The 113,401-nt window shown below is 67.9% G+C and carries 97 protein-coding genes, 1 tRNA gene and 4 pseudogenes (2 of these 102 only partly in view); 43 read left to right on the forward strand and 59 right to left on the reverse strand.

All coding sequences use genetic code 11. The features are described 5' to 3' along the window. Positions 1-373, forward strand: the 3' end of a protein-coding gene (locus ACWPN3_RS03760) for a dipeptide ABC transporter ATP-binding protein (RefSeq protein ID WP_492261104.1). The gene continues 1,631 nt to the left of window position 1, outside the view; the window shows 373 of its 2,004 coding nt (coding positions 1,632-2,004); its start codon lies beyond the left edge, outside the window; its stop codon occupies positions 371-373. A 100-nt stretch (positions 374-473) separates the two neighbouring features. Here the strand turns inward: ACWPN3_RS03760 and ACWPN3_RS03765 are convergent, their stop codons facing one another. The 15 genes from ACWPN3_RS03765 to ACWPN3_RS03835 all read right to left on the reverse strand — a co-directional run bounded on the left by ACWPN3_RS03765 (position 474) and on the right by ACWPN3_RS03835 (position 14,586). Further along, entirely contained in the window at positions 474-1,385 is a 912-nt protein-coding gene (locus tag ACWPN3_RS03765) for an FRG domain-containing protein (protein WP_492261105.1), read from the reverse strand. A gap of 242 nt (positions 1,386-1,627) precedes the next feature. Further along, positions 1,628-2,107 carry a VOC family protein gene (locus ACWPN3_RS03770; protein ID WP_455179053.1) on the reverse strand — a complete coding sequence of 160 codons (480 nt, stop codon included), beginning with the start codon at positions 2,105-2,107 and terminating at the stop codon, positions 1,628-1,630. Between the two features lie 84 nt (positions 2,108-2,191). Next, positions 2,192-2,614: a CopD family protein gene (locus ACWPN3_RS03775; RefSeq protein ID WP_492242491.1), complete on the reverse strand. Its 423-nt coding sequence runs from the start codon at positions 2,612-2,614 to the stop codon at positions 2,192-2,194. A 36-nt stretch (positions 2,615-2,650) separates the two neighbouring features. Next, on the reverse strand, positions 2,651-3,424 hold the full coding sequence (locus ACWPN3_RS03780) for a zinc-binding dehydrogenase (protein ID WP_492261106.1): 774 nt from the start codon (positions 3,422-3,424) through the stop codon (positions 2,651-2,653). Further along, entirely contained in the window at positions 3,411-3,602 is a 192-nt protein-coding gene (locus ACWPN3_RS03785) for a hypothetical protein (protein WP_492261107.1), read from the reverse strand. Before ACWPN3_RS03785 ends, ACWPN3_RS03780 begins: the two co-directional genes overlap by 14 nt. A gap of 101 nt (positions 3,603-3,703) precedes the next feature. Then, positions 3,704-4,663 (reverse strand): isoaspartyl peptidase/L-asparaginase family protein, encoded by a 960-nt coding sequence (locus tag ACWPN3_RS03790; protein WP_492242489.1) that lies wholly within the window; start codon positions 4,661-4,663, stop codon positions 3,704-3,706. Positions 4,664-4,674: 11 nt separating this feature from the next. After that, entirely contained in the window at positions 4,675-5,508 is an 834-nt protein-coding gene (locus ACWPN3_RS03795; RefSeq protein ID WP_492242488.1) for a M55 family metallopeptidase, read from the reverse strand. Next, positions 5,505-6,584, reverse strand: coding sequence for a DmpA family aminopeptidase (locus ACWPN3_RS03800; protein ID WP_492242487.1), 1,080 nt, complete (start codon positions 6,582-6,584; stop codon positions 5,505-5,507). The genes ACWPN3_RS03795 and ACWPN3_RS03800 overlap by 4 nt, the downstream gene beginning before the upstream one ends. After that, positions 6,559-7,446: an ABC transporter permease subunit gene (locus ACWPN3_RS03805; protein WP_492242486.1), complete on the reverse strand. Its 888-nt coding sequence runs from the start codon at positions 7,444-7,446 to the stop codon at positions 6,559-6,561. The genes ACWPN3_RS03800 and ACWPN3_RS03805 overlap by 26 nt, the downstream gene beginning before the upstream one ends. Continuing rightward, positions 7,443-8,363, reverse strand: coding sequence for a glutathione ABC transporter permease GsiC (gsiC, locus tag ACWPN3_RS03810; RefSeq protein WP_492242485.1), 921 nt, complete (start codon positions 8,361-8,363; stop codon positions 7,443-7,445). The genes ACWPN3_RS03805 and gsiC overlap by 4 nt, the downstream gene beginning before the upstream one ends. A gap of 128 nt (positions 8,364-8,491) precedes the next feature. Further along, the gene (locus ACWPN3_RS03815) at positions 8,492-10,024 is read right to left on the reverse strand and encodes an ABC transporter substrate-binding protein (RefSeq protein ID WP_174472781.1); all 1,533 of its coding nucleotides are present in this window, start codon (positions 10,022-10,024) and stop codon (positions 8,492-8,494) included. 40 nt (positions 10,025-10,064) lie between these two features. Beyond that, on the reverse strand, positions 10,065-11,978 hold the full coding sequence (locus tag ACWPN3_RS03820; RefSeq protein ID WP_492261108.1) for an ABC transporter ATP-binding protein: 1,914 nt from the start codon (positions 11,976-11,978) through the stop codon (positions 10,065-10,067). Further along, entirely contained in the window at positions 11,975-12,820 is an 846-nt protein-coding gene (locus tag ACWPN3_RS03825; protein WP_492242483.1) for a D-amino acid aminotransferase, read from the reverse strand. The genes ACWPN3_RS03820 and ACWPN3_RS03825 overlap by 4 nt, the downstream gene beginning before the upstream one ends. Before the next feature lie 55 nt (positions 12,821-12,875). Next, positions 12,876-13,769 carry a MurR/RpiR family transcriptional regulator gene (locus ACWPN3_RS03830; RefSeq protein WP_492261109.1) on the reverse strand — a complete coding sequence of 298 codons (894 nt, stop codon included), beginning with the start codon at positions 13,767-13,769 and terminating at the stop codon, positions 12,876-12,878. A 121-nt stretch (positions 13,770-13,890) separates the two neighbouring features. Further along, positions 13,891-14,586, reverse strand: coding sequence for an MORN repeat-containing protein (locus ACWPN3_RS03835; RefSeq protein ID WP_492242482.1), 696 nt, complete (start codon positions 14,584-14,586; stop codon positions 13,891-13,893). A 170-nt stretch (positions 14,587-14,756) separates the two neighbouring features. Between ACWPN3_RS03835 and fliG the strand changes: the two are divergent. The 7 genes and pseudogenes from fliG (at position 14,757) to ACWPN3_RS03870 (ending at position 20,705) form a co-directional block, all read left to right on the forward strand. Next, positions 14,757-15,778, forward strand: a pseudogene (fliG, locus tag ACWPN3_RS03840) (flagellar motor switch protein FliG). A 210-nt stretch (positions 15,779-15,988) separates the two neighbouring features. Next, entirely contained in the window at positions 15,989-16,999 is a 1,011-nt protein-coding gene (locus ACWPN3_RS03845) for a TRAP transporter substrate-binding protein (RefSeq protein ID WP_109447603.1), read from the forward strand. Between the two features lie 216 nt (positions 17,000-17,215). Then, positions 17,216-17,374 (forward strand): annotated as a pseudogene (locus ACWPN3_RS03850) (TRAP transporter small permease); the annotation flags it as partial. A 55-nt stretch (positions 17,375-17,429) separates the two neighbouring features. Further along, positions 17,430-17,612 (forward strand): hypothetical protein, encoded by a 183-nt coding sequence (locus ACWPN3_RS03855; RefSeq protein ID WP_492261110.1) that lies wholly within the window; start codon positions 17,430-17,432, stop codon positions 17,610-17,612. 3 nt (positions 17,613-17,615) lie between these two features. Continuing rightward, positions 17,616-18,917: a TRAP transporter large permease gene (locus ACWPN3_RS03860; RefSeq protein ID WP_109447601.1), complete on the forward strand. Its 1,302-nt coding sequence runs from the start codon at positions 17,616-17,618 to the stop codon at positions 18,915-18,917. A 10-nt stretch (positions 18,918-18,927) separates the two neighbouring features. Then, positions 18,928-19,647 carry a 5-oxoprolinase subunit PxpB gene (pxpB, locus tag ACWPN3_RS03865; protein WP_492242481.1) on the forward strand — a complete coding sequence of 240 codons (720 nt, stop codon included), beginning with the start codon at positions 18,928-18,930 and terminating at the stop codon, positions 19,645-19,647. Next, positions 19,647-20,705, forward strand: a complete 1,059-nt coding sequence (locus ACWPN3_RS03870; protein WP_492242480.1) for a 5-oxoprolinase subunit C family protein — start codon at positions 19,647-19,649, stop codon at positions 20,703-20,705. The genes pxpB and ACWPN3_RS03870 overlap by 1 nt, the downstream gene beginning before the upstream one ends. A gap of 24 nt (positions 20,706-20,729) precedes the next feature. On the opposite strand, the gene ACWPN3_RS03875 is transcribed toward ACWPN3_RS03870, so the two are convergent. Then, the gene (locus ACWPN3_RS03875) at positions 20,730-21,866 is read right to left on the reverse strand and encodes a GGDEF domain-containing protein (RefSeq protein ID WP_492261111.1); all 1,137 of its coding nucleotides are present in this window, start codon (positions 21,864-21,866) and stop codon (positions 20,730-20,732) included. A 467-nt stretch (positions 21,867-22,333) separates the two neighbouring features. Here ACWPN3_RS03875 and ACWPN3_RS03880 point away from each other — a divergent pair, with 467 nt between their 5' ends. From ACWPN3_RS03880 to ACWPN3_RS03905, 6 genes and pseudogenes are all read left to right on the forward strand, one after another. Continuing rightward, positions 22,334-23,707, forward strand: coding sequence for an MFS transporter (locus ACWPN3_RS03880; protein WP_109447597.1), 1,374 nt, complete (start codon positions 22,334-22,336; stop codon positions 23,705-23,707). Between the two features lie 168 nt (positions 23,708-23,875). After that, positions 23,876-24,862 (forward strand): annotated as a pseudogene (locus ACWPN3_RS03885) (mannitol dehydrogenase family protein); the annotation flags it as partial. Between the two features lie 118 nt (positions 24,863-24,980). Beyond that, on the forward strand, positions 24,981-25,400 hold the full coding sequence (locus ACWPN3_RS03890) for a mannitol dehydrogenase family protein (RefSeq protein ID WP_492261136.1): 420 nt from the start codon (positions 24,981-24,983) through the stop codon (positions 25,398-25,400). A gap of 49 nt (positions 25,401-25,449) precedes the next feature. Beyond that, positions 25,450-26,640 carry a mannonate dehydratase gene (gene uxuA / locus ACWPN3_RS03895; RefSeq protein WP_492242477.1) on the forward strand — a complete coding sequence of 397 codons (1,191 nt, stop codon included), beginning with the start codon at positions 25,450-25,452 and terminating at the stop codon, positions 26,638-26,640. A gap of 285 nt (positions 26,641-26,925) precedes the next feature. Beyond that, positions 26,926-27,249 carry a PsiF family protein gene (locus tag ACWPN3_RS03900; protein WP_348770327.1) on the forward strand — a complete coding sequence of 108 codons (324 nt, stop codon included), beginning with the start codon at positions 26,926-26,928 and terminating at the stop codon, positions 27,247-27,249. A 435-nt stretch (positions 27,250-27,684) separates the two neighbouring features. Continuing rightward, positions 27,685-30,000 (forward strand): M48 family metallopeptidase, encoded by a 2,316-nt coding sequence (locus tag ACWPN3_RS03905; protein ID WP_492261112.1) that lies wholly within the window; start codon positions 27,685-27,687, stop codon positions 29,998-30,000. Between the two features lie 318 nt (positions 30,001-30,318). Here the strand turns inward: ACWPN3_RS03905 and ACWPN3_RS03910 are convergent. Continuing rightward, a tRNA-Ser gene (locus ACWPN3_RS03910) sits at positions 30,319-30,411 on the reverse strand. A 282-nt stretch (positions 30,412-30,693) separates the two neighbouring features. On the opposite strand from ACWPN3_RS03910, the gene ACWPN3_RS03915 reads away from it, so the two are divergent. Next, complete coding sequence (locus ACWPN3_RS03915; protein WP_109447587.1) at positions 30,694-30,930, forward strand: hypothetical protein; 237 nt, start codon at positions 30,694-30,696, stop codon at positions 30,928-30,930. Positions 30,931-30,995: 65 nt separating this feature from the next. On the opposite strand, the gene ACWPN3_RS03920 is transcribed toward ACWPN3_RS03915, so the two are convergent. After that, positions 30,996-32,810, reverse strand: coding sequence for a PAS domain-containing sensor histidine kinase (locus ACWPN3_RS03920; protein ID WP_109447585.1), 1,815 nt, complete (start codon positions 32,808-32,810; stop codon positions 30,996-30,998). A 166-nt stretch (positions 32,811-32,976) separates the two neighbouring features. Then, complete coding sequence (gatB, locus tag ACWPN3_RS03925) at positions 32,977-34,428, reverse strand: Asp-tRNA(Asn)/Glu-tRNA(Gln) amidotransferase subunit GatB (protein ID WP_109447583.1); 1,452 nt, start codon at positions 34,426-34,428, stop codon at positions 32,977-32,979. A 243-nt stretch (positions 34,429-34,671) separates the two neighbouring features. Here gatB and ACWPN3_RS03930 point away from each other — a divergent pair, with 243 nt between their 5' ends. Then, positions 34,672-35,394, forward strand: a complete 723-nt coding sequence (locus ACWPN3_RS03930) for a Clp protease/crotonase-like domain-containing protein (protein WP_109447582.1) — start codon at positions 34,672-34,674, stop codon at positions 35,392-35,394. Here ACWPN3_RS03930 and ACWPN3_RS03935 read toward each other — a convergent pair. After that, positions 35,375-36,628: a diaminopropionate ammonia-lyase gene (locus ACWPN3_RS03935; RefSeq protein WP_492242475.1), complete on the reverse strand. Its 1,254-nt coding sequence runs from the start codon at positions 36,626-36,628 to the stop codon at positions 35,375-35,377. The genes ACWPN3_RS03930 and ACWPN3_RS03935 overlap by 20 nt on opposite strands. A 164-nt stretch (positions 36,629-36,792) precedes the next feature. Beyond that, the gene (gene fliN, locus ACWPN3_RS03940; RefSeq protein ID WP_014188019.1) at positions 36,793-37,095 is read right to left on the reverse strand and encodes a flagellar motor switch protein FliN; all 303 of its coding nucleotides are present in this window, start codon (positions 37,093-37,095) and stop codon (positions 36,793-36,795) included. A 260-nt stretch (positions 37,096-37,355) separates the two neighbouring features. On the opposite strand from fliN, the gene ACWPN3_RS03945 reads away from it, so the two are divergent. Next, on the forward strand, positions 37,356-38,198 hold the full coding sequence (locus ACWPN3_RS03945; protein ID WP_492242474.1) for a sulfurtransferase: 843 nt from the start codon (positions 37,356-37,358) through the stop codon (positions 38,196-38,198). Here ACWPN3_RS03945 and murJ read toward each other — a convergent pair whose 3' ends face one another. After that, positions 38,199-39,749 carry a murein biosynthesis integral membrane protein MurJ gene (gene murJ, locus ACWPN3_RS03950; RefSeq protein WP_492242473.1) on the reverse strand — a complete coding sequence of 517 codons (1,551 nt, stop codon included), beginning with the start codon at positions 39,747-39,749 and terminating at the stop codon, positions 38,199-38,201. Positions 39,750-39,881: 132 nt separating this feature from the next. Between murJ and ACWPN3_RS03955 the strand changes: the two genes are divergently transcribed. Further along, a complete protein-coding gene (locus ACWPN3_RS03955; protein ID WP_492242472.1) occupies positions 39,882-40,667 on the forward strand; it encodes an alpha/beta fold hydrolase in 786 nt (261 codons plus the stop codon). A 147-nt stretch (positions 40,668-40,814) separates the two neighbouring features. Then, positions 40,815-42,092: a phosphopyruvate hydratase gene (eno, locus tag ACWPN3_RS03960; RefSeq protein WP_492242471.1), complete on the forward strand. Its 1,278-nt coding sequence runs from the start codon at positions 40,815-40,817 to the stop codon at positions 42,090-42,092. A 69-nt stretch (positions 42,093-42,161) separates the two neighbouring features. Here eno and ACWPN3_RS03965 read toward each other — a convergent pair whose 3' ends face one another. The 3 genes from ACWPN3_RS03965 to ACWPN3_RS03975 form a co-directional block, all read right to left on the reverse strand. Continuing rightward, the gene (locus ACWPN3_RS03965; RefSeq protein ID WP_492242470.1) at positions 42,162-43,238 is read right to left on the reverse strand and encodes an extracellular catalytic domain type 2 short-chain-length polyhydroxyalkanoate depolymerase; all 1,077 of its coding nucleotides are present in this window, start codon (positions 43,236-43,238) and stop codon (positions 42,162-42,164) included. 8 nt (positions 43,239-43,246) lie between these two features. Next, complete coding sequence (locus ACWPN3_RS03970) at positions 43,247-44,239, reverse strand: extracellular catalytic domain type 2 short-chain-length polyhydroxyalkanoate depolymerase (RefSeq protein ID WP_109447575.1); 993 nt, start codon at positions 44,237-44,239, stop codon at positions 43,247-43,249. Between the two features lie 308 nt (positions 44,240-44,547). After that, positions 44,548-45,075, reverse strand: a complete 528-nt coding sequence (locus tag ACWPN3_RS03975) for a peroxiredoxin (protein ID WP_109447574.1) — start codon at positions 45,073-45,075, stop codon at positions 44,548-44,550. Positions 45,076-45,526: 451 nt separating this feature from the next. On the opposite strand from ACWPN3_RS03975, the gene ACWPN3_RS03980 reads away from it, so the two are divergent. Both ACWPN3_RS03980 and ACWPN3_RS03985 read left to right on the forward strand, forming a co-directional pair. Further along, positions 45,527-47,155 carry a type I secretion system permease/ATPase gene (locus ACWPN3_RS03980; RefSeq protein ID WP_492242469.1) on the forward strand — a complete coding sequence of 543 codons (1,629 nt, stop codon included), beginning with the start codon at positions 45,527-45,529 and terminating at the stop codon, positions 47,153-47,155. 67 nt (positions 47,156-47,222) lie between these two features. Then, the gene (locus tag ACWPN3_RS03985) at positions 47,223-48,638 is read left to right on the forward strand and encodes an HlyD family type I secretion periplasmic adaptor subunit (protein WP_109447570.1); all 1,416 of its coding nucleotides are present in this window, start codon (positions 47,223-47,225) and stop codon (positions 48,636-48,638) included. A gap of 96 nt (positions 48,639-48,734) precedes the next feature. On the opposite strand, the gene ACWPN3_RS03990 is transcribed toward ACWPN3_RS03985, so the two are convergent. Then, positions 48,735-49,037, reverse strand: a complete 303-nt coding sequence (locus tag ACWPN3_RS03990; protein ID WP_492242468.1) for a hypothetical protein — start codon at positions 49,035-49,037, stop codon at positions 48,735-48,737. A 468-nt stretch (positions 49,038-49,505) separates the two neighbouring features. Here ACWPN3_RS03990 and ACWPN3_RS03995 point away from each other — a divergent pair, with 468 nt between their 5' ends. The 4 genes from ACWPN3_RS03995 to ACWPN3_RS04010 all read left to right on the forward strand — a co-directional run bounded on the left by ACWPN3_RS03995 (position 49,506) and on the right by ACWPN3_RS04010 (position 54,384). Beyond that, positions 49,506-51,341 (forward strand): PHA/PHB synthase family protein, encoded by a 1,836-nt coding sequence (locus tag ACWPN3_RS03995; protein ID WP_492242467.1) that lies wholly within the window; start codon positions 49,506-49,508, stop codon positions 51,339-51,341. Positions 51,342-51,522: 181 nt separating this feature from the next. Beyond that, positions 51,523-53,568, forward strand: coding sequence for a protein kinase family protein (locus tag ACWPN3_RS04000; protein WP_247873050.1), 2,046 nt, complete (start codon positions 51,523-51,525; stop codon positions 53,566-53,568). 37 nt (positions 53,569-53,605) lie between these two features. Then, the gene (locus ACWPN3_RS04005; RefSeq protein ID WP_109447566.1) at positions 53,606-54,097 is read left to right on the forward strand and encodes a hypothetical protein; all 492 of its coding nucleotides are present in this window, start codon (positions 53,606-53,608) and stop codon (positions 54,095-54,097) included. A 92-nt stretch (positions 54,098-54,189) separates the two neighbouring features. Further along, positions 54,190-54,384, forward strand: a complete 195-nt coding sequence (locus ACWPN3_RS04010; RefSeq protein ID WP_244592498.1) for a hypothetical protein — start codon at positions 54,190-54,192, stop codon at positions 54,382-54,384. A 20-nt stretch (positions 54,385-54,404) separates the two neighbouring features. On the opposite strand, the gene bla is transcribed toward ACWPN3_RS04010, so the two are convergent. Beyond that, entirely contained in the window at positions 54,405-55,310 is a 906-nt protein-coding gene (gene bla / locus ACWPN3_RS04015) for a class A beta-lactamase (RefSeq protein ID WP_492242465.1), read from the reverse strand. Between the two features lie 183 nt (positions 55,311-55,493). On the opposite strand from bla, the gene ACWPN3_RS04020 reads away from it, so the two are divergent. Together ACWPN3_RS04020 and ACWPN3_RS04025 are read left to right on the forward strand one after the other, a co-directional pair. Next, positions 55,494-55,730: a hypothetical protein gene (locus ACWPN3_RS04020; protein ID WP_109447562.1), complete on the forward strand. Its 237-nt coding sequence runs from the start codon at positions 55,494-55,496 to the stop codon at positions 55,728-55,730. A 104-nt stretch (positions 55,731-55,834) separates the two neighbouring features. Further along, entirely contained in the window at positions 55,835-56,458 is a 624-nt protein-coding gene (locus ACWPN3_RS04025; RefSeq protein ID WP_109447560.1) for a glutathione S-transferase family protein, read from the forward strand. A 42-nt stretch (positions 56,459-56,500) separates the two neighbouring features. On the opposite strand, the gene ACWPN3_RS04030 is transcribed toward ACWPN3_RS04025, so the two are convergent. The 7 genes from ACWPN3_RS04030 to ACWPN3_RS04060 all read right to left on the reverse strand — a co-directional run bounded on the left by ACWPN3_RS04030 (position 56,501) and on the right by ACWPN3_RS04060 (position 65,040). Continuing rightward, the gene (locus ACWPN3_RS04030) at positions 56,501-57,730 is read right to left on the reverse strand and encodes a phenylacetate--CoA ligase family protein (protein ID WP_492242464.1); all 1,230 of its coding nucleotides are present in this window, start codon (positions 57,728-57,730) and stop codon (positions 56,501-56,503) included. An 85-nt stretch (positions 57,731-57,815) separates the two neighbouring features. Beyond that, entirely contained in the window at positions 57,816-58,598 is a 783-nt protein-coding gene (locus ACWPN3_RS04035; RefSeq protein ID WP_109157684.1) for an ABC transporter ATP-binding protein, read from the reverse strand. A gap of 147 nt (positions 58,599-58,745) precedes the next feature. After that, positions 58,746-60,026, reverse strand: a complete 1,281-nt coding sequence (locus tag ACWPN3_RS04040) for an ABC transporter substrate-binding protein (RefSeq protein ID WP_109447556.1) — start codon at positions 60,024-60,026, stop codon at positions 58,746-58,748. A gap of 54 nt (positions 60,027-60,080) precedes the next feature. Then, positions 60,081-61,154, reverse strand: coding sequence for a branched-chain amino acid ABC transporter permease (locus tag ACWPN3_RS04045; RefSeq protein ID WP_109447554.1), 1,074 nt, complete (start codon positions 61,152-61,154; stop codon positions 60,081-60,083). A 7-nt stretch (positions 61,155-61,161) separates the two neighbouring features. Further along, positions 61,162-62,049, reverse strand: coding sequence for a branched-chain amino acid ABC transporter permease (locus tag ACWPN3_RS04050; RefSeq protein WP_109447552.1), 888 nt, complete (start codon positions 62,047-62,049; stop codon positions 61,162-61,164). 154 nt (positions 62,050-62,203) lie between these two features. Next, positions 62,204-64,147: a long-chain fatty acid--CoA ligase gene (locus ACWPN3_RS04055; RefSeq protein WP_492242463.1), complete on the reverse strand. Its 1,944-nt coding sequence runs from the start codon at positions 64,145-64,147 to the stop codon at positions 62,204-62,206. Beyond that, positions 64,147-65,040 (reverse strand): ABC transporter ATP-binding protein, encoded by an 894-nt coding sequence (locus ACWPN3_RS04060; protein WP_423315604.1) that lies wholly within the window; start codon positions 65,038-65,040, stop codon positions 64,147-64,149. The genes ACWPN3_RS04055 and ACWPN3_RS04060 overlap by 1 nt, the downstream gene beginning before the upstream one ends. A 200-nt stretch (positions 65,041-65,240) precedes the next feature. Here ACWPN3_RS04060 and ACWPN3_RS04065 point away from each other — a divergent pair, with 200 nt between their 5' ends. Together ACWPN3_RS04065 and ACWPN3_RS04070 are read left to right on the forward strand one after the other, a co-directional pair. Beyond that, positions 65,241-66,995 (forward strand): AMP-binding protein, encoded by a 1,755-nt coding sequence (locus tag ACWPN3_RS04065; protein ID WP_109452842.1) that lies wholly within the window; start codon positions 65,241-65,243, stop codon positions 66,993-66,995. 77 nt (positions 66,996-67,072) lie between these two features. After that, the gene (locus tag ACWPN3_RS04070) at positions 67,073-67,642 is read left to right on the forward strand and encodes a TetR/AcrR family transcriptional regulator (RefSeq protein WP_109447548.1); all 570 of its coding nucleotides are present in this window, start codon (positions 67,073-67,075) and stop codon (positions 67,640-67,642) included. Between the two features lie 4 nt (positions 67,643-67,646). Here ACWPN3_RS04070 and ACWPN3_RS04075 read toward each other — a convergent pair whose 3' ends face one another. The 13 genes and pseudogenes from ACWPN3_RS04075 to ACWPN3_RS04135 all read right to left on the reverse strand — a co-directional run bounded on the left by ACWPN3_RS04075 (position 67,647) and on the right by ACWPN3_RS04135 (position 85,129). Next, a complete protein-coding gene (locus ACWPN3_RS04075; RefSeq protein WP_492242462.1) occupies positions 67,647-70,610 on the reverse strand; it encodes a methyl-accepting chemotaxis protein in 2,964 nt (987 codons plus the stop codon). Between the two features lie 275 nt (positions 70,611-70,885). After that, on the reverse strand, positions 70,886-71,380 hold the full coding sequence (locus ACWPN3_RS04080; protein WP_098737064.1) for an Lrp/AsnC ligand binding domain-containing protein: 495 nt from the start codon (positions 71,378-71,380) through the stop codon (positions 70,886-70,888). A 133-nt stretch (positions 71,381-71,513) separates the two neighbouring features. Next, a complete protein-coding gene (locus ACWPN3_RS04085; protein ID WP_492242461.1) occupies positions 71,514-73,133 on the reverse strand; it encodes a sensor histidine kinase in 1,620 nt (539 codons plus the stop codon). After that, complete coding sequence (locus tag ACWPN3_RS04090; protein WP_109452840.1) at positions 73,114-73,938, reverse strand: response regulator transcription factor; 825 nt, start codon at positions 73,936-73,938, stop codon at positions 73,114-73,116. Before ACWPN3_RS04090 ends, ACWPN3_RS04085 begins: the two co-directional genes overlap by 20 nt. A 28-nt stretch (positions 73,939-73,966) precedes the next feature. Continuing rightward, positions 73,967-74,689 carry a hypothetical protein gene (locus ACWPN3_RS04095; protein WP_109447542.1) on the reverse strand — a complete coding sequence of 241 codons (723 nt, stop codon included), beginning with the start codon at positions 74,687-74,689 and terminating at the stop codon, positions 73,967-73,969. Positions 74,690-75,315: 626 nt separating this feature from the next. Next, entirely contained in the window at positions 75,316-76,056 is a 741-nt protein-coding gene (locus tag ACWPN3_RS04100) for a nucleotidyltransferase domain-containing protein (RefSeq protein ID WP_492261113.1), read from the reverse strand. Between the two features lie 114 nt (positions 76,057-76,170). Further along, positions 76,171-77,070: a hydroxymethylglutaryl-CoA lyase gene (locus ACWPN3_RS04105; RefSeq protein WP_492242459.1), complete on the reverse strand. Its 900-nt coding sequence runs from the start codon at positions 77,068-77,070 to the stop codon at positions 76,171-76,173. A 2-nt stretch (positions 77,071-77,072) separates the two neighbouring features. Further along, a complete protein-coding gene (locus ACWPN3_RS04110) occupies positions 77,073-79,076 on the reverse strand; it encodes an acetyl/propionyl/methylcrotonyl-CoA carboxylase subunit alpha (protein ID WP_492242458.1) in 2,004 nt (667 codons plus the stop codon). A 5-nt stretch (positions 79,077-79,081) separates the two neighbouring features. Continuing rightward, positions 79,082-79,865: pseudogene (locus ACWPN3_RS04115) on the reverse strand (enoyl-CoA hydratase/isomerase family protein). A gap of 11 nt (positions 79,866-79,876) precedes the next feature. Further along, positions 79,877-81,484, reverse strand: a complete 1,608-nt coding sequence (locus ACWPN3_RS04120; RefSeq protein WP_377810480.1) for a carboxyl transferase domain-containing protein — start codon at positions 81,482-81,484, stop codon at positions 79,877-79,879. Positions 81,485-81,526: 42 nt separating this feature from the next. Beyond that, complete coding sequence (locus tag ACWPN3_RS04125) at positions 81,527-82,660, reverse strand: acyl-CoA dehydrogenase (protein ID WP_492242456.1); 1,134 nt, start codon at positions 82,658-82,660, stop codon at positions 81,527-81,529. A 65-nt stretch (positions 82,661-82,725) separates the two neighbouring features. Then, positions 82,726-83,907 carry an acetyl-CoA C-acyltransferase gene (locus tag ACWPN3_RS04130; protein ID WP_492242455.1) on the reverse strand — a complete coding sequence of 394 codons (1,182 nt, stop codon included), beginning with the start codon at positions 83,905-83,907 and terminating at the stop codon, positions 82,726-82,728. Positions 83,908-83,956: 49 nt separating this feature from the next. After that, on the reverse strand, positions 83,957-85,129 hold the full coding sequence (locus ACWPN3_RS04135) for an isovaleryl-CoA dehydrogenase (RefSeq protein WP_492261114.1): 1,173 nt from the start codon (positions 85,127-85,129) through the stop codon (positions 83,957-83,959). Positions 85,130-85,429: 300 nt separating this feature from the next. Here ACWPN3_RS04135 and ACWPN3_RS04140 point away from each other — a divergent pair, with 300 nt between their 5' ends. Next, complete coding sequence (locus ACWPN3_RS04140) at positions 85,430-86,425, forward strand: bile acid:sodium symporter family protein (RefSeq protein ID WP_109447529.1); 996 nt, start codon at positions 85,430-85,432, stop codon at positions 86,423-86,425. A gap of 30 nt (positions 86,426-86,455) precedes the next feature. Here ACWPN3_RS04140 and ACWPN3_RS04145 read toward each other — a convergent pair whose 3' ends face one another. Continuing rightward, positions 86,456-87,898 carry a hypothetical protein gene (locus tag ACWPN3_RS04145; protein ID WP_492242454.1) on the reverse strand — a complete coding sequence of 481 codons (1,443 nt, stop codon included), beginning with the start codon at positions 87,896-87,898 and terminating at the stop codon, positions 86,456-86,458. Further along, positions 87,895-89,001, reverse strand: coding sequence for a hypothetical protein (locus ACWPN3_RS04150; RefSeq protein ID WP_109447525.1), 1,107 nt, complete (start codon positions 88,999-89,001; stop codon positions 87,895-87,897). Before ACWPN3_RS04150 ends, ACWPN3_RS04145 begins: the two co-directional genes overlap by 4 nt. A 399-nt stretch (positions 89,002-89,400) precedes the next feature. Between ACWPN3_RS04150 and ACWPN3_RS04155 the strand changes: the two genes are divergently transcribed. Next, complete coding sequence (locus ACWPN3_RS04155; RefSeq protein ID WP_109447523.1) at positions 89,401-89,805, forward strand: 6,7-dimethyl-8-ribityllumazine synthase; 405 nt, start codon at positions 89,401-89,403, stop codon at positions 89,803-89,805. Between the two features lie 6 nt (positions 89,806-89,811). Here ACWPN3_RS04155 and ACWPN3_RS04160 read toward each other — a convergent pair whose 3' ends face one another. Beyond that, positions 89,812-91,029 (reverse strand): benzoate/H(+) symporter BenE family transporter, encoded by a 1,218-nt coding sequence (locus ACWPN3_RS04160; protein ID WP_492242453.1) that lies wholly within the window; start codon positions 91,027-91,029, stop codon positions 89,812-89,814. Between the two features lie 97 nt (positions 91,030-91,126). Between ACWPN3_RS04160 and ACWPN3_RS04165 the strand changes: the two genes are divergently transcribed. Beyond that, entirely contained in the window at positions 91,127-91,825 is a 699-nt protein-coding gene (locus ACWPN3_RS04165; protein ID WP_492242452.1) for a GntR family transcriptional regulator, read from the forward strand. Between the two features lie 27 nt (positions 91,826-91,852). Here ACWPN3_RS04165 and ACWPN3_RS04170 read toward each other — a convergent pair whose 3' ends face one another. Continuing rightward, the gene (locus ACWPN3_RS04170) at positions 91,853-94,261 is read right to left on the reverse strand and encodes a PAS domain-containing hybrid sensor histidine kinase/response regulator (RefSeq protein ID WP_492242451.1); all 2,409 of its coding nucleotides are present in this window, start codon (positions 94,259-94,261) and stop codon (positions 91,853-91,855) included. 183 nt (positions 94,262-94,444) lie between these two features. After that, positions 94,445-95,344, reverse strand: coding sequence for a LysR family transcriptional regulator (locus tag ACWPN3_RS04175; protein WP_492242450.1), 900 nt, complete (start codon positions 95,342-95,344; stop codon positions 94,445-94,447). Between the two features lie 184 nt (positions 95,345-95,528). On the opposite strand from ACWPN3_RS04175, the gene ACWPN3_RS04180 reads away from it, so the two are divergent. Both ACWPN3_RS04180 and ACWPN3_RS04185 read left to right on the forward strand, forming a co-directional pair. Beyond that, positions 95,529-96,668, forward strand: a complete 1,140-nt coding sequence (locus ACWPN3_RS04180) for an MFS transporter (protein ID WP_492261115.1) — start codon at positions 95,529-95,531, stop codon at positions 96,666-96,668. Between the two features lie 5 nt (positions 96,669-96,673). After that, entirely contained in the window at positions 96,674-97,219 is a 546-nt protein-coding gene (locus ACWPN3_RS04185; RefSeq protein ID WP_492242448.1) for a GNAT family N-acetyltransferase, read from the forward strand. A gap of 12 nt (positions 97,220-97,231) precedes the next feature. On the opposite strand, the gene ACWPN3_RS04190 is transcribed toward ACWPN3_RS04185, so the two are convergent. The 3 genes from ACWPN3_RS04190 to ACWPN3_RS04200 all read right to left on the reverse strand — a co-directional run bounded on the left by ACWPN3_RS04190 (position 97,232) and on the right by ACWPN3_RS04200 (position 98,198). Beyond that, entirely contained in the window at positions 97,232-97,483 is a 252-nt protein-coding gene (locus ACWPN3_RS04190; protein ID WP_109447509.1) for a hypothetical protein, read from the reverse strand. A 167-nt stretch (positions 97,484-97,650) separates the two neighbouring features. Next, the gene (locus tag ACWPN3_RS04195) at positions 97,651-97,854 is read right to left on the reverse strand and encodes a YgaP family membrane protein (protein WP_109447507.1); all 204 of its coding nucleotides are present in this window, start codon (positions 97,852-97,854) and stop codon (positions 97,651-97,653) included. Continuing rightward, positions 97,851-98,198, reverse strand: coding sequence for an ArsR/SmtB family transcription factor (locus tag ACWPN3_RS04200; RefSeq protein ID WP_109447505.1), 348 nt, complete (start codon positions 98,196-98,198; stop codon positions 97,851-97,853). Before ACWPN3_RS04200 ends, ACWPN3_RS04195 begins: the two co-directional genes overlap by 4 nt. Positions 98,199-98,269: 71 nt before the next feature. Here ACWPN3_RS04200 and ACWPN3_RS04205 point away from each other — a divergent pair, with 71 nt between their 5' ends. Together ACWPN3_RS04205 and ACWPN3_RS04210 are read left to right on the forward strand one after the other, a co-directional pair. Continuing rightward, on the forward strand, positions 98,270-99,334 hold the full coding sequence (locus tag ACWPN3_RS04205) for an efflux RND transporter periplasmic adaptor subunit (protein WP_109447503.1): 1,065 nt from the start codon (positions 98,270-98,272) through the stop codon (positions 99,332-99,334). Continuing rightward, a complete protein-coding gene (locus ACWPN3_RS04210; protein ID WP_492261116.1) occupies positions 99,331-102,597 on the forward strand; it encodes an efflux RND transporter permease subunit in 3,267 nt (1,088 codons plus the stop codon). Before ACWPN3_RS04205 ends, ACWPN3_RS04210 begins: the two co-directional genes overlap by 4 nt. Positions 102,598-102,606: 9 nt before the next feature. Here ACWPN3_RS04210 and ACWPN3_RS04215 read toward each other — a convergent pair whose 3' ends face one another. After that, complete coding sequence (locus ACWPN3_RS04215) at positions 102,607-103,383, reverse strand: SDR family NAD(P)-dependent oxidoreductase (RefSeq protein ID WP_492242446.1); 777 nt, start codon at positions 103,381-103,383, stop codon at positions 102,607-102,609. 280 nt (positions 103,384-103,663) lie between these two features. On the opposite strand from ACWPN3_RS04215, the gene ACWPN3_RS04220 reads away from it, so the two are divergent. The 7 genes from ACWPN3_RS04220 (at position 103,664) to ACWPN3_RS04250 (ending at position 110,188) form a co-directional block, all read left to right on the forward strand. Beyond that, positions 103,664-104,497, forward strand: coding sequence for an IclR family transcriptional regulator (locus ACWPN3_RS04220; protein WP_109447497.1), 834 nt, complete (start codon positions 103,664-103,666; stop codon positions 104,495-104,497). Beyond that, positions 104,461-105,468, forward strand: coding sequence for a 2-dehydro-3-deoxygalactonokinase (locus ACWPN3_RS04225; protein ID WP_109447494.1), 1,008 nt, complete (start codon positions 104,461-104,463; stop codon positions 105,466-105,468). The genes ACWPN3_RS04220 and ACWPN3_RS04225 overlap by 37 nt, the downstream gene beginning before the upstream one ends. Then, a complete protein-coding gene (locus ACWPN3_RS04230) occupies positions 105,461-106,111 on the forward strand; it encodes a 2-dehydro-3-deoxy-6-phosphogalactonate aldolase (protein WP_109447492.1) in 651 nt (216 codons plus the stop codon). The genes ACWPN3_RS04225 and ACWPN3_RS04230 overlap by 8 nt, the downstream gene beginning before the upstream one ends. A gap of 74 nt (positions 106,112-106,185) precedes the next feature. Then, positions 106,186-107,151 carry a Bug family tripartite tricarboxylate transporter substrate binding protein gene (locus ACWPN3_RS04235; RefSeq protein ID WP_109447490.1) on the forward strand — a complete coding sequence of 322 codons (966 nt, stop codon included), beginning with the start codon at positions 106,186-106,188 and terminating at the stop codon, positions 107,149-107,151. A 62-nt stretch (positions 107,152-107,213) separates the two neighbouring features. Next, positions 107,214-107,720, forward strand: a complete 507-nt coding sequence (locus tag ACWPN3_RS04240) for a tripartite tricarboxylate transporter TctB family protein (RefSeq protein WP_109447488.1) — start codon at positions 107,214-107,216, stop codon at positions 107,718-107,720. A 39-nt stretch (positions 107,721-107,759) separates the two neighbouring features. Further along, positions 107,760-109,277 carry a tripartite tricarboxylate transporter permease gene (locus ACWPN3_RS04245; RefSeq protein WP_492242445.1) on the forward strand — a complete coding sequence of 506 codons (1,518 nt, stop codon included), beginning with the start codon at positions 107,760-107,762 and terminating at the stop codon, positions 109,275-109,277. Next, entirely contained in the window at positions 109,274-110,188 is a 915-nt protein-coding gene (locus ACWPN3_RS04250; RefSeq protein WP_492242444.1) for an SMP-30/gluconolactonase/LRE family protein, read from the forward strand. Before ACWPN3_RS04245 ends, ACWPN3_RS04250 begins: the two co-directional genes overlap by 4 nt. A 101-nt stretch (positions 110,189-110,289) precedes the next feature. Here the strand turns inward: ACWPN3_RS04250 and ACWPN3_RS04255 are convergent, their stop codons facing one another. The 3 genes from ACWPN3_RS04255 to ACWPN3_RS04265 all read right to left on the reverse strand — a co-directional run. Further along, positions 110,290-110,523, reverse strand: coding sequence for a hypothetical protein (locus ACWPN3_RS04255; protein ID WP_199237608.1), 234 nt, complete (start codon positions 110,521-110,523; stop codon positions 110,290-110,292). A gap of 113 nt (positions 110,524-110,636) precedes the next feature. Further along, positions 110,637-112,526: a TRAP transporter large permease gene (locus ACWPN3_RS04260; protein ID WP_492242443.1), complete on the reverse strand. Its 1,890-nt coding sequence runs from the start codon at positions 112,524-112,526 to the stop codon at positions 110,637-110,639. Continuing rightward, positions 112,523-113,401: the 3' portion of a TRAP transporter substrate-binding protein gene (locus ACWPN3_RS04265; protein ID WP_376960419.1), read on the reverse strand. The gene runs 159 nt beyond the window's last position; 879 of the gene's 1,038 nt are visible here — the last part of the coding sequence; its start codon lies beyond the right edge, outside the window — the gene reads right to left on this strand; the stop codon is at positions 112,523-112,525. Before ACWPN3_RS04265 ends, ACWPN3_RS04260 begins: the two co-directional genes overlap by 4 nt.

The raw sequence follows: 113,401 nt of genomic DNA on the forward strand, positions 1-113,401 counted from the left end.
GCTGGGGCTGGCGGTGCTGTTCATCGCCCATGATCTGGCGGTGGTGCGCTACATCAGCGACCGGGTGGCGGTGATGTATCTCGGCCGCCTGATGGAGATCGCGCCGAGCGACAGCCTGTACGAGCGTCCGCGCCACCCCTACACCATGGCCCTGCTGTCGGCCGCCCCCGACCCGGACCCCGACGCGCCGAAGACCCGCATGCTGCTGGACGGCGACGTGCCGAGCCCGATGAACCCGCCGTCCGGCTGCGTCTTCCGGACGCGCTGCCCGTTCGCGCTGCCCGCTTGTGCCGAGCCGGAAGCCCGGGCGCTGCGCGAGGTGGCGCCGGGGCATTCGGTGGCTTGCATTCGGGATGATGTGGGGGTGGGGTGAGGGGCCGTTGTTGGGCAACGACCGGTGAGAAGTTTCTGGTCATGATTCCGGTCGGAGAGGACCGTTACTCGATCCACGCTAACTGAAATTAGCCTTACAATTATCCAAGGTATTTCGCGATGATTTGCTTCGCAGTTCGATCCAAACTCGGATAAATAGTTGACTCCTTTATGCCCAGCATCTGAAGGCTTTTCCGTACAGCAGACGTTTTATCTTTGTCAACTCGATACCTTTTTATCTGAAAGGAAGGATGTTTGTTCAATTCTTCTTCGACTCCAAATATCAAAAACGCGCCATCTTGAGCTCTAATTCTTGGGTTGCTTAACTTAGGAGAAACAACGAATATATTAGATAGATGCTCCCTCTTTATCCTCTCAGTGAAATTTGGTCTCTTTTGCACGATGAAGTCAAAAAGCCTTTTCCCGGCATCACTATTTTTGAGAGAGTCATCATCTCTGCATTCTTTGACCGCTTTTTGCTCTGAAGCGGTCAGATTTGCAAGATTTGATATACAATGAACAGTATCTGAATCGTAGTACTTAAACTGCTGCATTTCAACGGTTATTGATATAACTTCGGCATGATCCTTATTATCGATTTCGCACGCGAAGAACAAAGCAACAAGAGGATTATAAGTAACATCAAGAAGGCGAGTTGGAAGTCCGTAATGCTGCATTCTCACAAGATTTTCAAAAACGTTAACGTCATCAGCAAAATCTTCAGGATGCCTTGTAATCAGCTCCCTCAGTATGTATTTTCTCTGAGATTTTACCTTAGAGTTGTTATCTCTAAAAATGGCTGGTTTAAGTTTATGCCTAAAGGACGTATGACCTCTGTAAAGGGTAATTTTCCCTTCTTGCTGTCCATCTTTCTCAATGGCCTGGAGTATATCCCATAGGCTTTCCATCGGCGCGGGGGCTGGAGGCCTTCCTCTTCTTCCAGATGATGAAGAACCCTGCCCATCTATTTCAACGTCTGTATCATCAGATACTTTATCCACGACGATCTCCACACAGAAGCAAGCCTAACACACTTTCAAAACTTCGAGTTTGCTTGATGGATATTACTTATTTGAATTTACACCTCGTTTTAAAATGAAGCACTTGCATAAATACAATTTAAGATACAGCTTTCTTTCAGGTCAATAGTTTTCAGCGTATATGTCGGCTTTCCGTTGATTAAAGGTTGATAATCCGCACAAGATTATTCTACCGCCGACATTCTCCGCCCCACTCAAACAGATTTTTGCTCCCCTCACCCCCGCCGCGCCGCCTCGATAGCCGCCACGTCGATCTTCGTCATCCCCATCATCGCCTCGAACGCCCGCTTGGCCTCATCCCCGCCCGCCGCCAGCGCATCGGTCAGCACGCGGGGCGTGATCTGCCAAGAGATTCCCCAGCGGTCCTTGCACCAGCCGCAGGCGCTCTCCTGGCCGCCGTTGCCGGTGATGGCGGTCCAATAGCGGTCGGTCTCCTCCTGGTCGTCGGTGGCGATCTGGAACGAAAACGCCTCGCTGTGGGTGAAGGCCGGGCCGCCGTTCAGGCCGAGGCAGGGGAGGCCGGCGACGGTGAACTCGACCGTCAGAACGTCGCCCGCCTTGCCGGACGGGTAGTCGGCGGGGGCGCGGTGGACGGCGGTCACCGTGCTGTCGGGGAAGGTCTCGGCATAGAAGCGGGCGGCGGCCTCGGCGTCCTTGTCGAACCAGAGGCAGATCGTGGTCTTGGCGACGGCCATGGCGGGTCCTTTCGCGCTGGAACCGAACCGGCCGGGCGCGGGGTCGAACGGGCCGGCCCCTCCCGGTCCGACACCATACCGTGTTCAGTAGGGCTTCACCACCACCAGCGTCACGATGGCGATGGCCCCGGCGATCACCGCCAGCGGAGAGAAGCGCAGCAGCGGCGACACCGGCCGCGCCCCCGGTTCGCCCAGCCGGCGCAACCCGGCGGCGATCTTGCCGTGCAGGGCGGACAGGATGAGGACGATGATGACCTTCGCCACCAGCCACGGCTCGAAGCCCCAGCCGCCGACCACCACCAGCGTGATGCCCAGCAGCCACGCCAGCCCCATCGCCGGGGAGGTCACGCGGCGCTCCCAGCGGGCCATGGCGCGCAGCAGGCGGGCCGGTCCTTCCTCGACGGCGGTCGCGGGGTCCAGGGCGCTGATCAGGATGGCGGCGGCGGACATCCCCAGGATCCAGAGCGTCACCGCCGTGACGTGCAGCCCGATAAGCCAGATATACACCGCGACCGTCCTTCAAAAGCCCGGCCCGACCTCGCGTCAGGCGCCCACTTGCAGGATGATCTTACCGCGGCCGTGGCCGGAATCGAGCCGTTCGTGCGCCTTGCCGACCTCTTCCAGCGGCAGAACGGCGTCGACGATCACCTTGGCCTGTCCGCGCACGAACAGCGGCGCCATCTCGCGCAGGCGGGCGCCCTCGCGGGTCAGGAAGGTGCCGTAGAGGGTCTGGTTCTTCACATAGAGCGCGTTCAGGTCGCCGGTCGGCGGCAGGATGGTGGCGATGCGGCCGAAGGGACGCGTGACCTGCGTGCTCAGCGGCACATTGCCGCCGGCGGTGTCGAAGGACGCGTCCACCCCTGCCCCGCCCGCTTCGCGCAGGATTTGGTCTGCCACGTCGGCGTCGCGGTAGTCGAGCGTCACGTCGGCGCCGAGATCGCGCATCGCCTCGTGGTTGGCCTTGCTGGCGGTGGCGAGCACGCGGGCGCCGGCCGCCTTGGCGAACTGGATGGCGAAGCTGCCGACGCCGCCGGCCCCGCCATGGATCAGTACCGTCTCGCCCGGCCGCACCGCCAGACGCCGCACGATGGCCTCCCACGCCGTGCCACCGGCCAGCGGGATGCCCGCCGCCTCGACGTGGGAAAGGCCGGGCGGCTTGTGGGCGACGATTGACGCGGCGGCGACGGTGTATTCGGCATAGCTGCCGTTGGGGTTGCCGAAGATCTCCGGGGTGTAGAACACCTCGTCGCCGGCCTTGAAGCCGGTCACGCCGGGGCCGGCCTCCTCGACCACGCCCGACACGTCATAGCCGAGCACCGCGGGAAAGGGGATGCCGGCCCAGTTGCCGGCCTGACGGATCTCTGGCGTCCACCGGGTTGGTGCCCGACGCCACCACGCGGACCAGCAGTTCGCCCGGACCCGCCACCGGGCGCGGCCGGTCCTGAAGCTCGAACACGTCGGGACCGCCGAACCGTGAAATCACCATCGCACGCATGCCGCCATCCTCCGTTCCGGCTGTTGCACTGGAAAAGCAGCAACGTGGATCGCGGACCCCGCCTGTCCAGCGGGGGAGAGAGGGGACTTCTTCGGGGAGGGTCAGCCGATGCGGAACTCCTCGCGGTGGATCGCGGTCATCGGCAGCCCCTCCGGCCCGATGGCGCCGCGATACATGCCGGAGCAGTTGAAGGGCAGAGCCACCCGGCCGTCGCGGTCGATGGCGATCAGGCCGCCGGAGCCGCCGATCACGCCCAGCTCGTCCACCACGTCGCCGGCAGCGCGCTCCAGGGTCTGGCCGGCCCAGCGCATGCGGGCGTCGATCTCGTGGGCGGCGCAGCGGCGGATAAAATGCTCGCCATGGCCGGTGGCGGAGACGGCGCAGGTGATGTTGTCGGCGAAGGTACCGGCGCCGATCACCGGGCTGTCGCCGACCCGGCCCTTGGCCTTGGCGGTCATGCCGCCGGTCGAGGTGGCGGCGGCGAGGTTGCCGTCGCGGTCGCGGGCGACAGCGCCGACGGTGCCGTGGCGGCGCTGCTCGTCCCCATCGTCGGGGGCGTTGGAGCGGCGGCGCTCCAGCTCGGCCTGGAGGGCGTCCCAGCGCGGCTGGGTGAAGAAATAGGGGGCCTCCTCCATCGCCAGACCCTGGCGGCGGCAGAGATCGAGCGCGCCCTCGCCGATCAGCAGGACATGCTCGCTGTGCTCCATGACGGCGCGGGCGGCCAGAATGGGGTTGCGCGGGCCGAACAGGCCGGCCACCGCCCCGGCGGCGCGGTCGCGGCCGTCCATGATGGCGGCGTCCATCTCCTGCACGCCCTCTGCGGTGAAGACGGCGCCGCGGCCGGCGTTGAACAGCGGCTCGTCCTCCAGCGCCATCACGGCGGCGGTCACGGCGTCGAGCGCGCTGCCGCCGTCGGCCAGCACCTCGTGCCCGGCGGCCAGCGCCCGGCGCAGGCCGGCGTGGTAGCCCTCGGTCAGCGCCGGGGTCAGGGCGCTGCGCTTGATGGTGCCGGCGCCGCCATGGATGGCAAGAGCGAAGGGCTGCGGGTGCGAAAGGGTCATGGGTGCGGGTCTCAGCGCAGGGTGGCCGACATGGCGGACAGGGTGTTGATCCAGCCGAGTGCTGCGGCCATGCTGGCGGCCGGCAGGCGGATGGTGACAGGATCGAGCCGCTCCGACACCGGGATCAGCGACGCCAGATCGGCCAGTGCCGGGCTGTTCATCTCGATCTCCAGCCGGTAGGGCGCACCATCGGCCTGCGGCGGGACGCGGAAGGGCGGGATGCTGGACGCCCGGCGGACGGCGCGGCTTGCGGCTTCGCGGATGCGGTCGCGGGCGACCGACGGGGCGACGGAGCGGGCGGCGCGCTGGCCCAGCGCCTGCTTGACCACCACCCGTTCGGCATCGGGGAACAACGGGGCCATCTCGACGGCGAAGCGGTCGTCGCCGCTCAGCAGGATCACCGGCACGCCGATCTCGCCGGCATAGGCGCCGTAATTGCCGGCCTCCCCCAGCTCCAGCCCGTTCACCCGGACGCGGCCGAAGGCGAAGCTGTTGGTGGTGTGGGCGAGGATGCCGTACTGGCGCGCCGAGGTGTGGAAGCCGACGCACATCACGCCCGCCGCGTCCGGCTCCAGCCCGGCGAACATGCCGATGGGCTTCGGCCGGCCAAGGATCAGCTCGGCGGCGGGGTGCAGTTCGTCGGGCAGCAGGTTGACCATCGGGCCGTGGCTGTCGTTGACCAGGATTTCGCTGGCCCCGGCCTCCAGCGCGCCGTCGATGGCGGCGTTGACCTCGGCGGTCATCAGGCGGCGGGCGCGCTCGTATTCGGCATTGCCCGGCGTCACCTGCTGCTGGGAGACCACGCCGGCCACCCCTTCGATGTCGGCGGAAATGTAGATCTTCACGGAGTGCTCCCGGAGGTGAGCGTATCGGACAGGCAGGGCCGGGTGGCGCCGTCGCGGCCGACCACCGGCGTGGCGGCGGCGAGAGCGTCGAGGACGGCCTCCTGCGTCGCGTCGGCCATCGCCTCGAACAGCCTGTCGATGCGGTGTTCGTTCACCATGCGCAGGGCCAGGATGTCGGCCCGCTCGTCATGGTCGATGCGGTTGGCGGTGGTGAAGCCAAGCGCGATGTCGCCGCTGCCATGGCCCCAGAAGGACCCCACCCGCGCCAGCCCGACCCCGGCGCGGCGGATCACCCGGCGCAGCTGGCGGTGGTCGAGCGGCACGTCGGTGGCGGCGATGACGATGACGGAGCCCTTCTCCGGCGCATCGTCCTGCGCCGGCGGGGCGACGCGGCGGCCGTCCGGCAGGCGCAGCTCACCGGGTCGGCCGAAATTCGCCAGCACCAGCACGCCGAGGTGATGACGCTTGCCGTCCAGCTTCAGCCGGCGCGACGCGGTGCCGATGCCGCCCTTGAAGCCGAAACAGGACATGCCGCGCCCGGCCCCGACCGATCCGACCGCGACCTCGGCACCGTCCGCTTCCGACAGGGCGGCGGCGAGCGCAGCGGCGGCGTTGGCCTCCGTCACCGCCAGTGCCTGGATGTCGTTCAGCGGGCCGTCGTTGCACTCCATCACCAGCGGATTGACGGTGGCGGTGCTGCGGCCGATGTCGGGATTGGCGGCGATGGCGTGGCGGACCAGGGCGGTGGAGGCGGTGCCGACCGACAGGGTGTTGGTCAGCAGGATCGGGGTTTCCAGCGCGCCGAGTTCCTCCACCTGCATCAGCCCGACGCTCTTGCCGAATCCGTTCAGCACCTCCGCCGCGGCGACGGGCTTGTCGCGGTAGAGGTTGCCGGCATGGGGCAGGATGGCGGTGACGCCGGTCTGGACGGCGCCGTCATCGAGCGTGACGTGAGCGATGCGCACGCCCGGAACGTCGGTGATGGCGTTGCGCGGCCCCGGCGTCAGCCGGCCGCAGGCGAGCCCGAAGGCCCGCGCGCGTCTCGCCGGTTCAGCGCAGTTTGGGGTCGAGGGCATCGCGCAGTCCGTCGCCGAGCAGGTTGAAGGCCAGCACCGTCAGGAAGATGGCGAGGCCGGGATAGAAGGTGACATGGCTGGCGACGCCGATGTAGCTGCGCCCGTCGGCCAGCATGGCGCCCCATTCCGGGCTGGGCGGCTGGGCGCCGAGGCCGATGAAGCTGAGGCTCGCCGCCGTCAGGATCGAGGTGCCGATGCGCATCGAGACATAGACGATCACACTGGGCAGCGTGCCGGGCAGGATGTGACGGACCATCAGCAGCCGGTCGCGCACGCCGATTGCGCGGGCGGCATCAACATAGACCGCGCGCTTCAGCGACAGCGTGCTGCCGCGCACCAGACGGGCGAAGACGGGAACGCTGAAGATCGCCACCGCATAGATGACGTTCTCGATGCCCGGCCCGAGGATGGCGACGATGCCGATGGCCAGCAGGATGCCGGGGAAGGCCAGCAGCACGTCGCAGACGCGCATGATCAGGCTGTCGATCCAGCCGCCGCGGAAGCCGGCGATCAGACCCAGCGCCACGCCGGCCACCCCGCCCAGCAGCACCGACAGCAGCCCGACCGACAGCGAGATGCGGGCACCCCACAGGATGCGGCTAAAGATGTCACGGCCATAAGCGTCGGTGCCGGCCCAATGGTCGGCCGAGGGGCCTTCCAGGATGCGGTCGTAATCGAAGGCCGCCGGGTCGAAGGGGGCGATCAACGGTGCCGCCGCCGCGGCCAGCGCCAGCGCCAGCAGACAGAAGCCGGCCGCCATGGCGGTGCGGTTGCGCCGGAACTTGCGCCAGAACTCGCGCAGCGGCGAGCGGACGGCTTCATGAGTTGCGGCGGCCACGCCGGTTGCGTCTGTCGTGGTCATGAGTAGCGAATCTCGGGGTTGGCGAAGGCGTACAGCACATCGACCAGCAGGTTGATGATGATGAACTCCAGCGAGAACAGCAGGATCTCCGCCTGGATGACGGTGTAGTCGCGGTAATTGACGCTATCCACCAGCAGCCGGCCCAGACCCGGCCAGGAGAACACCGTCTCCACCACGATGGACCCACCGAGCAGGAAGCCGAACTGCAAACCGACCATGGTGATGATCGGGATCAGTGCGTTGCGCAGCGTGTGCTTCCACACCACCAGCCGGGCCGGCACGCCCTTGGCCCGCGCGGTGCGGACATAATCCTCGCGCGCGATCTCGATGAAGGCGGAGCGGGTGAAGCGCGCCATGACAGCGGCGACGCCGAGGCCGAGCGTCAGCGACGGCATGACGTAATGCTGCCAGGTGCCGTAACCGCTGGTCGGCAGCCAGCCGAGCTTGACCGAGAACAGGTCGATCATCAGCAGACCGAGCCAGAAGGACGGAAAGGCGATGCCCGACACCGCGACGATCATGCCGACATGGTCCTGCCAGCGCCCGCGCTTGGTGGCGGACGCCACGCCGATCAGCAGCCCCGCCAGCGTCGCCCACACCATGGCGACGACGGTGAGGTAGAGCGTGGGCAGGAACCGTTCGCCGATCTCCTGCGACACCGGCCGCTTGGACTTCATCGACCGCCCGAACTCGCCCTGCACCGCATTGCCGAGGAAGCGTCCGTACTGCACCCACAGCGGCTGGTCGAGACCGAGATCCTGGCGCACCAGTTCGACGTCCTGCTGGGTGGCATCCGGCCCGGCGACCAGCCGCGCCGGATCGCCCGGCAGCAGATGGACGAAGCCGAAGACGAAGACGGAGATCACCAGCAGAACCGGCAGGATGCCAGCAAGACGGCCGACGAGATATTTCAGCATGGGGCAGAGGTCCTGGGTAGGCAGAGAAAAGATGCCCCCTCCCCGCTATCGGCGGACCGAAGGTCCGCCTGTCGCGTCAGCGCAAACGAAGTTTGCGCGAGAGCGGGGAGAGAGGGCGATTTTTCACATCACTGCAGGTCGGCCTCTTCCATCTGCAGGCCGCCGTCGGCGACGTAGTAGAAGCCGGTCAGCTTCTTCGACTTGCCGGCCAGCAGGTTCTCGACGCCGAGGAAGATCCAGGGCGCGTCCTTCCAGATCTGCTCCTGGGCGACACGGTAGGCCTCGGCGCGCTTGGCGGTGTCGGCGGTGCCGATGCCGGTCTCGATGGCGGCGTCGACGGTGTCGTTCTTGTAGTAGGCGACGTTGAAGAACTTCGGCGGGAAGCCCTTGCCCCACAGCAGCGGGCGCAGGCCCCAGTCGGCGTCGCCAGTCGAGGCCGACCAGCCGCCATACTGCATCTGCACCGTGGCATCCTCCGGCTTCTCGACGCCCCAGACGCGGGCGGTCTCGACGCCGGATTCGAGCGGGGTGACGGTCAGCTTGACGCCGATCTGCGACAGCTGCTGCTGGACGAACTGCATGCCGCGGATGAAGTTGGTGCTGTTGCGGCCGAACATCTCGGCCTCGAAGCCGTTCGGATAGCCGGCTTCGGCCAGCAGCGCCTTCGCCTTGGCGAGGTCGTAGGTGTACTGGTTGGGCTGGGCGACGTGGAAGCCCAGCTTGGACGGGATTGCCGAATCCAGCGGGCCGGCATAGCCGCGATAGACCACCTTGGCGTAGGCGTTCTTGTCGATGGCGTAGTTCAGCGCCTGACGGACGCGCGGGTCGTTGAACGGCTTCTTCATGGTGTTCATCGCCACATAGCGGGCGATGATCGACGGGGCGTCGATCAGCTCAAGCTGGTTGTTGGCTTCCACCATCTTCACCATCTCGGGCGGCAGCGGATAGATGAACTGCGCCTCGTTGGTCTGGAGCATGGCGATGCGGCTGCCGTTCTCCGGCACGCTCTTCAGCGTGACGTGGTCGATCTTCGGCAGGCCCGGCTTCCAGTATTTGTCGTTCTTCTCGACCTTGAGGGTGTCCGCTTCCCAGCTGACGAACTTGTAGGGGCCGGTGCCGACCGGGTGGCGGCCGATCTCCTTGCCGAAGGTCTCCAGCGCCTTCGGGCTGTGGATCATCGCGCCGGGGTGGGCGAGGTTGTTGTTCAGCGCGCCGAAGGGCTGCGCCAGCTTCAGCGTGATCGTGTAGTCGTCGACCACCACCGTCTCGGCCAGCATCGCCAGCAGGCTCTGGCGCTTCAGCCGGTTGGCCGGGTTGGCGAGGCGGTCGAAGTTGGTCTTCACCGCCTGGGCGTTGAAGGGCGTGCCGTCATGGAAGGTGACGTTCTTGCGCAGGCGGTAGGTGTATTCGGTGGCGGTGTCGTTGACGGTGAAGCTTTCCGCCAGCAGCGGCACCAGCTTCATGTCCTTGTCGAAGCCGAACAGGCCCTGGAGCATGGTGCGGCTGGCCGACTGCGACAGGGTGTCGTTGATGTCGGCCGGGTCCAGCGTCGTGATGTTGTCGGGCAGGCCGACGACCAAATCCTTGGCGGCGAAGGCCGGGCCGGCGAGAGCGGTGCCGGCGAGCAGGCCGGCGAGAAGCGGAAGGGCGAAGCGGTTCACGTGTAGGCTCCCTGCTTTTTTGGTTCGGAAATCGGCAAACTCAGAAGTCGCCGCCCACGGCGTGGCGCGCGACGAAATGGTCGTCGCCGACCGGCACCAGCGGCTGCACCAGCGGCTCGTCGCCGATGCTGCGGATCGGGCTCGGGATCTCGCCGGTCAGCAGCCGCAGGTCGCGGGTGCGGCGGCTGGGATCGGCGACGGGCACCGCCGCCATCAGGCGGCGGGTGTAGGGATGCTGCGGATTCTCGAACACGGCGCGGCGGGGGCCGAGTTCGACGATCTGGCCGAGATACATCACCGCGACGCGGTGGCTGACCCGCTCCACCACCGCCATGTCGTGGCTGATGAACAGGTAGGACAGGCCGCGCCTGGCCTGGAGTTCCATCAGCAGATTGACGATCTGCGCCTGGATCGACACGTCGAGCGCCGCCACCGCCTCGTCGGCGATGATCAGCTTGGGGTCGCAGGCGATGGCGCGGGCGATGCAGATGCGCTGGCGCTGGCCGCCGGAGAATTCGTGCGGATAGCGGCGCGCGTGTTCCGGCTTGAGCCCCACCTGGGTCAGCAGTTCCGCCACCCGCTCCTCGACGGCGCGGCGGCGCGACAGGCCGGGCCTGGATGCGGGCGCATAATCGTGGACCAGCATCGGCTCGGCGACGCTGAAGCCGACGGTCATTCGCGGGTTCAGCGAGGCGAAGGGATCCTGGAAGATGTACTGGATCTTCTCCTTCAGCTTCGCCTGACCGTTGGAATCGAGCGTCGCGGTGTCGAGCCCGTCGAAGCGGATGGTTCCGGAGGTGGCGGCCTGGAGACCCATGATGGTGCGGCCGGTGGTCGACTTGCCACAGCCGGACTTGCCGACCAGCGCCAGCGTCTCGCCCGGACGGACGGCGAAGCTGACCTTCTCCACCGCATGGACGCGGGCCTTCAGCGAGCCGAAGATACCCTTGCGCACGTCGAAGCGGGTGGTGAGGTCGCGCACCTCCAGCAGCGGGGCGTCGGCCGCGCGCACGGTGTCCTGCACCGGCGGCGGGGCCGGCGGCGCAGCCTCCGCCTTGGCGTCATCGACCACCAGCAGCGGGAAGCGCACCGGCAAGTCCTGGCCGCGCAGCGCGCCCAGCTTCGGCACGGCGGACAGCAGCGCCTTGGTGTAGGGGTGCTGCGGCGCCTGGAAGATGCGCTCGACAGGCCCCTCCTCCACCTTGCGGCCGCGCCACATCACGACGACGCGGTCGGCCACTTCGGCCACCACGCCCATGTCGTGGGTGATGAAGATGACGCCCATCCCCATCTCGTCCTGCAACAGCCGGATCAGCCGCAGGATCTGCGCCTGGATGGTCACGTCGAGCGCCGTGGTCGGCTCGTCGGCGATCAGCAGCGACGGCTTGCAGGACAGCGCCATGGCGATCATCACGCGCTGGCGCATGCCGCCCGACAGCTGGTGCGGGTGGCGGTCGAGCAGCCGTGCCGGTTCGGGAATGCGCACCTTCTCCAGCATGCGCAGGGCCTCCGCCCGCGCCGCCTTGCGGTCGAGCCCCTGGTGCAGCATCACCGCCTCGGCGATCTGGTCGCCGATGGTGAAGACCGGGTTCAACGACGTCATCGGCTCCTGGAAGACCATGGCGATGTCGTTGCCGCGCATGTCGGTCAGCGCTTCGGCCGGCGGCGTGGCGAGGTCGCGCTCGCGCCCGTCACGACCCTTGAAGCGGATGCGTCCGCCGACGATGCGCCCGCCGGCATAATCGACCAGACGCATCAGCGACAGCGAGGTCACCGACTTGCCGCTGCCGGATTCGCCGACGATGGCGACCGTCTCGCCGGGCGCCACGGTGAAGCTGACATCGTCGACGACGCGCAGGGGCCCGTTGTCGCCGTCGAAGGCGACGCTCAGCCCCTCGACCGACAGCAGGGCCGGCGCGGTGTAGACCTCTTTCGCGGCAGCGGCCACATTCATCGCCCCAGCCTTTCGGCGAACAGCGAGAACAGGCGGCGCCAGACCATGCCCGGCGCGCCGCTGCCGACCGGCTTGCCGTTCAGGCTGGTGACGGGCGTGATCTCCTTGGTGGTGCTGGCGATCCAGATCTCGTCGGCGGCCTCAAGCTCCGCCGCCGGGATGTCGCGCTCCTCCAGCCGCAGGCCGGCCTCGGCGGCCAGCCGCAGGATGACGATGCGGGTGATGCCCTGGAGGATGCGGTTGTCGTTGACCGGGGTGGCGATGACGCCGTCCTTCACCACGAAGATGTTGGTGGCGGCCCCTTCGGTCACCAGACCGTCGCGCAGTTGCAGCGCATCGACCACGCCGGCATCGGTCGCCGCCTGCTGCGCAAGCACGCTGCCCAGCAGCGCCACCGTCTTCAGGTCGCAGCGGCCCCAGCGGATGTCGGGGATGGTCATGGCGGCGACGCCCTGGTCGCGCCACGCCGCGGGCGGGCGCTTCAGCGGGCTGGCCATGCCGAACACCGACGGGGTGACGCCGGCCGGGAAGGCGTGGCCGCGGCTGGCCGCGGCACCGCGGGTGACCTGGAGATAGACCGTCAGGTCGCCGTCGATGCCCGACTCCGCCGCCAGCCGCTCCATGATGCCCAGCCAGTCGCCGGCCGACAGCGCGCAGTCGATGCGCAGTTCCGCCATGCCGCGTTGCAGGCGGGCGATGTGGGCCTCCGGCTCGAACAGGCGGCCATTGTAGGCCGCGGTCACCTCGTAGAGGCCGTCGGCGAACAGGAAACCGCGGTCCAGCGGCGACACATGGACCTCGTTCAGCGGCAGGTAACGCCCGTTCCAATAGGAGATCGTCATCGCTTTCCAACTTCTTCGGCGCGTGGAGGGGGAGGCCCCGGTTGATCGGCCCGGATCACTCCGTCGGGCGGTTCGATTTCGGCACGACGTGGAGGTAGGGCAGGATGCGTTCGGCGACGTCGGCGGCCTGCCCGACGCTGTCCGGTCCGGAGCGCGACAGCGCGGTGCCCAGCGCCACGATCAGCGCCATCAGCCCGGTGGGGGAGCTGTGGCGCACGCCATGGTCGGCCCCGGCCAGCAGGGTGACGTCGGCCAGCGGCACGATGGGACTGTCCGGCGCATCGGTCAGGGCGATGGCCTTGGCCCCGCGCTCCCGGCACAGCTGCAGATGCTCGATGGTCCGGCGCGAGTAGCGCGGCGAGGTGATGGCGATCACCAGATCGCCGGGCCTGACCGTCAACAGCCGGCGGATGGTGCGCTCGGTGCCGGCGAACTCGATGGCTTCGCGGACATTTTCGACATAGGGCTCCAGCACGTCGGCCAGGAACAGGGCGAGATAAGCGCTGTCGCCGAGGCCGAGCGCCACGACGCGGCCAGCCTCGCGGATCAGCCGGATGGCGGCCTCGCACTGCTCGGGCTGGAGCAGATCCATGGTGCGGGCGATGTTGCCGGCGTCGCTGGCCAGCGATTCCCGCATGATCTCGGCGTTGGAGGTGTCGCGCTGGACGGCGACGCGCAGCTTTTCCACCGGCGCGAAGGTCGACTCGAAGGCGCGCAGCAGATCCTCGCGGAACTCCGGAAAGCCGTCATAGCCGAGGAAGCGGGCATAGCGGTTGACCGACGCCACCGACACTTCCGCCGCCGCCGCCAGCTCGCCGATCTTCAGGGTCGCGGTGCGGAAGGGATAGGCCAGCGCCCACTCCCCCACCTTGGCGAGGGCGGCCGGAAGCTGCTGCTGGCAGTTCTGCATGCGGATCAGCAGCGATCCCGTTCGAATGGGCGGCTCCATCCCCCGATCCCCCTCGACTGCGTCGGCACGGCCCTTGTGAGTACAGAGTTACAGGAATGGCATATTTCTGTAAATCCATTTTCACATATGGCCGTATGCGGTGCGTGCGGGGGCCAAGCCGTCAGCGGGAACTGTCGCGAAGGAGTCGATCGGAACGGTTCAGCCAGTCTTCCAGTTTTTGCGGCCGGGCGGCGCGGGCCGGCGGCGGTGGCGGACTGGGATCGGCGTCCGCCGCTGCCGGGATGGAGGCTGATTGCGGCGGGCGGTCCAGCGGGGCACCGGCGCCGACGGTGCCGCGGGCGTCGACCCGCGGGCGGTAACGGCGGCCGTCGGCGGTGACGAACTCGCCCTCTCCGGTCGGGCGGTTGCGCTGGAACCGGCCGACATATTTGTTGCCGCTGGGGAAGGTGAGCGTGCCGAAACCGGTCCGGCGGTCGTCCTGCCACTCCCCCTCATACACGCGGCCATCGGCCCAGACATGGGTCGCCTGCCCCGAGACAAGACCGTCGCGGAAATTCCCGTCGAGGCGGCGGCCGTCGCGCCAGGTGACGCGCCCCTGCCCTTCCATCCGCCCGTCGACCAGCGTGCCCTCCACCTGCCCGTCGTAGCGGCCGTCATGGAACCAGCTGAGCACGCCGGGCCCGCTGGCCCAGCCGTCCGGGCAGGCGCCGGACCAGCGGACGGTCTTGCGCCGGTCGGGATACTGGTCCCACACCCGGCAGTCGGAGCCCTCGGCGGTCACCGCCCGTTCCGCCAGGGCGGACGCCGGCATAAGCATCACGAGGCAGGGCAGCAGAAGGGCGGCACGGACGGGCATGAAAGCCACCTTTCGCACAAGAACGGGGATGCAACCTCCAACCGTCCCTGTCCGGATTCGGTTCCGAAATGCCTGTTTTCGTATGTCTCCAGCCTCTTCCTTATCGTTTGTTAACGATGTTTGCCGCAATTATCGCGCATCGTTGGAATCGAGCATCGTGAAGGTTAGCAATGGCTCAGAAGGTTCGTGAGGACTACCGGACCCTCACCGGCCCGGAAAAGGCCGCCATCATGATGCTGGCGCTGGGCGAGGAGCATTCGTCCAAGCTGTTCTCCCTGATGGACGACGAGGAGATCAAGGAGCTGTCCCAGGTGATGGCCAACCTGGGCACGGTATCGGCCAACCTGATCGAGCGCCTGTTCGTCGAGTTCGCCGAGCAGATGTCGTCGAGCGGCACCGTCGTCGGCTCCTTCGATTCGACCGAGCGGCTGCTGCTGAAGACCCTGCCGAAGGACAAGGTCGACCAGATCATGGAGGACATCCGTGGTCCGGCCGGCCGCACCATGTGGGACAAGCTGACCAACGTGAACGAGTTGGTGCTGTCCAACTACCTGAAGAACGAATATCCGCAGACCGTCGCCGTCGTCCTGTCCAGATCCGCTCCGACCATGCCGGCCGCGTGCTGGCGCAGCTGCCGGAAAGCTTCGCGATGGAAGTCATCATGCGCATGCTGCGCATGGAGGCGGTGCAGAAGGAGGTTCTGGACGACGTCGAGCGCACGCTGCGCACCGAGTTCATGACCAACCTCGCCCGCACCAGCCGGCGCGACAGCCACGAGATGCTGGCGGAAATCTTCAACGGGCTGGACCGCACCACCGAGCACCGCTTCATGGCTGCCCTGGAGGAGCGCAACCGCGACAGCGCCGAGCGCATCAAGTCGCTGATGTTCACCTTCGAGGATCTGTCGAAGCTCGACCCCTCGGGCGTCCAGACGATGCTGCGGACGGTCGACAAGCAGAAGCTCGGCACCGCGCTGAAGGGGGCGTCGGAGTCGCTGAAGGACCTGTTCTTCTCCAACATGTCCGAGCGCGCCGCCAAGATCCTGCGCGAGGACATGGCAGCGATGGGACCGGTCCGCGTCCGCGACGTGGACGAGGCGCAGATGTACATGGTGCAGCTGGCGAAGGATCTGGCCGCCCGCGGCGAGCTGGTCCTGGCCGAGGGCAGCGGCGAGAACGAGCTGATCTACTGACCGGCGGGTGCGGTTGCCGCCGATAAGCGGCGGGCGGCGCTGACTTTTTTCCCGCCGGGCCTCACAGGGGGTTTGACGGACGGTCCGGAACGGTGAACCTTTGGAGTCCGATCAAGGGCGGGATCAGGGGAGCGGCTGCCGCTCTCCTCCGACCGGCCAGAAGGCCGGCGGATGCCGCATCGGGCAACAACAGGGGGCTTTGCGAACATCATGACCGCTCACACGCTGCATTCCCATCTCGTCAGCCGGATCGCCGGTCCGGTCGTCGCCGGCCTTCTGGGGCTGGGCGTCGCCGCCGGGCCGATGGCAGCGCTTGCCGAAACCTGGGACATGCCGACCCCGTATCCGGACACGAACCTGCACACCATCGTGGTGAAGCAATTCGCCGACGACGTGAAGGCGGCCACCGCCGGCAAGATCCAGATCACCGTCCATTCCAACGGCTCGCTGATCCGCCATCCGGAGATCAAGCGCGCGGTCCAGTCCGGTCAGGCCCAGCTGGGCGAGGTACTGATCAGCTCCTGGGCGAACGAGGATCCGCTCTACGGCCTCGATTCGGTGCCCTTCCTCGCCACCGATTTCAAGTCCGCCCACAAGCTGTACGAGGTCTCCAAGCCCTATCTGGAGAAGAAGCTGGAGCGCCAGCGCCTGAAGCTGCTCTACTCGATTCCGTGGCCGCCGCAGGGCCTGTACGTGAAGGACGAGATCCAGTCGGTCGACGGGCTGAAGAGCCAGAAGTTCCGCGCCTACAACCCGGCCACCACCCGCATCGCCGAACTGAGCGGCGCCATCCCGGTGAAGATCGAGGCGGCCGAAGTGGCGCAGGCCTTCGGCACCGGCATCGTCACCGCGATGATCACGTCGGCCGCCACCGGCGTCGACACCAAGGCCTGGGACTTCGTGAAGGTCTATTACGACGTGCAGGCCTGGCTGCCGCGCAACATGGTGTTCGTCAACACCGAGGTCTGGAAGGGTTTGGACGCCGGCACCCAGAAGGCGATCCAGGACGCCGCGGCGAAGGCCGAGGCCACCGGCTGGGCCGAGTGGGAGAAGAAGACGGCCGATCTGAACAAGACCATGTCCGACAACGGCATGAAGGTCCTGCTGCCGTCCGACAAGCTGAAGGAAGGCCTGTCCGCAATCGGCAAGACCATGACCGCCGAATGGACGAAAGCGGCCGGTGCCGACGGCGAGGCGATCATTTCCGCCTTCGGCAAGTAACCGGTCCGGATGTGTCCGGCCGGCTCCGCCCCAGAACAGGCGGCCGGCCGGGCCCCCTCCACGCCCCTTCGCTCCGTCCCGACCGCAGGAGGTGGTTGCGCCATGCGCACCGCACTGTCCATCCTTTACCGCGCCGCCGAGATCCTGGGCGCGGTCCTTCTTGCCGCCATCGCCGTCCTGATCGTGACGCAGGTGGCATCGCGGCTGTTCGACCGCATGGTGCCGGGGGCCGACGAGCTTGCCGGCTACTGCATGGCGGCATCCTTCTTCCTGATGCTGGGGCCGGCGCTGCGCCGCGGCGCGCACATCCGCGTCGGCGTGCTGGTGGAGCGGCTGCACGGCACCGCGCGCCGCATCTTCGAACTGCTCTGCCTGGGCTTCGCCACCGCGCTCAGCGGCTATTTCGCCTGGTACTGGGTGCGCATGACCTATGAGTTCCTACGATTTCGGCGATCTCAGCCAGGGCGTGCTGCCGGTCCCGCTGTGGATGCCGCAGGCGCTGATGGCGGTGGGTCTGGTGGTGCTGGTCATCGCCTTGATCGACGATCTGCTGGCCGTGCTGCAGGGGCGGGAAGCCTCCTACCAGCATGCCGGCATGCAGAGCGAGGGCTGAGCGATGGATCAGACGACCGCATCCATCGTCGTCGTCGTGACGATGTTCCTGATGCTGGGGGCCGGCGTCTGGGTGGCGCTGGCGCTGGCCGGCGTCGGCTTCGTCGCCATGGCGCTGTTCACCGCAAGGCCGGTGGGCATGGTGATGGCGACCAACATCTGGGGGGCCAGCACCTCCTGGACGCTGACGGCCCTGCCGCTGTTCATCTGGATGGGCGAGATCCTGTTCCGCACCCGCATCTCGTCCGACATGTTCAAGGGGCTGGCGCCCTGGACCGGCTGGCTGCCCGGCCGGCTGATGCATGTGAACATCATCGGCTGCTCGATCTTCGCCGCGGTGTCCGGCTCGTCGGCCGCCACCGCCGCCACCATCGGCCGCATGACCATCCCGGAACTGAACCGCCGCGGCTACGACCCGATGATGACGCTGGGCTCGCTGGCCGGCGCCGGCACGCTGGGGCTGCTGATCCCGCCGTCGATCATCATGATCGTCTACGGCGTCGCCGCCGACGTGTCGATCGCCCGGCTGTTCATCGCCGGCGTCATTCCCGGCATCGTGCTGACCGGCCTGTTCATGCTCTATGTCGGTGGCTGGTCGCTGCTGAACCCCGACCGGGTGCCGCCGCCCGAACCGTCGCAAAGTCTGGCCGAGAAGATCCGCGACACCGGCGCGCTGATCCCGGTGATGCTGCTGATCGCCGCGGTGCTGGGCTCGATCTATGTCGGCATCGCCACCCCGACGGAGGCCGCCGGCATCGGCGTGCTGGGTTCGCTGGTTCTGGCGCTGGTGACCGGCACGCTGAACTGGACGACCTTCCGCGACAGCCTGTTCGGCGCCGCCCACACCAGCTGCATGATCGGCTTCATCCTGGCGGGTGCCGCCTTCCTGACGGTGGCGATGGGCTATACCGGCATCCCGCGCCTGCTGGCGGAATGGATCACCACCATGCAGCTGTCGCCGGCGGCCCTGCTGGTGGCGCTGACCGCCTTCTTCGTGGTGATGGGCTGCTTCCTCGACGGCATCTCGATGGTCGTGCTGACCACCTCGGTCATCCTGCCGATGGTGCAGCGGGCGGGCATCGACCTGCTGTGGTTCGGCATCTACATCATCATCGTGGTGGAGATGGCGCAGATCACCCCGCCGGTCGGCTTCAACCTGTTCGTGCTGCAATCGATGACCGGCAAGGACATCTTCACCATCGGCAAGGCCAGCCTGCCCTTCTTCCTGCTGATGGTGGTGATGGTGGCGCTGCTGTGGGTGTTCCCCGGCATGGTGTCGTGGCTGCCGTCGATGATGATCGGTTAATGAGGAAAACGTGCAAGTCCGCTTCACCAGTGCCGGCGACACCGCCTTCAATGTCGAGTTCGGCGAGACCATCGACCGGGCGACAAACGCCCGCGTCATGGATTTGCACGCCCGGCTGAAGGCGGCCCCGCCGCCGGGGCTGGTGGAGACGGTGCCGACCTTCCGCTCGCTGCTGGTGGTCTACGACCCGGTATCCACCGGGCGGCGGGAGATGCAGGCGGCGGTCGAGGCGGCGCTGGCCGGCAGAGGCACGGCGCCGGCGGAGGGGCGGCTGTGGCGGCTGCCGGTCTGCTACGATCCCGACCTCAGCCCCGATCTGGCCGAGCTGGCGGACCAGCTCGGCTTGAGCGCGGAGCGGGTGGCGGCGCTGCATGGGTCGGTGGAGTATTTCGTCTACATGCTCGGCTTCATGCCGGGCTTCGGCTATATGGGCGACCTGCCGGCGGAACTGGACCGGCCGCGCCGGACCGAGCCGCGGGTGCGGGTTCCGGCCGGCTCCGTCGCCGTCGCCGGCCGGCTGACCACCGTCTATCCGTGGGAGAGCCCCGGCGGATGGCACCTGATCGGCCGCTGCCCGGTGCCGCTCTATGACGGCAACCGGCCCGATCCGGTGCTGCTGGCGGCCGGCGACCGGGTGCGCTTCGAGGCGGTGGACCGCGCGGCGTTCGAGGAGATCGCCGAGGCGGCTTCCGCCGGACGCTTCGATCCCGCCAGCCTGAGGGCGGCGTGATGACAGGTTTTCTGACAGTGGTCCGGCCGGGCCTGTTCGCGACCATCCAGGATTTGGGACGCTTCGGCTTCCAGGAACTCGGCATGCCGGTGGCAGGCGCCCTCGACCCGGTGGCGCTGCGGCTCGCCAATGCGCTGGTCGGCAATCCGCAAGGGACGGCCGGGCTGGAGATCGCCCTGCTCGGCCCTGCCCTGCGGGTGGATGCGCCATCGGTCCGCATCGCCGCGGTCGGCCCGATGGCCCTGACGCTGGAGCGCGACGGTGCCGCTCCGCAACCGCTGGAGTCCCACCGCAGCCACACCCTGCTTTCGGGCGACGTGCTGCGGCTGGGGGCGGTGGACGGGGCGTCGGTCGCCTGCCTGGCGGTGGCTGGCGGCTTCGCGCTGGCACCGGTGATGGGCAGCCTGTCCACCTATGTGCGCGCCGGCATCGGCCCGCTCGGCGGCCGGCCGCTCGCCGAGGGGGACCGGCTGCCGCTCACGCTGGACGCCGCCCCGGACGGCCCGGACGTCGAACTGCCGCAGCCGCCCGATTACGGCGCCGGGCCGCTGCGCGTCGTTCCAGGACCGCAGGAGGACCGTTTCACCGCAACGGCGCTGGAGACCTTCCTGTCCGCGACCTACCGCGTCGGCAGCCAAGCCGACCGCATGGGGCTGCGGCTGGAGGGCCCGGCGCTGGAGCATCGCGGCTCCGCCGACATTCCGTCGGACGGGCTGGTCACCGGCTCCATCCAGGTGCCGGGCAACGGGCAGCCGATCCTGCTGCTGAACGACCACCAGACGGCCGGCGGCTATGCCAAGATCGCCACGGTGATCTCCGCCGACCTTGCCCGCGCCGGCCGCCTGCGCCCCGGCGACAGCCTGTCCTTCCAGGCCGTGACGGTGGAGGAGGCCGAGGCGATCCGCCGCCGCCAGGAGCAGGCCATCGCCGGCTGGCTCCGCGCCATCCGCCCGGTGCGCCCGGCCGGCGGCATCGACCTGGAGGCGCTTTACGGCGAGAACCTGATTTCCGGCACCGTCGACATCGTCAATGGCGGCAGCGACCTGCCCTTGCTGTGAGGCGTCGACGCAGGCCCGCCCCCGTCAGGGAACCGGCACCGGTTCCTTGACGATGGCCTCTTGATGGCGGCAGACCCGGTCCCGGCCGCCCTGCTTGGCCCGATAGAGCGCCATGTCGGCCGCCTTGATCATGGCGTCGGCGCGGTCGGTGCCGGCGGCGAGGGTCGACACGCCGATGCTGGCCGTCACATGCAGGACCGCGCCGTCCTGCGCAATGGCGAGATCGCGGACGGCGCAGCGCAGGCGTTCGGCAAGCAGGGAAGCCCCATCGATCGGCGCGTTGGGCAGCAGGATGGCGAATTCCTCGCCGCCGAAGCGCGCGACGAGGTCGCTCTGCCGCACGCTGCGCTGGAGAAGTCGGCTGAGCGCCACCAGCACCGCGTCGCCGGCGTCGTGTCCGCGTGTGTCGTTCACCGCCTTGAAATGGTCGATGTCCAGCATCAGCAGCGACACCGGCGTCTCGTGGCGCAGCGCGCCGGCCACGATGCGGTCGATGGCGGCGAAAAAGGCCCGGCGGTTCGCCAGACCGGTCAGCGGGTCGCTCAAGGCCGCGTCCCGCAGCATTTTTTCGGTTTCGACGCGGCGTCGTTCGCGTCCCAGCATCGTGCCCAGCATCAGGATGCCGCCCATCGTGAACAGCGCGATGGGAAGCCCGCCAGTGACGAAGGTCGGCAGCGCCACCTCCCAGGGCAGCACGAAGATGCTGAGCGGGTGGAGGGCCGCGACCGGAGCCAGCACGAACGGCCGCCTTGCGGTCCGCCAGCCCGGCACGGGAACCAGCCGCCGCACCAGCAGCCCAGCGGCTCCGGCCACGAGAATCCCGATCACACCCGGCATCATGCCGGCGCCGCCGACCGCCACTCGGCCGGCCGACACCAGTCCGGCGGCCAGGAGGGCGGCCAAGGGCCCACCGAAGGGGGCGGCCAGCGCCACCGGCACCGTCTTTACATCCAGATAAACACCCGGAAGGATCGGGACCGCTTGCAGCATGGCGGCCACGCCGCCGGCTCCGAACATCAAGCCCAGGCAAAGCTGGCGCAGCCAAGGCCGATCCCCCAGGCGATACAGGATTGTTCCGTAGAGCAGCGTCATCAGCGCCAGCAGCCCGACGCCACCGGCAAGTGCGGTTACAATCGTTCCCGTGGCGCTGGGTTCCTCCACCTGCGGCCCTTCCCTGTAGTCTGCGGTTGTGATCTATGCAGCCATTGAAATTCCGCCGATCATCCTCTTACGAAGCTCCTGAGACAGTACATTGGGGTTTGTCCCAAATGCCGTCCAGTCCAATCGAACATACCAAGGTAGGCCTGGATTCGGGCGGTCCTCGCCTGACGATATGCCGCAGATGGTGCGGTTGACCAACGAGGGCCGGCGCAACTACCATACCAGCAACTGGAATGGTAGTATGCGACGCCATGAACGGTTCCCAAGCGGCACCGCTCCCGACGATGGCCTGACTGATCCAGGAAACAGTTCTGAAACGTGCGACCGCCGCCGGGCGACGCTGTGGGACTGCCGAAGGACGGCTCCCGCGCGAAGCCATCGGTGCGCCCAATGAAGGCTCGGTGCCTGGTGGGAACCGGTGTGCGAACACCGGGCGGCGGCGTGCGTCCTGGCTGGAGACGCCTATCATGAGCGAACAGATCATTGCCGACGCCGGACCCGGCCAGTCGGCGGAACCGGCCCACCGGGCCGGCGGCATCGGCCAAGCGGCAGGCAAAGCGGCGGTCACGGTGAGCAAGGCCATCGGCCGCTACCGCTGGACCATCTGCGGCCTGCTCTTCTTCTCGACCACCATCAACTACATGGACCGTCAGGTCCTGGGCCTGTTGAAGTCCACGCTGATGGGCGACATGGGCTGGACCGAGTCCGACTTCGGCGACATCGTCGCCGCCTTCTCGCTGGCCTACGCCTTCGGCTACATCGGCTGCGGCCGGCTGATGGACAAGATCGGCATCCGCATCGGCCTGCCGGCGGCGGTCGCCGGCTGGAGCTTCTTCGCCTGCGTCCATGCCTTCATGGGCAGCGTCTTCGGCTTCAAGATGGCCCGCGCCGGCCTCGGCCTGACCGAGGGCGGCAACTTCCCGGCCTCGATCAAGGCGGTGTCGGAGTGGTTCCCGGCCAAGGAACGGGCACTCGCCACCGGCATCTTCAACGCCGGATCGAACGTCGGCGCCGTCGTCGCCCCGATCCTGGTGCCGATCCTGCTGGTCGCCTATGGCTGGCAGGCCGCCTTCCTGGTCACCGGCGGCATCGGCTTCTTCTGGGTCATCGCCTGGCTGCTGATCTACCGCAAGCCGGAAGACCATCCGAAGCTGACGGCCGAAGAGCTGGCCTATATCCGCAGCGACCCGGTGCTGCCGCAGGAGAACATTCCCTGGATCAAGCTGCTGAGCTACCGCGGCACCTGGGCGAACATCGTCGGCACCTGCTTCTCGGCTCCGGTATGGTGGTTCTACCTGAACTGGGTCCCGGGCTTCCTGAACAAGCAGTATGGCGTGAACCTGTTCGGGGCGATGCTGCCGCTGATCATCATCTACACCATGGCCGATTTCGGCAGCGTCGGCGGCGGCTGGTTCTCCTCGCACCTGATCAAGCGCGGCGTGAAGCCCCTGCGGGCCCGCAAGCTGACCTTCCTGGTCTGCGGCCTGTGCGTCCTGCCGGTGTTCTTCGCCTCCACCGTGTCCAGCATGTGGGTCGCCGTCCTGCTGATCGGCATCGCCGCCTCCGCCCACCAGGGCTATTCGGCCAACGTCTACACCATCGTGTCCGACACCATGCCGCGCAACGCGGTGGGGTCGGTGGTCGGCATCGGCGGCTTCTGCGCCTACTTCGTCGGCATGTTCGTCTCGATGGGCGTCGGCCGTCTGCTGGATGCGACCGGCGGCAACTATCAGGTGCTGTTCGGCATCGCCTCGGTCCTCTACCTCGTCGGTCTGGCGATCATGCACTTCATCCTGCCGAAGACCGGGTCGGGCATGACCCCGGCCGGGATCGAGGTCTGATCTCCGCGCCCACTCCGCCCACACACTCCGGGGCGCCCCGCCCCGGAGGTCCAATCGACCACCACCACCTTTAGAGAATGACGGTGCACCGGCCCACCCGCACTGCCGCCCCCCTGGGGCGGCAGCGGACAGGGAGACCGCAGCGACCGCCGCGACCCGGAGCCCATCATGCCCGACGCGAACACCGCCCTGCTGGCGGCCCGTCCTTCACAAACCCGCCTTTCCACCGCCACCCTCGACCGTCTGGCCCCGGAGGTCGAACGCCCCGCCTACGACCGCGCCGCGGTCACGCCGGGCATCGTCCATATCGGCCTCGGCGCCTTCTGCCGCGCCCATCTCGCCACCTACACCGACGATCTTCTGGCGACCGGCGACAAGAGTTGGGGCATCGTCGGCGTCGATCCGCTGTCGCCGGCGATCCGCGACGCGCTGAAGCCGCAGGACTGCCTCTACACCCTGCTGGTGCGCGAGGAGAACCGCGACCGGCTGCGCGTCATGGGCTCCTTCCTCGACGCCATGGCCACCGCCGACCAGCTGGATGACGTGCTGGCGCTGATGGCGAAGCCGGAGATCCGCATCGTCACCCTGACGGTGACCGAGAAGGGCTATTGCCAGGACGCCGCCACCGGCGCGCTGGACGAGGCGCATCCGCTGATCCGCGCCGACCTTGCCGACCCCGCCAAGCCGCGCAGCGTGCCGGGGCTGCTGGCCGAGGCGATCCGCCGCCGCCGCGCCGGCGGGGTGGCGCCCTTCACCGTGCTGGTCTGCGACAACCTCGCCCAGAACGGCATCAAGGTGCGTGGCATCGTCGTCCGCTACGCCGAACTGTGCGATCCGGGCCTCGCGGCCTACATCGCCGGGCAGGTCGGCTTCCCCTGCACCATGGTCGACCGCATCACCCCCGCCACCCAGGACGCCGACCGCGCCACGGTGGAGGAGGCGACCGGCTGCCAAGACGCGTGGCCGGTGGTCAGCGAGCCCTTCAAGCAATGGGTGATCGAGGACCGCTTCCCGCTCGGCCGCCCGGCCTGGGAAAAGGCCGGCGCCATCATGGTCGAGGACGTCCACCCGTTCGAGCTGATGAAGCTGCGCTGCCTGAACGGCGCCCATTCGCTGCTGGCCTACCTGTCGGTGATCGCCGGCATCGAGACCATCGCCGGAGCCATGGCCGACCCGCAGTTGCAGGCCGTCGTCCGGCGCCTGTGGGCGGAGGATTCTGATCCCCACCCTGCCCCCGGTTCCGGGCACCGACATCCCCGCCTACACCGCGGCGCTGGAGGCACGCTTCCGCAACCCCGGCATCCGCCACCGCACCCTCCAGATCTCCTCCGACGGCTCGCAGAAGCTGCCGCCGCGCCTGCTGGAACCGGCACGCGAGCTGTTCGCCGCCGGCAAGGCGCCGAGGGTGATCCCGCTGGCCGTCGCCGCCTGGATGCGCTTCCTGGCGCAGAAGAACGAGGCCGGTGCCGCCTATGCGGTCGCCGATCCGATGGCGACACTGCTCACCGGCATCGCCGGCGCCCATGGCAAGGATGCCGGCGCCCTGGCGGCGGCACTGTTCGCCGTGGAGGACATCTTCGACCCCGAACTGGTCGCCGAGGACGCCTTCCGCACCGCGGTCGTCCGTCATCTCGACAGCCTGATGCGCGTCGGCGTCGCCAAAACGCTGACCGGCTTCCTCGCGACCCCCTGACCGAAGGGCGGCTTCCGCCCACCGTACCCCTATTCGAAAGGACATCATCATGCAGGAAACCTGGCGCTGGTTCGGCCCGGACGATCCCGTCACCCTGGAGAAGGCCCGTCAGGCCGGTGCCACCGGCATCGTCACCGCGCTGCATCACATGAACCAGGGCAGCGTCTGGACGCCCGAGGAAATCCAGAAGCGCCGCGCCATGATCGAGGCCGCCGGCCTGACCTGGGACGTGGTGGAGAGCATCGGCGTCGGCGAGGAGATCAAGACCCGCACCGGCGACTTCCAGACCAAGATCGACAATTACAAGCAGTCGATCCGCAATGTGGCGCGGGCCGGCATCCCGGTGATCTGCTACAATTTCATGGTCATCACCGATTGGAGCCGGACCAACCTGATGCACCGGCTGCCGAACGGCGGCTATGCCCTGCGCTACGACAGCGTCGATTTCGCCGCCTACGATTTGTTCGTGCTGAAGCGCCGCAATGCGGAGGCCAGCTACGACCCCGCCCATGTCGCCGCCGCCAAGGCGCGGTTCGAGGCGATGTCGGTGGAGCAGGTGGCGGAGCTGGAGCGCAACCTGATCGACTGGCTGCCGGCCCGCGACTTCGCCTATGACCGCGACAGCTTCCGCGGCATGCTGGAACTGTACCAGGAGATCGGCGTCGAGGATCTGCGCGCCAACCTGATCGCGTTCCTGCGCGAGATCACGCCGGTCGCCGAGGAGGAGGGGGTGCGGCTGTGCATCCACCCCGACGACCCGTCCTTCCCGATCTTCGGCCTGCCGCGCGTGATGTCCACCGCGGAGGATGTGCGGGCGCTGTTCGACGCCGTGCCGCAGGAGGCCTGCGGGCTGACCCTGTGCACGGGGTCCTTCGGCTCCAACCCGAAGAACGATCTGGTGGCGATGGCGAAGGAGTTCGCCCCGCGCATCCACTTCGTCCATCTGCGCAACACCACGCACGAGCCGGACGGTTCCTTCTATGAGGCCGACCATCTCGGCGGCGACACCGACCTGATCGGCGTCGCCGCGGCGATGATCGACGAGGAGGCCCGCCGCCGGCAGGCCGGCCGTGCCGATGCCCAAATCCCGATGCGCCCCGACCACGGCCATCTGCTGGGCGACGACATCGGCCAGACGATGAACCCCGGCTATTCCTTCGTCGGGCGTCTGAAGGGTCTGGCCGAACTGCGCGGCGTGATGCGCACCATCGAGGCCTTCCGCGACAAGCGGGTCGCCTGACCGGCGGTTGGACCGGCGGCGGAAGCCCTCTCCAGTGCGGGGAGGGGGACCCCGCCGCCGGTCCGGCCTTAGCCCTCCGCCGCCGGTCAGGGCCACCTGCGCAGAGAGCGCGGCAGACATGGGCGAAGCCCACGCAATTCGGTATAGGGGGAGTTGGGCGACGGGCGCATCCAGCCGACCTGCACTGGCCGGATGCACCCGTTGGCCCGTCGATTCCGCCCGTGCGATCCTCCACCGGTCGCGACATGCCTCGTGCGAGGCGGCGTGCCTGGGAGGATTCTTGAGATGCTGAGGTACGTGATTGCAGCTGCCGCCATGGCCGTGACGCTGGCTGGCGGTTCCGGTGCGTCGACTGCGGCCACGCCGCAGCAGGAGAAGCAGCAGGAAAAGATGAAGGCCTGCAATGCCGATGCGACCGCCAAAAGCCTGAAAGGCGACGAGCGCAAGACGTTTATGAGCAGTTGCCTCTCGAACAAGCCGGCCGCAGCCGCCGAACCTGCCAAGCCGCTGACGGCTCAGCAGGACAAGATGAAAAAGTGCAACGCCGACGCGGTCGGGAAGAGTGGGGACGATCGGAAAGCCTTCATGGCAAGCTGTCTGAAGGGTTGACCGCCGGACGAGGCTGGCCACCCGGAGATGTAAGGCAGGAAGATGCCGGCGGTCGACTGCCCATCGACCTTCAGAACCGGATGGCCGGCGAAGTCGCTCCCGGCCTCTCGACGCCATATCAGGCACAGAGATGACCTGCGGCATGATATTCAGCATGCCTGGAGCCAATGGAAGCCGGCCCTATCGGCGGGCATAATTGCTCTGCAGTCAATAGGGGCATCCATGAACAGAAACTGGCACGAAGCGCATCCCATGCCAGCGAAGGCGACACGACAGCAGCGTGTCGAATGGCATATGGAACACGCCCAGGCATGTGGATGTCGTCCGCCTCCGGCCGCGCTCCTCGACGACATCCACGCCCTTGAGGAAAAGCGCCATCTACCGGCCGAAGAGGGTGCCGTCTGATCGCAGCAGTGGGATCACCGCGCCGCCCCCTTGATCGTCTCAAACGTCCGGTATCCGGCCGTCATTCAGGAGAGGCGGTGTTCTTTCCGGCCTGACGTGAAATTGCTACCCCCTCCGGGCGGCTGGCCCTGTTGCGCGCATTACGCGATCCTCCCACGCGATACATCGATAAATGGGAGATCGGTCGTGGCCGATGCAGTTGCTTCCAGCGGTATGGCTGGCACCGTCCGGCGTGCCATTCGCTTCCCTCTGTGGCTCGTTCGCGTCATCTGGCTGCTGATCCTTCCCCTGTCGTTCGTGGCGCTCGGGATCTGGCAGGAACAGCGGGCCGCCGCGACGCTCGACGAGTACCGCCAGGCCGGAAAGGAATTGCCGCAGGTTCTGGCACAGCTTCAGCAAATGGAAGCGAAGACTCCATCGGCTTTCGTCACCATGGGCGGCCCGGACGGCCGCCGCATGCCGGTCTCGATGGCCGTCGCCGGAGTCCGCAGAGCCATCGACACAATGGAAGAGGGCGCCGAAGTATCGCGGATCCGCTACCCGTTGAGTTGGGGCACGATAACCGGCGGCCTGCTGGCTTTCCTTGCCGGGCTGTCCGGCTTGCTGGCCGCACGCGTCTCGGCCCTGCGGGCGCGACGCTCGCGCGAGGCCCTGATCCGCAGTTTCGACCGTTTGAGGCGGGGCCTGCCCTTCGCGCTCGCTGCCGTGCTCGTCGGCCTCAGCATCGCCAGCGTCTCGGCGTCGCTGTTCGAAGCGGCGAGCCTGTGGTTCTGGGACCATCTGTCGACCAGCAGCGTCAAACTCTTCGCTGCCGCCGTGATGCTCGCGGGGCTCGCCGCCTACAGTGCCGTGATGGCGGTGATCGCGATGCGCCGCGTCTTCGATCTCTACACCGTGGAGCCGCTCGACATCCGCGGATTGGTGGTGAGTCGGGAAGAGGCGCCCGGCCTCTGGCATTTCGTCGAGGATCTGGCGACCCGGCACGAGGCGCTGATGCCGGACAGCATCCTGATCGGCCTGACCGAGGGCTTCTTCGTCACCGAGGCACCGGTCCGGCCGCTCGGCGGGGAGCGGGTGCTGTCGGGCCGCACCCTCCACTTGCCGGCCCCCTGCCTGCCGCTGATCGGCGAGACCGAACTCGCGGCGGTCATCGGCCATGAGCTTGCCCATTTCTCGGGCGGGGATACCACCTACAGCCGCCGCTTCGCTCCGATCCATGCCGGATTGTGGCGGACCCTGACCGCGCTTGGCGAGCGCACCGGGACGGGCGGCTTCATGCTTGCTCCGGCCTTGCATCTCGGCTTCCATACACTGGAGAGCTTCGATCTCTCTGTCGCCCAGCACAGGCGGCAGCGCGAGCTGGAGGCCGACCGCCGGGCCAGCTTGGTCAGCGGTCCGGAGAGCGTTCCCCTTGCGCTGCTTCGCAACGCGGCACTGGCGCCGGCCATCTTCGAGACGCTCAATGACGCCTTCTCCGCCCCCGACACGGCCGGGCCGGACATGATGGCCGAAATCCTGCGGCGCGTCGAAGATGGCCTCCCAAATCCCGCCGCGCATCTGGACGAGTGCCAGCCCCATCCGACCGACAGCCATCCGCCGACCGCCCTGCGGATCAGCACCCTTGGCGTCCAGCTCGACGAACGCCTGCTGGCCCGTGCCGCCCGCGCGCCGACGGCGGAGGACACCAGCCTGCCACACCGGCTGTTCACCGACTGGAGTGGGCTTTGCCATGCGCTAACCGCAGCCTACGTCGACGAGGCCCGGCAGGCGCACCGGCTGAACCGGGAGGAACTGGAGGCCGCTGTCGCCGCCGTTCCTGCGGAGCACACGGTGCTCTATGAGAACGGCAGGCCGATGATCTGGGCCATGGCCTTCATCGCGGCGCTGTTCGCCGCCTTCACCATCGGCACCACCGTCTTTGGGCGGGAACTCGGCCTCGGCACCGATCAGGGGACGAAGGCATTCATCGGGGCGGTGGCGGGTGTGGGAATCTGCATGGCTTTGGGCTATGCGGCCTGGGTCCGCCATAAGACGAAAGCGCCGTTGATGACCTTGACGCCAGACACCCTGATATCGGCACGGCTGCGGGAGCCCATTGCCTGGACCGATGTGGGTGGGATGCAGGTGTCGGCAGCGCGACGGCTGGCGCTGGTGCTGGCGCTACATGAGGAGGCGCCCCTGCCCAACCGCATCGGCTTTTCCATCTACAACAAGGTGAACCGTCGAGAGCGGACCGTGGTGCTGGAGGCAATGGGTATCCGCGGCATGAAAGCGGCCGAATTCGAGGCGCTGGTCAGCCGTTACCTGACCGCTGCCTATGCCCGCCGCCGCCTCGCCGGGGATTGACGCGGTAAGCGATGGGCTTCAGGCCGCCTCGCCCGCCACTCTTTTCTTCAGAAGCCGACGGCGATCCGTTCGCCGTTGCGTTTCCGCAGAATGTCGAACCAGGGGATGCGGGTAATCCGCCGGAGTGGATGAATGTCGAGGCAGTCATCGCGCGCTGTCCGAGCATCTCGGGCACAGCAGCGCGAAGACGACGGAGATTTACCTGGGGTACGTGCCAATGAGGGAGGGCACAAAAACCGGCACAGATACAACGGTTCGCCAGTGGTTGAGCCCCCGACGGACGCGAAAATCACCTAAGGTATTGATTTAATTACGCGGTGGCGGAGGGGATGGGATTCGAACCCACGATAGGGCTTTAAACCCTATGACGGTTTAGCAAACCGTTGCCTTCAGCCACTCGGCCACCCCTCCAGCCAGTGCGGTTTCCCGTGGGTCACCGCTGGCGTGGGAGCGGTTCTAACGGCCGGCCGTACCCTTGTCAACGCTTACAAATCCAAAAAAACGCTTTTCCCGAAAATCGCAGAGAAGGGACAAATCTGTATAAAATTTTAGGTACTTTTTAACGGAAGGCGCTTATGATGCCACCATGAGCAATAAAAAGCCTGGGTGCCGAACGACTCGGTCGCGTGGGGGCTGATCCCGACAGTGCCCCGCCGGTCAGTGACGCCGCACCCCGTCGCCGTGGAGGATGCCATGACCCTGTCACGCCGTTGCGCCGAAACACTGATCGACCTCGTCGAGATCAAGCTGAGCTGCCTGGAAATCACTGATCGCGAAGACCAGCGCGAGAAAGAACTGCTCCAGCGCTGCGTGCAGGAGTTGACCGCTGAGCTGCGCGGCGAGAACGGCGCGCTCGCCAGCTTCGCGGCACCGAAGCGCCGCGGCCGGCGGCCCAAGCATCTGCAACTCCACGAACTTCACGTCGCCTAACCGGACCTGCGCCTAACCGGACCTGGGCCTGATCGGCCGCCCTGCCGCAGGGCTGCGCCACGGGTTCAGCCCAGGGCCGGCTCCGCCGCGACGGCCGGCTGCATCGCCGGGGCTTCGCGGGGCAGCTGGATGGTGAAGCGGGTCCCCTGCCCCGGCCAGGACTGGACGGACACGCTGCCGCCCAGCGGGCCGGTGACGGTGTTGAAGACGATGTGCAGCCCCAGGCCGGATCCGCCCTGCCCGCGCTTGGTGGTGAAGAAAGGGTCGAAGACCTTCGACAGATGCTCCGGCGCGATGCCCGCGCCGTCATCGATGAAGTCGATCCGCACCCGCTCGCCCCCATCCGCCTGCGCGGTGATCCTGATCGTACCGACCGGCGTCCCGGCCAGGCGATCGCCATCCCGATCAATGCCCCGATCCCCACCCCGATCCCCATCGCCATAGGCATGTACGACGGCGTTGATGACCAGATTGGTCAGCACCTGCCCCAGCGCGCCGGGAAAGCTGTCCATCGTCAACTCGTCGTCGCACTCCACCGCCACCCGCAGATTGGTGCGTTTCAGCCGCGGACGCAGCGAGAACAGCAGCTCCTGGATATAGCCGCCCAGTTCGAACACCCGCCGGTCGCCGGAGGACTGGTCGACCGCCACCTGCTTGAAGCTCTGCACCAGCGACGCGGCGCGGTCGATGTTGGCCATCAGCAGGCGGCTGCTCTCGCTCAGCCCATCCAGGAACTCCAGGAACTCCGACCGGCGCAGCGCGTTGCCGGTGAACCGGTCGCGCAGGACCTGCGCCTGTTCGCCGATGTGGCTGGCGGCGGTCAGGCCGATGCCGATGGGCGTGTTGATCTCGTGCGCCACCCCCGCCACCAGCTGGCCGAGCGAGGCCATGGTCTCGGCCTGGATCAGGCTCTCCTGCGCCTCCCGCAGGTCGGCCAGCGCCTGTTCGGCCTCCTCCCTGGCCTGGATCATCGCCGACTCGGCCGCCTTGCGGTCGGTGATGTCGTAGAGCCAGGTCAGCAGGGCCGCCTCACCGTCCAGTTCGATGCTGTTCCACGAGGACAGGACCCAGACAACGCTGCCGTCCGGCCGGCGGAACCGGATCTCGGCATTGCGGAAGGCGCCCTCCCGGTCGAACCGGGCGATCAGCGCATCGCGGTCGGCAGGGTCGGCATAGAGATCGGCCACCGGGGTGCGCATCAGTTCCGAACGGTCGCGGCCCATCAGCCGCACGGACTGGGCATTGCAGAACAGCCAGCGGCCGTCGCGCGTGGTGACGTTCACCGCGATGGGGGCCGCCTCCATGATCTTCAGCAGCCGTTCCTCGCTGGCGCGTAGCCGCTCCTCCTGCCGGCGGGCCTCGGTGATGTCGGTCATGATGCCGGCATAGCGCACCGCCCGCCCGGTCTCGTCGCGGAAGGCGCGGCCCTTGGCGGCGATCCACACCCAGCCGCCCGCCTCGTGCCTCAGGCGGTAGCTGTAGGCGTAGGCCGAGGTCTCGCCGGCCAGATGCGAGGCGATGTGGGCCAGAACCCGTTCGCGGTCTTCCGGATGCAGTCGCCGCTCCCAGAAATCGGGCGGCATCGCCGGGCGCGTGCGAAAGCCCAGCATGCGCGGAAAGGTGTCCGACCACCAGCAGGTGCCGGCCATCAGATCGGCATCCCAGACCGCGGCCCCGGTGGCCTCCAGCGCCATCTCCAGCCGCTCGCCGACATCCGGCTCGTGGAAGCCATGCCCCGGCCGGGCGCCGGCAGGAGTGGCGGGGTGCGGCGACGATGGATGGCGCGCCGCCCGGCGACCGGTATACCGGCCCAGCAACACCCCGAGCAGACCGCCGACAGCACCAGCCGCCAGCGCCACCATCACCGGCTCCGCCGCCATGGTTCCTCCACCGTTTCCAAGCACTGTGACGGCGGAAACCGGGAAAATTCAACTGCGGCTTTACCGTAACGGCGGGTGGCACCCAAGAAAAAAGCCCCTCCGCCGAACGGAGAGGCTTTCTTTCGTGCAAGACGGCGATTTCCGTCCGCCGACAGGGACAGGCAGATTAGCCTTTCAGTTTCTTCATCAGGATTTCGTTGACCATGGCCGGGTTGGCTTTGCCCTGGGTCGCCTTCATCACCTGACCGACGAAAAAGCCGAACAGCTTGTCCTTGCCGCTGCGGAACTCCGCCACCTTGTCGGGGTTGGCGGCCAGCACGGCATCGATGGAGCCTTCGATGGCGCTGGTGTCGGTGACCTGGCGCAGCCCCTTCTTCTCGACGATGTCGGCGGCCTTCTCGCCGGTTTCGAACATCGTCTCGAACACTTCCTTGGCGATGCGGCCGGAAATGGTGTTGTCGGCGATCAGGTCGATCAGGCCGCCGAGATTTTCGGCGGACACCGGGCTTTCCTCGATCTCCTTGCCGGCCTTGTTCAGATAGCCGAACAGCTCGCCGGTGACCCAGTTGGAGGCCAGCTTCGGATCGCGGCCCTTGGCGACCGCCTCGAAATAATCGGCCTTCGACTTCTCGGAAACCAGCACGCCGGCGTCATAGACCGACAGCTTGTAGTCCTCGATGAAGCGGGTCTTCTTGTCGTCAGGCAGTTCGGGCAGGGTCTTCTTGATGTCCTCCACCCACGCCGCATCGAGTTCGAGCGGCAGCAGATCGGGATCGGGGAAATAGCGGTAGTCGTGCGCCTCTTCCTTCGACCGCATGGAGCGGGTCACGAACTTGGTCGTGTCCCACAGCCGGGTCTCCTGGTCGATCTTGCCGCCTTCCTCGATGATCTCGATCTGGCGGCGCGCCTCATACTCGATGGCCTGCATGACGAAGCGGATCGAGTTGACGTTCTTGATCTCGCAGCGGGTGCCGAAGGCGTCGCCCGGCTTGCGCACCGACACGTTGACGTCGCAGCGCATGGAGCCTTCCTCCATGTTGCCGTCGCAGGTGCCGAGATAGCGCAGGATGGAGCGCAGCTTGCGCACATAGGCGCCCGCCTCCTCCGAGGAGCGCATGTCGGGTTCCGACACGATCTCCATCAGCGCCACGCCCGACCGGTTCAGGTCGATGTAGGTCTTTGACGGGTGCTGGTCGTGCAAGGACTTGCCGGCGTCCTGTTCCAGATGCAGGCGCGTGACGCCGACGGTGCGGCTGGTGCCGTCCGGCAGGTCGAGCACGATCTCGCCCTTGCCGACGATGGGCTGCAGGAACTGGCTGATCTGATAGCCCTGCGGCAGGTCGGCGTAGAAGTAGTTCTTGCGGTCGAAGACCGAGTGCAGGTTGATCTCGGCCTTCAGGCCCAGACCGGTGCGCACTGCCTGTTCGACGGCATATTCGTTGATGACGGGCAGCATGCCGGGGAACGCGGCGTCGACGAAGCTGACCTGGCTGTTCGGCGCGGACCCGAATTCGGTGGCGGAGCCGGAAAACAGCTTCGCGTTCGAAATCACCTGGGCATGGACCTCAAGCCCGATCACGACTTCCCAATCGCCCGTTTCACCCTGGATGTACGACATCGTTCCGCTCTTCGACGTTCACGGCACGGGATGGGACGGGCATCGCCCCGTTGAGGACGCCCCGGCCATACCCTTGGAATCCTGTCTCTTCTAACGCCCTTTGCGCCCGCGCGCACGCTTTATCGCGCCGCAGCCTTCCTACCCTCGCCACTACCCACATTGTGTGGCCCGCCACAGACATGCCGTTAACACTCGGGCAAGCTTTGACCGCCACGCTGGGTGGGTCGAGTGCTGGAGGGTATTATGTCGGTGCGGAAGCTGCTGCGGAGGGTCGGGTTCGGTGCCGGTCTGGGCGCCCTGCTGATCGCGGGTGCCGCAGTCGGCCATGCCGCAACCCAGCCGAACGGACTGTCGCTCAACCCGGCCGGCTCCGCCCCGGCCGCCATCGGCCCCGTCACCGTCAATCCGGTGCCCGCAGCACCCTCCTCCGAATTTCCCGATGCGGCGATGTCCCGCAACGACCAGGGCGACGTCACCGTCCTGCGGCTGGACGGCATCATCACGCCGGGAGCGGAACGCAGCTTCCTCGACGCCCTGCACGCCCTGCCGGCCCGCCGCCCGCTGGTGATCGAGCTGTCCAGCCCCGGCGGCTTCACCGCCGCGGGCTACCGGATGATCGACGCCGTCCTGGCCGAACGCAAGGGCGGGCGGCCGGTTGCCACGCGGGTGCGCGACGGCGAGTCCTGCGAAAGCATGTGCGTCGGCCTCTATCTGGCCGGCTATCCGCGCTACGCCGCCCCGCGGGCGGAATTCATGGTGCATGCCCCGCGCATGGCGGAGAATGGGCGGATGACCCTGCGCTCCACCCAGATGATGGTCGAGCGGCTGGTGTCGCTCGGCGCCTCGCAGAGCTGGATCGAGCGGGTGAAGGCCGAGGGCGGCTTCTCCGGCGCGCGCGACCATCGCGAAACCGCCGACCGGCTGGCCGCCGACGGCGCCAACATCGTCACCGACCTGCTGCGCTGAGCAGCCCGTCGGCGACCGCCTCCGGCGAGCGGCCGACGATCCGCTCATAGACCTCCGGATCGGTCGCCCCTTCGGTCCCGAACACCAGCACCCGCGCGTCGGGCACGAGGCCCAGCGCTAGCCTCACCTCCTCGTGGGCGGCGGCGCAGAGCAGTCCGGCCAGCCCGGCGACACCCGATTCACCGCCCACCAACGGACGGCCGCCCTGCCCGCCGTCCGCAAGCTTGCGCATGGCGATGACCGCCCCCTCGTCGGGGATGGTCAGGAAATCGTCGGCGCCGCGCTCCAGGATTGCCCAGGCCAGCAGCGAGACCTCGCCGCAGGCAAGCCCGGCCATCACCGTGTCGAGGTCGCCCTGCGCCCGTGTCGGCCGGCCGGCGACGGCACTCTGGTACAGGCAGTCGGCGCTGTGCGGCTCCACCACCACGAAGCGCGGGCGCTGACGTCCCCAGCTTTCCCACAGATGGCCGCAGACCGCGGCGGGCAGCGCACCGACGCCGCCCTGCACGAAGACGTGGGTCGGCCGTTCGCTGGCGGGAAGCTGCGAGATCGCCTCCTCCACCATCACGGTGTAGCCCTGCATCACGTCGCGAGGCACGTCCATATAGCCGGTGTAGGAGGTGTCGGAGACGACGAACCAGCCCTGCGCCGCCGCATCGGCGGCGGCACGGCGCACCGCATCGTCGTACGGCCCGTCCACCACCACCACCCTCGCCCCGTACGCCTCGATGGCGGCGCGACGGCCGGGCGTACAGGCGGCGGGCACATACACCACGCAATTGCAGCCGAACACCTGCGCGCCCCAGGCGACCGACCGGCCATGGTTGCCGTCGGTGGCGGTGGTGACGGTCAGCGTCCGCGTCACCTTGGCATAGCGGCCGACGACGAGATCCAGTGCCGTCACCGGCACGCCGGGCACCCGCGCCGTCACCTCCCGCGCCAGCAGCCGCAGCACGGCGTACGCCCCGCCCAGCGCCTTGAAGCTGCCGAGCGCGAAGCGGGCGCTCTCGTCCTTGTACCAGAGGCGGTCGATCCCGGCCTCCCGAGCCAGCCCCGGCAGGGAGCGCAGCGGGGTGGGCGTGTAGCCGGGCCAGGCGCCGATCTCCGCCATCGCCTCCTCGAAGGCGGCACGGCTGAGGATGGCGCGTTCCGACGGGCCATAGACCCGTTCATGGTCGGCATGGGGATTGGAAAAATGGCGCGGCAGGCAGGGGGAGACAGCGGTGTGGGACATGGCTTCGCTCTCCGGGCCGGCGACGCCGTCGGCGACGGCAGTTTCCACGACCGGACACAACGACACCAGAAGCCATCGCCCGCCGTCAAGACGCCAGCGCAAGCGGGGCTGCTACCGAATGAAGCATCGATAAAGGGAAAGCGCTGCAACGGAAAAGGGTGCGGTCAGCGCTTCCATTCGCGGCTGGACTTGATGAAGTCGGTCAGGGTGACGCCGATCTTGTCGTCGATGATCGCAACCTCGCCGCGGGCGACCAGCACGCCCTCGACATAGACGTCGGTCGGGTCCTTCAGATGGCGATCAAGTTCCACGACGGCGCCGCGGCCCAGCTTCAGGAGGTCGCGGACGCGGAGCATGGCGGTGCCGATGACGACCTTGATCTCCACCGGCGCATCGCCGATGGCGAAGGACGAGGCGTCGCCGTCGTTGGGATCGGGCGCGCCGAGCAGGTCGTCGATGTTGGCCATGGCTGTCCAAGCTCCCGCGCCGGAAAGGGGCGCCTTCCTATACGAACGGAACATCCTACACCCCGGACGGGCTAGCCGGCAACGCCACCGACCGACTTGGATTGCGACAAGATTGGGCTTTTCCCGCACCGCCGCTTCGCCCACACTGTCGGCCTGCCCGCCTCGGCGGGTGTCCGCCGGCCCGCCGGGCGACCCGTTGCGACCGAGCAACGATCACGGTAGGGCAAGGCCGCCGACCAACCGGAACCGGGTTTACCCTGATGACCGACAGCAGCATTTCCCCGCTTGTGGACGCTTCCTGGCTGAAAAGCCGGCTCGACAGCCCTGGCATCACCGTCCTCGACGTACGAACCCCGCCCGCCGGCGGCTTCGTTCCGGGAGCGGTTCATTCCGACTACGCAACGGCCGGCTGGCGGACTGTGGTCGGTGGCGGGGCCGGAATGCTGCCGGAACCCGGGGTTCTGGCGGGGCTGATCGGCGGCCTGGGCATCGGCAACGGCGACCATGTGGTGCTGCTCGCGGCCGGCGCCAACGCGTCCGACATGGGCAACGCCACCCGTGTCTATTGGACCTTCAAGATGCTGGGCCACGATGCGGTGTCGGTGCTGGACGGCGGTTTCGCCGCCTGGGTCGCCGCCGGCGGTCCGGTGACGCCCGAGCCGGCGGTGCGCAAGCCGACCAGCTTCGCCACCCATCCGCGCGCCGGCCTGCGCGCCACCGTGGAGGATGTCGAAGCCGCCGTGAAGGCCGGGGCCGTGCCGCTGCACGATGCGCGGTCGGCAGAACAGTTCGCCGGCAAGGCCAAGAGCCCGCAGGCCCGCGCCCCCGGTACCATCCCGGGTGCCGTCAACCTGGACATCGCCCCGCTCTTCTCCGCCGCCGAGCACCGTTTCGCCACGCCAGACGCGGTGAAGGCGATGGCCGACCAGGCCGGCCTGCCCTTGCGCGACCAGCCCATCACCTTCTGCAACACCGGCCACCTCGCCTCGGTGTCCTGGTTCGCGCTCAGCGAGATCGCCGGCGTGCCGGGCGTGCGGCTGTATGACGGCTCGATGTCGGAATGGAGCGCCGATCCGGAGCGGCCTTTGCAGACCGAGGGATGATCAGGCTTTCGCCCGGCGACGGCGCAGACGGCTGAGGTCGCTGCGCCGCACCAGCCCGAGCAGCACCGCAGCGACGGCATAGACCGCCAGTCCGATCACGGCGAGCACCAGCAAGCTGCCCAGCCGCTCCACCATGCTGGCGGCACCCAGCCAGGGGGCAAGCCGCTCGGTCGCCAGCCACAGGGCGCCGGCCATGGCGACGGCGGCGATGGCCATCCGCGGCAGGTTGCGGGTCAGCCGCGCATCCGCCCGGAACAGGCCGCGGCGGTGCAGCAGCAGCGCCAGCAGCCCGGCATTCACCCAGGCACCGACGGAGGTGGCGACCGCAAGCCCAACCTGGGCCAGCGGCCCCATCAGCGCCAGCTTCAGCGCCACATTGATGCCGACCGCCGCCAGCGCCACCCGCACCGGCGTTGCCGTGTCATGGCGGGCATAGAAGCCGTTGACGAGGCTGCGGATGACCACGAAGGCCGGCAGGCCCAGCGCATAGGCTTGCAGGGTAAGCGCCGAAGCCGCGGCATCCGACGGGCCGAAGGCGCCGCGCTGGAACAGCACCGACAGGATCGGCGTGCCCGCCACCAGGAAGGCGATGGCGGCCGGCAGGGTCAGAACCAGCGACAGCTCGATGGCGCGGTTCTGGCTGTCGACCGCGCCGGCCTCGTCGCCGCTCTTGATCCGCTTGGACATTTCCGGAAGCAGAACGGTCCCGACGGCGATGCCGATCACGCCCAGCGGCAGCTGGTTCAGCCGGTCGGCATAATAAAGGTAGGACACCGCCCCGGTCGGCAAGGCGGACGCGATCAGCGTGTCGGCGAACAGGCTGATCTGCGTCAGGCCGGACCCCAGCGCCGCCGGCCCCAGAACCTTCAGGAAGCGTTTCACGTCGGGCGACAGGCGCGGCATCACCGGCCGCAGAGTCATGTCGGCCCGCCTTGCGTCCCAGGCCAGATAGAGAAACTGCGCGACACCCGACGCCAGCACGCCCCAGGACAGCGCATGTCCGGCCGTCGGCATCAGCGGCGTGCCGATCACCAGCGCCGCGATCAGGCACAGATTCATCAGGATGGGGGCGGCGGCGGCGGAACCGAAGCGGCTCATGCTGTTCAGCACGCCGCCATAGAGCGACACCAGCGAGATCAGCAGCAGGTAGGGAAAGGTGATGCTGGTGAACAGAACGGCCAGCCGGAACTTCTCCGGCTCGTCGGCGAATCCGGGGGCGAAGACCGTCATGAATTGCGGCATGAAGGCCAGCACCGCCAGCAGCAGCACCAATTGCACGATGACCAGCAGGGTCATCACCTCGTCGGCGAAGCGGCGGGCGGATGCTGCCCCGTCCTGCACCAGCTTGCCCGAGAACAGCGGCACGAAGGCGGAGTTGAAGGCCCCCTCGGCGAACAGGGCGCGGAAATGGTTCGGCAGCCGGAAGGCGACGAAGAAGGCGTCGGCGACCGGCCCGGCGCCGAGCAGCGCCGCGGTCAGCACGTCGCGCAGGAAACCGAGCACCCGGCTGGCAAGGGTCAGGCCGCCGACGGACAGGATATGACGGAACACGATGGCAGGGTCGCTTCTGTGATGCGGATGATGCCCGGCGGCATCCTAGCGGTGCAGCCGCGTTCGTCATAGGATCGCGACCCGCATTCGTCCAGAACGCATCTTCCGACATCACAGGCCGAAAGCACCGACATGCCGCAGCAGCAAGCCCTCCCCCTGACCTATCTGGAAGCCGGCGAAGCCAATGGCGGAACGCCGATGCTGGTCCTGCACGGCCTGTTCGGCTCGGCCCGCAACTGGCAGACTCTCGCCCGCCGCTTCGGCGAATCCCGCCGGGTCTATGCGCTGGACCTGCGCAACCATGGCGGCGCGCCCTGGGCCGACGGCATGAGCTATCCGGAGATGGCGGCCGACGTGCTGCGCTTCCTCGACGACCGCGGCTTTGCCCGCGCCACCATAGTCGGCCATTCGATGGGCGGCAAGACCGCCATGGCGCTGGCGCTGGCCCATCCGGAGCGGGTGGAAAAGCTGGTGGTCGCCGACATCGCCCCGGTCGCCTACACCCACACCCACGCCCCCTTCGTCGCCGCGATGAAGGCCGCCAAGCTGGAAGGCGTCACCCGCCGGCCAGAGGTGGAGGCGCAGCTGGCCGACGCCGTGCCGGAGGCGCCGCTGCGCTCCTTCCTCATGCAGAACCTGGTGCTGGAGAACGGCGCCTTCTCCTGGCGGATCAACCTCGACTCCATCGGCGCGAACATGGGCAAGCTGATCGGCTTCCCCGATTTCGGCGCTGCCCGCTATGACGGTCCGGCACTGTTCATCGGCGGCGGCGCGTCGGACTACATCCGGCCGGAGCATCACGACGCCATCCGCCGCCACTTCCCCAAGGCGGAAATCCGCATGATCGACGGCGTCGGACACTGGCTGCATGCCGAACGTCCGGCCGAATTCGCCGCGATGGTGGAGGGATTTCTCTGATTTCCGGCTCGAATCCGCGCATCCGCGCGGGGTTGTAAGCCGAAGCAGATATTGCATCGCCCGGACGTCGGGGCTATCAAGCCTGCGCGCCTTAAAACGCGGCCTGCGAGACAACGCGGCTGCCATTCCTCGAAGGATCGACCGATCATGAGCGTCATCACCGAGATTCACGCCCGCGAAATCCTGGACAGCCGCGGCAACCCGACCGTGGAAGTCGACGTTGCGCTGGACAGCGGCGCCTTCGGCCGCGCCGCGGTGCCGTCGGGCGCCTCCACCGGCGCCCACGAGGCGGTCGAGCTGCGCGACGGCGACAAGTCCCGCTTCGGCGGCAAGGGCGTACTGAAGGCGGTCGAATCCGTCAACGGTGAGATCTATGACGCGCTCGCCGGCCTGGACGCCGACGACCAGCGCGGCATCGACCTTGCGATGATCGACCTGGACGGCACCGAGAACAAGGGCCGCCTCGGCGCCAACGCCATCCTGGGCGTGTCGCTGGCGGTCGCCCGCGCCGCCGCCGAGGATGCCGGCCTGCCGCTCTACCGCTATGTCGGCGGCGCCTTCGCCTCGCTGCTGCCGGTGCCGATGATGAACATCATCAACGGCGGCGCCCATGCCGACAACCCCATCGACATCCAGGAATTCATGATCATGCCGGTGGGCGCCGAGACCGGCGCCGACGCCATCCGCATGGGCTCCGAGATCTTCCAGTCGCTGAAGAAGAAGCTGAAGGACGCCGGCCACAACACCAATGTCGGCGACGAGGGCGGCTTCGCCCCCAACATCGGCTCGACCGACGAGGCGCTCGGCTTCGTCATGAAGGCCATCGAGGCCGCCGGCTACAAGCCGGGCGACGACGTCATGCTGGCGCTCGACGCCGCCTCGACCGAGTTCTTCAAGAATGGCAAGTACGAGCTGGCCGGCGAAGGCAAGTCGCTGTCGCCGGAACAGATGGTCGCCTACTGGGCCGATCTGGCCGGCCGCTACCCGATCATCTCGATCGAGGACGGCATGGCGGAAGACGATTGGGAAGGCTGGAAGGCGCTGACCGACGCTATCGGCAGCAAGGTGCAGCTGGTCGGCGACGACCTGTTCGTCACCAACCCCAAGCGTCTGGCCCAGGGCATCAAACAGGGTGTCGCCAACTCGATCCTGGTGAAGGTGAACCAGATCGGCACGCTGTCGGAGACGCTGGAAGCGGTCGATATGGCGCACAAGGCCGGCTACACCGCCGTCCTGTCGCACCGTTCGGGCGAGACCGAGGACAGCACCATCGCCGATCTGGCGGTCGCCACCAACTGCGGGCAGATCAAGACCGGCTCGCTCAGCCGTTCGGACCGTCTGGCCAAGTACAACCAGCTGATCCGCATCGAGGAGCAGCTTGGCGTCGCCGCCCGCTTCGCCGGCCGCGGCATCCTCAAGGCCTGATCGCCCCAAGGTCAGAAAAAGCCCCTCTCCGGTCCGCCGGAGAGGGGCTTTTTTATATTGAGCGGACGGTCACTCTCCCGCGAGCGCGCCGATCATCTTGCGCACCGCGGTCATCTGGAAGCCGCTCTTGCGGGCGAAATCGTAGCCGGTGTAGCCGAACCAGTCCCAACAGGCCTTCGGGTTGGAGGTCGGCTTGGCGCCGCCGTCGATCTGCGGATACAGCACGACGATGTTGTTGACGTCGGCCCAGCGGTTGTAGCCGGCATTGACGGCGAAATGGTCGCCGATCAGGTTCGATGCCATCTGGCAGCCGTGGAAGGCGACATGGATGCGGCAGGTCTGCGTGCCACCCTCGCAGGCCTCCGGAACATAGATGTAGCCGGTCTTGGCCATGCCGCTGCGGCTGGGGTCTCCGACGAAGGGCGCCTGGTCGAACAGCTGCGGCTGGCGGGCCGCGGCGGGGGCGTTCGGGATCCTGGCGTCGGCATAGAAGAAGCGGACGATGGCGCCCGCCTGATCGTACTGGCAGTTGTTGATGTATTCGCTCTTCTCACCCTCCTTCGGGATGAAGTCGCAGGCCGCACCATAGCCGTCGGTGATGTAGGCATGGGCCGCCTTCGGCAGCTTCACATAGGACAGGTTGGCCTCCGCCACCCCCAGCGCCTTGTAGAAGCGGTCGGTGGCATCGGCGACCGGCCGCTTGACCGTCACGTCGCCGTCGCCGTTGAACAGGTAGATCTTCGACTGCGCCATATTGGACAGCGGGTCGATCTCCTTCGCCTTCTCGCGCGCCTTGGCGTTGGCGACCAGGGCATCGACATCGGGCGCACCCATCGCCACGTCCATGCAGCGCTTCAGCGCCACGATTGCCGTGGCGACGCCGCCCGTCGACACCTCGGCGCAGTCGTAGGGACCGCCGGCGACGAGCCCGGCCGCCTTGACCAGCCCCGAATAGGCGACCTGGAACTGCCCGGCCATGTAGGCGCCCGACGAAATGCCCGAAACCGTGGTCTGGGCCGGGTCGATCTTCAGTTTCAGGTCAGACAGCCTGATCTGGGCGACGCTTTGGGCTGCCACGGGAAGCGGCGCCAGGACGAGGAGCGCCGCAAAAGCGGTCTTGAGAATCGCTTTGTTTGAAATGGTCATGAAAAGGGTCACCTTTGCCCTGAAAGGGTTGTCAACATTGCGTGGACAGCGGCGATCTGCGCCCCGCCCTTCGTCGCGTATTCCGTCCCGGTCCTGCCGACCCAGTCCCAGCAGGCAATCGGGTCCGCGGAATTGCGCGGCGACAGCTGCGGGTAGAGTACGATCAGATTGTTGTTGGCCGCCCAGCGGTTGAAGCCGGCGCCGGTGGTCACGGCATCGCCGACCTCGGCCGCGGACTGGCGGCATCCGTGAAAGACGATGTGCACGGCACAGGCCGCTCCGCGCCCGCAGGCGGGCGGCACATAGACATAGCCGGCAGGGGCCAGCCCCGTGCGGTCCGGATCGCCGAACGGCGTCTGGTCGAAGGGAATGGCCGCCGGCATGTCGGGAGCCGGCGGGTTCAACCCGCCATAGATGTGCGACAGGATCCGGCCGGCCTGGTCATAGTCGCCGCAGGCATTGACATAAGGGCTGCGGTTGGCGTTGCAGTCGTTGACCCCACCCTGCGCAATGAAGCCGTTGCCGGCATCCAGCCCGGTTTCCATCCGGATCTGGTTCGCCGGCACATGGGCGGCCCGATAGAAGGCCTCCGCCTCCTCCACCGCCTTGCGGTTCACCACCATGTCGGCGCGGCCGCTGAACAGGTAGACCTGCGCCTGCGCCAGCCGGTCGAGCGGGTCGATGGCCCCGGCCGCCGCCAGCGGCTGGGCCGCCTCGTACAGCGGCTGGCCACGCGGCCAGAGCGGATTGCCCTGCATGCAGGCCGCCGCCAGAAGCGGATTCTCGGCAGCGCAGAGATAGGGACCGCCGGCCACCAGACCGACGCCGGCCATCTCGCCCGAATGGGCGACGTGGAACTGGAGCGCCATGAAGGCGCCGGCAGCCAGCCCCGATGCCGAACTCTTGGCAAGCACCACATTGTGCGGAGCGAGCGGCGGTGCGGTGGCATCGGCGCTGGCCGGAGCGGTGCCGATGGGAGACAGCAGCGCCGACGCCGCCATGAAACATGCAACCAGAAAACACCGGAGCGGCCGATTTTCTGCCACCTGCTGCACCCCATCCGCCAAAACCTCTGCGGAAGGTAGCAAGAGAACAGGGAATGTCTAACAAAAAGCCTTAAGAGATTTCTGATGCACGCACATGCAGGACCATGCGCAACCCAACCCCGGCGGCAGGCGGCGGTGGCAGGAGGCGGCGGCACTTCGGGCAGCCATGGAAAAGGCCGGCGGAGCCCTCGCCCCGCCGGCCTTGTACCGTCATTCCGAAATCATCCCGGCAGCCGGGCCGGCCGGGCACCGAATCGGGCCGATCAGCTCCGCAGGTAAGCGAGCACGGTCTCCGGCGAGGATTCGCCGTAGGGATCGCCGTTCTCGCCCTTGTCGTTGATCCCCGGCTCCTCGAACCACTTCTCGACGACACCGTCCTTCACCACCATGGCATAGCGCCAGGAGCGGAAGCCGAAGCCCAGGCTGTCCTTGTCGATCAGCATGCCCATGCGGCGGGTGAAATGGCCCGACCCGTCAGGGATCAGCTTCACCTTCTGCAGGTTCAGGCTCTTGCCCCACTGGAACATGACGAAGGCGTCGTTGACGCTGAGGCAATAGACCTCGTCGATGCCCAGAGCCTTGAAGTCGTCATGGAGACGCTCGAAGGCCGGGCACTGCTCGTTGGAACAGGTCGGCGTGAAGGCGCCGGGCAGCGAGAACACCACCACCCGCTTGCCCTTGAACAGCTCGTCGCTTTGCACGTCCTGCCAGCGGAACGGGTTGGGTCCGCCGACGCTCTCGTCGCGCACGCGGGTCTTGAAAACCACCGAGGGGACCTTGCGCCCTTCCATCGTCATCTCCGGCTGTGGTTGGGGTGGACCGGCGGAACCGCCGCAGGAAACCGCCGCAGGGGCACGATAGCGGTAATGCCCGTCCCCTCCAACCGGCCATAGGTCATGCCCCTTCCGCCAAGCACCGGCACCAAGTCACCCCCGAAGGAACAAACAAAACCGAGGTAATCCTGCGCAAAAGTGGTGGCATCCGGTGGCAATCCTGTGACGTCCCCGAATGTTAAGGTCCCCTTTACCAAGATCGCGTCTTCTGGTCTCGCCTGCATCCAGTGGGCACTGCGCCGACCGGTGACAATTGGAGGGCTGTTTTATGCCTGTTTCGACCAAGTCTAACTCTATGCGACAGCCCGGCAATGATAAGCCGGAAGCCTCATTCAATCGCGGTTATTTCACCAGGATACTTGTTAGTACATTTATCTTCAGCGCCACCATCAACGCGCTGATGCTTGCCATGCCGCTTTATTCGCTTCAGGTGTTCAGCCGCGCCATCCCGTCCGGCAATTACGATACCCTGGCCATGCTGACCGTCATCGTGGTGATGGCGCTGACGCTGAGCGGTCTTCTGGAAATGGTGCGCTCGCGCCTGCTGGCCCGTGCCGGCAACGCGCTGGAGGTGCGGTGGCGCCGCCGGCTGACCGCCGACGCGCTGGACGCCGCCGGCCGCGGCCGCCCGGACAACGGCCCGCTCGCCGACCTGATCGAGCTGAAGGGCGCCTTCTCGCGTCCGTCGCTGCCGGCGCTGATGGACCTGCCCTGGGCCCCGCTCTACGTGATCGGCATCTACGTCATCCACCCGATGCTGGCGCTGGTGCTGGTCGTGTCGATGCTGATCATGGCGGTGATGGGCTGGATCGGCTATGTGGCCGTCAAGGACATCAACGACGAGAGCAAGCTGCCGGCCGGCCGCGCCCAGAAGCTGTTCGAGGCGCTGGCGTCGCGCTCCGACACCGTGCGCGGCCTGCGCATGGGCAACGCCTCGCTGGACGCCGTCAACCGCGACTTCCTGACCGCCAGCGCCATGCAGGGCCAGGGCTATGAGCGCAGCGCCGCCATCGGCGCCGCCACCAAGTGGGTCCGCATGGTCCTGCAGATCGCCGTCACCGCCATCGGCGCCTGGCTGGTGATCGAACAGCACCTGTCCTTCGGCGGCATGATCGCCACCTCGATGCTGGTCGGCCGCGGCCTCGCCCCGATCGAGCAGACCGCCGGCGCCTGGGGCGGGCTGGTCCGCTCCGCCCAGGCCGTCCGCCGCCTGCTGCCGCTGCTGAAGCGCCTGTCGCGTGAGCCGGAGCGTCCCTCCGTGCCCGTCGAGAGCGAGCGCCTGACCGTCGAGAACCTGCTGTTCGTCTCCCCCCGCGACCAGAAGCCGATCCTGCGCAGCGTCACCCTGTCGGTCGAGCCCGGCGAGACTGTCTGCATCGCCGGCCCCAACCGCTCCGGCAAGTCGGTGCTGGCCCGCCTGCTGGCCGGTGTCGCCCTGCCGTCGGCCGGCACGGTGCGGCTGGGCGGCCTGTCCGTCGCCACCCTGACCCCCGACAGCCCCGACCAGGGCATCGGCTACCTGCCGCAGCAGGTCGATCTTCTGCCCGGCAGCATCGCCGACAACATCGCCCGCTTCACCACCGCCACCCGCGAAGAGGTTGAGGCCGCCGCCCGGTCCGTCGGCATCCATGAGTGGGTCGAAAGCCTGCCCATGGGCTACGAGACCGAGGTCAACGACCCGCTGTCCCCGATCACCGGCGCCAGCGCCCGCCTGATCGGCCTTGCCCGTGCCGCCTTCGGCCAGCCGCCGCTGCTGGTGCTGGACGAGCCGACCGCCGGCCTGGACGAGCTGGGCATCAAGGCGGTCCGCGCCTTCGTCGCGGCCAGCAAGGAGCGCGGGGCGACCACCATCGTCATGACCCACGCCCCGATCTTCGTCGACATGTCCGATCACACCTACGTCCTGAAGAACGGCATGGCGATGGAGCTGCCGCGTCCGGAGCAGCAGCAGGCCCAGCCCGGCGCCGTCAACCTTGCTCGCCTCCGCAATCTCGGCCCTCAGGGTCCGGCCGCCGCCACGGCAGGGGCCGCCGGCTGACCGCCGGCACCGCCCCCAAGACCGACCATCCGGCTGACGCCAGACCCGACAGAGCCAAGGAAGTCCCATGACCACGATGACCACGACCTTCCCCGCCCCGCTTTCTTCCGACAACGGCCCCGAGACCCCCGCCGGCAAGCCGTCGCGCAAGACGGCGACCATCACCTCGATCCATGCGCTGCGGGCGGCGATGCCGGAAACCAATGCCCGCGGCCTGCTGCTGGGCGGCTTCCTGGTCCTGGCGGTCGGCTTCGGCGGCATGACCGGCTGGGCGGCGGTGGCCCCCCTGCACAGCGCGATCAGCGCTTCGGGCTCGCTGGCGCCGGAGACCGGCCGCAAGGTGGTGAAGAACACCGAAGGCGGCGTGATCAGCGCCATCATGGTCAATGAGGGCGACCGGGTCGAGGCCGGCCAGGTCCTGATGCGGCTGGACAGCACCGAGGCGCAGACCCGGCTGGAGATGCTGAACGCCGCCCTGTTCGACACGCTGGCCTCCGAAGCGCGCCTGTCGGCAGAGCTGTTCGAGAAGCCGGCCATCGAATGGCCGGACGCTCTCGCCGCCCGCCGCGCCAAGGAGCCGGCGGTCGAGAACGCCATGCTGAACCAGGAAAAGCTGTTCCAGGTCCGCCGCACCCAGCTCGACACCGAAGCCAAGCTGACCAAGGACCGCATCGCCACGCTGGGCGACGAGGTGCAGAGTCTGGAGAAGCAGCGCGCCTTCCTGGCCCGCGAGATCAAGCTGTCGGACGAGGACATCCAGATCACCCAGGGCCTGCTGGACCGCGGCAACTCCACCCGCACAAAGCTGGTGGCAGCGCAGAAGGAGAATGCGCAGCTCCACGCCCAGGACCATGAACTGGAAGCCCGCATGTCGCAGTCGCGCCAGCAGGCGGTCGATGCCCAGGGCGATCTGGTCCGCCGCCGCAGCGACTTCCGCGAGAAGGTGCTGGTCGAGCTGGACAAGGCCCGCGGCGACGCCCAGAAGCTGGCCGAGCAGATCCGCGACGCCAAGAACCGCCTGGACAACCGCACCGTCAAGGCGCCGGACGCCGGCAATGTCGTGATGTACGGCCACCCGGCCGTCGGCGGCAGCATCACCGCCAACGAGCCGGTGCTGGACATCGTCCCCGACGACAAGGCCCTGCTGGCCGAAGTCCGCATCCAGCCGAAGGACATCAAGTCGATGGCCGTCGACCTGCCGGTGAAGGTCCAGCTGACCGCTTATGACAGCCGCGTCGTCGGCACCATCGACGGCACCGTGTCCTACGTGTCGGCCGACCGCCTGACCGACAACGCGACCCGCCAGGAATATTACCTGGCCCGCATCCGCCTGAAGGATGCCGACAGCCACGAAGTCCGCCACATGAAGATCAAGGCCGGCATGCCGGTGGAGGCCCGCATCGTGCTGTCCGCCCGCACCCCGCTGGACTACCTGATCCAGCCGCTGCGCCAGTCCTACGTGAAGGCGTTCATCCAGGAATGATGAGCAGGAGGTGAGGCGGCCCCTCACCCCGGCAGCCCCTATACAGACAAAAGCCCCCGACCATCCGGCCGGGGGCTTTTTCTTTGGCCGGAAAGCTCAGCTCCTGCCGGGGCGGAGGTCCGGCCTCGGCGGAACCGCCATCGGGGTGGGCAGCGGCTCCGGCACCTGGATCGCCTCGGTCTGCTCGCGGGTGCGGCGGGATGCCGCGCGGTCCTGGGCCAGACGGTCCATCGCCTGCTGGCGCTGCGCCTCGGTGGTCAGGTCGGTCGGCCGCGGCGGAACCGTGCCCAGGTTGGGGTACTCGCTCCGCTCCCCGGTCATGCTGCGGATGGGCGACGAATTGTCGCTGACCGGCGAAGCCTCGCCGGTGATGGCCCCCAGCGGGCCGGTGTCGAGCATGCGGTCGCTGCAGGCCGACAGCCCGAAAACCATTGGTATCGCTACGATTAGCAGGCTGAACGCCCGCCCGGCCTTAGCGATACCCCGACCGTTACCCTGACTGCCCGTCACCATCATCCTTCCCCGTGTCTGGCCGATACGCCACACTTGTGCGACGATCCTTGAAATGAAATGTTCACATCTGCGGTGTATGAGAGGTTCCGGATTTCTCCTGCACCGCACCATAAAGCCCGACCGCCGCACGCGACCCACAGCGACGCCACCCACAGCGACATGGTGCAGACCGCCCCCAGAGACTGCCCGCCAGACACCGTTTCCTGAAGACCATCGCCTGCCAGCCTGTATAGCCGTCCGTCCGCAAGGCCCAAAGCCCAATCTGGCGCAAGCCCGATCCCGCGGACCCAAGGCGACACAGGCGACGTGACCGAGACGACGCGACACCCGCACAGAAGAAGAAGGACCGTGCTCATGGCCGAGACCAAGGCCCCCCCTCAGGCTTCCAACCCGGCTTCCCCCCAGGTGCCCGACGTCAAGCTGCCCGATCCGGTCGAGATGTCGCGGGCGATGACCCGCATCGCCGAGCAGAGCCAGCGGCTGGTCTCCGAGTTCCTCGCCCGTCAGGCCGCCGACGGCGCCGGCCCGAAGAGCCCGGATCCGATGGGCGTCGGCCATGCCTTCCTTGAGATGACCACCCGCATGATGGCCGACCCGGCCAAGCTGATGCAGGCGCAGATGTCGCTGTGGCAGGACTACCTGACCCTGTGGCAGCGCACCACCCAGCGCTTCTTCGGGCAGGAAACCCAGCCGGTCATCGCGCCCGCCAAGGACGACCGCCGCTTCAAGGACGCCGCCTGGGACGAGAACACGCTGTTCGACTTCATCAAGCAGTCCTATCTGCTGAGCGCCCGGTGGATGCAGTCGACCGTCAATCAGGTCGAGGGGCTGGACGACCACACCGCCAAGAAGGTCGATTTCTACACCCGCCAGTTCGTCGACGCGATGGCGCCCTCCAACTTCGTCATGACGAACCCGGAGGTGCTGCGCGCGACCATCGAGAGCGGCGGCGAGAATCTGGTCAAGGGGCTGGAGCATCTGCTGAAGGATCTGGAGCGCGGCAAGGGCGAGCTGCGCATCTCCATGACCGACTACGATGCCTTCCAGCTGGGCAAGAACATCGCGGTCACGCCGGGCAAGGTCGTCTACCAGACCAGCCTGATGCAGCTGATCCAGTACACCCCGACCACGCCGGACGTGAACAAGCGTCCGCTGATGATCGTGCCGCCCTGGATCAACAAATTCTATATCCTCGACCTGCGCGAGAAGAACAGCTTCATCAAGTGGGCGGTCGACCAGGGCCACACCGTCTTCGTCCTGTCCTGGGTCAACCCGGACGAGACGCTGGCGGCCAAGGGCTTCGAGGACTACATGGTCGAAGGCCCGCTGGCGGCGCTCGACGCCATCGAGAAGGCGACCGGCGAGAAGGACGTGAACGCCATCGGCTATTGCCTGGGCGGCACGCTTCTGGCTTCCACGCTCGCCTATATGGCGGTCAAGAAGGACGACCGCATCAAGTCGGCGACCTTCTTCACCACGATGCTGGACTTCGCCGAGGCCGGCGAGCTGTCGATCTTCATCGACGAGGAGCAGCTGACCTTCATCGAAGGGCAGATGGCCGAGCAGGGCTATCTCGACGGCGCCAAGATGGCGACCACCTTCAACATGCTGCGCGCCAACGACCTGATCTGGTCGTTCGTCGTCAACAACTACCTGCTGGGCAAGGATCCCTTCCCCTTCGACCTGCTGTACTGGAACAGCGACAGCACCCGCATGCCGGCGGCGATGCACAGCTTCTACCTGCGCAACATGTACCAGAAGAACATGCTGGCGCAGCCGGGGGCCGTGACGCTGAAGGGTGTTCCGGTCGACCTCGGCAAGGTCAAGGTGCCGGCGCTGTTCCTGTCGGCCCGCGAGGACCACATCGCGCCGTGGAAGAGCACCTACAGCGGCGCCCAGCTGTTCAGCGGCCCGGTCAAGTTCGTGCTGGGTGCGTCCGGCCACATCGCCGGTGTCGTCAACCCGCCGGCGGCCAACAAATACTGCTACTGGACCAGCGACAAGCTGGCCAAGACCTCCGACGAGTGGCTGGAGAAGGCGACCCAGACCGCCGGTTCCTGGTGGCCGGAATGGAACAAGTGGGTCGGCCAGTATGCCAACGGCAAGGTTCCCGCCCGCCAGCCCGGCGACGGCGCCCTGCCCGCGTTGGAAGACGCACCCGGCTCCTACGTCGCGGTCAAGAACGGCTAAGGCGGAGCCGAGAGGCTTCACCCGCGCTTATCCGCACGGAAAACCCCCGCCCAACTTGGCGGGGGTTTTTCTTTTCCGTCCAATCCGATAGTGTTACGCACGCGCATGTTAAGGGTTTGTTTGCCCTTTTGACGCCACCTAACGCCTGCGCACATTCGCACGCCCCGGGGATCCGCCGTTCATGCCATCCGACGCCCAGACAGGTATGATGGGAGCCGCCACGGCAGCGATGGCGAACGCCGAACCGGTCAAGCTCGCCGAGCGCTACGAGATCCAGCCGGGCGCGCCGATCCCGCTGCTGAACGCCGTCGGCGGCAATGCCTTCACCGCCAAGGCGCTGCGTGAAAAGCGGATCGAGCCCTTCGCCATCATCTGCCATGCGTCGGTGCTGCCGCGGATGGACATCTGCTCGACCGTCGGCAGCTTCGACAACGCCACCCACATGCGGCTGCTCGATTGGGGGCTGGTGGACTGGCCGCAGGACCGCGGGCGGCGCTTCTGCCTGGTGTTCGAGCGGCCGGGCGGCAAGCGGCTGATGGGGTCGCTGACCGACACGCTGGATCCGATGCCGGAAGACCAGCTGACCCGGCAGATCGTCCACCCGCTGGTGTCGGCGCTGAAGGAGCTGTCGAGCCGCGGCGTCGTCCACGGCGCGATCCGCCCGACCAATCTGTTCTACCGCGATCTCGCGTCCGGCGCGCTGATGCTGGGCGACTGCGTGTCGACCCAGCCCGGCTATGGCCAGCCGGTGCTGCTTGAGACGATCGAGCGCGGCATGGCCAACCCGGCCGGGCGCGGCACCGGCACCATGGCCGACGACCTCTATTCGCTGGGCGTCACCCTGCTGATCCTGGCGCTCGGCCGCAACCCGCTGTCCGGCCTGGACGACGAGGCGGTGCTGCAGGCGAAGATGGAGCGCGGCTCATACCCGGCGCTGGTCCAGCAGCACCGGCTGCCGCTGGCGATCAACGAGGTGGTGCGCGGCCTGCTGGTCGACGACCCCAAGCAGCGCTGGACCCTGAACGACCTCGATCTGTGGGTGGCCGGCCGCCGGCTCAGCCCGAAGCAGCCGCAGATTTCCCGCCGTGCCGCCCGGCCGCTGGAATTCCAGGGGTCGGAATACTGGCATTGCCGCACGCTGGCCCGCGCCTTCGCCCGCCATGCCCCCGCCGCCGCCTCCGTGATAGAAAGCGGGGAGCTGGACAAGTGGCTGCGCCGGTCGATGGGCGACGATGTGCGGGCGGAGGCGGTGAGCCACGCCATCCAGACCGCCTCCAGCGGCAAGGGCGGCACCCAGGGCGACCGGCTGGTGGCCCGCGTCTGCATCGCGCTCGACCCTGCCGCCCCCATCCGCTACCGCGGCCGGGCGATGATGCCGGACGGCATCGCCACCATGCTGGCCGACGCCTTCATGCGCGGCGAATCCCCCCAGGCGGTGGCCGAGGTGCTCGCCAACCAGCTGCCGATGTTCTGGGTCAACGTCCAGGCCGACTTCAAGCCGGAATTCGTGCCGCTGGTGCAGAGTTTCGACCAGCTGCGCGGCTTCCTCGACCGCTCCAGCCACGGGTTGGGGGTGGAGCGCGTGCTGTACGAGATGAACCCGACCATGCCCTGCATGAGCGCTCTGGTGGTCAAGCAGCTGCCGACCACCCCGGCCGAGCTGCTGCGGGCGCTCGACTGGATCGCCGCCGGGGGCGAACGGCACAAGGACCCCATCGACCGGCAGATCGCCGCCTTCCTCGGCGCCCGTCACAAGCGCGGGGACGAGCTGCTGTTCACCCAGCTCGGCAGCGGGGTGGAGCCGATGCGGCGCATCATCGCCATGCTGACCATCCTGTCGGACATCCAGGCCCGCACCGGCGTCGATGGGCTGACCCATCTGGCCAGCTGGGTGGTGGCGATGCTCGACCCCGCCTTCCGCCGCTTCCACAACCGGCCGCAGCAGCAGGAGGTGCGCAAGATGGCGGACGCCGCCGCGCACAACGGCCGGCTGACCGAACTGCTGAAGGTGGTCGACGATCCCGATGCGCTTCGCCGCGACCGGCTGGAATTCGAAGCGGCGCAGATCGCCTACCGCGAGGCCGATGCGGAGATGGACAAGATCCGCCACACCATCGCCGACCGCAATTCCATCATCGAGACGTCGGGCCGGCAGGTCGCCGCCATCGTGTCCAGCCTGCTGTCGACCCTGCTGGTTGCCGGCATCATCCTGTTCTTCGCCTTCTGACCGGAACGCGTAAAGTCTGAATCGAGGGGGGATCGCCATGGCGCGCAAGAAGAAGAAAAAGGGTGGCGCCCTCACGCTGATCCTGCTGATCGTGCCGGCGGCGCTGATCGTGCTGCCGACGACCATCCTGTTCGGAATCGGCATGATCCCGACCATCGTCGCCTATGTCGTCGACCGCGATCCCGACAAATCGGCGCCGATCACCGTCGGCGGGCTGAATTTCTGCGGCTGCATGCCCTTCGCCATCGATTTGTGGAAGCACCAGCACACCATCGGCGCCGCCGCGAAGATTTTCGCCGACCCGCTGGCCTGGCTGGTGATGTACAGCGCCGCCGCCGTCGGCTGGGGCATCTATTACGGCATTCCGCCGATGGTCGCCGGCATGGAGGTCAGCCGCGCCGAGAAGCGGGTCGAGGTGCTGAAGCAGAAGAAGGTGGCGCTGGTCCAGGAATGGGGACCGGACGTGGCCGGCGATTACTTCGACGAGTCCGGCGGCATGGAGCCGGATGCCGAAATGGCGAACGCCTGATCGGGCGACGGCCCCGCTGCCGGACTTGCAACCGGACTCGCCGTCAGGGCATGATCCATGCAGAGGGCCGCCGGGTCGGCCATGAGGTTGGAATGTTCAGCGTCAGCGAGACTGAAGCCGCCGCGATCCAGAGGGCGTTTCACGAAAGCGGCGAATGGGCGGCCGTCGTCGAGCTGCGGCGGCATTTCCACATTCAGGACAATGTGAACGCCCTGAACGCCGTCCGCTCCATCGTCAGATGGGCGGGGGCGGTGCCGCCGCATCCGCAGCCCACCTCCCCTCTCTGAACCTGCCCCCCGACCCAGCCTCAGCCGATCATGCCGGCCACCGCCCGTGCCACATCGGCATGGATGGCGTCCTGCTGCTTGAAGTCCTTCGCGGTGTGGGTCAGGTAGCTGGCGACCAGCAGCGGCGCGCGGCCCTCCGGCCACAGGATGGCGATGTCGTTGGCGGTGCCGTTGGTGCCGGTCCCCGTCTTGTCGCCGACCCGCCAGCCGGCCGGCAGCCCGGCGCGCAGACGCTTGTCGCCGGTCTTGTTGGCGACCATCCAGTCGGTCAGCTGCTTGCGCGAGTCCGGACGCAGCACGTCGCCGACCAGCAGCCGCTCCATGCTGCGCACCATGGCGGCCGGGGTGGTGGTGTCGCGCGGGTCGCCGGGGATGGCGGTGTTCAGACTTGGCTCGTTGCGGTCCAGCCGCGTGGTCTTGTCGCCGATGCCGCGCAGGAAGGCGGTGAGGCCGGCCGGGTTGCCGACGCCCGGCAGCAGCAGGTTCGCCGCGACATTGTCGCTGAGCGTCACCGCCGCCTCGCACAGTTCGGCCAATGTCGGCGGCGTGCCGTTGAGCCGGGTCTCCGAGAAGGGCGCGTAGGGCACCAGATCGGCCTTGGTCACCGCAATCCGCCGGTCGAGCCGGTCCTTGCCCTGGTCCACACTCTTCAGGACGGCGGCGGCCAAAAGAAATTTGAAGGTGCTGCACATCGGGAACCGCTCGTCACCGCGCCAGTCCTGCAGCCGGCCGTTCGCGCTGTCGAGCACCGCGACGCCAAGACGGCCGCCGGTGCGTCCCTCCAGCTCGCTCATGCGCGCTGCGAACGCATCGCTTCCCGCGGCTTTCCCGCCTTTGTTCTTGCCGGTTTCCGCCGCCCGCGCCCCGGCCGCCGACAGCAGCAGAACCCCGCCCGTCGCCGCCAGGAACCCCCGCCTTCCGATCATTCCGACCTCCCTCTGCATCGTTGCGATGGCAGGACGATAGAAATCCCGGCGGAGGCCGGCAAACGAGCTTTCCTCGCGGAAGACCCAAATTAAACTTATGCCTTGCCGGGGCGGCGCCATGGCAGGCTATGGGCGCCGCGGCAAGAGGCGGACAGGGCGTGGACAGCGGGAGGAAACCGGCCGATGCCGATGCGTCAGGAGATGGAGACGGACCGCTTCGAGGCGACGGCCGAGGACGGCAGCGTCCATGCGGTGGTCGAGACGACCAGCTATATCCAGATGGTGACCTTCCGCGGCCCCGCCGGCTGGGTACCGGAGGGCAAGAGCTATCGCCTGGACGGCGGCGACGCGGTGGAGCAGACGGCGGACGGCGGGTTCCGCATCGCCGCGTCGGGACTGGCGATCAGGCGGATCGGCTGAGCGCATCAGCGCTTTCCGCTGGCGCGGCCGGGGCGGTTGAGGCCATCCTCCCGGCAACGCCGGACCCGACCCGTTCGGGCCCACAAATCAGGGAGACAGAGATCGTGACCGCGCCCTTCATCCTCTACGGCAACGTGAATTCCCAGCCCGCGACCCGCATCGCGCTGTTCTTCCGGCTGGCCGGCATCCCGTTCCAGTACCGTCACCTCGATCTGCGCGCCGGTCAGCAGAAGTCGCCGGAGTATCAGGCGATCAACCGCTTCGGCCGGGTGCCGACGCTGGTCCATGGCGACCATTCGATCTCCGAATCCAGCGTGATCCTGACCTATCTGGCCGAACAGACCGGCCAGTTCGGCGGCCGCGACGAGGCCGAGAAGCTGCGCCTCGCCGAATGGCTGAGCTGGCTGGCCGACGTGCTGCTGCCGGTCCAGCGCGCCCGCGCCGTGCGCAAGTTCAACGGCGATGCCAACGCCCTGCCCTGGCTCGACGGCTCGGCAGCCAGCGGGTTGAAGCTGTTCGACCAGCATCTGTCCGGCCACAGCTACATCCAGAGCGAACGCCTGACCATCGCCGACATCTTCGCCTTCCCCTGGATCGACCTGCTGAGCGAATCCGGGATCGATGAGAAGGACTATCCGAACGTCAAGGCCTGGGCCGACCGCGTCCGCGCGCAGCCGGGCTACAAGCCGCAGTATGAGCTGATGCCGCAGGCCGACGCCGAGTGCTGAAATAAGATAAGGGGGTCGCGGCGGGTTGGCCGCCGCGACCGTTCAGCCCCGCGTGTCGTCGATCACCTTGCCGTCGTTGGGCAGGCTTGCCGGCGCCACGAACTCCACCGCGCCCTTCAGCTTCGTCACCGACGCCAAAGTCTCGCGGATGGCGGCGGCGAGACCCTCGCCGCTCTCCTCCGCCTCGCAGCGGAGCGTCATGGTGTCGCTGGCATCCTGGCGGCCGACGACCAGACGGGCGCGGGCGATCTGGGGATGGCGGCGCAGCACCTCGGCGACCTGGCTCGGGTGCACGAACATGCCCTTGACCTTGGTGGTCTGGTCGGCGCGGCCCATCCAGCCCTTCAGCCGCATGTTGGTCCGGCCGCAGGGGCTGGTGCCCGGCAGCACCGCCGACAGGTCGCCGGTGGCGAAGCGGATCAGCGGATAGGCCGGGTTGAAGATGGTCACCACCACCTCGCCGACCTCGCCGTCGGGAACCGGGTCGCCGGTGCCGGGACGGACGATCTCGACGATGCAGCCCTCGTTCACCACCAGACCGGAGCGCGCCGGGGTCTCGTAGGCGACGATGCCGAGATCGGCGGTGCCGTAGCTCTGGGTGACGTCCAGCCCGCGCGCCTCGTAGAAGGCACGGGCGTCGGGCAGATAGGGGCCGCCCGACACGGCGGCGATGCGGATGGAGGAGACGTCCAGCCCCAGCGCGTCGCCCTTCTCCAGGATGATCTTCAGGAAGTCGGGCGTGCCGATATAGCCGCGCGGCTTCAGGCTGGCGACGACCTGGGCCTGCATCTCGGTGTTGCCGGTGCCGGCGGGGATGACGGCGCATTCGAGGGCGTGCGCCCCCGTCTCGAACATCGAGCCGGCGGGGGTCAGGTGGTAGGCGAAGCAGTTGTGGGCGAGGTCGCCGGCGCGGAAGCCGGCGGCGAACAGCGCGCGGGCGCTGCGCCACGGGTCGACGCCATGCGGTTCGGGATCGTGGATCGGGCCGGGAGAGGCGAAGACGCGGGCCAGCCGGCCGGTCTCCATGGCGGCCAATCCGCCGAAGGGCGGGTGGGCCTGCTGCAACGCGATCAGGTCGGATTTCCGCGTCACCGGCAGGGTCGCCAGCGCGTTGCGGTCATGGATCGACGCCGGGTCGATGTCGGCCAGCAGCCGGCGGAAATAGGGGGCCGCGTCCTTGGCGTGGTGCAGATGGGCAGGCAATGCCGCGAACTGCTCGGCCTCGCGCCGGTCGGAGGAACGGGTTTCGAGGTCGTCGTAGAAATCGGTCATGGTCGTTCGTCCGTTCAGGGGTCGGCCGATCAGGTTTTGGCATCGGCGGCGGGAGGGTCGGCGATGCGACGCCCCGCCACTCCCCTCAAATCCAGCGCTTGCGGCGCTTGAAGCTCTTCAGGTTCTTGAAGCTCTTGCGCTCTTCATTGCCGCCGCCGAGGTAGAATTCCTTCACATCCTCGTTGTTGCGCAGCTCTTCGGCGGTGCCGTCCAGCACGACCTTGCCGTTCTCCATGATGTAGCCGCGGGTCGCGGCCTGGAGCGCCATGCGGGCGTTCTGCTCCACCAGCAGGATGGTGACGCCAAGGTCCTTGTTGATCTGCTGGACGATGCTGAACACCTCCTTCACCATCAGCGGCGACAGGCCCATGCTCGGCTCGTCCATCAGGATCAGCTTCGGCCGGGCCATCATCGCACGGCCGATGGCCAGCATCTGCTGCTCGCCGCCCGACAGGTAGCCGGCGAGGCCGGTGCGCTCCTTCAGCCGGGGGAAATAGCTGAAGACCATGTCCAGATCGTCCTTCACCCCGTTGTCGCGGCGGGTGTAGGCGCCCAGGCGCAGATTCTCCAGGCAGGTCATGTCGGCGATGATGCGCCGGCCCTCCATCACCTGGAAGATGCCCTTGCGGACGATCTGGTCGGGATCGATGCCGTTGATGCGCTCGCCATTGAAGGTGATGTCGCCGCGGGTGACTTCGCCGTCCTCGGTCTTCAAAAGGCCGGAGATCGCCTTCAGCGTCGTCGATTTGCCGGCGCCGTTGGCGCCGAGCAGGGCCACGATCTCGCCCTCCGGCACCTCCAGGCTGAGGCCGCGGAGCACGAGGATCACGTCGTTGTAGACGACCTCGATGTTGTTGACGGACAGCATCAGCTTTTTCGCGGCCGTGACCGGCGGTGCGACGGAAGCGTTGGTCGAAGCGGCCGTGGCGGTGTTCAGCATGCGGCACCTGAACTGTTCGTAAAGATTGGGGGCGCCCCCGCCGATGACGTACGGGGGCGCCGGGTACTCAGCGGCTTACCAGCCCAGCCATTCCGGCTTGCGCGGGACGTCGACGGTGGTCAGCTTCTCCAGCTTGATGGTGCCGGCCTTGACCAGCTCGTCCACCCCGGCGCCGGTCTCGCCCGACACCTTGGCACGGTAGATGTTGACCGCCGTCATGCCGCGGTGGTCGGTATCGGTCCAAGTCGAGGGAACGCAGACGCCCTCCAGCCCGGCGGGCACCCAGTCCTTCTTCTGGTACATCGCCTTGCGGATGTTCGGGCCGGTGACGCCGCCGTTGGCCGAGGCCCAGTCCATCGCCTCCTTCATGTAGAAGGCGGTGCAGACGCCGGCCATATAGTGCACCGGGCGGTAGGCGTTGCCCGAGGCGTCGGAGATCTTGGAGATGTCCTTCAGCGTCTTCATGCCGGGCGCGTCGCCGTTCCAGGTGACGGCGGTGCGCATCGGGAACACCACACCGTCGGCGGCCGAGCCGGCGGCCTTGGCGGCATTCTCGTCCATGCCCCAGACGTTGCCCATGAACTGCACTTTGGCGCCGACCGTCTGGCAGGCCTTCAGCACAGAGATGTTGGAGCCGGCGGTGTTGCCGAGATAGGCGTAGTTGACGCCGGACTGCTTCAGCGTCAGGCACTGGGCGGTGTAGTCGCCGGGGGTCAGGGCGAACTGCACGGCCGGCAGCACCTCGAAGCCCAGCTCCTTGGCCAGTTGCTCGCCGGCATCCTTGGGCGCGTTGGGATAGGGGTGGTTGGCGCCCATGTGGACGTATTTCGGCTTGCCCTGGCCGCCCTGCTTCTTCCAGTCCTCCGCCGCCCAGGTCAGCATGCCGCGCAGCGCGTCGGAATAGGAGGGACCGTAGAAGAAGTTGTAGGGCGCCGGCTTGGAGCCGTGCGGACCCTTGCCGGTCGGGTCGGTCAGGTGGCCGGAGTAGGAGCCGGAATAGGCCGGGATCTCGTCCTTGCCGACGAAGCCGGTCAGCGCCTCGGTGTCGGCGGTGCCCCAGCCCTGGAGCGCCGCGATCTTGTCGCTGCCCGACGACCACTTCTTGTACTGGCTGATGGCGCGCGGCGCCTGATAGCCGTAATCGACGCTGTCGACCGCCAGCTTGGTGCCGTTGATGCCGCCCTTGGAATTGATGTAGGCCAGCGCGTCCGCGACGCCCTGCGCATAGGGCACGCCGACGTCCGAGGTGGCGCCGGACTGGTCCGCCAGATGGCCGACCGGGATGTCGGCATAAGCAGTGGCGGAGGTCGCCAGCAGGAAGGCGGAGGTTGCGAAGAGCGCGGTCTTGATCGACATGGTGCGTTGACTCCCCAGTCTGTTCTGTTTGTTGATCGGCAAAAGCGTCGGCACTCAGTGCGAGAAGGGATAGAGCTTCCAGTAGGCCTTGATCTGCTTCCAGCGGTGGGCCAGCCCGTCGGGCTCGAACACCAGGAACAGGATGATGACGAGGCCGATCGACATCTCGCGCAGGAAGGCGATGTTGTCCTTCAAATTCAGCGCGGTATCGAGGGCGGTGCCGCTCACCAGCTTGGTCAGCGCCTGCATCGCCTCGGGCAGGAAGACCATGAAGGCGGTGCCCATCAGCGTGCCCATGATTGAGCCCAGCCCGCCGATGATGATCATGCCCAGGAACTGGATCGAGAAGAGGATGGTGAAGCCCTCGACCGACACGAACTGGAGGTAATGGGCATAGAGGGCGCCGCCGATGCCGGCGTAGAAGGCGGAGATGCCGAAGGACATCGTCCGGTACTTCGTCAGGTTGATGCCCATGATCTCGGCGGAGAGATAATGGTCGCGCACCGCCACCAAAGCACGGCCGTCGCGGGTCCGCATCAGGTTGGTGGCGAGGATGTACATCACCACCAGCGCCACCAGCGCCACGTAGAAGAAGCGCTCGTCGGTATCGAAGGCGAAGCCGAAGATGGTCAGCGGCTCGGCGATGGTGCCGGCGGTGCCGCCGGTGAACCAGTCGGCACGGGCGAAGAAGTCCTGAAGGATGTACTGCGCCGCCAGCGTCGCGATGGCGAGGTACAGGCCCTTCAGCCGCGCCGCCGGCATGCCGAACAAGAGGCCGACCAGCGTGGTGATCACGCCCGCCAGCGGAATGGCCAGCGCCACCGGGACGCCGACACTGTTGCTGAGCCAGGCCGAGGCGAAGGCGCCGAAGCCGAAGAAGGCGGAATGGCCGATGGAGATCTGGCCGGTGAAGCCGACCAGGATGTTCAGGCCGAGTGCCGCGATGCCGAGATAGCTGATCTGGATCAGCAGGCTGAGCCAGTAGCGGTCCATGAAGGCCGGGCAGGCCAGCAGGAGGACCACGCCCAGGATCGCAAAGTTGCGGCTGGTCCTGGTCGGGAAGATGGTGGTGTCGGACCCGTAGGACGTCTTGTAATCGCCGCTCGGGATGATGCTGACGGATGCCATGGGGGCCTCACACGCGCTCGATGTCTTTGGTGCCGAACAGGCCGTAGGGCTTGATCATCAGGATGGCGATCAGGACGTAGAAGGGTGCGATCTCGTACATGTTGCCCCAGTTCAGCCACTGGCTGTCCAGGTAGTGCGCCATGTTCTCCAGCACGCCGACGATCAGCCCGCCGACCACGGCGCCGATGACGCTGTCCAGCCCGCCGAGGATCACCGCCGGGAACACCTTGATGCCGAAGAAGGACAGAGCCGACGACACGCCGTTGACCACGCCCACCGTGACGCCGGCCACCGCCGACACCATGGCGGAGATCGCCCAGCTCATCGCGAACATGTGGCGGACCGAGATGCCCAGCGACTGCGCCACCTGCTGGTCGAAGGCGGTGGCCCGCATGGCGAGACCGGTCCGCGAGTATTTGAAGAACCAGCCGAAGCCCGCCATGATCAGGATCGAGATCAGCAGCGACATGACGTAGACGGTCTGCACCTCCAGCCCGAACAGGTTGACGGTGGGGCTGGCGAAGATCGGCGGGAAGGGCTTGGCGAAGACGCCGAACATCCACTTCATCGCCGCCTGGAAGACGATGGACAGGCCGATCGTCACCATGATGACGGAGATGATCGGCTCGCCGATCATCGGCCGCAGCACGACGATCTGCAGGATGACGCCAAAGGCCAGCATGAAGGCCAGGGTGATCGGGAAGCCGATCCAGAAGGGCAGCTGCCAGTGGGTCAGCAGCCACCAGCAGGTCCAGGCGCCGATCAGCAGGAATTCGCCCTGCGCGAAGTTGACGATGCGGCTGGCCTTGTAGATCAGCACGAAGGACATGGCGACCACGCCATACAGCGCGCCGACGATCAGGCCGTTGACGAGAAGCTGAAACAGAAGGGTCATGGCGTGGCCTCGCCGATGTGGGATCCAAATCCCCCTCCCCCCCGGGGAGAGGGTCGGGGTGAGGGGGTTGCTTGGCGAGGAGCGTCCGGCAGACGGATCCCCCTCACCCATCCTCTCCCCGGGGGGAGAGGGGCTTTTCCTGTTTGCATAGGCGTTACGCCGCAACCGGTTGCCGCGGCGCCTTGGCGGCGGCCGGGGCCAAGTCGATGACGGTCAGGGTGGTGCGGATCCGCTGCTTGGTGCCGTCCTGGAAGGCAATCGTGGTGTCCACGTCGATCTTCGGCTGGCCGGTATAGATGCTGTCGATGATGGTGCCGTACTTCTCGGCGATGACGCCGCGGCGCACCTTGCGGGTGCGGGTCAGCTCGCCGTCGTCGGCGTCCAGCTCCTTGTAGAGCAGCAGGAACTTGGAGATGCGCTGGTACTCGGGCAGCGTCTGGTTCACCCGCTCCACCTCCGCCCGCAGCAGGTCGTAGACCTCCTGCTTCGAGGACAGGTCGGAGTAGGTCGTAAACGCGATGCGGTTCTTCTCCGCCCACTTCGACACGATGGGGAAGCGGATGCAGATGATCGCCGACAGATAGTCGCGCTTGTCACCCAGGATCACCGCCTCGGCGACATACGGCGAGAATTTCAGCTTGTTCTCGATGTATTGCGGACTGAAGCGGTCGCCCTGGGCGGTGGTGGCGATGTCCTTGATGCGGTCGATGATGACCAGATGGCCCTTCTTGTCGAAGAAACCGGCGTCACCCGTGTGCATCCAGCCGTCGCGCATGTCGGCGACGGTCGCCTTCTCGTTCCGGTAATAGCCGGCGAACATGTTGGGGTGGCGGGTGACGATCTCGCCGACGCCGTTGTGGTCGGGCTCGATCACCTTGACCTCGATGCCGCTGTCGAACGGCACGCCGACCGTGTCGAAATCGACGTCGGTGCCGCGATGGACGGTGTAGGCGCCCATCGTCTCGGTCTGGCCGTAGATCTGGCGAAGCGGGACGCCGAGCGCCTGGAAGAACTTGAAGGTGTCGGGGCCGAGCGCGGCACCGCCGGTCGCCGCCGATTTCAGGTTGGTGAAGCCCAGCCGGTCGCGCAGCGCCTTGAACAGGATCGCGTCGGCCATCGCCGAGCGCTGCCCCTTCGCCAGAGCCTCCAGCCCCAGCTTCATGCCGAGATCGAACATCTTCTGCTTGAAGGGCGAGGCGTCCATCATGCGGGCGCGCACGTCGGCGGCGATCTGCTCCCACAGGCGCGGGGCGAACAGCACGAAGCTCGGCCCGATCTCACGGAAGTCGTGCATCATCGTCTCGGCTTCCTCGACGAAGTTCACGCGCATCCGCGACACCATGCCCATACCGACCGCATAGACCTGTTCCATGATCCAGGACAGCGGCAGGACCGAGACGTAATCGTCCTCCGGACCCTTGGGATCGGCGGACAGGTAGCTGGCGACATGGCGGATCAGCCGGCCGGCCGGCAGCATCGCCATCTTCGGGTTCGACGTGGTGCCGGACGTGGTGCAGAGGATGGCGACCTCCTCACCCTTGGTCGCCGCGACCATGCGGTCGTAGAGGTCCGGCTGCTGCGCATGCAGCGCCTCGCCCATCGCCACCAGTTCGGTGACCGGCATCAGGCGCGGATCATGGTATTTGCGCATGCCGCGCGGGTCGGAATAGATGATGTGCTGCAGGGTCGGCAGCCGCTCGGCGAGGTTCAGCAGCTTGTCGACCTGCTCCTCGTCCTCGGCGAACACCACCTTCACGTCGGCATAGGTGATGAGGTAGGCGACCTCCTCGTCCAGCGCGTCGCGGTAGATGCCCAGGCTGTAGCCGCGCACCGCATGGGTGGCGATCTCGCCCATCACCCAGTCGGGACGGTTGTCGCCGAGAAGCCCGACGACCTCGCCCGGCACGACGCCGAGCTTGGTCATGCCCAGCGCGAAGGCGCGGACACGGGCATGGACCTGGCTCCAGGTGAAGGTGCGCCAGATGCCGAAATCCTTCTCGCGCATGGCGATGTCGTTGCCATGCTCACGGGCATGCAGGGCCAGCAGCTTCGGCAGGGTGTCGTTGACGGCCAGATCGGGAAGCGTGTTGGTCGTCATCACGCAACCTCCTTGCGCGGCTGGACCGCCGTCGCCGGCGCCTCCTCCTCGTCGTCCTCGCCCAGATAGGCGCGTCGGACACGGGGATCGGCCAGGACCTCCTCCGGCTTGCCTTCGGCGATCTTCTTGCCGAATTCCAGCACCATCACCCGGTGCGAGATGTCCATGACCACGCCCATGTCGTGTTCGATCATGACCACGGTCATGCCGAACTCCTCGTTGAGGTCGACGATGTAGCGGGCCATGTCCTCCTTCTCTTCGAGGTTCATGCCGGCCATCGGCTCGTCCAGCAGGATCAGGTCGGGCTTCAACGCGATGGCACGGGCCAGCTCCACCCGCTTGCGCAGGCCGTAGGACAACGTGCCGGCGGTCGCCTTGCGCACATGCTGGATTTCGAGGAAGTCGATGATCTCCTCCACCTCGCGGCGGTGGGACAGCTCCTCTTTCCTGGCGCCGGTCAGCCAGTAGAGCGACCCGGTCAGGAAGTTGTTCTTCAGCAGATGGTGGCGGCCGACCATGATGTTGTCGAGCACGGTCATGTGCCCGAACAGCGCCAGATTCTGGAAGGTGCGGCCGATGCCGAGGGCGGCGCGGTGGTTCGGGGTCATCCCCGTCACGTCGCGGCCCTTGAAATAGACCTTGCCGTCGGTCGGCCGGTAGCGGCCGGAGATGCAGTTGACCATCGAGGTCTTGCCGGCCCCGTTGGGACCGATGATCGAGAACAACTCGCCCTTACGGATGCCGAAACTGACGTCGGTCAGCGCATGGACGCCCCCGAAGCGCAGATTGACGCCCCGAGCCTCGAAGATGGTCTCCGCCTGGGTGGTGGGCGACTTTTGGCCAGGGGAATTCTGGCCAGGGCCGGGGTGTGGTGCGACGGGCGCGCCTGACATTTCCTCCTCCGTTGCTGTTGGTACCGCTTCTCGGGGTCACGATCCGGCTCTTTGGTGGCCGGCGGGGTCCATATTGTGGACCGTTTCATGAGCAACTTCCTCACTATATACCGGGGTGCGGTCTGTTTTCAACACTGACATTCCGCCACTGCATGTTTTTTGTTGCGGCAAGCGGCCTTACGGTCCATATGATGGACCTCATGAGCAGTCACGCCGACATCGTCCCCGCTCCAGCCACTCCCCCCTCCACTCCGGGCGCGGCGGGCGGTACCCAAAGCCTGGAGCGCGCCATCGCGCTGCTGCGCGCGGTCGCCGACGCCGAAACCGACGGGGCGCGGCTGGCCGATTTGATGACGGGGGTCGGGCTGTCGAAGGCCACCGCGCACCGGCTGCTGATGGCGCTGGCGCGCGACGGGCTGGTCGAGCAGGATGGTCGCAGCAAGCGCTATCACCTGGGTCCCGACCTGATGGCGCTGGGCGATCTGGCGGCGCTGCGCCACCGTCCGCCGGCACCGCCGCCTCCCCCTGCCCCGCCCCAGCCGCCGGAGACCGCGGCACCGGTGGCCGTGCAGCCCTCACCGCCCGTGCTGATGGTGAGGCCGTCGGCCTTCCTGCGGCCGGAATACCGCGGCGACTCCATCGCGCTGGCGACATTGCTGTGCGACCGCCATGTCCGTGCCGCCGACGGCGCGCGGGCGGCGCTGCTGCATGAAAGCGTCGCCGGACAGACGACGGAGCTGAGTTTCGCCCGGCTGGCCCGGGATTCGGCGCGCTTCGCCACCGTGCTGGCCGGCATGGGGGTGGGACCGGGCGACCGGGTGGCGGTCCTGCTGCCGAAGGGGCCGGAACTGCTGATCACCGCGCTGGCGATCTGGCGGCTGGGCGGTGTCTACATGCCGCTGTTCACCACCTACACCGCCTCGGCCGTCGCCTACCGGCTGGCCGACAGCGACGCGCGGGCCATCGTCACCAACGGCTTCCTGCGCCGCAAGGTGCCGCGCGACAACACCCGCCCGGTGGTGACGGTGGAGGGCGACGAGGCCTTCGGCCCCGACGCCGTGCCCTTCTGGTCGTCGCTGCACGAGGCCGCGCCGCTGGCCGAGGTGGCGCGTTACCGCGAAGGCGACGCCTTCGCCCTGATCTACACCTCGGAATCCGAGCCGACGCCGCTCGGCGTCTCGCTGCCGGTCAAGGCGCTGTCGGGGATCGAACAGTACATGCGCATCGGCCTCGACCTGCGCGACGACGACATCTACTGGAACATGGCCGATCCCGGCTGGGCCTATGGCGCCTATTACGGGCTGGTCGGGCCGCTGCTGCTCGGACGGACGACGATCTTCTGCGACGGGCCGTACGATGTGCGGCAGGGCTACCGCATGCTGACCAAGTTCGGCGTCACCAACCTGACCGCCGCCCCGTCGCAGATCCGCGCCTGGCACGGCGCCGACCCCGGCGTGTCGCATCAGACCGCGCTGCGCATCCTGTCGGTGGTGGGCGAGCCGCTGCCGCCCGACCTGATCGCCTGGGCCAACCGGACGGTGAAGGTTCCCCTGCTCGACCAGTATGGTCAGCGCGAGACCGGCATCTTCATCGTGAACCGCTACGATCCCGACGGCATCGGCCGCCACGAGTCCGAAGGACCGGACGGTGCGGATGCGGTCCAGCCGGCAAGCGGCTCGCTCGGCCGGCCGATGCCGGGCTTCCGCGTCGTCATCCTCGACCCAGACGGGCGGGAGGCGCCGGTGGGTGGTGCCGGCGAGATCGCGATCGACGTCGACCACTCGCCGCTGTTCTGGTTCGAATCCTACGCCAACAACCCGGACCGCACCGCCCAACGCTTCCGCCACGGCCGACGCTACTACCTGACCGGCGACCGGGCTTTCCTGGACGGCGACGGCAACATCCATTACCGCGGCCGGGCATCCGACGCGATCCAGATGCAGCAGGGCGAATAGTCACGGCCCCCTCTTTTCGGGTATAGAACGCGTTCGGGACTGCGGCTGCGGCAATGGGAAGAGCGCGAAGGACGGGTATGGAATCCAAGACGAAGAACCGCGAATCCTGGCTGGCGGCCGCCTTCGCGGCGCTGGCCGAAGGCGGCGTCGACAAGGTTCGGGTTGAGGTGCTGGCGAAGGCCCTGAAGGTCACCAAGGGCAGCTTCTACTGGCATTTCCGCGACCGCACCGAGCTGATGAGCGCCCTGCTGGACAGCTGGAAGCTGGGCCGCATCGCCGCGATCAAGGAACAGACCCGGCTGGACGGGCGCGAACCGGCGCAGCAGCTGCGCGACCTGCTGGCGCTCTATGGCGGCAACAAGCCGCGCGGCATGGCGATCGAGCTGGCGGTGCGTGACTGGGCCCGGCGCGCGCCGGAGGCGGAAGGCGTCATCGCCGAGGTCGACCGCGAACGCCTGCACAGCGTCGCCGGCCTGTTCGTGGCGCTCGGCCTGCCCGCCGACCAGGCCTTCGCCCGCGCCTACCTGTTCTACGCCTTCGCCTTCGGCCAGGGCCTGCTCGCCCCCGGCGCCGCGGCCGACAGGGCCGAGGTGGTGCGGGCGATCTGCGCCGACGTGCTGGTGCCGGCGGCGCAGCCGCAATCCTGAGCGGTCACGGCATGTAGGCCAGCCGCAGATTGCCCCAATGGCGGCCGCGCACCATGATCGGCGCATCGACCTCCTTCAGGCGGACCATCTGGCCGCCGCCCATGTCGCGGCGATAGGCCTGCAATAGGAACGACCGGGTGTTGCGCGCCGCGGCAAGGCCGGAGCGGTCGGCGAAGACACGGCGGTTGCGGCAGTGGGCGGCATTCCAGACCGCGTCGCCCGGCCGCTGCGGATCGGAATAGCGGCTGTTGTGGGTCGGCAGGTAGCCGACGACGTTGACCGCCGCACAGAACTGGATGCGCGGGTTGGAGGCAAGGATCGGCTCCTGGATCGCCGGGAACAGGCGGTCGGTCAGGTCGGTGAAGGGGGCGAGGCACTGCTCCGGCTCCGTGCCGGGAATGGTGGACAGCTCGGTCGAGAACAGGGCCTCCTCGCCGATGCCGCCGTTGGCAAGCGCCCCCTCCAATGCCTTGCCCAGGGCCGCCGCGGCGTCCTGTGCGGTGGCGATGATGGCGGAATCGGCCTCGACCATCGCGTTGTAGAGGCTTTCCAGACGGCTGTTCTGGGCGTCCGACAGGTCGTCCAAGGCCAGATGCAGGCCGAGATCGCTGGTTCCGGCGACGATGGCCGGCAGATCGCCGATATCGCGCAGGGTCACGGTCACTTGTGTCTGCTCGGGCAGCTCCGGCAGCCCCTTGCTGTCGATCAGCAGCCCGTCCAGCGACAGATCCAGCATGGTGACGGTGCGGCGGTCGCCCGCCACGGTCATGGCGATCGGCTCCTCGCACGGGATGCGGTTGGAGATGCGACGGTCGCCCGCCACAGACTGGCGCAGCGCGATGACCAGCCGGCGCTTGAGGTCGGCCACCGCGCCCTGGGTGTCGGTCATGCGGCGGTTGACGTCGGTGGCGATGCCGGTGATCTCGTCGGTCTGGTCGCGGATCCGCAGCACGCTGCCCGACACCTGGGAGGCGCCGCCGGCGGAGTTGGTGGCGCTGCGCCCGATCTCGGCATTGGCGGCGGACTGCTCCTCCACCGCGGCGGCGGTGGCGGTGGCCGCCTCGTCGATCTCCTCGATCACCGAGATGACGGTCTGGATGGCCTGGACGCTGCCGCCGACCGCATGCTTCAGCTGGTCGATCTGGCGGGCGATGTCCTCGGTCGCCCTGGCGGTCTGGTTGGCCAGCGTCTTGACCTCGCTAGCGACGACGGCGAAGCCCTTGCCGGCCTCCCCCGCCCTGGCGGCTTCGATGGTGGCGTTCAGCGCCAGCAGGTTGGTCTGGCCGGCGATCTCGTTGATGAGGGTGGCGACCTTGGCGATCTCCTCCGTCGCGATCTCCATCCGGCCGATGGCGGAGGCGGAGCCGCGGGCGCTGTCCACCGCACGCCGCGCCACCTCGCTGGAGCGCGCCGCCTGCCGGGCGATTTCCTGCCCGGAGGAATTCAGCTCCTCCGTCGCGGCGGCGACCGACTGCGCGTTGGAACTGGCCTGCTCCGACGCGGCCGACACCACCACGGTGTTCTCGCGCACAACGCCGAGCGCCTCCATCAGATGCTCGATGCCGTCGCCGGCCCGCCGGCTCGCCAGTTCCACACCCATCCAGGTGGAATCCAGGTCGCCTTCGATGGATTTGCAGGTTTCCAACAGGGCTTGGCGGGTCAGCGCCTTCTGGCGCAACTCGGTCTCATGCTTCTCGTGGATGCCGTAGGCCAGCTTCGCCTTCATCGCGTTCAGCTCCGATGCCACGCGCCGGAATTCCGGCACGCCGATGGCTTCAGCCGGGCTGACGAAATCTCCACGGGAAATGCGGGCGAACGTCCTTTCAAAAGATTTCAGCGGCCTCCGGAAGGTCAGAAGCAGCCCCCAGGAGATCAGCCCGGACGCGACCGCCAGAGCGGAAACGATTGCCGCCGTCTCCATGAACCGATCAGAGAAGTCACTCTGCGCCTCCGAAACCTCTTGCCCGGCGCTTTTCATCTGGAAGTTCAGCAGGTCACGGTTCGCTTCGAAGGCCGCTGCGAACAGCGGCGTGACGACCGTCCGGACATCACGTTCGACCGCAAGCGAATCGCCGTCCTTGATATGCTCCATCGTCGGCCGCAGTCCGTCCTTCACGTATTTCGTGCGCAGTTCGAAGAAACGGTCGGCCAACACCCGTTCTTCGGGCAGTTTCGGCAAGGCGCTGTATTCGGCCCAGACCGCCGTGATGGCCGCGATGTTGCCTTCGATCCGGGACAGCAGATCCTTGATCACCGCCGGTTGGGCGCCATCCCGCACCTCAATGATCAGGCTGGTTATGATCTGCCGGTTGTCTGCCATACGGGTCAGGATATCGTTGCTAATCCTGGCGGCAGCCAGACGTTGGCTGTACACGCGCGTCAGGGCGTCGTTCGATGCCGACATGCCCTCCAGCCCCAAGCCACCCACGAAGATCATCGCCGCTATCAGCAGAACGAAAGCACCAAGCAGCCGCCCGGTCATGCTTGTCCATGCAGAATCCAGCCAGCGACGCGGCCCCTTCCGGTACAGTCCGCCACCACGGAGTTCCACGGCCGCCCGGTTGTCGCGCATCTCCGCATACAGCCTGTCGGCCGCCGCGACCTCGTCCCGAGACGGCTTGGAGCGGATCGAGATGAAGCCGGTGATGGCGCCGTCCTCCATCACCGGCGTGACGTTGGCGCGCACCCAATAGAAGTCGCCGCTCTTGGTGCGGTTCTTCACCAGCCCTTCCCAGGGCCGCCCCGCCTTCGCCGTCGCCCACAGATCGGCGAAGGCCTCCTTCGGCATGTGGGGGTGGCGGACAATGTTGTGCGGGGCGCCGATCAGCTCATGCTCGTCAAAGCCGCTGATCTCGACGAAAGCCTGGTTCACAAAGGTGATGCGCCCGCCGGTGTCGGTGCGCGACACCAGAGGAACCCCGTCGGTCAGATGAACTTCTCGGTCGGTGATCGGTGTGTTGACGCGCATGTCGCGGTTCCGCTCCAGCCATAGCCTCGAACAAGTCGGTCGGGCATGGTGGCGAACCGATAGCAGCAGCATGAAAGCATCGGTCGGCCTCCAGGACCGGAGCTTGCGCTGCAAGCGGCATGCCGCATCATTTTGTCGGTAAGCGAACAAACTCCGCGTTTGAGCACAACGGCAACGCGAAATCGAATGGCATCGCTCGTTGCAAAATGCCTCCGGAAAAGCGGACTGGTCCCAAAGTATTATGCAATTTGGAAAAAGCTATATGGTCTGACCGTTCAGCCGCGCAACGGCCCGTTGGACAGCCCGTCCAGCGGGATGGCGGTGACGCTCTTCACCTCTTCCATCACCGCATAGGTGTGGGTTTCGCGCACGCCGCGGGCGGTGGACAGCAGTTCGCCCAGGAACAGGCGGTATTCGTTCATGTCGCGCACGCGGGCCTTGACGAGATAATCGAAGCCGCCCGCCACCATGTGGCATTCCATGATCTGCGGCATGCGCAGGACGGTGGCCTTGAAGTCGTCGAAATTGTCCGGCGTGGTACGGTCCAGCACCACCTCGACGAAGACCAGCATCCCCGCCTCCAGCCGATGCGGGTCGAGCAGCGCGACATAGCGCTGGATGATGCCCTCGGATTGCAGGCGCTTCACCCGCTCCAGGCAGGCGGCCGGGCTGAGGTTGATGCGGCGGGCCAGCTCGACATTGCTGAGGCGTCCGTCATCCTGCAACTCGCGCAGGATCTTGATATCGGTGGAATCGAGGCTGCGGTCCATCGGCGGCTCGGAATGCTGTTCGGCTGGCGGCCCCGATCCTAGCGGAAAAATCGGCGCCAAGCCATGCCGGACCATAGCCACAGCGGCTGGACCCATCCGGCCTCCGAAGCCTGTTTGCCGGCAGCGTGGCCGTTCACGCCGCCAGCGGCAGGGTCACCGTCATACGCAGGCCGCCGGTCGGACGGTTTTCGGCCCGCACACGGCCGCCGAAGGCTTCGATGTTGCGCCGGACGATCCACAGGCCGATGCCGAAATGCGCCGCCCCGGCCTGATGCGCCGCCGCCTCGTCCTCCGGCATGCCGCGGCCGGGTTCGCGGTGGGAGAAGTAGCGCTCGAAGATGCGCTCCAAATTGGCGGGATCGACCCCCGGCCCCTCGTCGTCCACCACAAGCTCGGTGCAGGACCCGACGCGGGTCAGGCGGACGCTGACCGTCCCGTCGGCGGGCGAGAAGCTGACGGCGTTCTCCACCAGATTCTCGACGATGGTTTCCAGCGTCTCCTCGCTGGCCCGCACCACCAGCCCGGCATCGATGCGCGAGCGCATGTGCAGGCGGCGTTCGGCCAGCAGCCCGGTGTAGCCGCCGGCCATCCGTTCCACCAGCGATGACAGGTCGACGCGGCGCCGTGCCGGGGCCAGCAGGTCGGCCGCCGCCTCGTCCATGCGGCGGGCGAAGGAGACGAGGCCGTCGAGCTTGTCCAGCGACTTCTCGATCATCGTCAGGGCGCGCTGGCTGCGGGCGTTCTCCGCCGGCAGGGCGCGGCGCAGCGGTTCCACCGACTGGCGGATCACGGCGATCGGCGTCTTGAAGGCGTGGGCGTTGTCCTCCGCCGCGCGGCGCAGCGACTGGGCGCTGTCGCGCAGGGTGGAGACCAGCCGGTCGAAATCCTCTGCCACGCCGGCCAGTTCCGGCACGGTGTTGCGGGCAGCGAAGGAGGCGTTGCCGCTGTCCTGGTCGGGCACGTCCTCGCCGCCGACGATGCGGCGGGCCAGGTCGCCGAAGCGGTTCAGGTTGCGCCAGATGCCGGCCAGCACGGCCAGCACCAGGGCGGCCATCGCCAGATAGATCGCCGCGGCAGCCTGCACCGCCGGCGTGCTCCAATAGGGGCGGCCGATGGAGGAGGAGATGTAGGCTTCGGTCGCGTGGCTGGTCACCAGCGCCCAGCAGCCGAAGCTGGTCTTGATTGGGGTGATCGAGGACAGCACCTCCTCCCCGCCTTCGGCATGGGGGACGCGCATCGCCAGCGTCGCGTTGCCGGCGCAGCTCGATCCCAGCCGGTCCAGCACGCCCTGTTCGAGCAACAGGCGCCGTTCGGCGTCGATGTCGGCGGTCGACAGGCTGGGCGCCGCGGCGACGTAGAAGAAGGGTTCCGGCCCGGCCTTGGCGCCGGACGCGGTGGTGGCGTTGCCGGTGGCCGCCACCCGCGGGCGTACCAGCAGCTTCAGCCGCGTGCGGTCGTCGCCGTAGCGGGCAAGGGCGATGCTCAGGCTGGGAAGGGCCGTGCGGTCGACGCCCAGCAGTTCGGGTTCCAGCGCGCGGGCGATCAGTTCGCCCTGGCGCTGGGCGCTTTTCAGCAGAAGCTGCTGCGACGCCTCGTCGGCCCGCTGGAACTGGTCGTAGAGCAGGACCGGCACGGCGACAAAGACGAGGGTGAGCAGCAGCAGGCGGCTCGCCATCGAGCGCCAGAGCCACAGCAGGCGGGCGGACGCCCGTCGGGGCGCCCGCATCGCAAGGTCAATCGGCAGCAGCGCCATCGATCAGCATATCCTCGCCCATACCGTCTTCGTCACGGCCCTGGTTGGCCGCGTTCTCGCCCTTGCCCCAGCGGTAGCCGAAGCCCGGATAGTTCTCGATGCAGGCGAAGCTGGCGTCGACCGAGCGGAACTTCTGGCGGATGCGCTTGATAAAGGCACGAACGTTGGCGCGGTAGCCCGACGGGCCGTAGCCGGCGACGAAGCCCTTGCCGTGGACGAGGTCGTAGATCTCGCGATAGGAGACGTCCTCTTCCGGGCGGGTCGACATCAGCTTGACGATGTTGAACTCGGTCAGCGTCAGGTCGATGCGCTTACCCTTCCAGAGGGCGCGGCTGTTGTCCAGGCGCAGCTCCAACTCGCCCAGGCGGTGGCTGGTGGCGTTGCCGCCGGCCTCCGCATCCTCCGAGCCCTTGGCGCCGTCGCCCTTGATGCCGTCCAGGATCAGGCGCATGCGCTTCAGCAGGATCGACAGGCTGCGCGACTTCTCCACGAAGTCCAGCGCACCGCCGGCCAGCGCGGCCTCTTCATAAATCTGGTCGGACAGCACGGTCAGGAAGATGACCGGGGTGGCGATGCCGCGGGCGCGCATCTGGCGCAGCACGTCGATGCCGTCCAGCTTGGGCATGCGCCAGTCCAGCAGGACGATGTCGACCGACCCGCCCTCGGCGAAGAAATCGAGCGCCGGTTCGCCGCGGTCGAAGGTGATGACCTCGTAGCCCTCGTCGCCGAGGTTGAGGCTGAGCGACTCACGGAACAGGTCGTCGTCGTCCACCAGAGCGATGCGGGCAATGGTCGGATCGGTCATCGCGGACATTCCCTTGTTCGACTCCGGCTTACTGAAACCCGGGGCGGACAGGGCGCCCTGCGTCAGCTTGAGCGAGGAGTTGGGCGAAGCATCGGTGGTCGGCGTCAGGGACATTTTGGCTGCTCTTCATGTCGTAGGAGAGGGCGCGGAAGTCCTGGGACGAGGTCATATCCATGAAGAAGAAGACCTTGAGGGTACAATCGCCCTTGGCATACCGCCAGATCTTGGCGGGAGGCGCCTCTTCCCGTGCAACGGGGGACCCCAGGAGTTTGAGAGTCTGGACTTCGTCCAGCCCGACAAGGCTGTCGGGGTCGGCGTTGGTGGTTGCGGGCGGGGTGGACATGCCCCCCATGGCCGGCACCGCGGCGGCGTTCGCCGTGGCGGTCGCCGCTTGGGGAGCGGTATCGGGTGCGATGGCCGCCAGATGGGTGGAGGCCTGGGTGGAAGACTGGGCGGTCGCCAGATCGCCGGTGGTGACCGGCGGGCCGGGCTGCGGCATCGGCAGGGCCGGCGCCAGCGCGGCGGCGTCGGGAACCTTGCGGGCCGGCTTCTGCCTGGGCACCGGCGGGGTTGCCGCACGGGCGTTCGGGTTGGCCGAGGTTACATCCGCCCCACCCCATCCCGGCCCGGCCGTGTTGGCCGGACAACCGGCCAGCAGCAGGACCGCGACCAGCAGGCCCGCATGTCGGCCCCGGCCGGCGGCGTAGGCGCCGAACTGCGCCACATCGCGGAGGACTGCCGGCACGGTCATGGGGGCGGGCCTTTCAAATCCAGGAGGAACGGACATAACGGCATTAACACGGGACGAACCATTTCCATCTAGCCTGGAAGTCAACTTCGCGTGCTGGTTGGAGTTGGCCGCGTCTGATGTCCCTAAACTCAATCCAGTCTGGTTAATGGCGCGTTAAAGCCACAGCCTGTACCCCCATTTTGCGAAAGCGCATCAATATTTTTTGAAGTTTCGTTTGATTTTCGAGTGAATCCACGGGGGATCTCGAGGCTCTTTGCTCAAAAGTGGTATGAAAACCGGTCAAATCCATTGCTCGCCAACCGCTTCGTTGAAGATGTGCGGGGCGACAGGACGTGACAGAAATGAGGCGGGAGGATGGCCGGAACGGGTCGGGATCGTGGAGATTGCCCAAAAAACAATCGGCACAAAAACAATCGGCGGCGGAGCCACCCGGGTATGGCTCCACCGCCGTTCAGCCGGACGGGCAACAGGTCATGTAGCGGCGCGCGCGAAGCGGCCGTGGGTCGTTGCCACTCGAACTCCAGCCGTGGTTCCGGCCGGCCGTCAGGCCGGTCGGCGTCGTGGGAACGCTGCTTTTTCGGCACCATCCTTCACGAAAATCATGATGCGCCGGGCAGGCCGCAGGGTCAAGTTTGTAGTACGTACAATTTAGGATGCCGCATATCCGGACGATGGGGAGACGCGCTGTTCCAGCCATCCCACGAACTGCTTTGCTCCGGCCAGAGCCAAAACGGCCCGATCCACCGGCACCTCAGCATCGGGCCCGGCCTCGTAATCGGCAACGGCCTTGAGGTTGTAGGCTTGCGACAGGAAGCGGCGCAGGTCGGCGGGAACGCGGGATTGCCCCTGGTCAGCCGGCTGAACTCGGCCTGTACGCCCTGATGGGACTTGGCGATCCGCCCCGTGCTTTCGAAAATCAGTGCCTGGGCGGCATGGAAAGCCGCGAGATAGGCATTGCGTCCCGCATCGTTGCCCAGTTCGACGCTCAGGTTCACCCGCGCGTACTCCAGACAGCGACGTGCCTTTTCGAGATAGCCCGCTGCCTCAGGCGTCACAGAATCTCGTCCTTCACAGCGGATCTCATGCATCAGGGGGGAGCGCTCGGCATAGGCATCGACACGGTAGGGCATGGCATGGATCACCGCACCGGTCTCGTCCAGCAAGTCCGCGGCAACCCCGGCGATGCGGTCGGATTCCTCCCAGCGGTCGGTCAGGTCGGACAGAAACACCGCGACGTCATAGTCGGAGTCAGGCCGGGCGTCGCCCCGCGCCCGCGACCCGAACAGCACGACACGGGCCAGCCTTGGTCCATAAAGCCGGGTCAGATCGGCCCGAAAGCGGGCGAGTATGGGATCCGTCGCTGCCATGCTTGAGAGGATAGCACCGAACGATGACCATTCCAGGCGGATTGCGGGCCCCCCTAAATACGAAAGGGCCGCGCCCCCTGCCGGAGACGCGGCCCTTCGTTGCCGAAGGTTCCCTCACGCACAACCACGAGCGCGGGCCACCTTCGATGCGGTGGGGCGGCCGATGGCGTCGCTGATGAACGCACCGGCCGCGATCAGCTTGTCCAGATCGACCCCGGTCTCGATGCCGAGGCCGTCCAGCATGTAGAGCACATCCTCGCTCGCCACGTTGCCGCTGGCGCCTTTGGCATAGGGGCAGCCGCCCAGCCCCGCGACGGAGCTGTCGACCACCGCCACGCCCATCTGGAGCGCCGCCAGGATGTTGGCCAGCGCCTGCCCGTAGGTGTCGTGGAAATGGACGGCGATCTTGTCGACCGGCACCCGCTCCGCCACCGCGGCGATCATCGCTTGAGCCTTGGTCGGCGTGCCGGTGCCGATGGTGTCGCCGAGCGAGATCTCGTAGCAGCCCATGGCGAACAGGCGCTCCGCCACCTCGGCCACCGCCTTGGGCGCGATCTCCCCCTCATAGGGGCAACCGAGCACGCAGGACACGTAGCCGCGCACCGGCACGCCCGCCGCCCTGGCCTGCTCCATCACGGGAGCGAAGCGGTCCAGGCTCTCGGCGATGGAGCAGTTGATGTTCTTCTGGCTGAAGCTTTCCGAGGCGGCGCCGAACACCGCCACCTCGTCAGCCTTGGCCGCCAAGGCACCCTCCAGCCCCTTCACGTTGGGGGTGAGGGCGGCATAGCGCACGCCGGGCTTCCGCGCGATGCCGGCCAGCACCTCGGCGCTGTCGCCCATCTGCGGCACCCATTTGGGCGAGACGAAGCTGGCCGCCTCCACCACGGCGAGGCCGGCGCCGGACAGGCGGTTGACGAGTTCCACCTTCACCGCGGTCGGCACCATGGACTTTTCGTTCTGGAGGCCGTCGCGCGGGCCGACCTCCACCATGCGGACGAATTTCGGAAGTTGCATGGTCAGGCCTCCGCGATGTCGAGAACCAGCAGGTCGACGCCTTCCGACACCTGATCGCCCGCCGCGAAATTCACCGCGCTGACGGTGCCGGCGGCCGGGGCCTTGATGGTGTGCTCCATCTTCATCGCTTCCAGCAGCATCAGCGGCGTGCCGGCCTCGACGGCTTGGCCGGCTTCGACCAGCACGCGGACGACGGTGCCCGGCATGGGTGCTGTCAGGCGGCCGGAGCCGCCCTCCTGCTCCGCCGCGCGGGCGCTGGGGTCGTCCAGCGTCAGGCGGGACACCGCACCGTCGATCAGAACGGTGATGTCCAAGCCCTGCCGCACCACGGTGGCGCGGGTGCGCATGCCGTCCAGCGTCGCGGTCAACAGCCCGTCCGACAGGCTGACGCCGGTGACCGGCATCGGCTTGCCGCCATCCACCGCAACCTCATACCCGTCGCTGCGGAAATGCAGCGTCACCTCGCGCACGGTGTCACCGTCCATCAGGCGCAGGTCGTAATGGTTCTCCTCGTTCAGCCGCCAGCCATTGGCGAGCAGCCAGGGGGAATACCGATCCGACCGGGCGCGCAGGGCGGCCTGGGCTTCCTCCCGGCGCGTCAGCAGCACCGACAGGGACGCTGCGGCCAGCGCCTTGTCGGCCACCGGGGCCGGCGGCGGCAGCAGGTCGGCGCGGTGGCGCTCGATGAAGCCGGTGTCGATCTCCACCGCCTTGAAGGCCGGATGGCCGGCGATGGCGCCGAGGAAGGCGACATTGGTGGTGACGCCGACGACCTCATACTCGGCCAGCGCCACGCGCAGGCGACGCAACGCACTGTCGCGGTCCTCGTCCCAGACGATCAGCTTGGCGATCATCGGGTCGTAATACATCGTCACCGAATCGCCCTCGCGGACGCCGGTGTCGACTCGGACATGGTCGCTCTCGGCCGGCGGGCGCAGGCGGACCAGCTTGCCGATGGCAGGCAGGAAGTCTCGCTGCGGATCCTCGGCATAGAGCCGCGCCTCGAAGGCATGCCCCCGGCGGGTCAGCTGCTCCTGGTGCAGCGGCAGTTCCGCCCCGGCCGCCACGCGCAGCTGCCACTCGACCAGATCGAGGCCGGTGATCTTCTCCGTCACCGGATGCTCCACCTGCAGGCGGGTGTTCATCTCGATGAAGTAGAAGCCGCCATCCTCATAGAGGAACTCGACGGTGCCGGCGCCGACATAGTTCACCGCCTTGGCGGCGGCGACCGCCGCCTCGCCCATGCGGCGGCGGAGGTCGTCGGGCAGGTTGGGGGCCGGCGCCTCCTCGATCACCTTCTGGTGGCGGCGCTGGACCGAGCAGTCGCGCTCGAACAGATAGACGCCGTTGCCGTGGGTGTCGCAGAAGACCTGGATTTCGACATGGCGCGGCCGGCCGAGATATTTCTCCAGCAACAGGCTGTCGTCGCCGAAGGCGGCCTTGGCCTCGCGCTGGGCGCCAGCCACCGCGTCGGACAGCTCGTTGGCGGCGCGCACCACGCGCATGCCCTTGCCGCCGCCGCCGGCCGACGCCTTGACCAGCACCGGATAGCCGATGCGGTCCGCCTCCGCCGACAGGGTGGCGAAGTCCTGGTCGGTGCCGTGATAGCCCGGCACCAGCGGCACGTCGGCGTTCGCCATCAGCCGCTTGGATTCCGCCTTGGAGCCCATGACGCGGATCGCCTCGATCGGCGGGCCGATGAAGACGACACCGGCCTCGGCGCAAGCCGCGGCGAAACCGGCATTCTCCGACAGAAAGCCGTAGCCGGGATGGATGGCCTGGGCACCGGTGCGCTTCGCCACGTCGAGGATGGCGTCGCCGCGCAGATAGCTTTCGCCGACCGGGGCCGGGCCGATGCAGACGGCCTCGTCGGCCATCTGGACATGCATCGCCTTGGCGTCGGCCTCCGAATGGACGGCGACGGTCTTGATGCCCAGGCGGCGGGCGGTGCGGATGACCCGGCAGGCGATTTCGCCGCGGTTGGCGATCAGGATCTTGTCGAACATGTGGATCAACTCCGCCAGGACGGGGTGCGTTTGTCGAGGAAGGCGCCGACGCCCTCCTTGCCTTCGGCGCTGGCACGCTGGCGGGCGATGCGCTCCGCCGTGTCGCGCACCACGTCGTCGGTCAGCGGCCGGCGGGCGACGGCGCGGATCAGCTCCTTGGCGGCGGTGACCGCCGTGGGGGCGCTGTCCATCAGGGTCTTCACCGTCCTCGCCACCGCTTCCTCCAGCCCGTCGGCATTGGTCAGCTCATGCAGCAGGCCGATGCGGTGGGCCTCCGCCGCGCTGAAGCGCTCGCCGGTCAGGAAATAGCGGCGGCAGGCGCGCTCGCCGATGGCGGCGATGACGTAGGGGCTGATGGCGGCGGGGATGATGCCCAGCCGCACCTCCGACAGGGCGAAGGTCGCGGTCTCGACGCCGATGGCGATGTCGCAGGCCGAAACCAGCCCGACGCCGCCGCCGAAGGCCGGTCCCTGCACCACGGCGACCGTCGGCTTCGGGCATTCGTCCAGCGTACGCAGCATGGTGGCGAGGCCCATGGCGTCGGCCAAGATTCTCCTCGCGGGAGTAGCCGGCCATCTTCTTCATCCAGGACAGGTCCGCCCCGGCCGAGAAGCTCTTGCCCACCCCGCGCAGCAGGACGACGCGCACCGCCGGATCCTCGCCCACCTTCCGGAAGGCGGATGTGAGGTCGGCGATGACCTGTTCGTTGAAGGCGTTGTGCACGTCGCCGCGGTTCATGGTGACGGTGGCGACGCCGGTGTCGGCAACCTCGATCAGAATGTCGCTCATGGTCGCCCCCCTCACATCCGGAAGACGCCGAAGGGCGTCTTCGGCACCGGGGCGTTCAGCGAGGCCGACAGGCCGAGGCCCAGCACCATGCGGGTGTCGGCCGGGTCGATGATGCCGTCGTCCCACAGCCGGGCGCTGGCGTAATAGGCGTGGCTCTCGCGCTCGAACTGGGCGCGGATCGGCGCCTTCAGCGCCTCGTCGTCCTCGGCCGACCACGGCTTGCCCTGGGCTTCCATGGCGTCGCGCTTGACCTGGGCCAGCACGCCGGCCGCCTGCTCGCCGCCCATGACGGAGATGCGGGCGTTCGGCCACATCCACATGAAGCGCGGGCTGTAGGCGCGGCCGCACATGCCGTAATTGCCGGCGCCATAGCTGCCGCCGATGATGACGGTGAATTTCGGCACCTTGGCGCAGGCGACCGCGGTGACCAGCTTGGCGCCGTCCTTGGCGATGCCGCCGGCCTCGTATTTGCGGCCGACCATGAAGCCGGTGATGTTCTGCAGGAACACCAGCGGGATGCGGCGCTGGCAGCACAGCTCGACGAAATGGGCGCCCTTCAGGGCGGATTCGCTGAACAGGATGCCGTTGTTGGCGATGATGCCGACCGGATAGCCGAAGATGTGGGCGAAGCCGGTCACCAGCGTCGTGCCGTAGAGCGGCTTGAACTCGTCGAAGCGCGAGCCGTCAACCACGCGCGCGATCACCTCGCGCACGTCGAAGGGCTTGCGGGCGTCGCTGGGGATGACGCCGTAGAGTTCGCGCGGGTCGAAGGCGGGGTCCTCCGGCTCGCGCAGGTCGAGGTCGATGTGCTTGGCGCGGTTCAGGTTCGACACCACGCGGCGCGCCATCGCCAGGGCGTGGGCGTCGTTCATCGCGTAATGGTCGGTGACGCCCGAGGTGCGCGAATGCACGTCGGCGCCGCCCAGATCCTCGGCCGACACCACCTCGCCGGTCGCGGCCTTCACCAGCGGCGGGCCGCCCAGGAAGATGGTGCCCTGGTTGCGGACGATGATCGCCTCGTCCGACATCGCCGGAACATAGGCGCCGCCGGCGGTGCAGCTTCCCATCACCACGGCGATCTGCGGGATGCCCTCGGCCGACATGTTGGCCTGGTTGTAGAAGATGCGGCCGAAATGGTCGCGGTCGGGGAAGACCTCGTCCTGGTTCGGCAGGTTGGCACCGCCGCTGTCGACCAGATAGATGCAGGGCAGGTTGTTCTGCTGGGCGATCTCCTGCGCCCGCAAATGCTTCTTGACCGTCAGCGGGTAGTAGGTGCCGCCCTTCACCGTCGCGTCGTTGGCGACGATCATGCATTCCTGCCCGGCGACGCTGCCGATGCCGGCGATGATGCCGGCGGACGGGATGTCCTCGGCATAGACGCCGTCGGCGGCCAACTGCGACAGCTCGAGGAAGGGCGAGCCGACATCGAGCAGCTGGCGGATGCGCTCGCGCGGCAGCAGTTTGCCGCGGGCGAGGTGCTTGTCGCGGGCCTTGGCCCCGCCACCCTGCTGGATGGCGGCGACCTTCCGGCGCAGATCGTCGACCAGGGCCTGCATGGCGTCGGCGTTGGCCTGGAACTCGGCGGAGCGCGCGTTCAGGGCGCTCTTCAGGACGGTCATGCCGTCTTCCTCCCGGTTTGGCGGTCTTGATTGCTGGGCTGGTTATTGGACAAGGGCACGGCTGATGACCAGCCGCTGGATGTCGCTGGTGCCCTCGTAGATCTGGCAGACCCGGACGTCGCGATAGATGCGCTCCACCGGGAAATCGTTGAGGTAGCCGTAGCCGCCATGGATCTGGATGGCGTCGGAGCAGACCTTCTCCGCGATCTCCGAGGCGAACAGCTTGGCCATCGCCGCCTCCTTCATGCAGGGCACCCCGGCATCGCGCAAGGATGCCGCATGCAGCACCATCTGGCGTGCCGCCTCCACGCGCGTCGCCATGTCGGCGAGGCGGAAGGCGATGGCCTGATGCTGGATGATCGGCACGCCCATGCTCTGGCGCTCCTGGGCATAGCGGATGGCGTGGTCGAGTGCGGCGCGCGCCATGCCGACCGACTGGGACGCGATGCCGATGCGCCCGCCTTCCAGATTGGCCAGAGCCACCCTGTAGCCGGCGCCTTCGGCCCCAAGCATCAGGTCGGCGGAAACCCGGCAGTCCTCGAAGACGATCTGGCAGGTGTCGGAGCAGTGCTGCCCCAGCTTCTCCTCGGTCCGCGCCACCTGATAGCCCGGCGTGTCCGTCGGCACGATGAAGGCGCTGAGGCCCTTCTTGCCGGCGGCCGGGTCGGTCACCGCGAAGACGATGGCGACGTCGGCCTGCGAGCCGGAGGTGATGAACTGCTTGGTTCCGTTCAGCACCCAATGATCGCCATCGCGCCGGGCGCGGGTCTTGATCGCCGAGGCGTCGGATCCGGCCTGCGGTTCGGTCAGGCAGAAGGCGCCCAGCATTTCGCCACGCGCCATCGGCTTGAGGAAACGGTCCTTCTGGGCGTCCGTGCCGAACTTCAGGATCGGCATGCAGCCGACCGAGTTGTGCACGCTCATGATGGTGGAGACGGCTCCGTCGCCGGCCGCGATCTCCTCGATGGCGAGCGCGTAGGCGACGTGGTCGGTGGCGGCCCCGCCGAACTCCTCCGGCACCAGCATGCCCATCAGGCCGAGTTCGCCCATCTCGGCCAGTTCAGCCTTGGGGAAAGCGCCGCTGCGGTCGCGCTCGGCGGCGGTCGGGGCGAGCCGGTCCTGCGCGAAGGCGCGGGCCATGTCGCGGACCATGGTCTGTTCTTCGGTCAGGTGCATGCTGGTCCTCCCATATTTTTATGGTCCCCTCTCCCCGGGGGAGAGGGGGTACGGGCGGGAGTGCTTTACACCCGCTCCACCGCGATGGCCGTCGCCTCGCCGCCACCGATGCACAAGCTGGCCACGCCGCGCTTCAGGTCGTACTTCTCCAGCGCGGCCAGCAGCGTCACGAGGATGCGGGCACCCGAGGCGCCGATGGGATGGCCGAGCGCGCAGGCGCCGCCATGGACGTTCACCTTGTCGTGCGGCAGATCGAGGTCGCGCATCGCCGCCATGGTCACCACGGCGAACGCCTCGTTGATCTCGAACAGATCGACGTCGCGGGCCGACCAGCCGACCTTCTCGAACAGCTTCTGCATCGCGCCCACCGGCGCGGTGGTGAAGAGCGCCGGCTGCTGGGCATGGTTGGAATGGCCCTTGATCTCGGCGATCACGCGCAGGCCGAGACGGTCGGCCTCGCTGCGGGTGGTGACAATCAGCGCCGCACCGCCGTCGGAGATCGACGAGGCATTGGCCGCCGTCACCGTGCCGTCCTTGGCAAAGGCCGGCTTCAGCGTCGGGATCTTCTTCGGATCGCCCTTGCCCGGCTGCTCGTCGGTGTCGACCAGCACGTCACCCTTCCGGCCCTTGACCAGCACCGGCGCGATCTCCGCCTTGAAGGAGCCGTCCTCCACCGCCTTGCGGGCGCGGTTCAGGCTTTCGATGGCGAAATCGTCCTGCGCCTCGCGGGTGAAGTTGTAGCTGCTGGCGCATTCCTCGGCGAAGGTGCCCATCAGGCGACCCTTCTCGTAGGCGTCCTCCAGCCCGTCGAAGAACATGTGGTCCAGCACCTTGCCGTGGCCCATGCGGTAGCCGGCGCGGGCGCGGTCCAGCAGGTAGGGGGCGTTCGACATGCTTTCCATGCCGCCGGCCACCACCACCTTGGCCGAGCCGGCCTTGATCACGTCATGGGCGAACATCACCGCCCGCATGCCCGAGCCGCAGACCTTGGAGATGGTGGTGCAGCCGACGCCCTTGGGCAGCCCGGCGCCCAGCGCCGCCTGGCGCGCCGGGGCCTGGCCCAGACCGGCCGACAGCACGTTGCCCATGAACACCTCGTCCACCGCGTCCACGGCGAGGCCCGAGCGCTCCAGCGCCGCCTGGATGGCGACGGCGCCGAGCTGCGGGCCGGTCAGGCCCATGAGGTCGCCCTGGAAGCCGCCCATCGGCGTGCGGACGGCGGCGGCGATGACGATGCTGTCGGTCATGGTGGTCGGTCCCTTTCCCTCGATGCTCTCTGTGCCTTGCCGAACCGCTTTACGCGGTCTCTTTAAACAGTTCGCGCCCGATCAGCATGCGGCGGATCTCGCTGGTGCCGGCGCCGATCTCGTAGAGCTTGGCGTCGCGCAGCAGGCGGCCGGTCGGATACTCATTGATGTAGCCGTTGCCCCCCAGCGTTTGAATGGCCTCCAGTGCCATCCAGGTCGCCTTTTCGGCGGAGAACAGGATGGCGGCGGCGGCATCCTTGCGGGTCGTCTCGCCCCGGTCGCAGGCCTTGCAGACGGCGTACACATAAGCCTTGGCGGCGTTCATGATCGTGTACATGTCGGCGATCTTTCCCTGCATCAGCTGGAACTCGCCGATGGGCTGGCCGAACTGCTTGCGGTCGTGGACATAGGGGATCACCACGTCCATGCAGGCCTGCATGATGCCGAGCGGACCGCCGGACAGCACCGCGCGCTCGTAATCCAGGCCCGACATCAGCACGTTCACGCCGCGGCCGACGCCGCCCAGGATGTTCTCCTCCGGCACCTCGCAATCCTCGAACACCAGCTCGCCGGTGTTGGAGCCGCGCATGCCGAGCTTGTCCAGCTTCTGCGCCACCGAGAAGCCCTTGAAGGTCTTCTCCACCAGGAAGGCGGTGATGCCGCGCGGACCGGCGTTGATGTCGGTCTTGGCATAGATCACCAGCGTGTCGGCGTCGGGGCCGTTGGTGATCCACATCTTGGTGCCGTTGAGCACATAGCGGTCGCCCTTCTTCTCGGCCCGCAGCTTCATCGACACCACATCGGACCCGGCGTTCGGCTCCGACATCGCCAAGGCGCCGATATGCTCGCCGGAGATCAGCCCCGGCAGGTAGCGGCGCTTCTGGTCCTCGCTGCCGTTCTTGCGGATCTGGTTGACGCAGAGGTTGGAGTGGGCGCCGTAGCTGAGACCCACAGAGGCGGAGGCGCGGGACACCTCCTCCATCGCCACGACATGCTCCAGATAGCCCATGCCGGCGCCGCCATACTCCTCCTCCACCGTCACGCCGAGGATGCCGAGGTCGCCCATCTTGCGCCACAGCTCGTTGGGGAACTCGTTGCTGCGGTCGATCTCGGCGGCGCGGGGGGCGATCTCGTTGGCGGCGAAGCTCCGCACCGAATCGCGCAGCATGTCGGCCGACTCACCGAGGTCGAAATTCAGGCTGGGGTACTGGTTGGACAGCATGGACGTATCGCTCCCCTGGGAAATCATCCGTTCTTTGACCATACGTTACCGTATGGCACAGCGGGTGGCAAGGGGGTACTGAGGACAGCGAAAAGCCGTTCGGGGTCAGGCGGTTGGCTGGCCCAAGAGAGCGCGGCGGACTTTCCGCATCGTGGAAACCAAAGGAGGCAGCCCGATTTTCCCCAATCGATTCAAGGCTGCCATGCATGTTGGATACTGTATTCCAGAGCGGCGAAGACGATTATAACGGAAGCCGATGCGTTATATCCGGCCAGTGATATCGATTTGGGGGACCAACGAATGATTCGCGTGCCTCGGCCCAACATGGACGGCTTCACCCTGGCCCTGGTGGCGACCGTCGGGCTGGCGACCGTGCTTCCGGTGCAGGGGCAGTTCGCCCAGGGCGTGCACTGGCTGGCGGAGGCGGCCATCGCGCTGCTGTTCTTCCTGCATGGCGCCCGCCTGCCGCGGGAAGAGGTGGTGGCGGGCATGGCGCACTGGCGCCTGCATCTGCTGATCTTCAGCCTGACCTTCGCCGCCTTCCCGCTGATCGGCTGGGCGGTGGTGGAGACGCTGCCGCACAGCCTGCTGCCGCCGGCCGTCGCCATCGGCGTGCAGTTCCTCTGCCTGCTGCCCTCCACGGTCCAGTCCTCCATCGCCTTCACCTCGATGGCGCGCGGTAACGTGGCGGCGGCGGTGTGCAGTTCCACCCTGTCCAATATCTCCGGCATCCTGATGACGCCGCTGCTGGTGGCGCTGTTCCTGAAGGTGCAGGGATCGGCGCTGTCGCTCGACACGCTGCAGACCATCGCGGCGCAGTTGCTGCTGCCCTTCGTCGCCGGCCAGCTTCTGCGGCGCTGGATCGGCGCCTGGGCGGCCCGGCACAAGACGATGCTGCGCTTCACCGACCGCGGCTCGATCCTGCTGGTCGTCTATCTCGCCTTCAGCGAGGCGGTGGTGAACGGGCTGTGGCATCAGGTGCCGCCGGCCGCACTGGGCATGGTGGTGGTGATCGACTGCGCCATCCTGGCGGTCTTCCTGGTCGGCACGACGCTGCTGAGCCGCCGCCTGGGCTTCTCCCGCGCCGACGAGGCGGTGATCGTCTTCTGCGGATCGAAGAAGTCGCTGGTCAGCGGCGTGCCGATGGCCGGCGTGCTGTTCGCCCCCGCCACTGCCGGGCTGGTGCTGCTGCCGGTGATGCTGTTCCACCAGATCCAGCTGATGGTCTGCGCCGTCCTGGCCCGCCGCTACGCCGAGGAGGGCGAGGCACGGGACGCCCTGCCGGCCACCTCGTGAGGGCGACCTCGTGAGGAGACGGGGCATGCCCTACTCCTCCGCGAACTCTCCCGTCGCGGCCATGATGGCGGTGCGGAGCCGGTCGGCCTTGGCGGGACCGGCGACCAGCTCCAGCAGGCGCAGGGCGTAGAACAGGTTCATCTCCGCCGTCTCGGCATCGTCCGGGTCGCCGGCCGCCTTGGGATAGTCCGCCAGCAGGGCCTGTGCCCGCGCCGTCAGCCCCTTCTCCATCGACGCCATCGCGTCCTTCAGCGGCTCGTGCAGGCCGAGCGCACCGGCCAGCCCCTCGCAGCGGCGCAGCGCGCGGGCGTGGTCCTCGGCGGCGGCCTGGGCGTCCTCGTCCACCGGGGCGGGACGGCCATTCGCGGCGGGGGCCGGGACGGCGGTCAGGATGCCGGCGGGCGCGGTGTCCAGAACGGCGCCGGCCACCATGCTCCGCACGGTCGCCTTCACCGCATCCAGCCGCTCGCGATAGACCGGGTCGGCCAGGACATCCATGACGGCGGAGGTGGTGTCGATGCTGGCGACCAGCCGCTCGGCAATGGCGACGGCCTCCTCCGGGGCGATGGCGACGGCAGCCGCACCCGGCCCGGTGCCGGCGCCTTTGCCGCCGTCTCTGCTTTCGAGGCGGGCCGAGCGCTCCTCCAGATTGGTGACGACCAGACCGCTCAGCTGGGCGAAGATCGCCGGCTGCTCGCGCCGCGCCTTGCCGAAATCCAGATCGTTCAGCACCGTCAGCAGGTCGGCCGGGTTCGCCATGCGCGAGGCGGCGACCAGCAGCAGGTAATAGACCAGCCCGGCCGATTGCCGCGCCACCGCCTGGGCCGCCTGCTCGATGGCGTCCACATGCGGGTCGTCCAGAACGGCCAGCGGCTTCGGCGCCAGCGTGTCCTTCAGCGATTCGATCGTCAGCCCGATCTCGAGGAAGGCGGCGACGTCCAGCAGCTGCCGCCGCATCTCCTCGTCGCCCTGCAGAACGCGCCACAGCGCCTGACGGCCGGTGTCCGGCTCCCCGGCAGCGCCGACAGCGCCCCTTACGGCCTGGGCGGCCATCGGCCAAAGCCGGCGCCCGATGTTGCGCAGGGCATTGAGATTGCCGGGTGCCGTCTCCTGCACCTGCCGGTCGAGCTGGTCGATCAGGGCGCGGTCGCCGCACTCCGTCACCAGCCGCCACACCGGGTCGATCACCCGCCGTTCGATGCGGCCCACCGGCACGTCGAGGCCGTTGAAGCTTTCCAGCACATCCTCGAACGGCATGCACAGCACGCGTTTCAGCGTCGGCCGGCGGCTCGGGCGCACCTGGACCAGCCGCGGGCGGATGGCGGCGAAGGTCTGGCGCACGTCGGGGTGGTCGCGCACCCGCTCCAGCAGGCGGACCACCTCGATGAACTTGTCCTCGGGAATGTCGAACAGCCGGCTTTCCAGCCCCGGCAGGCGGTCGCCCCCGCCCTGTCCGTCCGCCGGTCCGGTCATGGGGCGCGGGCTTTCACCGCCTCGATCCGGCGGATGGCATCGATGTCCATCTGGCCGGTGCGCCAATCCTCCAGCATGCGGACGGAGCGGCGGTGGGCCATCTTGACCTGCTTGGAATCCTCGACGAAATCGCGGCTGGATTCCCGGCGGGGCAGCAGCGGCAGGATGCGGAACAAATCGTTGACGGTGGCGGCCTGCTGGTGGTGGTCCTCGGCCTGCGCCACCTCCCACGCCCCGGTGATGTGGCTCCAGCCGTCGAGCAGCCAGGCCATGCGGGCAGCCTGGGTGCGGACGCGGATGAAGGCGTCGTCCCAGTCGCGCATCAGCGGCCCGATGGCCTCGATACGGCGGTGGAAATCGCCCAGCACCTTCTCGCCGATGTCGATGGTGTGCTGCGCCACCTCCGCGCAGAACTCCGCGACCGGGGCGGCGTCGCTCGGCACGTCCCGCGCCCAGTCCATCATACCGTCGCGGAAGCCCTTCAGGTCGTTCAGCCCGCGCGTCAGCCGGCCCGGCCGGGGCGAGTGCGCCAGCCCCACCGGCGCGGTAACGGCCGCGATGTCGGCCAGCCGGGCATAGAGCAGCGTCGCGTCCATGCGCAGGCTTTCCGCCGCGCGGGTCATCAGCTGCCGGGTCAGGCGCTGGCCCTCGTCGGTGTCGATGCCGGCCTTCAGCATCTCCGGCGATTCCAGCCCGACCGCCTTCAGGATCGACAGGATCAGCAGATAATGGGTGAGGGTGCCCTGCTCCTCATCCTCGTCGAGCGCGCGGCGGGCGGCCTGCGCCGCCTTCGGCCCGGCGAGCCCGCGCCGCGCCGCCTTCAGCGTCGCCCGGCGGATCTCGTACGGGGAGCAGGACTCCTCCCGCACGATGAGGTCGTGCAGGTAGCGGTCGTGCATGGTCATCGACACCATCTCCGGCACCGATTTCCAGGCGACGACATAGATGCCCATGCCCTGCGACAGGCTGGGGATCAGCACTTCGAGCTTCGACCGCTCGCCGCGGCGCACGCGGGTCTGGGACAGCAGCGGCGTGGTGAAGGCCACCGCGGCCCCCCGCTCCTCGAAGGTCGACGGCGCGTATTCGATCGCACCTTTCAACATGATTGCCGTTCCGGATTCGCCTGATCGCTCTGCCGGCACCACCACGGGTCCATCGGCCGGATCCCGCGATTGCGCCATACCCGCAATATTACATGGTCGTAAGAAAGGAGGCGGAGACCAATTTGTTCTGAATTGTAGCGCCATGCGACGGCCTGTCGCACTTGGCAACAGCTTGCACGACGAGCGTGGGCCTATCTATAAGGTTTTCCCCCGGTCTGCTTTCCGGACGCTTGGACATCACCGCAAAGCGGCGCGATTTATCCAGGCAACTTTATAAAGCCGGAAGGAAATCTCCATACAGGCGCCCCCTTCCGGGTGCCGCGCGACGGCCCTTGCGCTTTGCGCGGCGACGCGACAGTTTGGACGGACGTGACACCGCGACCATAGGAGACGCAGAGGGTGAGTAACATCGGCATCGTGCTCGGACGGTTCCACCGCAAAGAGGTGGAAGAGATGCTGGACGAGGCGCGCACCGTCGCCGCCAGCCGCGGCCTCGGCATCGTGGCGGAGGTCTGGGTTCCCGGTTCGATGGAAAAGCCTCTGGCGATCAAGCGCCTGCTGATGCGCGAGGACGTCGCCGGCGCGGTCGCTCTTGGCATCATCGAGCGGGGCGAGACCGAGCATGGCAACGTCATGGGCCATGCGGTCATCGGCAGCCTGATCGACCTGCAACTCCAGTTCATGAAGCCGGTCGGCGTCGGCATCCTCGGGCCGGGGATCAACCCGTCGCAGATCCCGCCGCGCATCCGCCCCTACGCCGCCGCCGCGGTGAACGCCTGCGCCGACCTGATCGAGCAGGGCTGAGGTTGCTTATGCTTTGGCGGGGCGCCACCGGTGCAGCACATGCATCGCCCCGCCGAACAGCAGTCCCCAGAAGGCCGATCCGACCCCGAAGAAGGACAGGCCGGACGCGGTCACCAGCAGCGTGACCAAGGCGGGGATGCGCTCCTCCTCCGCCTGCACCGCCGCCAGCAGCGAGCCGCCGAAGGCACCGATCAGCGCCAGACCGGCGACCGCCTCGATCAGGATCGGCGGCGAGCGGGTGACCAGCGTGGCGGTGACCGCCGCCAGCGCAGTCAGCGCGATGTAGCCGACACCGCCGGTGACTGCGGCCTGCCAGCGCCGCTCCGGCCTCGGGTCGGCATCGGGGCCGGCGCACATCGCCGCGGTGATCGCCGCCAGATTGACCGTCGGCGCTCCCAGCGGCGCCGTCAGGGCCGAGGCGAAGCCGGTCGCCAGGAAGGCCGGCGGCACCCGCGGCGTGTAGCCGAAGGTTGCCAGCACCGCCAGGCCCGGAATGTTCTGCGACGCCATGGTGACGACGAACAGCGGCAGGGCCAGCCCGACCAGCGCCTCCCAGGTGAAGGCCGGGGCGACCAGCGACAGGGTCGGCCAGGGATCGGCCGGCAGCGCGCCCGACACCGGCGGGTTCATCGCCATCGCCGCCAGCGCCACCGCGACCGCCGCCGGCACCGCATAGAGCCGGGCGAAGCGCCCGACGATTGCCCAGGTCGCCAGCACCAGCAGTCCCAGCCCCGGCGCCTGCCCGATCGCCATGAAGGGCGCCAGACACAGCTTCAGCAGCAGCCCGGCCAGCATGCCGTTGGCGAGCGGCTTCGGGATCGCCGCGATCCAGCGGCCGAGCGGCCGCCACAGCCCCGCCACCATGATCAGCCCGCCGACCGTGAGGAAGGCCCCCACCGCCGCCGGAAAGCCGCCGGCCACCGGGCCGGTCGCCGCCAGCAGCGCCATGCCCGGCGTCGTCCAGGCGACGCTGATCGGCTTGCGCTGCGTCCAGGCCAGCCAGATCGCCGACAGCCCCATGGAAAAGCCGACTGCCACCAGCCCGGAGGTGATCTGCGCCGTGTCCGCCCCGACCGCCGCCAGCCCTTGGATCACCACAGCGACCGAACTGGCATAGCCGACCAGCGCCACCAGACCGCCGGTGGCGAGCGCCGAGGGCGACAGGCCACGGCCGGGAGCTGGGGCGGTGGAGGCGGTCCGCTTGGCGGACGACGAGCCGGTCATGGCCGGTCCTTTCGTATGGATGGACAGGAGAGGAACCGACAGGTAAATTGGATCCAATATCCAGGCAAGCGGCTTTTTCCCACTTTTCAGGCCCCCTATGTCCCACCCATCAGACAGACAGGCTCCCGATCTGGCCGCGCTGATCGCCCGCAACCGGCCGCGCTTCCGCACCGCGACCGAGTTCGTCGAAGCGGCGATGCGCGAGGCGATCCTTGAGGGAGTTCTTCCGGCCGGCGCCCCGCTGCGCCAGGAGGATCTCGCCGCCGCCTTCGGCGTCAGCCGCATGCCGGTGCGCGAGGCCTTGCGCCAGCTGGAGGCCCGCGCGCTGGTCGAGTTCCATCCCCACCGGGGCGCGGTGGTGGCGGAGATCTCGGCGGAGGATTCGACGGACATCGGCGCCATCCGGGCGGCGCTGGAGCCGGCGGCCCTGCGGCTGTCGCTGCCGCATCTGACGACGGACGACCTTGCTTTGGCGACGGAGCTGATCGCGGAGATGGATGCGGAGGCCGATCCCGGCCGCATGGGAGAGCTGAACCGGCGCTTCCATATGACGCTCTATTCCCGCGCCGGCCGGCCGCGCCTGCTGGCGCTGGTGGAGCAGCACCTCGCCGCCGCCGACCGCTATCTGCGCTTCCAGTTCTCGGCGCTGGGCTACCATCCCCGCTCCCAGGACGAGCATCACGCCCTGCTGGCGGCCTGCCGTGCCGGCGATGCGGACGCCGCCTGCGACATCGTCGTGCGCCACGTCATCCAGGCGGGCGAGCAGCTGAGCGCCTTCCTGGATGGGCGGGGGTGAGGAAGGCGGGGGCGGCGCCCCGCCCTGTCAGGGCGCGCCCAGCAATTCGCCCAACGCGTGGCTGAGCTGGCGCGGGGTCACCGGCTTGTGGATGATGCCCAGCCCGTGGGCGGCGGCGTCGCGTTCGCATTCGGGACCGGTCTCGCCGGTCAGGATCAGGCCGGGGACCGGTGCGCTGCCGGGGTCGTCGTACAGCGCGCGGATGCGGGCGACCGCCTCGGTGCCGTAGCGCCCTTCGCGCAGCCGGTAATCCGCGACGATCAGGTCGGGGCGGCGGCCCATGCGGCTCAACCCCTCCACCGCCTTCTGGGCGGAGCCGGCAACCAGCACCTGATAGCCCCAGTCGCGGAAGATCGTCTCCAGCCCCAGCAGAACGATGGCGTCGTCGTCGACCACCACGGCGAAGCGGCCGCGGCCGGCGGTCGCCGCCTCCGCTGCGGTCACCGGCGTCTCGACCTTGCGGCCAAGCGGCAGGGCGATGACGAAGCTGGTCCCCTGCCCCGGCTTCGAGGTCACGTCCACCGGATGGTTCAGCAGCAGCGACAGCCGCCGCACGATGGCCAGCCCAAGCCCAAGCCCGCGGTTGCGGTCGCGCTCCGGGTTGCCGACCTGATGGAATTCCTCCCAGATGCTTTCCAGATGGTCGGAGGGGATGCCGATTCCGGTGTCGCGCACCTCGATCAGCAGCCGCCCGCCGGCCCGGCGGCATTCGATGTCGATCCGACCGCTCTCGGTATAGCGCAGGGCGTTTTCCACCAGATTGCGCACCATGCGGGTCAGCAGGGTGCGGTCGGTCCGGGCGGCGGCGTTGCAGGACAGGACGTGCAGTTCCAGCCCCTTGGCCGCCGCCACCGGCCGGTAGGAGGCGGCGATGTGGTCGAACAGCGGGGCGACCGGCACATTCTCGATGTTGGGCTGGACCACGCCGGCATCCAGCCGCGACATGTCGAGCAGGCTGTCCAGCAACTCCTTCAGCGCGTCCAGCCCGCGGCCCAGATGCATCAGCGCGGTGGCGCCCTGGCTGCCCTGCACATGCGGCTTCAGCACGTCGACGAACAGCAGCAGCGCTTGCAACGGCTGGCGCAGGTCATGGCTGGCGGCGGCCAGGAACTTGCCCTTGGCGAGGTCGGCGGCCTCCGCCGTTTCCTTCGCCTGCAACAGCGCCTGCTGCGCCTGCCGGCGGGCGGTGATGTCGCGGAAATAGACCGAGAGACCGTCGGCGTTGGGATAGATGCTGGCCTCCAGCCAATTGCCCATGGTGGGAGACAGCACCTCGACGGTCATTTCGCGGCCTTCGCAGACCGCCTGCTTCTGCGCTTCAAAGGCTTCGCTGCCCAGCACCTTGGGAAAGGCCTCCCAGACGCGGCGGCCCAGCAGGGTGTCGCGCGAGCGGCCCCAGACCTGTTCGGCCTTGCGGTTGATGTAGGTGAAGCGCCAGTCGTGATCGACGGCATAGAAGGCGTCGCTGATGCTTTCCAGGATCTTCACCGCCCGCTCGTGCGAGGCGCGGGCCTCCTCCTCCGCCCGCTTGCGCGTGGTGATGTCGCGGAAGAAGCAGCCCACCCCCTCCGCCGTCGGCAGGAAGCGGACCTCCAGCCACAAGGTGGTGTCTTCGCCGTCGAAGCGCTTTTCGATGGCGGTCGGCTGCCGCTCCGTCATCGTCCTGCGGCACAGCGCCTCCAGGTCCGATCCCGCCAGTTGCGGCCACACCTCCCACAGGCGGCGGCCGCGCACCGCCGACAGCGGCTGATGGTCGAGCTGTTCGGCGCGGCGGTTCTGGTAAATCACGCGGTACTCGCAGTCCAGCGCCACCAGCGCCTCGTCGATGCTGTCGAGGATGTCGGTCGCGCGCCGCCGCACGTCGGCAATCGCCTCCTCCATCCGCCGCTCGTCGGACCGGTCATGCAGGATCCACAGGAATCCCTCCTCGTCGCCCTGGAGCGGCAGGATGGTCAGCGCGCCCCAAACGGCGAAGCCCTCCCGGTGGCGGACAGGCCGTTCCTCCCGGATGCGGCCCTCGGCGAGGGCGTGGACCCGCAAGGCGTCGGGCACGCCGGCTGCGACCTCTTCCGGCTGAAACAGGATGTCGGCCGGCCGGCCCAGCACCTCCTCCTCGCTCCAGCCCAGGATGTTGACGGCGCCGGGGTTCCAGCTGGTGATCAGGCCGGCAGGATCCAGGGTCAGGATGGCGTGGCCGATGGCGCTGTCCAGGATCGCGCGCAGCCGCCTCTCGCTGTCGGCATGGGCGGCGCGGCTGCGCTCCAGCGCAGTGAAGGCGGTGCGCAAATCCTCGTTCAGCGCCGTGACCGTCAACAGATCGTCGCGGCCGTCCTGGGTGGTGGACAGGGCGGTGGACAGCGCCGACCGGAGCCGGGCGTTCTCGCGCTCAAGCTCCTCCAGCCTTGCCTGCACATCTGTCTTTGGCGGGGCAGGCAAATCCGGCCCGGCTCCCGTTCGGTTATCGGCGGGCTCGGTCGGGACGGACGGCTGTTCGGTCATAGGCGCCCAAAGAAAAACGAAACGCTCATTCGTCGAGAGTGCGCAATGCCCAAAGCGGCTGTAAACCTTCCAAAAGCAATATTCCGGACGATTGCGATATCCAAAATGCAGACGATGTCGTTACCGCATATCGGTGATTGCCTTCACCATTGCCCGCACGCCGGCATCGAGCACTTTGTCACGCCGCAACACCAACCCAAGGGTGCGGACCAATGGCGGCGTCAGAGCTTGTACTGCGAACCGGTCGCAATCCTGCGGCCCCGCCACCGTGACCGACGGCAGGATCGACCGGCCGAGCCCGGCGGCGACGAGGTTCTTGATCGCCTCCACATTGCCCAGCTCCATCGATGGACGCGGCTGGATGCCGCCGGCCATGAACCAGCCGTCGATCACCGCCCGCATGGTCCCGCCGCGCTCGTACAGGATCAGCGTTTCGTCCGCCAGCGCCGCAGGGGCGATTTCCGGGGCGATGGTCCGCTCCGGTAGCGGCGCGTCGCCCCGGGGGCCGACACAGACCAGCTCCTCGGCGCAGACCGGTTCGATGGACAGGCCGGGGCGGCCGGCCGGCAGAGTGACCAGCGCCAGATCCAGCGTTCCGCCCTCCACCGCATCCAGGATGTCCGGCGTGTTGCCGGTGACGACGATGATCTCCAGCCCGGGATGGGCGCTGCGCAGGGCGGTCAGGATCGGCGGCAGGCGGTAGATGCAGGCGGTGGCCCCGGTGCCGATGCGCACGCGCCCGACCTGCCCGGAGCGGTGGCGGCCCATGGCGGCCGATGCCGCCTCCATCTCCTCGCGCAGGCGGCGGATGAAGGGCAGCAGGTCGCGGCCGGCCGCGGTCGGCAGGGCGCGCTTGCCCACCCGCTCCACCAGCCGCACGCCGAAACGCTCCTCCAGATTGCGGATCTGCATGCTGACCGCCGGCTGGGTCAGGCCGAGCCGCCCGGCGGCCTCGGTGAAGCCACCATGTTCGACGACGGTCGCGAAAGTGATGAGCTGGTCAAGGTTCAGGCCGCGCATACCCCCAGTCTTCCTTATGATTCCGATCAGATCAATAAATTTGCCTTTTCCCCGGCCCTCCGCGACGGTGTGGGCATGACGACCGCCGCCATCGCCACTCCCGCCCCTGCCCAAACGCCCCGGCCGATCTGGTTCGTGCTGCTCTGCGCCAGCCGTTTCGCCACCTCGCTGTCCTTCATGGTCTATGCCGGCGCGCTCGTGCCCGCGATGCAGGCCTGGGGCATGTCGGCGGGAGAGGCCGGGTCGATCCAGACCGCCTTCAACGTCGGCTACGCCCTGTCGCTGGTGGGATTCCTCCTGGTTCGCCGACAGCCTGGGCGCCAGGCGCGTCTTCCTGTGGGCCAGCTGGGCGACGGCGCTGACCGGCATCGCCTTCGCATTCTTCGCCCGCTCGGCGGAAAGCGGACTGCTGCTGTTCGCGCTGATGGGGCTGACGCAGGGCGGCACCTATGCCCCCTCCATCATGCTGGTGGCACAGGGCGTGCCGGCGGACCGGCGTGGTGCTGCGGTGGGCTGGCTGCTGGCGGCGGGGTCGCTCGGCTATTTCGCCTCCATCGCGGTGGCCGCCGGGCTGGCCGAACGGTTCGGCTACGAGGCGGCCTTCATCGCCTGCGGGCTGGGGCCGCTGCTGGCGGCGCTGCTCGCCACGCCGGGACTGCTCGGGCGGCCCAATCTGGTGGCGGGCGGGGGAGCGCGGCGGCTGCGCGGCGCCTTCCGTTTCCTGTCCGACCGCCGGTCCTTCCTGCTGACCGCCGGCTACACCGCCCATTGCTGGGAACTGCTGGGCATGTGGGCGTGGCTGCCGGCCTTCCTGACCGCCAGTCTGGCCGGCGCCGGCGGCGACGGGGCGGGCATGCGCGGGCTGTGGATCGCCGGTGCCATCCATATCTCGGGCTTCCTCTCGTCGCTGCTGATGGGGCGCGCATCCGACCGGCTGGGCCGGCGGGCAGTGCTGGTGGCGATGGGCGTGCTGGGGGCCGCCTGCTCCTTCACCATCGGCTGGACGGACGGGATGCCGCTGGCCCTGGTCCTGGCGGTGGCGGCGCTCTACGGCTTTTCCGCGCTGGGCGACTCCCCCGTGCTGTCGACGGCGATGACCGAATCGGTCGAGCCGGGCAGCCTGGGGGCGGCGCTCGCCGTCCGCTCCATCCTGGGCTTCGGCGCCGGCGGGGCGGCGCCGCTGGCGGTCGGTCTGATGCTGGACCGGGCCGGTGGTGCCGGCGTGGCCGGCTGGGGCTGGGGTTTCGCGCTTCTCGGCGTCGGCGGCGGGTTGGCGACCGTCTGCGCCCTCCTTCTTCCCGCCGACCGTCCTGACCGGAGCTGATCCACATGGTTTCCCTTACCGGGCCTGCCATCACCGTGCGGGCGTCCGCCGACGCCGACATTCCCGCCATCACCGCCCTTTACGCCCGCCATGTGCTGCACGGCACCGCCTCGTTCGAGGAGGTGCCGCCGGACGAGGCCGAGATCGCCCGCCGCCGCGCCGACATCCTGGGCCGCGGGCTGCCCTATCTGGCGGCGGAGTGCGAGGGGCGGCTGGTCGGCTATGCCTATGCCGGCCTGTACCGCACCCGCAGCGCCTACCGCTTCACGCTGGAGAATTCCGTCTATGTCGCCGACGGCATGGGCCGGCGCGGCATCGGCCGGGCGCTGATGGACCCACTGATCGAGATGTGCGAGGCGGCGGGCTACCGCCGGATGATCGCGGCGATCGGCGACAGCGCCAACCACGGCTCCATCGGCCTGCACAGCGCCTGCGGCTTCCGTCCTGTCGGCATCCTGCCCGCCGTGGGCTTCAAGTTCGGCCGCTGGCTGGACGGCGTTCTGATGGAACGGCCGCTCGGCGACGGGAGCGAAAGCCCGCCGGCCGGCTGACCGGCAACCCCGTCAGTCGGCGCCCAGCAGTTCGTCCGGGCGCGGGCTGGGCGCCTTTGCCATCGGCACCGTCCGCGGCAGTTCCACGCCAGGGATTTGCCACTCCATCGGAGGCGCCGATCCCGGCGTCGGCCGGTACTGGTCCAGAACCGCCAGCAGGGTCAGCAGCGCCAGGGACAGCGCCACCACCAGCAGCCGGCGGTCCACCCCGGCCATCGGGCCTTTGCCATCGGCTTCGGCGTTGTCGCGATCCAGCAGAGCCATGCTCCGTCCTCCCGTCCTCTTAGCCTCCGTAGCTGGGACAAGCTTGATCGATGCGGCGGAACGTCACAATGCGGCTTTGCCGCAGTCTGCCTTCGGTTCAGGCGAAGGCTGACTGCGGCCTCAGGGTCTATGCGGATCGTCTTGGCCATGACCCCAGCTGCATAGGCTCAGGTGAAGGCGGCGCCCGCCCTGGCGCCCAGCCGCTTGAGGACGACCGCCAGCGGGCAGAAGCCGGTGAAGGCGGCCTGCAACAGGTTGGCGCCGACGAAGGCGGTCAGCCACAGCCACTGCGGGCTGTGCAGATGCGACAAAGCCAAGCTCAGCAGGACAAGGGTTCCGGCGAAGGCCATTACGATGCGGTCGATGCTCATGTCGATGTCTCCCGATGCAAGGATTGGCCCGAAGCCGGAGAGTCCTCCGGCACAGGATCGCAATACAGGCCCGCCAGCACCTCGATCACCGCAGCCGCCTCGGCGCTGGCCAGCCTGTAGAAGATCGTCAGCCCGTCGCGGCGGGTCCGCACGAGGCCCTCGGCACGCAGCCTCGCCAGATGCTGCGACAAGGCCGACTGGCTGAGCCCGACTGCGTCCGCGAGGTCGCCGACGCAGAGTTCCCCGCGCCCCAACAGGCAGAGGATGGAGAGGCGCCGTTCGTTGGCCAGCGCCTTCAGCAGGCGCGCCGCCGAACTCACATGGCTGCGGTCCAATTCATTCATTGACACTAAATTAGATTATTCTTATTTAATGGTCAAGAGGTGCTTTATCCATCCCAGTCAAGGTGGCCGTCATGCCCCGTCGACCCGCCGGCCTCCTTCTGGCCGCGACGCTCCTGTTCGCCGCAGTTCCGCTGTCCGGTGCGCTGGCCCAGGCCGACGCCGGTGCCGCCCGGCTCACAGTGCGCGCCCTTATGGTGGAGGATCTGAAGGCCGTCTTCGCCACCGTGGAAAGCGTCCACGAGACGCTGGCGCGCACCCGCATCGGCGGCACCATCGCCGATCTGACGGCGAAGGAAGGGGACAAGGTCAGCATGGGTCAGGTCGTTGCCACCGTGCATGACCCGAAGCTGCCGCTGCAACTGGCGGCGCTGGACGCGCGCATCCAGGCGCTCCAGGCGCAGCAGCATCAGGCCGGCCTGGAGCTGGACCGCGCCCGGCAGCTGCGGGCGAGCGGAACGGGGACGCAGCAGCGGCTCGACGACGCGCAGTCCGCCGTGGACGTGGCCCGCGCCCAGATCGCCGCCATGACGGCGGAGCGGGCGGTGGTGGTGGAGCAGATGCGCGAGGGCGCGGTGTCCGCCCCCGCCAACGGCCGCATCCTCCAGGTCAAGGCAATCGACGGCGCCGTGGTGATGCCCGGCGAGACGGTCGCCAGCATCGCGACGGAAACCTACGTGCTGCGCCTGCGCCTGCCCGAACGCCATGCCCGCTTCATGCACGAGGGCGACCCGGTGCTGGTCGGCGACCGCGGCCTCGCCCCGGTGATGCCGCCCGGCGGCGAGGCCGCGCCGGACGCGAAGCCGCTCGACCTGAAGCGCGGCACCGTCCGTCAGGTCTATCCCGAGATGTCCGGCGGTCAGGTGGTGGCCGACGCCACGGTGAGCGGGCTCGGCGACTTCTTTGTCGGCGAGCGTGTGCGCGTCTACGTCGCCACCGGCACGCGGCAGGCATTCGTCATTCCGCCCGGCTATCTCCTGCGCCGCTTCGGCACTGACTTCGTAAGGCTGGCCGACGGGACGGAGGTGCCGGTGCAGGTCGGCGGTGCGATCCCCGGGGTCGGCAACCAGCTCGGCGGGATCGAGGTGCTGTCCGGCCTGAGGCCCGGCGACGTGATCGTCCGCCCGGACGGTGCATGATGACGCTCGGACTTTCCGGGGTGCTGACGCGGACCTTCATCCGCTCGCCCCTCACCCCGCTTCTGCTGCTGGCCTCGCTGGTGGTCGGCACGGTCGCCCTGCTCTCGCTGCCGCGGGAGGAGGAGCCGCAGATCAGCGTGCCGATGGTGGACATCCTGGTTCGCGCCGACGGGCTGAAGGCGGACGACGCGGTCGAGCTGGTGACCAAGCCGCTGGAGGAGATCGTCAAGGGCATCGACGGGGTCGAGCACACCTACAGCCAGACCCTGGACGACCGCGTCGTCGTCACCGCCCGGTTTCTCGTCGGCACCTCGGCGGACGACGCGATCCTGCGCGTGCACGAGAAGGTGCGGGCCAACCTGAACCGCATCCCGCTCGGCATTCCGGAGCCGCTGATCGTCGGGCGCGGCATCGACGACGTGGCGATCCTGACCCTGACGCTGGCCCCCCGGCCGGACACGGCGTCGCGCTGGACCGACACCGCGCTGTATGGCGTGGCGGACGAGCTGCTGGCGCAGCTGGTGCAGGTGGAGGATGTCGGCCGCAGCGTCATCGCCGGCGGCCATCCCGACCAGATCCGGGTGGAACCGGATCCGGAGCGGCTGGCTCTGTTCGGCGTCACGCTCAACCAGCTGGTCGACAAGGTGAGGAGCGCCAACCGCGCCTTCATGGTCGGCTCGGTGCGCGCCCAGGGCGGCAGCCTGCCGGCGCTGGCCGGACAGACGCTTCAGGGAACCGCCGACATCGGCCTGCTGCTGGTGACCGCCCGCGACGGGCGCCCGGTCTATGTCAAGGATGTGGCCGACATCGTTATGGGCTCGCGGCCGGACGAAAGCACGGCCTGGAACCTGCTGCCCGACGGCAAGGGCGGGCTCGTCCAAACGCCGGCGGTCACCATCGCCATCGCCAAGCGCGCCGGGGCCAATGCGGTGACCATCGCCGGGCGCGTCCTCGACCGCGTGCAGGCCATCCAGGCCGGGCCGCTGCCCAGGGACTTGACGCTGACCGTCACCCGCAACTACGGCGAGACGGCGGACGAGAAGGTCAACGAACTGCTGTTCCACCTGGCGCTCGCCACCGTGACCATCGTCGGGCTGATCGTGCTGGCGATCGGCTGGCGCGAGGGCATGGTGACGCTGATCGTCATCCCGACCACCATCCTGCTGACCATGTTCGCGTCCTGGCTGATGGGCTACACCATCAACCGCGTCAGCCTGTTCGCGCTGATATTCTCCATCGGCATCCTGGTGGACGACGCCATCGTCGTGGTGGAGAACATCGACCGGCACTGGTCGATGCGCGACGGCCGCAGCAAGGTCCAGGCCGCCATCGAGGCGGTTGCGGAGGTCGGCAACCCGACCATCGTCGCCACCCTGACGGTGATCGCCGCACTGCTGCCGATGATGTTCGTGTCCGGCCTGATGGGCCCCTACATGAGCCCGATCCCGGCGAATGCGTCGGCCGCCATGGTTTTCAGCTTCTTCGTCGCCATGGTGCTGACGCCCTGGCTGATGGTGAAGCTGCGGCCGGGCGAAGCCCCGGCTGGGCACGGCGATGAACAGGGCGGCGGGCATGGCGATAAGCAGGGCGGCCTGCTGGGCCGCTTATACCTCACAGTCGCGCGCCCGGTCATCCGCAGCAGGCGCCGGGCCTGGGCATTCCTGCTCGTGGTCGGCGTGGCGACGCTGGCCTCGACGGCGCTTTTCTACACCAAGGACGTGGCAGTCAAGCTGCTGCCCTTCGACAACAAGTCCGAACTCCAGGTCGTCGTGGATTTGCCGCGCGGGGCGGCGCAGGAGGATACCGGGCGCGTGCTGCTGGCCGCCGCCCGGAAGATCGCCGACCTGCCGGAACTGGCGAGCGTCCAGGCTTATGGCGGCACCGCCTCGCCCTTCAACTTCAACGGTCTGGTGCGCCATTACTATCTGCGCGACCAGCCGGAGCAGGGCGACCTGCAAGTCAACCTCGCCCCCAAGGGCGAGCGCCACCGCAGCAGCCACGACATAGCGCTCGACATCCGGGCGCGGCTGAGGAATCTGGCCGTTCCCGACGGCACCTCGCTCAAGGCCGTCGAGGTGCCGCCCGGCCCGCCGGTGCTCTCCACCCTGCTGGTCGAGGTCTACGGTCCCGATGCGGAGACGCGGCGCAAGACGACGGGCATCGTCCGGGACGCCTTCCGCAGCGTGGACTTCATCGTCGATGTGGACGACACCGTGCGTGCGCCCGGCGAGCGGCTGCGCTTCGCGCTGGACCGCGAGAGCCTGGAGTTCCACGGCGTCGAGGAGCAGGCGGTCTATGACACGTTGCAGGCGCTGGTCGGCGGCGTGCCGGTCGGCTACTCGCATCGCGGGGCCGGACGCACCCCCATCGAGATATCGGTGCGGCTGCCGAAGTCGGGCCTGTTCCTGTCGGAGCGCATCCTGGCGACGCCGGTGCCCGGCGCCCGCGGCACGGTCGAGCTGGGCGACCTCGTCACCATGGCGCGGGAACCGGCGTCATATCCGCTGTTCCGCCGCAACGGCCGCTTTGCCGAGATGGTGATGGCAGATCTCGCCGGACGCTACGAGGCGCCGGTCTACGGCATGCTGGCGGTGCAGGAGCGGCTGAACCGGATCGACTGGAAAGCTGCCGGGCTCACAGCAGCGCCGGACATCCTGCTGCATGGACAACCCGACGACCAGAGCCGGCCTGCGCTGCTGTGGGAGGGCGAGTGGGAGATCACCTACGTCACCTTCCGCGACATGGGTGCCGCCTTCGCGGTGGCGATCCTCGGCATCTACCTGCTGGTGGTCGCGCAGTTCGGCAGCTTCAGGCTGCCGCTGGTGATTTTGGTGCCGGTGCCGCTGACCCTGATCGGCATCGTGGCAGGACACTGGCTGTTCGGGGCCGCCTTCACCGCGACCTCGATGATCGGCTTCATCGCCCTGGCGGGCATCATCGTGCGCAACTCCATCCTGCTGGTGGACTTCATCCGCCATCTTCGGGACCGCGGGCTGCCGGTGCGGGAGGCCGTCCTCGAGGCCGGGGCGATCCGCTTCAAGCCGATCCTGCTGACCGCCGTGGCGGCGATGATCGGCGCCGCCTTCATCCTGACCGACCCCATCTTCCAGGGGCTGGCGATCTCGCTGCTGTTCGGCCTGCTGAGTTCGACGCTGCTGACCGTGCTGGTCATCCCGGCGATCTACGTCGTGCTGCGCGACGATGCCCCTGCCCTGCCGGCCCGGAGCGGCCGATTGGCCGAAACTTCAGGCCGGAGGGAATAGCCAGCCGGCTCAGGGCATGTACTGGCCGCCGTTGACGTCGAGGATCTGCCCGGTGATGTAGCCGCTGCAGGCATGCGAGGCGAAGAACAGAAAGGTCGGCGCGCATTCCTCCGGCTTGCCGAAGCGGCCCATCGGGAAGCCGGCGCCGATCCGGGCCTTGGTGTCCGTGTCCTTGTCGGCGTGGAAGGCGGTGTCGAAGGTGCCGGGCGACACCGTGTTGAAGCGGATGCCGTCCTTCGTGTGGAAATTCACCCAGTTCTTCTGGATGTTGTGCAGCCACGCCTTCGCCGCACCGTACAGCCCGGCGCCGGGGCCGCCGCCGGTGTAGCCGGCGACCGAGCCGACCAGGATCACCGACGCGGTGGTGCCGCTCTGCGTGGCGGACGCCTTCAGGTGCGGCAGCGCGTATTTGGTGACCATCAGGGCGGAGCGCGCGTTCAGGTCGGTCACCGCGTCGAAGAATTCGTCGTCGATCTCCTCCAGCGGCTTGCGCGCGACCAGACCGCCCGCGTTGTTGATCAGTACGTCGATGCCACCGAAGCGGGCGACGAAATCCTCGACCAGACGCTTTGCACCCTCGCTGGACGACACGTCGCCGGGCAGGAAGGCGACCTCGCCGTCCAGCGCGTTCAGCCGGGCCAGCGTGGAGTCGAGGTCGGCCGGCGCCTTGCGGCCGTTCATGCCGACCAGCGCGCCGTGGCGGGCGAACGCCTCGACCGCCGCCAGACCGATTCCCTGGGACGACCCCGTCACCAGAACGCGCCGGCCTTTCAGATCATCGAACATGCGTGAGCCCTTCCTTCACTCGTGTTGAAAACCGCGAAGCGCGGTGCGGCCCGCGCTCGACGCAAACAATGTCTCAAATATTGAGATATAACTCTCAATATCATCAGGATGTTAGGAGCTGACCATGGCTGGGTCAAGATTGGCCGTATCAGCGCGTCATATTGCCTTCTTTATAAATGTCTCACTATATGGCATCATTGCTGTTAGATTTGACAACATACAACGTGGCCACTAAGGTCCCGTCACCGAGGCGACACGAATGCCCACCAGAATCGATCCCATGACCCAGCCCGTTGACGCGATCGACCCGGCCACACCCGAAAGGCGGCAGGCCGCCGGAACGCAGACCCTGCTCCGCGGGCTGGCGGCCATCGAGTGCGTGGCGACCGGCACGACCGAGGTGAAGGGCATCGCGGCCCGGCTGAACACGCCGCGCAGCACCGTTCACCGCATGCTGAACAGCCTGGTGGCGGAGGGGTACCTGCACCATGTCCCCTACAAGGGCTATCTGCTGGGACCGAAGCTGATCGAACTCGGCATGAGGGCGCTGGAGCAGCGGCCCTTGGTGGCGCTCGCCCGGCCCCACATCGAGGCGCTGGCCCAGCGCACCGGCGACACCGTCCATCTCGGCGTGGTCGACGGCGACGAGGTCTTCTATCTCGACAAGATTCCGAGCACGCGCGGGCTGGAGATGCGCTCGCGCGTCGGCCTGCGCATGCCGCTGGCCTCGACCGGCATCGGCAAGGCGCTGATGCTGGGGATGCCGCCGTCGCGCTGGCGTGCGCTGCACGACGCGGTGGCGACGGCGCCGGACACGGTGGGCGGACGGCCCGGGCCGCTGCCCTGGCCGAAATACGAAAAGCTGATGGCAGGCTTCCTGCGGCGGGACTGGGTGCTCGACCTCGAAGAGAACGAGATCGGCGTCCGCTGCGTCGGCGCGCCGGTGCGCGACATCAGCAACCAGGTGGTCGCCGCCATCAGCGTGGCGAGCGCGGTGCCCTACATGCCGGACGAACGGATGGCTGAACTCGGACCGGTGGTCCGCGCGGCCGCCGATGCGATATCGAAGGAATTGGGATGGAAACAGGACGGAAGCGCGACGGGGCGGCCCTGATCGCGCTGGACTGGGGCACCTCCAGTCTGCGCGGATTCCTCATGGACGGCGCCGGCATGGTGCTGGAGCAGCGCGCCAACGCGCACGGCATCCAGAATCTGCCGCAGCCCGGCCTGCCCGGCTTCGAGCAGGCCTTCGCCGAGCTGTGCGGCGACTGGCTGGCCGGCACTCCGGGCGTCCCGGTGGTGGCCGGCGGCATGGTCGGCAGCGCCCAGGGCTGGGCCGAGGCGCCCTATGTCGCCTGCCCGGCCGACACCGGCACGCTGGCCGGCCACGCCATCGCGGTGGACAGTGCCGCCGGCGTCCGCATCCTCATCGCCCCCGGCGTCACCTACGCCCCGCCCGACGCACCGCCCGACATCCTGCGCGGCGAGGAAATCCAGATCGCCGGCGTGCTGGCCGACCGTCCGGACTGGGCGCGCGAGGCCTGCATGGTGCTGCCCGGCACCCATTCCAAATGGGTGCAGATCGAGGACGGGCGGATGACCCGTTTCGCCACCTACATGACCGGCGAGCTGTTCGCCGTGCTGACCAAGCACTCGATCCTCGGCCGCCTGATGCCGGCGGATGTGGAGGCCGATGCTGACGCCCGCGACGCGGCCTTCGCCGACGGCGTGCGGGCGGCGCAGGCCAGCGGCCCAGGCGACCTGTCGCACCAGATCTTCGCCGCCCGCACGCTCGGCATCACCCGCCGCATGGCGCCGGAACTGCTGAAGGATTTCCTGTCCGGCCTGCTGATCGGGCACGAGATGGTCTCCGGCCTCGCCCGGATGGGGGCGGCGCTGGGCAGTGGCCGGCCGCTTCTGCTGATCGGTGACGGCTCGCTGTGCCGCCGCTACGTCCAGGGGCTGGCCCTGCTGGGCATCGAGCCCACCGCCCGGCTCGAAAACACCGCGCCCAAGGGGCTGTTCCAGTTCGCCATCGCCGCCGGCCTGATCGCGCCGCCGGCCGGAAAGGACACACATGTCTGAAGACACATTGAAGGCTAGGCTCGACGCCGCCTTCGCCGCCCTGCCGCTGGTCGCCATCCTGCGCGGCCTGAAGCCCGCCGAATGCGAGGACGCCGCCCGCGCCCTCTACGAGCGCGGCTTCCGCCTGATCGAGGTGCCGCTCAACTCGCCGGATCCGTTCGACAGCATCGCCGCCATCCGCCGCATCCTGCCGCAGGACGCGCTGGTCGGCGCCGGCACCGTGCTGGAGGTGGCGCAGGTCGCCCGCCTCAAGGAGATCGGCGCCGATCTGGTGGTGATGCCGCATGCCGACACCGCGGTGATCCGCGCCGCCAAGGCGGCCGGACTGGCCTGCGTCCCCGGCGTCGCCACGGCGACCGAGGCCTTCGCGGCTCTGGCGGCCGGCGCCGACGCGCTGAAGCTGTTTCCGGCCGAGCAGATCAACCCGACCATCGTCAAGGCGATCCGCACCGTGCTGCCGGCCGGCACCCGGCTGCTGCCGGTGGGCGGTATCGCCCCCGACACCATGGCCCCCTTCCTGGAGGTCGGCGTCGCCGGCTTCGGGCTGGGATCGGCGCTCTACAAGCCGGGCATGACCGCAGCTGAGATCGCCGAGCGGGCCGACGCCTTCGTCGCGTCCTGGACCGCGCTCAACCCGCGCTGACTTCACGCGGGCGGCGAAGCCGTCCGCTTTTCCTTATCCGCACCCCATCAAGCAAAATTCGAGGGAGAACGTTTATGAAGGGTTATCGCCTCCTGACCGGCGCCGTCGTCGGCGTCCTGGCCACGGCCAGCCTGATTGCCGGCGCGCAGGCCGCCGACTACCCGACCAAGCCGATCGAGCTGATCGTTCCCTATGCCGCAGGCGGCGGCACCGATCTGGTCGCCCGCGCCTATGCCGACGCCACCAAGAAGCACCTGCCGCAGGCGATGGGCGTCGTCAACAAGACCGGCGGCGGCGGCGCCGTCGGCCTGACCGAGATCATGGCCGCCCGCGCCGACGGCTACAAGGTCGGCATGGGCACGGTGGAGATCACCCTGCTGCCGCACATGGGCGTGGCCCGCTTCTCGGTCGACGACTTCACCCCGATCGCCCGCCTGAACGCCGAGCCGAGCGCCATCACCGTCAAGGCCGATGCGCCCTGGAAGACCATCGAGGAGTTCCTGGCCGACGCCAAGGCCAACCCCGGCAAGGTCCGCATCGGCAACTCCGGCACCGGCGCCATCTGGCACCTCGCCGCCGAGGCGCTGCAGAACAAGACCGGCCTGACCTTCAACCACATCCCGTTCGACGGCGCCAACCCGGCCGTGACCTCCCTGCTGGGCGGCCACATCGAGGCGGTGTCGGTCAGCCCGGCCGAGGTGTCGAGCCAGGTTGCCGGCGGCCAGCTCCGCATGCTGGCGGTGATGGCCGACGAGCGCTCCAAGGCGTTCCCCGACGTGCCCACGCTGAAGGAGAAGGGCATCGACCTGTCGGTCGCCACATGGCGCGGCATCGTCGTTCCGAAGAAGACCCCGGCGCCGGTCGTCGAGACCCTGCGCAAGGCCAGCAAGGCGGCGGCCGAGGAGCCGGCCTTCCGTGAGCAGCTCGCCAAGATGAACCTGACCTGGGCCTATGCCGACGGTCCGGAGTTCGGCGCCGCCATGCAGAAGGACAACGCCTTCTTCAAGGATCTGATGACCAAGCTCGGCATGGCCAAGTAACACGGAAACGCGCCGGTCCGGCAGCCGCCGGGCCGGCGTTCCGTTTCCGAGGAGTCCGACTGATGAGCAACGCACCTGTCCAGGGCGGCGGGGCCGGCGCGCCCCTCTCCACCAAGATCGCCAATCTCGTCATCGCGGTCGTGCTGATCGCGGTGGCCGCCGCCGCCATCGCATCGACCGGCGATTTCCCCAAGACCATGCTGGCCGCCGACGTCGGCCCGGCCCGCTTCCCGATCATCCACGCCTCCGTGCTGATCGTGCTGTGCCTGATCCTGATCGCCAACACGCTGCGCATGCCGACCATCGCCGACGATACCCCGCCGGTCGGTGTCGCCGGCTATGCCGGGGTGGCGCTGGGCATCCTCGCCACCGCCGCCTGCCTCTACGCCATGGAGTATGTCGGCTACGCCGTCGCCACGGTGGTCTACATGGCAGCCCTGATGTGGCTGATGGGGCAGCGCAGCCCGCTGTGGAATCCGGTGATCGCCGTTGTCGTGACCGCCGTCATCTATTTCACCTTCCAGAGCGCCCTCCAGGTGCCGCTGCCGGTCGGGAGCCTGTTCGAATGACCCCGTCGTCCCGCCTCACTCCCGCCAAGGAGCGCCGCCATGCATGAACTCGGCATGCTGATGAACGGCGTCGCGACGCTGGCCGCCAACCCGATGGCGCTGCTGCTGTCCCTGGTGGGCGTGGCGCTCGGCATCGTCATCGGCGCCCTTCCCGGCCTGACCGCGACGATGGGCGTCGCCATCCTGCTGCCCTTCACCTTCGGCATGGACCCGGTGTCCGGCCTGCTGATGATCTCCGGCGTCTTCTTCGGCGGCGTCTATGGCGGCTCGGTGACCGCCATCCTGCTGAAGATCCCCGGCACGCCTGCCGCCGCCGCAACCGCGATGGACGGCTTCGAGCTGACCAAGAAGGGCATGGCCGGCGTGGCGCTCGGCACCGCCACCCTGTCGTCCTTCCTCGGCGGCATGGCCAGCATCCTCGTGCTGATCTTCCTGGCGCCGGTGCTCGCCGGCTTCGCCCTGGAGTTCAGCGCATCCGAAAGCTTCGCGCTCGCCGTCTTCGGGCTGAGCATCATCGCCAGCATCTCCGGCAAGTCGGTGGTGAAGGGGCTGATCGCCGGCTTCCTCGGCCTGCTGATCGCCACCGTCGGGATGGACCCGATGGGCGGCTTCCCGCGCTTCACCGGCGGCTACACCGAGCTGTTCAACGTCCCCTTCATCCCGGTGATGATCGGGCTGTTCGCCGCCGCCGAAGCCTTCAAGTCGATGGAGGACCCGAAGGTACGCCTCGGCATGGCGGCAGCACTTGGCCGCATCATCCCACCCTGGGCGACCTACAAGTCGCTGCTCGGCGTCGTGTCGCGCTCCTCGATCCTCGGCATCGTCATCGGCATCATTCCCGGCGCCGGCTCCGACATCGCCGCCTACGTCGCCTACAACGAGGCGCGGCGCTTCAGCAAGACGCCGGAGAATTACGGCAAGGGCGAGCTGGGCGGCGTGGCCGCCTGCGAGGCCGGCGCCAACGGCTGCACCGGCGGCGCGCTGCTGACCATGCTGACGCTGGGCATCCCCGGCGACGCGGTGACCGCCGTGATGCTGGGCGCCCTGACGCTCCAGGGCCTGCAACCGGGTCCGCTGCTGTTCAAGGAACACGGCGATCTGGTCTTCACCCTCTTCGCCGGCATGATCTTCTGCTATGTCGGCATGCTGGTGCTGGGGCTTGGTTCGCTGCGCTTCATGGGCCGCATCCTGCAAATGCCGAAGTCGGTGCTGACGCCGGTCATCCTGGCGCTCTGTGTCGTCGGCACCTATGCCATCAACAACAGCCTGTTCGACATCGGCATCATGCTGGCCGCCGGCGTCGCCGGCTACTTCATGCAGAAGTGGGACTTCCCGGCCTCGCCGGTGGTGCTGGCGCTGATCATGGGACCGATGGCCGAGGCCAACTTCCGCCGCGCGCTGTCGCTCTCGGGCGGCAGCTACGACTTCCTCTACAGCCGGCCGATCACCGCGGTGCTGCTGACCGTCGCCATCCTGACGATGCTGCTGCCGCTGGTGAAGCGCTGGCGGGCCGAGCGGGCGGGCGTATCGGGCGGACCGGTGGAAGCAACCAAATGACCGCCGTCACCACCATCGGCCTCGACGCCGTCATCGAACCGGACCTGCGCAACGGCACCGGCGAGAATCCCGTCTGGGACGCCGACCGCCGCAGCTGGACCTGGATCGACATCCCGGGCCGCCGCATCCACCGGCTGGACCAGTCCAGCGGCGTGCGGCAGGACTGGACGCTGCCGGAGCCGGTCGGCAGCCTCGCGCTGCGGCCGGACGGCGGTGCGGTCGTCGCCTGCCAGACCGGTCTCTTCGATGCCGACCTGCCCGAGGCGGGGAGTGAAGCAGTGCTCAGCCGCCTCGCCGATAGCCCCTTCCCGACGGAGGGCATGCGCTTCAACGATGGGCGCTGCGACCGGCAGGGGCGGCTGTGGGTGTCCGCCATGGTGATGGACATCGCCAAGGGCGACCCGTCCGGCGCGTGGTACCGCTTCACCCGCGCCGAGGGGCTGGTGGAGACCGGGCTGACCGGCTTCGTCATCCCCAACGGCTCCGCCTTCAGCCCGGACGGCCGGACGCTCTACGCGTCGGACAGCCACCGCGACGTGCGGATGGTGTGGGCCTGGGACTACGATCCGGAGACCGGCACCGCCGGCAACCGGCGTCCCTTCATCGACATGCGGGCGATGGTCGGGCGGCCGGACGGTGCGGCGGTCGACGCCGACGGCTGCTATTGGATCTGCTGCCTGGACGAGGGCTGCATCAAGCGCTTCACCCCGCGCGGCGATCTCGACCGCCGCATCGAGGTGCCGATGCGCAAGCCGACCATGTGCGCCTTCGGCGGGGAGGGCTTGCGCACGATGCTGGTCACCTCGCTCAGCCGCGGCCCGGCCGATCTGGCCGAGGACCCCCATGGCGGCCGGGTCCTGATGTTCGACGCCGGCGTCCAGGGCCTGCCGGAGCCGCGCCTGACCCGCTGAGGGCGGGGCTTCTGCCTCCCTGCTACACGACAAAGCCGGCTGGTCTCACAGCCGGCTTTGTCCGTTTTCGACGACGGAGGCGAAGACGATGCCGGGCGGCCTCAGCGCGCCGCCTGACGGTCCCAGCTGTCATTCACTGCGGGCGACAGGCGGTGCTTCATGATGCGCTGGCTGGGCGTGCGCTCGAACCCCTCCACCAGGGCGATGTAGCGCGGGTTCTGGTAGGGCGCCAGCTGACGGCCGAGCCAGTCGGACAGCGCCGGGATGTCCACGGTGGCGCCCAGCCTGGGCTTCACGAACAGCTTGATGTCCTGCTCGCCGACGTCCGCCTGCACGCTGCGGCGGCCGGATCGGTCTCGCAGCGCTGACCGGCCTCCCAAAAACAAAGCCGGCCCCGGAGTGAACCGGAGCCGGCTTGAGCAACCTGCCAAAAGACCGACGATACGGGTTACAGGAAGCCGGTCGAGATCCAGGGAATGGCCGCGACCAGCGCCAGTCCGGCCAGCAGCGCCGCCAGATAGCCCATGATCGGGCGCATGCCCTCGTCCGGGTTGACCCGCCCGATGGCCGAGGCGACGTAGAAGCCGACGCCGAAGGGCGGGGCGAACAGGCCCAAACCCATGGCGAGGATCACCACCATCGCATACTGCACCTCATGCACGCCCATCTCGCGGGCGATGGGGAACAGCAGCGGGCCGAACAGCACGATGGCCGGGATGCCTTCCAGAACGCTGCCCAGGATGATGAAGGCGACGATGGACACCGCCAGGAAGGTGAAGGAGCCTCCCGGCAGGCTGGCCATGAAGTGGGCCAGATCGGTCGAGAAGCCGGAGCGCGTCAGGCACCAGGCCATCCCCGTCGCGGTGCCGATGATGAACAGGATCGCCCCCGACAAGGCCGCGGTCTCGACCAGCATGGGGACCACCCGCCGCCAGTCGAAGCGGCGATAGACCAGCAGCCCGACGGCAACGGCATAGACGATGCCGATGGTCGACACCTCGGTCGCGGTGGCGACGCCCTCGATCACCGCGGTGCGGATCACGAAAGGCAGGGCGAGCGCCGGCAGCGCCACCACCAGGCTTTTGCCCAGCTCGCTGCCGGTCGGCCGGCGCACCCCCGACAGGTCTTCGTTGCGGTAGCGGTGCCGCACGACCAGGCACAGCATCACCGCCAGCAGCAGGCCGGGCAGCAGTCCGCCGGTGAAGAGGGCGGCGATGGAAACCCCAGTGACCGAGCCGATGGTGATCAGCACGATGCTGGGCGGAATGGTCTCGGTCTGCGCGCCGGTCGCGGCCAGCAGCGCCACCAGATCGCCCGGCTTGGCGCCGCGGTTCTTCATCTCCGGGAACAGCACCGGGGCGACCGCCGCCATATCGGCGGCCTTCGATCCGGAAATGCCGGAGACAAGATACATCGCACCGATCAGCACATAGGACAGGCCGCCGCGCACATGGCCGAGCAGGTTGGCCAGCACCGCCACCATGGCGCGGGCCATGCCGGTCATCTCGATCAGCAATCCGAGGAAGACGAACAACGGCACCGACAGCAGGATCAGGTGCGACATGCCCTCGTCCATCCGGCCGATGACGACGAGCAGCGGCACCTTCGTGGTCAAAGCGAGATAGCCGAAGCTCGACAGCCCGAAGGCGAAGGCGATGGGCACGCCGGCGAACACCGACCCGGCCACCACGACCACGAAGAAGACCAGCAGGTTGATCTTGCCGAGATCGGCCAGCACCGGCTGGAGGACCGTGAACAGTGCGGCGATGGCCGCCACCGCCGCCAGGGCGCCCGCCACCAGCCGGACGTCGCCCACCCGTGCCAGCCGGACCAGGGCCGTCGCGATCATCAGCCCGAGGCCGGTCGGCAGGGCCGCCGCGCGCCACATGTTCGAGATCTGCAGCGCGGGCGTGGTGATCTCCAGCTCCTCCCAGGCGAATTCGCCAGCCGGCAGGATGACCAGCAGCAGGAAGCAGAGCGCCGCCGCCACTGCGAAGACGTCGAGGAAGGCCCGCGCGCGGGGCGACGCCCAGCTGACGAAGGCGGTCATCCGCATATGCTCGCCGCGGCGGAAGGCGACGACGGCCCCCAGCATCGCCAGCCACAGGAACAGGATCGACGCCAGCTCGTCCGACCAGGTGATCGGAGCGTGGAGTACGTAGCGGGCGACGATGCCGGTGAAGAGTATCACCACCTCCGCCGCCACCAGAAGCGCCACCGGCAATTCGGACAGCCAGCCCAGAAGCCGGTCGACCTGCGCCAGCCACGGGCTGGCGCCGTCGGAAGGACCGGCAGCGGACGGGCCGGCGGTGGACTTGTGATCCACCACCGCCGTCATGTCAGGGCCCCCACCGAGCTTTCCAGGGCGCTCCAGGCCTCCTCGCCGTATTTGGCCTTCCATTCGCCGTAGAAGCCGGACTTGCGCAGAACCTCCCGGAACGGCGCCGGATCGACCTTGTTGAAGGTCAGACCCTTCTGCGAGAGCGAGTTCTGCAGCGCTTCGTTGAGGCCGGCGATGTCCTGGCGCTGCTGCTGCGCGCCGTCATTCAGGTTGCGGCTGACGATCTGGCGCAGATCCTCGGGCAGCCCGCGCCAGGACCGGCCGTTGGTGACGATCCAGGAGCCGTCCCAGACATGGTTGGTGATCGAGCAGAATTTCTGCACCTCGTAGAATTTGGCGGTGTCGGCGACCACCAGCGGATTCTCCTGCCCATCGACCACGCCGGTCTGGAGGGCCGCATAGACCTCGCCCAGGTTGATGCTGGTCGGCGATGCGCCCAGCCCCTTGAACAGCGACACATAGACCGGGCTGACCGGGACGCGGATCTTGAACGCCGCCAGATCGGCCGGCCCGGTGATCGGCTTGGTGGCGGTGGTGATCTGGCGGAAGCCGTTGTCCCAGATGCGCTCGAAGGCGTGGAGGCCGGCCTTGTCGAAGCCCTTGCGGATCACGCCGCCGAGCTGGCCGTCCATCGCCTTCCAGACCGCGTCGTAATCCTTGAACGCGAAGCCCATGCCGTTGATCGAGGCCACCGGGACCAGTGTGGACAGGATCAGGCCGCCGGTGCTGAAGAACTCGATGCCGCCGGAGCGGACCTGCGCCAGCAGGTCGCTGTCGCCGCCGAGCTGGCTGTTGGGGAAGACGGCGATGTCGACCTTGCCGTTGGTCTCCTTGCGGATGCGCTCGGCGGCCTCGACGGCGCGGACGTGCAG

Source organism: Azospirillum sp. UENF 111221 (assembly GCF_058780625.1).

What these genes read in the sequence shown, in the direction of transcription:
- ACWPN3_RS03770 (WP_455179053.1), bottom strand. Translation starts at nt 2,107, where the DNA reads ATGGCCGTCGCCAAGACCACGATCTGCCTCTGGTTCGACAAGGACGCC.
- ACWPN3_RS03785 (WP_492261107.1), bottom strand. Translation starts at nt 3,602, where the DNA reads ATGCGTGCGATGGTGATTTCACGGTTCGGCGGTCCCGACGTGTTCGAG.
- ACWPN3_RS03790 (WP_492242489.1), bottom strand. Translation starts at nt 4,663, where the DNA reads ATGACCCTTTCGCACCCGCAGCCCTTCGCTCTTGCCATCCATGGCGGC.
- ACWPN3_RS03800 (WP_492242487.1), bottom strand. Translation starts at nt 6,584, where the DNA reads ATGCCCTCGACCCCAAACTGCGCTGAACCGGCGAGACGCGCGCGGGCC.
- ACWPN3_RS03805 (WP_492242486.1), bottom strand. Translation starts at nt 7,446, where the DNA reads ATGACCACGACAGACGCAACCGGCGTGGCCGCCGCAACTCATGAAGCC.
- gsiC (WP_492242485.1), bottom strand. Translation starts at nt 8,363, where the DNA reads ATGCTGAAATATCTCGTCGGCCGTCTTGCTGGCATCCTGCCGGTTCTG.
- ACWPN3_RS03820 (WP_492261108.1), bottom strand. Translation starts at nt 11,978, where the DNA reads ATGAATGTGGCCGCTGCCGCGAAAGAGGTCTACACCGCGCCGGCCCTG.
- ACWPN3_RS03825 (WP_492242483.1), bottom strand. Translation starts at nt 12,820, where the DNA reads ATGACGATCTCCTATTGGAACGGGCGTTACCTGCCGCTGAACGAGGTC.
- ACWPN3_RS03830 (WP_492261109.1), bottom strand. Translation starts at nt 13,769, where the DNA reads ATGGAGCCGCCCATTCGAACGGGATCGCTGCTGATCCGCATGCAGAAC.
- ACWPN3_RS03835 (WP_492242482.1), bottom strand. Translation starts at nt 14,586, where the DNA reads ATGCCCGTCCGTGCCGCCCTTCTGCTGCCCTGCCTCGTGATGCTTATG.
- ACWPN3_RS03845 (WP_109447603.1), top strand. Translation starts at nt 15,989, where the DNA reads ATGACCGCTCACACGCTGCATTCCCATCTCGTCAGCCGGATCGCCGGT.
- ACWPN3_RS03855 (WP_492261110.1), top strand. Translation starts at nt 17,430, where the DNA reads ATGAGTTCCTACGATTTCGGCGATCTCAGCCAGGGCGTGCTGCCGGTC.
- ACWPN3_RS03860 (WP_109447601.1), top strand. Translation starts at nt 17,616, where the DNA reads ATGGATCAGACGACCGCATCCATCGTCGTCGTCGTGACGATGTTCCTG.
- ACWPN3_RS03870 (WP_492242480.1), top strand. Translation starts at nt 19,647, where the DNA reads ATGACAGGTTTTCTGACAGTGGTCCGGCCGGGCCTGTTCGCGACCATC.
- ACWPN3_RS03880 (WP_109447597.1), top strand. Translation starts at nt 22,334, where the DNA reads ATGAGCGAACAGATCATTGCCGACGCCGGACCCGGCCAGTCGGCGGAA.
- uxuA (WP_492242477.1), top strand. Translation starts at nt 25,450, where the DNA reads ATGCAGGAAACCTGGCGCTGGTTCGGCCCGGACGATCCCGTCACCCTG.
- ACWPN3_RS03900 (WP_348770327.1), top strand. Translation starts at nt 26,926, where the DNA reads ATGCTGAGGTACGTGATTGCAGCTGCCGCCATGGCCGTGACGCTGGCT.
- ACWPN3_RS03915 (WP_109447587.1), top strand. Translation starts at nt 30,694, where the DNA reads ATGACCCTGTCACGCCGTTGCGCCGAAACACTGATCGACCTCGTCGAG.
- ACWPN3_RS03920 (WP_109447585.1), bottom strand. Translation starts at nt 32,810, where the DNA reads ATGGCGGCGGAGCCGGTGATGGTGGCGCTGGCGGCTGGTGCTGTCGGC.
- gatB (WP_109447583.1), bottom strand. Translation starts at nt 34,428, where the DNA reads ATGTCGTACATCCAGGGTGAAACGGGCGATTGGGAAGTCGTGATCGGG.
- ACWPN3_RS03930 (WP_109447582.1), top strand. Translation starts at nt 34,672, where the DNA reads ATGTCGGTGCGGAAGCTGCTGCGGAGGGTCGGGTTCGGTGCCGGTCTG.
- ACWPN3_RS03935 (WP_492242475.1), bottom strand. Translation starts at nt 36,628, where the DNA reads ATGTCCCACACCGCTGTCTCCCCCTGCCTGCCGCGCCATTTTTCCAAT.
- fliN (WP_014188019.1), bottom strand. Translation starts at nt 37,095, where the DNA reads ATGGCCAACATCGACGACCTGCTCGGCGCGCCCGATCCCAACGACGGC.
- ACWPN3_RS03945 (WP_492242474.1), top strand. Translation starts at nt 37,356, where the DNA reads ATGACCGACAGCAGCATTTCCCCGCTTGTGGACGCTTCCTGGCTGAAA.
- ACWPN3_RS03955 (WP_492242472.1), top strand. Translation starts at nt 39,882, where the DNA reads ATGCCGCAGCAGCAAGCCCTCCCCCTGACCTATCTGGAAGCCGGCGAA.
- eno (WP_492242471.1), top strand. Translation starts at nt 40,815, where the DNA reads ATGAGCGTCATCACCGAGATTCACGCCCGCGAAATCCTGGACAGCCGC.
- ACWPN3_RS03965 (WP_492242470.1), bottom strand. Translation starts at nt 43,238, where the DNA reads ATGACCATTTCAAACAAAGCGATTCTCAAGACCGCTTTTGCGGCGCTC.
- ACWPN3_RS03970 (WP_109447575.1), bottom strand. Translation starts at nt 44,239, where the DNA reads ATGGCGGCGTCGGCGCTGCTGTCTCCCATCGGCACCGCTCCGGCCAGC.
- ACWPN3_RS03975 (WP_109447574.1), bottom strand. Translation starts at nt 45,075, where the DNA reads ATGGAAGGGCGCAAGGTCCCCTCGGTGGTTTTCAAGACCCGCGTGCGC.
- ACWPN3_RS03980 (WP_492242469.1), top strand. Translation starts at nt 45,527, where the DNA reads ATGCCGCTTTATTCGCTTCAGGTGTTCAGCCGCGCCATCCCGTCCGGC.
- ACWPN3_RS03985 (WP_109447570.1), top strand. Translation starts at nt 47,223, where the DNA reads ATGACCACGATGACCACGACCTTCCCCGCCCCGCTTTCTTCCGACAAC.
- ACWPN3_RS03990 (WP_492242468.1), bottom strand. Translation starts at nt 49,037, where the DNA reads ATGCTCGACACCGGCCCGCTGGGGGCCATCACCGGCGAGGCTTCGCCG.
- ACWPN3_RS03995 (WP_492242467.1), top strand. Translation starts at nt 49,506, where the DNA reads ATGGCCGAGACCAAGGCCCCCCCTCAGGCTTCCAACCCGGCTTCCCCC.
- ACWPN3_RS04000 (WP_247873050.1), top strand. Translation starts at nt 51,523, where the DNA reads ATGCCATCCGACGCCCAGACAGGTATGATGGGAGCCGCCACGGCAGCG.
- ACWPN3_RS04005 (WP_109447566.1), top strand. Translation starts at nt 53,606, where the DNA reads ATGGCGCGCAAGAAGAAGAAAAAGGGTGGCGCCCTCACGCTGATCCTG.
- ACWPN3_RS04010 (WP_244592498.1), top strand. Translation starts at nt 54,190, where the DNA reads ATGTTCAGCGTCAGCGAGACTGAAGCCGCCGCGATCCAGAGGGCGTTT.
- bla (WP_492242465.1), bottom strand. Translation starts at nt 55,310, where the DNA reads ATGATCGGAAGGCGGGGGTTCCTGGCGGCGACGGGCGGGGTTCTGCTG.
- ACWPN3_RS04020 (WP_109447562.1), top strand. Translation starts at nt 55,494, where the DNA reads ATGCCGATGCGTCAGGAGATGGAGACGGACCGCTTCGAGGCGACGGCC.
- ACWPN3_RS04030 (WP_492242464.1), bottom strand. Translation starts at nt 57,730, where the DNA reads ATGACCGATTTCTACGACGACCTCGAAACCCGTTCCTCCGACCGGCGC.
- ACWPN3_RS04035 (WP_109157684.1), bottom strand. Translation starts at nt 58,598, where the DNA reads ATGCTGTCCGTCAACAACATCGAGGTCGTCTACAACGACGTGATCCTC.
- ACWPN3_RS04040 (WP_109447556.1), bottom strand. Translation starts at nt 60,026, where the DNA reads ATGTCGATCAAGACCGCGCTCTTCGCAACCTCCGCCTTCCTGCTGGCG.
- ACWPN3_RS04045 (WP_109447554.1), bottom strand. Translation starts at nt 61,154, where the DNA reads ATGGCATCCGTCAGCATCATCCCGAGCGGCGATTACAAGACGTCCTAC.
- ACWPN3_RS04050 (WP_109447552.1), bottom strand. Translation starts at nt 62,049, where the DNA reads ATGACCCTTCTGTTTCAGCTTCTCGTCAACGGCCTGATCGTCGGCGCG.
- ACWPN3_RS04055 (WP_492242463.1), bottom strand. Translation starts at nt 64,147, where the DNA reads ATGACGACCAACACGCTTCCCGATCTGGCCGTCAACGACACCCTGCCG.
- ACWPN3_RS04060 (WP_423315604.1), bottom strand. Translation starts at nt 65,040, where the DNA reads ATGTCAGGCGCGCCCGTCGCACCACACCCCGGCCCTGGCCAGAATTCC.
- ACWPN3_RS04065 (WP_109452842.1), top strand. Translation starts at nt 65,241, where the DNA reads ATGAGCAGTCACGCCGACATCGTCCCCGCTCCAGCCACTCCCCCCTCC.
- ACWPN3_RS04070 (WP_109447548.1), top strand. Translation starts at nt 67,073, where the DNA reads ATGGAATCCAAGACGAAGAACCGCGAATCCTGGCTGGCGGCCGCCTTC.
- ACWPN3_RS04075 (WP_492242462.1), bottom strand. Translation starts at nt 70,610, where the DNA reads ATGCGCGTCAACACACCGATCACCGACCGAGAAGTTCATCTGACCGAC.
- ACWPN3_RS04080 (WP_098737064.1), bottom strand. Translation starts at nt 71,380, where the DNA reads ATGGACCGCAGCCTCGATTCCACCGATATCAAGATCCTGCGCGAGTTG.
- ACWPN3_RS04085 (WP_492242461.1), bottom strand. Translation starts at nt 73,133, where the DNA reads ATGGCGCTGCTGCCGATTGACCTTGCGATGCGGGCGCCCCGACGGGCG.
- ACWPN3_RS04090 (WP_109452840.1), bottom strand. Translation starts at nt 73,938, where the DNA reads ATGACCGATCCGACCATTGCCCGCATCGCTCTGGTGGACGACGACGAC.
- ACWPN3_RS04095 (WP_109447542.1), bottom strand. Translation starts at nt 74,689, where the DNA reads ATGACCGTGCCGGCAGTCCTCCGCGATGTGGCGCAGTTCGGCGCCTAC.
- ACWPN3_RS04100 (WP_492261113.1), bottom strand. Translation starts at nt 76,056, where the DNA reads ATGGCAGCGACGGATCCCATACTCGCCCGCTTTCGGGCCGATCTGACC.
- ACWPN3_RS04105 (WP_492242459.1), bottom strand. Translation starts at nt 77,070, where the DNA reads ATGCAACTTCCGAAATTCGTCCGCATGGTGGAGGTCGGCCCGCGCGAC.
- ACWPN3_RS04110 (WP_492242458.1), bottom strand. Translation starts at nt 79,076, where the DNA reads ATGTTCGACAAGATCCTGATCGCCAACCGCGGCGAAATCGCCTGCCGG.
- ACWPN3_RS04120 (WP_377810480.1), bottom strand. Translation starts at nt 81,484, where the DNA reads ATGACCGTCCTGAAGAGCGCCCTGAACGCGCGCTCCGCCGAGTTCCAG.
- ACWPN3_RS04125 (WP_492242456.1), bottom strand. Translation starts at nt 82,660, where the DNA reads ATGCACCTGACCGAAGAACAGACCATGGTCCGCGACATGGCCCGCGCC.
- ACWPN3_RS04130 (WP_492242455.1), bottom strand. Translation starts at nt 83,907, where the DNA reads ATGACCGACAGCATCGTCATCGCCGCCGCCGTCCGCACGCCGATGGGC.
- ACWPN3_RS04135 (WP_492261114.1), bottom strand. Translation starts at nt 85,129, where the DNA reads ATGCTGTCCAACCAGTACCCCAGCCTGAATTTCGACCTCGGTGAGTCG.
- ACWPN3_RS04140 (WP_109447529.1), top strand. Translation starts at nt 85,430, where the DNA reads ATGATTCGCGTGCCTCGGCCCAACATGGACGGCTTCACCCTGGCCCTG.
- ACWPN3_RS04145 (WP_492242454.1), bottom strand. Translation starts at nt 87,898, where the DNA reads ATGACCGGACCGGCGGACGGACAGGGCGGGGGCGACCGCCTGCCGGGG.
- ACWPN3_RS04150 (WP_109447525.1), bottom strand. Translation starts at nt 89,001, where the DNA reads ATGTTGAAAGGTGCGATCGAATACGCGCCGTCGACCTTCGAGGAGCGG.
- ACWPN3_RS04160 (WP_492242453.1), bottom strand. Translation starts at nt 91,029, where the DNA reads ATGACCGGCTCGTCGTCCGCCAAGCGGACCGCCTCCACCGCCCCAGCT.
- ACWPN3_RS04165 (WP_492242452.1), top strand. Translation starts at nt 91,127, where the DNA reads ATGTCCCACCCATCAGACAGACAGGCTCCCGATCTGGCCGCGCTGATC.
- ACWPN3_RS04175 (WP_492242450.1), bottom strand. Translation starts at nt 95,344, where the DNA reads ATGCGCGGCCTGAACCTTGACCAGCTCATCACTTTCGCGACCGTCGTC.
- ACWPN3_RS04180 (WP_492261115.1), top strand. Translation starts at nt 95,529, where the DNA reads ATGCCGGCGCGCTCGTGCCCGCGATGCAGGCCTGGGGCATGTCGGCGG.
- ACWPN3_RS04185 (WP_492242448.1), top strand. Translation starts at nt 96,674, where the DNA reads ATGGTTTCCCTTACCGGGCCTGCCATCACCGTGCGGGCGTCCGCCGAC.
- ACWPN3_RS04190 (WP_109447509.1), bottom strand. Translation starts at nt 97,483, where the DNA reads ATGGCTCTGCTGGATCGCGACAACGCCGAAGCCGATGGCAAAGGCCCG.
- ACWPN3_RS04195 (WP_109447507.1), bottom strand. Translation starts at nt 97,854, where the DNA reads ATGAGCATCGACCGCATCGTAATGGCCTTCGCCGGAACCCTTGTCCTG.
- ACWPN3_RS04200 (WP_109447505.1), bottom strand. Translation starts at nt 98,198, where the DNA reads ATGAATGAATTGGACCGCAGCCATGTGAGTTCGGCGGCGCGCCTGCTG.
- ACWPN3_RS04205 (WP_109447503.1), top strand. Translation starts at nt 98,270, where the DNA reads ATGCCCCGTCGACCCGCCGGCCTCCTTCTGGCCGCGACGCTCCTGTTC.
- ACWPN3_RS04210 (WP_492261116.1), top strand. Translation starts at nt 99,331, where the DNA reads ATGATGACGCTCGGACTTTCCGGGGTGCTGACGCGGACCTTCATCCGC.
- ACWPN3_RS04215 (WP_492242446.1), bottom strand. Translation starts at nt 103,383, where the DNA reads ATGTTCGATGATCTGAAAGGCCGGCGCGTTCTGGTGACGGGGTCGTCC.
- ACWPN3_RS04220 (WP_109447497.1), top strand. Translation starts at nt 103,664, where the DNA reads ATGACCCAGCCCGTTGACGCGATCGACCCGGCCACACCCGAAAGGCGG.
- ACWPN3_RS04225 (WP_109447494.1), top strand. Translation starts at nt 104,461, where the DNA reads ATGGAAACAGGACGGAAGCGCGACGGGGCGGCCCTGATCGCGCTGGAC.
- ACWPN3_RS04230 (WP_109447492.1), top strand. Translation starts at nt 105,461, where the DNA reads ATGTCTGAAGACACATTGAAGGCTAGGCTCGACGCCGCCTTCGCCGCC.
- ACWPN3_RS04235 (WP_109447490.1), top strand. Translation starts at nt 106,186, where the DNA reads ATGAAGGGTTATCGCCTCCTGACCGGCGCCGTCGTCGGCGTCCTGGCC.
- ACWPN3_RS04240 (WP_109447488.1), top strand. Translation starts at nt 107,214, where the DNA reads ATGAGCAACGCACCTGTCCAGGGCGGCGGGGCCGGCGCGCCCCTCTCC.
- ACWPN3_RS04245 (WP_492242445.1), top strand. Translation starts at nt 107,760, where the DNA reads ATGCATGAACTCGGCATGCTGATGAACGGCGTCGCGACGCTGGCCGCC.
- ACWPN3_RS04250 (WP_492242444.1), top strand. Translation starts at nt 109,274, where the DNA reads ATGACCGCCGTCACCACCATCGGCCTCGACGCCGTCATCGAACCGGAC.
- ACWPN3_RS04260 (WP_492242443.1), bottom strand. Translation starts at nt 112,526, where the DNA reads ATGACGGCGGTGGTGGATCACAAGTCCACCGCCGGCCCGTCCGCTGCC.